Raw genomic sequence first — 109,664 nt, forward strand, 5'->3', positions numbered from 1 at the left:
GTAACTTGGTCCGTTCGGTGACGACGGTCGCGTCGACCGATCGAGCGTCACCGAACTATCATGGCTCACATCAGATCCCATCTTGACGGCGGACCGCAGGGGTGGGATCCTCATCTCCTCACAGTACATTCGTAGTTCCGGGTGAATACTTAACCCCTTCGTCTCGGAGGCAGCGGGGCAGAGTCTCCCATGCACGCGCTTTCTCGGGTCTACTCGGTTGGATCCCAATCCCCTCTATTCCGTCCGAAAGAACTGTTGCGGCGTTGTATATCCCGTATTACCCCTCGAGCGGCTGGTAGTTCGGGTGCCGACGTCGCGGCCGCTCGCGTCCGTCGAGTTGGACGCGGGCCGACAGTCATTAGCGACCCGCTCTCCGAGTAGGCGTATGAACCAGCAGCAGTTCGTCCAGCTGGCGCTGCTCGCCTTCGGACTCGTGATCGCGAGCTTCGTCGTTCTGGGGACGAGCCGGCTGCTCTTCTCCTACCGGACCGCCCAGCTACTCGCCGCGCCCATCGGGCTTAGCGGGTTCGCACTCGTCGTCTACCTCTTCGTCCGGGCGACTGGTGATGCGCTGGGGCTCGCATCTATCAGGGAGTGAGGGCGGACAGAAACGGTTTTTCGACGGCCGATCCAATCGAGAGCCATGACCACAGAGGTACGGACGATCGCTGATCTCGGACCGGCCGATCGCACGGCGTTTTTCGAACGCGACGCCGGTATCGAGGCGGTTCGCTCGGACGTGCGGGAGATCGTTTCCCGCGTCCGCGAGGAAGGTGACGTCGCCATCCGGGAGTTCTCCCGAGAGTTCGACGGCGTCGAGGTCGGGAACCTCGAGATCACGGACGACTGCGAGCGGGCCTACGACGATCTCGAGGCCGACCTCCGTGATGCGATCGAAACCGCCGCGGCGAACGTCCGGGAGTTCCACGAGGCGCAGTTACCGGAGGACTGGCGGCGCGAGTTCGACGAAGGACGCGAACTCGGACGGCGGTTCCGCCCCATCGACCGCGTCGGCGTCTACGTCCCCGGCGGGACCGCCGCCTACCCCTCGAGCGCGATCATGGGTGTGGTGCCGGCGGTCGTCGCCGGGGTCGATCACGTGTCGGTCGTGACGCCGCCGGCCGAAGAGCTGAACCCGGTGACGCTCGCGGCGATACACGCCGCGGGTGCGGATGCGGTGTACAGCGTCGGCGGGGCGCAGGCGATCGCGGGCCTCGCCTCTGGGACAGAGACCATTACGCGCGTGCGTAAGGTCGTCGGCCCCGGCAACCGCTGGGTGACGGCGGCCAAAGCCGAGGTTCGCGGCGAGGTCGAGATCGACTTCCTGGCCGGGCCGAGCGAGGTCGTCGTCGTCGCGGACGAAACGGCCGATCCCGAGGCCGTCGCGGCCGAACTGGTCGCCCAGGCGGAACACGACGAGAACGCCTCCGTCGTCGCCGTCACCGACGATGAGACGCTCGCGACGGCGGTCGCCGACGCCGTCGACCGCCAGGCCGGCGAGCGCGAGCGCGAGGACGTGATCAGGGCCGCGCTGGCAAACGACGCCAGCGGCGTCTTGCTCGCCAGGTCGATGAGCGAGGCGATCCTCTTCACCGAGGAGTACGCGCCGGAACACCTGTCGATCGTTGCCGAGGACGACGAGGCGCTTCTCGAGCGCATCGACAGCGCAGGAAGTGTCTTTCTGGGACCAGCGACGCCCGTCGCCGCGGGCGACTACGCGAGCGGGACGAACCACGTCCTGCCGACCAACGGCGGTGCCCGCGTCACCGGCGGCCTCTCCGTGGAGACGTTCCTCCGGTCGACGACGGTTCAGCGGCTCTCGGAGGGTGGCCTGGCCGACCTCGCTGACACCGTAACGACCCTCGCGGAGGCGGAGGGGCTCGAGGCCCACGCCGAGAGCGTCCGGGTTCGACTCGACGAGTAAGACACTCTCGATTTTCGTATCATGCAGACACGCACTGACTTTAAGAGTCTGCGTGAATGAATGACACTCGAAATGACTCCGGGCAAGGTCGATCCAACCGACCCACAAGTGCTCGAGCGCAACTACGATTACGCACAAAAGAACCTCAAGATCCTCTCGATGTGGTACGAGTGCGACATGGAGCGAATGATCGAGATGCTCGCCGAAAACGACATTGCCCTCTCGGCGAACGACGAGCGGATGTTCGGCGCGTACTACCGATCCGTGCAGCGGACCGTATCGGCGTGAGCGGGGCGAACGCTTTTCGAGGGCGGGAGCAGGGACCCCCCCATCCATTCCGTGTGAGCGAGCGTCAAGGTTAACACACTCGCGCGGGAAAGGAGACGTATGAGTATCGACAGCGCAGAGGGCGGCGACACTCGCCCGCAGATCGAGGTAACGGAACCGGCCGCCGATCGGGCACTCGCGCTGCTGGACGAGGAGGGAATGGACACGAACCAGGCGGGACTTCGCCTGTTCGTTCAGCAGGGCGGCTGTGCCGGCCTTTCCTACGGGATGCGCTTCGACGGCAAGCCCGAGGAGGACGACACCGTCTACAACCATCACGAACTCCGTGTGTTCGTCGATCCAGCCAGTCTGAAGTACATTGAGGGCAGCGTGCTCGACTACGAAAGTGGACTGCAGGCCGAGGGGTTCCACGTCGAAAACCCCAACGTCGTTAGCGAGTGTGGCTGTGGCGAGTCGTTCCGAACCTGATTCCGATCAGTCCTCGAGTCTGAACGCAACGGTGACTTCGGCCTGATACTCGCGGTCGTCGGCGCTTGCGACCTCCACGCCGAGTTCGTCGACTTCGATCCAGTGAACGTTGTTGAGCGTTTCTTCCGCGCGGTCGATGGCGTCGTCCGCGGCGGCGTCGAAGCTCTCCGTGCTCGTTCCGATCAGCGTGATCTTTTTGAAGACCATGACGGGGGCTACTACCCCACACGCGGACTTAAACGTACGCGAGGGGGCGACGGCTGTCGGTTCTCCGCGAGTTACCGTCGAGTGAACGTTTTTGGTGGTCCCTGTACCACGTGTGGGCATGGTCGACGCTGACACAGACGCGCCGCAGGTCGACGAACTGACGCCGCCGGACCGGACGCTGATGGGGCCGGGGCCGAGCGACGTGAACCCGCGAGTGCTTCGGGCGATGAGCACCCCGCTCGTGGGACACCTCGATCCCTCGTTCGTCGAGATTATGGACGAGGTCCAGGAGCTGTTGCGGTACACCTTCCGAACCGACAACCAGTGGACGATCCCCGTCTCGGGGACCGGATCCGCCGCGATGGAGGCCGCGATCGGCAACGTGGTCGAGCCGGGCGATACGATGCTCGTACCGACGAACGGCTACTTCGGCGGCCGAATGGCGTCGATGGCCCGGCGCGCGGGCGGCGAGGTCGTCGAGGTCGACGCACCGTGGGGCGAACCGCTCGAGCCCGCGACCGTCTCCGACGCCCTGGCCGAACACGATCCGGACGTCTTCGGCTTCGTCCATGCTGAGACGAGTACGGGCGTCCTGCAGCCGAACGTCTCCGAACTCACCGCCGCAGCCCACGATCACGACGCGCTCGTGATCGCCGACACGGTCACCTCCATCGGCGGCGTCGAGCTCCGGGTCGACGAGTGGAACATCGACGTGGCCTACGCCGGCCCCCAGAAGTGTCTCTCCTGTCCGCCGGGGGCGAGCCCCCTGACGCTGTCTGACGAGGCGATGGAGAAGGTCCTCTCGCGCGAGGCCGAGCCCCGCTCGTGGTACCTCGATCTCTCCCTGCTCGAGGGCTACTGGGGGTCGGATCGCTCCTACCACCACACGGCGCCGATCACGAACGTCTATGCGATCCGCGAGGCGCTGCGACTGGTCGCCGAGGAGGGTATCGAACAGCGGTGGGCGCGTCACCGCCACCTGGCGGGTGCGCTGAAAGCCGGCGTCGAGGGGATGGGCCTCGAGATGAACGCCCCCGACGAGTACTGGCTCCCGAGTCTGAACGCGGTTCGCGTCCCCGACGGAATCGACGACGGCGAGGTCTGTAGCGAACTCCTCGAGCGCTACGACCTCGAGATCGCGGGGGGCCTGGGCGATCTCTCCGGCGAGATCTTCAGAATCGGCTGTATGGGACACTCCGCCCGCCCGCAGAACGTCGCCTACGTCGTGACCGCGCTGGGTGACGTCCTCGAGGAGTTCGGCGCGGACGTCGATCCGGGCGCGGGCGTGACGAAAATGCGGCGGGCGCTCGGCGAGTGAACGTTCGGACTGGCGAAAATCGGGGGCGGGTGGCGGTTCACCCGGCGGTCGTGGTGGCGGGAACTACGCGGAGACGTTCGGTCCCGACGGAGCGTGTTCGACCTGGTACTCGTCGCCGTCGACGACGATGATCGCCCACTCGTAGTCGGGATCCGCTCGCTCGAGTCGCCGCTCCAGATCGTCGGCGTCCTCCGGCTGGGCGACGAAACAGCGGAACTCCCCCGGACCGTTCGGCGGATCCCCCTCTTCGAGGACGGTGTTTACGTGAACGACTTTCCAGCCGCGCTCGGCGCGAAACTCTGGGCCGGTACCCTCGACGGAGTAACCCAGTTCTGCGAAGATCGACCTGGCCTGTTCGACGAGCCGCATGTTAACAGGACCCATTCGATCTGTACGTACATCGTCGGCCATCATAAACGTTGTCACGTGGCAAGAAAGTGCCGCTACTTTCTGGATGTTTTTGAAAGGAGCGGCTGTTGCGGTTTTCAGACGCGTTCGTGGGGCGGCGGTGTGGTTGACAAATATCCTTTTTCACGCTACCGAATGCTGTAACGATTTATCCGCACAACAGCGAACAGCCCCCCAGAACTGGCTGACAGTCGCCCGTATCACTCGTGGGCGGCGTCCCACTCCGTCGGCTTCCGGAAGTTCCCACACTGATTGCACTGGATGCGCCCCATCGAGTCCATCGCGTTGTCGAAACTCTCGCAGTTCGCACAGAACCAGCCGTAGCGGCTGTCGGCCTCGAGTGACTCGTAGGCGATCAGAAACGGTGCCTTCGATCCCCTGTCGCCGTCCGTTTCGGAGACGTAGACGGTCCGGCCGTCGCCCGTCGACATGGCGTCCATGGGCAGTCATAGGGTCGCTCGCATTAAATGGATGTCTCTCCCTCGCAGCCCCTGCTACTCCCCGCCGGAATCGACGCACTCATGCGGGTCCTGTCGGAATAGCCGACGAATGCCCCTCCGTCTGTTGCAGTACTCCGACGTCGAGAACGCCTGTGACGAGCCGCCGCGAATCGGTCGACTCGCGGCGCTGCTTCGTGCCCGCAGCGACGACCGGACGGTTCTCGTCGGAACCGGCGACAACACCGCGCCGGGCGTGCTCCCGCTGGTGACCGAGGGGCGGCAGGTCCTCGAGTTCTACGACGCCGTCGAACCCGACCTCGCGACGTTCGGCAACCACGACTTCGACTTCGGTCCGGCGGCCGCCCTCGAGATCGTTCGAGACTCTCCCCAGACGTGGCTCAGCGCGAACGTCCGCCGCAACGGCACCACCTTCGGTGCGGAAGCGGGCGTCGAGCCCTGGACGATTCTCGAGCGAGGCGACTACCGGATCGGATTCACCGGCGTCACCACCGCCCGGACGGGATCGCTGAACCCGATGGCGACCGGTCTCGAGTTCCGCGACCCGATCGACGCTGCACGGGAGGCGATCGCTGCGCTCCGCGAGAAGGGGATCGACTACGTCGTCGTCTGCTCGCACCTCGGCTCGCGGGACGACGAACTGGCCCGCGCGGTCGACGCGGACGTCGTTCTGGGCGGGCACGTCGCCAGCGCCCGGATCGATCGGGTCGACGGCACGCTCGTAACCCGCCCCGGTGACGGCGGCCGCGCCGTCATCGAGGTCACGTTCGGGTCCGAACCGACGGCGACGCTTCGGACGACCGAGGGGGTGACGCCAGCGCCCGACGTCGTCTCGAGGTTCGAAGAACTCGTGGCGGACGCCGGGTTAGACGAGGTCGTCGCCCGCGTCGAAGAGCCGCTCGAGCGAACCGAGGAGACGCTGTTCGGGGGCGAGAGCCGGGTCGGAAACTTCGTCGCGGACGCCTACCGCTGGCACACCGGGGCCGACGTGGCGCTCCAGAACAGCGGCGGAATCCGCACGGGATCGCCACTGTCCGGCGAGGTAACGGTCGCAGACTGTGTCAGTCTGGTGCCGTTCGACGAACCGCTAACGCTCGCCGAACTCGACGGGGAAACCCTCGAGGCGGTCGTCACCGACGCCGCCGGACTGGATCTCACCTTCGCCGAGGACGACTGGTGGCACGCCCACGTCAGCGGCATGACCCTCGAGTGGGATCCGACGGATCACACGGTCTCGCTCCGGCGGGTCGGCGACGAGCCGTTCGATCGCGGCGCGACGTACACGCTCGCGACGTCGGACTACCTGTTCCATACGACCGACGAGTTCCCCGCGCTCGGACCCGACCACCGACAGGAGCAGACGGCGGAGAGCCAGTACGAGGTCCTCGCGGCCTACGCGCGGGAGTTCGGCGTCGCCGCACCGCTCGACGGGCGCGTCCGACGCGGCAACTGAAAAGTTTACCCGGCCGGACCGCGTTCGCTTGCGTGATGACGCTGGTCGTGGTCCCCGTTAGATACCCGTTGACGAAGCACTCGAGGCAGACCCTGACTCGAGCGATCGACATCTCTCGCGAGAAGGATGCGTCACTCACAATCCTCCACGTGAATCTTTACCAGAACGGAAAGACCGTCACCCGAACGGATCTCAAAGACGAGGTCGAAGGTCAGTTCGGCTCGATCCAGAGCGCACGGTACGTCGTCCGCAAGGGGTTTCTCGTCGAGGAGAGCATCCTCGACGAGGTCGCCGCCGAGGGTGCCGATATCGTCGTGATCGGACACCGACAGGCGAGCCGCTGGCAGCGTGTCCTCCAACGGTTTACCGACAATCCGAACATCGAGCGCTATCTCCGGACGCACCTCGACTGCGAAGTGGTCACCGTCGAGAGCGCGACCGCCTGATCACTCTTCGGCGTCCCGCTCCGGGTCGAGCGTCGACGCCCGCTCGTCGGCGACGGACATTCGTGCCGTGCCGCTCGTCTCGTCGAACACGTGGTGGGTGTGTGGGTACGCGAACTCGACGGCGTCGGCCTCGAACCGCGCTCGCATCTCTGCCTGAACTGCCGATCTGGCGAGGGCGAGCTTGTACGGGTGTTTTACCCAGAAGCGAAGCCTGAGCAGCACACCGTTATCTCCGTATTCGACGATATCGCACACGGGTGCAGCCCCGTATCTCGCGCTTCCGATGCGGATATCCGGCCCACCCGAGATCACCGTATCGACGCTCCTGGCAGCGCGAGCGGCCAGCCGTCGCGCCGTCTCGAGGTCGCTCTCGTAGGTGATCTCGAAGTCGACGGAAACCCGGGTTCGCTCGTCCTCGGCGGAGTAGTTGATTACGTCCCGGGCGTGGACCTCCGAGTTCGGAATTACGATGAACGTGTTCTCGAGCGTGAAAATCTTCGTATAGCGGATCGTAATGTCCTCGACGAATCCCCGGTGACCTTCGTCGGTGATCTCGATCATATCGCCGATCTCGTAGGGTCGGTCGGCGAGGATGAACAGCCCGTTGATGAGACTCCCGACCAGCGGCGCCAGAACGATCCCGACGACCGCGGAGACGACGGTTACGGGAATGAGGAGCTCGAAGCCGCCGAGCCCGGCGAGGATGCTAACGGCGACGAGTACGGTGATCGAGAGGATGGTGATGCGAACGCCGCGCAGAATCGTCCGGGTGACGCTCGGGCGGCCGACGCGTCGAGCGACCGTTCGCCCCGCGAATCGAACGACGAGCTTCGAGAGGTACCAGCCGATGACGAGCACGACCAGGGCGAACAGGAGATCGATCGCGAAGTCCGGGATCCGCTCGGGGACGCTGAAGCCGATCTCTTCGACGAGTTCCGTGCCGGGTGACGTCTCGTCGTCAGGGTCGTCGTCGGTTCCGTTCTGCGAACCGATGACGGCGAACGCTACGGTCTGCAGAACGGCGTCGCGCATGGGATGACTCTCATGGGCGCACTGGTTAAGCGTTCTGACCCTCGACTCGGCCAACCGTTAACTACTGGATTTCGAAAACGGGTGTTACTCAATCCATAATAAATCATTTAGTGGTCGAACTCGTGGTGGCACGTATGGCTCCAGACGAACTGCGCTCGAGCGTCGAGCGCGTCGGCGATCGGTTCAACCTCGGGGAGTACGAAATCGAGGCCTATCTCACCGTCCTCGAGCACGGACAGCTGACCGCGAGCGAGATCGCGGATCGAACGGACATCCCACAGCCGCGGGTGTACGACACGGTTCGCAGCCTCAGCGACCGCGGTCTCGTCGAACTGCGCGAGTCCCGCCCGATGAAGATCGTCGCGATCGACCCCGCTGAGGCGTTCGAGAACGTCCAGTCCTCGCTCGAAACGCTGATCGACGACCTCGAGTCCCGGTACACTGCGCCCGCCCGCGACACGGAAGCGGTGTCGCTCGTCAAGTCCCGGTCGACGATCCTGCGGTACCTGGAGGAGGTCATCGACGGCGCCGAGTACGAACTGGCGCTCTCGCTCACGCCCGACCTCCTCACGCGCTTCGAGGACAAACTGCGGGCGGTGACCGACGCGGGCGTGAGCGTCGACCTGATCGTCACGCCCGCCGCGGAGGCGCCCGACCCCAACCGGTTCGATTACCTCGAGGTGGCAACCACGGCCCGCGCTCGCCGCGGGATCACGACGCCGGTGATCGCGGTCGCCGACGGCAACTACTCCATCTACGCGACCCAGGACGCTCTGCGCGACGACCAGGACCGCTACGGCGTCATCTTCAACCGCTCCGCGCTCGGCTTTCTGGTGTCGGGCTTTTTCGGCACCGTCCTCTGGACGACCGCCGAGGAAACGCTCGGGGAGAACGGCGAGAGCCGCCCCTATCCGCGTCGCTACGCGTCGATCCGGCGCTGCGTGAAGGACCTGATCGAGGCGGGCGGAGAGTTCTACGCCACGATCGACGGCCGCGACGTCGAGGTCGGCGGCCAGCGGATCGTCCGCGGCCGCGTCGTCGACGTCTCCTTCGAGATGACCGAGGAGGTCGCCGGTCTCACGATCGAAACCGAGGAGGGCGAGGAGGTCACCGTCGGCGGTCGCGTCGCCGCACTCGAGGATATCGAGGCCCACCAGATCCTGATCGGCGAACACGAACCGCCCGCGATCGAGCGGTAACGGTCACTCGTCGTACGTAAACAGTCGGACCCCGCAGTCGGGACAGATCAGTTTCTCTTTCGGCGTTGCGCCGATCGGGGTCACGTCGCCACAGCAGGTCATCGCCGTCGTCGTCACCTCGCCGTCACAGAGCGGACACGCCTCGAGGAACGTCCGGAGCGGCCGCCCCGCGGCGAGTCTGAGCCGGTCGTCCTCGAGGCGGGACTCGAGGACGCGAGCGGCGGCGAGTTCCGCGACGGCGATCGCACGCGAGAGCGATGTCAGACCGCCGGAGGGGTGCGTGAGGACGACGTACGCGCCGTTCCACCCGCGGTGGGTCGTCGTTTCGACGGGTGCCTGGGTGAGGTCGTCGGCGACCCCGGCCAGCGCGTCGATTTCGAGCCCTCGAAGCGACGTCATCTCCGCTCGCCACTCCCCACTGAACTCGTCGTCGAGGTACACCGTCTCGCCGTCGGGAACGACGACGCCGGCGTCGAACAGGGCGGTCACGATCTCGTCGCCGGTCGGCGCGTCGGCCGCCTCCGGTTCGACCAGCGCTTCGGGGGTCTCGCGGTGGGGCGGATCGACCGGAAGGATCGCGGCGAGGTGTGGCGCGATCCGAGGCGTGTACGGGACCAGGTACCCGCGCAGGGCGATGCCGGCGGTCCCGCTGGCGGCGATCGCCGCCGCGAGACGCCGCCGACGGGTGGCGAGCAGGACGACGACCGTCACCGCGAGCAGCGCGATATTGAGGGCCGTACACGGCCAGCACCGGTTCGAACCGGTGTACTCGGGGCGGCGAACCGCCGCGAGGAGATCGGACATGGCGGAGGGGTTGCCGCCCCACCGGCATGAGACTGCCGGCGACCGGGTATGCGTCGCCTCCGTGGAACGGGTAGGCGGGCGTATGCTTTTTACAACGGGTGTGGTATGCTAATCCGGATGACGATCACTCACGGCGCCGCGCCGCTCTGCGGGACGGTCCCCTCGAGGTCCGTCGCGCCGGTCGGGCCCCCCGTTCGACGCGGTTGTCGCGCGGATCGAGGAGCCGAAACGCCCGATTGGGTCGCCGGCGGAGACGGATACGCGGCGCAAAACCCGATGGAAAACCGACAGGAACACCAACGCGGCGCACTGACGACCACGGTGATGAACGATGGAGCGTAACGAACTGGTTGCGATCCTCGAAGATGCCGGGCTCTCGCCGTACCAGGCCGACGCCTACGTGGCGACTCTAGAACTCGGCTCCGCGCCCGCAACCGACATCGCGAAGGCGAGTTCGGTTCCCGACCCGCGGATCTACGACGTTCTGCGCGATCTCGAGGAGAAGGGGTACATAGAGACCTACGAACAGGACCGCCTGCACGCGCGAGCGCACAGCCCGTCCGACGTGCTCTCGGATCTCCGCTCGCGGGCGGATCGCTTCGAGACGGCCGCCGACGAGATCGAAGACCGGTGGAGCCGACCGAACATCGAAGAGCACAAGGTGAGCATCGTCAGCCGCTTCGAGACGGTACTGAGTCGGGCCGAGGAACTGATCGGGACGGCGGAGAATCAGATCCAGGTGGGGCTCACGCCGTCGCAGTTCGAGGAGTTGGCCGACGCCCTCGAGACCGCACGGTCGGCGGGGGTACACGTCCGGGTCTGTCTGTATCCGGGAGAGGGGACGCGCTCGATACCCGCCGACCGAACGCTCGAGCGCACGTGCACCGAAGCCCGGTATCGAGACATCCCGTCGCCGTTCGTCGCGATCGTCGACCGCTCGTGGACGTGCTTTTCACCGCACATGGACTCGACGAACCAGTACGGCGTCCTGGTCAACGACCGGACACATGCCTACGTCTTCCACTGGTACTTCCTCACCTGTCTCTGGGAGGTTCACGAGACGGTCTACTCGGCTCGAGACGGCAAGCTCCCGGTCACCTACGTCGATCTCCGCCAGTGCGTCCGCGAGATCGAGTCGCTGCTCGAGGACGGGGCGACGATCGAGGCCCGCGTCGAGGGCTTCGAGACGGATACGGGTCTCGAGGTGACCGAACGAGGGCGAATCGTCGACGCGACGTACGCCGGCGTATCGGCTTCCGGCGACCGCGACACGCCGCTCTCTCAACTCGCCGGCAAGGTGTCGATCACGCTCGCGACGGACGAGGGAACGTACACCGTCGGGGGATGGGGAGCGATGCTCGAGGAACTGGAAGCGACGCAGATCACGGTTACCGGCGTCGAGACCGGCCGGTCACTCGATCGGATTCACTCCTTCGAGTAACGCTCGACGCTCGCGGTCGCCCGGAACGCGCCGGAGGGCGCGGTCAGTCGGTTCCGCGTCCGACGTTCGGAGTCCCTGTCGTTAACAACACCCGTTGTAATCGCCCCATTAACTATAAGTGTCCGACCAGCACACGTTCTACTATATATGCCTGATAAGCGGTCGCACGGGACGGCAAGATCCGGGGTCTCGCGGCGGCGATTCGTCGCAGCAGCCTCGGCTGCGACCGCCGGGACGGCCTCCCTCGCCGGCTGTCTCGGTCGGAGCGCAGAGGAGGGGTCGGTCGTCGCCTACGGCGACACCGACTTTCAGGACATCATGGACCCCGACGGAGAGTTGCATCAGGCGCTCTGGGACGCCGGCCTCGACGAGGACATCACCATCGAGGTCCGCACCGGTCCGGACGAAACCGAGCAGCGCCGATCCGCCGCCCAATCCGCGCTGCAGGCGGGGCGCTCCCAGCCGGACCTGTTCATGATGGACAGCGGGTGGACGATCCCCTTCATCCTGCGCGAGCAGACGGTCAGCCTCGAGGACCGCCTCTCGAGTGACACCGTCGACCTGATCGAGAACGACTATCTCGAGGCGGCGGTCGAAACCGCTCGCCACCCGGACACCGGTGAGCTGCACGCGCTGCCGCTGTTCCCCGACTTCGGAACGATGCAGTACCGGCGCGACCTCGTCGAGGACGCCGGCTACGACACCGACGGCTGGGCCACCGAACCGATGTCGTGGCAGGAGTTTTCCGAGATCGTCGCCGACGTCCGGGACCAGTCGGGCGTCGACATGGGATTTACGACGCAGGCGGCCGCCTACGAGGGCCTCGCCTGCTGTACGTTCAACGAGGTGATGAGCACCTTCGGCGGCGCGTACTTCGGCGGACTGGACAACCTGTTCGAGGCCGGCGACCGCGAGATCACGGTCGACCAGGAACCGGTCGTGGACGCGATCCGGATGATGCGGACGTTCATCCGCGGGCAGGATGACGAATACGCCCTCGACGGCTACGAGCAGATCGCACCGACGGCGATCGTCCAGTACACCGAGGAAGACGCCCGCGGCCCCTTCGCGAACGGGAACGTCGTCGCCCACCGCAACTGGCCGTACTCGATCGCGATCGCTCACGACGAAGGAATGGGCGACGACGTCGGGATGATGCCGATGCCGTACGGCGTCGAGGAGGGTGAATCCGAGTACGAGGGCCTCGGCGGCACCGCGTCGGCCCTCGGCGGCTGGCACTTCACCCTGAACCCGGAGGCCGAGAACGAGGAAGAAGCGATCCAGGTGATGGACGCGTTCGCGACCGAGGAGGTCATGCTCACGATCTTCGAGATCCAGGGGTGGATACCGCCGATCGTCGAGTTGCTCGACGATCTCGATCCCGAAGAGAGCGGGCCGGTCGCCAACTACGCCGAGACGATCCAGATCGCGGGCGAAAACGCGGTGCCCCGGCCGGTGACCGACATCTGGCCGGAGCAGGCGGCGCACATCTTCGGAGAGGTGAACCGGGCCTACCGCGGCGTGAAGTCCCCCGAAGAAGCGATGGGGGACCTGAAGGAACGACTCGAGATGAGCGAGGCGGACGTGAGGGACCAAGATGGCAACTGATACCGGTGACGGGATCGGCGGCGAAACGGCGGACCGGGAGCGGTCGGGCAACGCGGTCGTCAACTGGATGGAGGGGCTCAGCGAGGCGGCGTACGCCTATCTCCTGTTGATTCCGGCGTTCGCCCTGCTCGTGTTCGTCGCGTTCTACCCGCTGATCATGACGTTCGTCATGTCCCTCAGAGAGGATCGGACTCGCGGCGCCGATCCGCTCGGCGGCTTCGTCGGCCTCGAGAACTACGTCAACGTGCTCACGGGCGACGTCAGGCTGGCCCAGCAGTTCATGGACGTCTCGCTGTCGGCGTCGTTCCCGTTCGTCGACTTTGGCGTCCCGCTCCTCCAGCAGGCGCTGTTCGTTACGCTCGGGTTCGCCGTGATCAGCATCTTCTTCGAGACGGTGTTCGGGTTCGGCCAGGCACTCATTCTCGATCAGGAGTTCCGGGGTCGGCGCTGGGTGCGGGTCGCGATCATCCTGCCCTGGGCCGTTCCGATCGTTATCCAGGGGATGATCTTCTACCTGATGTTCCAGCCGGAGGTCGGCTTCGGGACGGACCTGATGCAGTCGATCGGCCTGTTCGGTCCGAACCCGCTCGCCGACAGCGGGGACGCGTTCGTCATCGTCCTCGTCGCCGACATCTGGAAGTCGACGGCGTTCATGGCGCTGTTGATCCTCGCCGGCCTCCAGAGCGTCGACCGCTCGCTCTACGACGTGGCTCGCGTTTCGGGGGCCTCGCCCTGGCAGCGGTTCCGGATGATCACGCTGCCGCTCATCCTCCCGGCGCTGCTCGTCGCGATGCTGTTTCGCACGATGGACGCGATGCGCGTCTACGGGCTCATCGAGTCGAGCGTCGGCTGTACGACCGTGCCGTCGCTGACGTGTATGGTCGTCGAGGCGATGTTCGGCGGGACCCGCATCTTCGCGACGGCCGCGGCCGTGGCGTTCATGACCGCACTGGTCATCGGACTGTTTATCGCGGTGTACATCGCGCTCTTCCGCGACACGGAGGCTGGTTTCTACTGATGACGTCCAACGATCACGACGCGACTCGAGACGGAACCGCTGACGCCGAACGAGCCGACGCCAACCGGCACCTCCCGGACGGAATCTCCGCGACCTCCTACAGCCGCGATGACGCCCGGTCACCCACCCGGATCGCCGACGGCGGCAGCGCGGCGCTCGGGGGCTCCGGCGACGCCGATCTCAAGCGAGGGCCGCTCCAGCGGTGGGTCGACCGCTCGATCGAGAGCCCCGAGCGCGTCTACAAGGCGATGTTCTACGTCGCGGCGATCTTCTTCCTGTTCACGACGCTGTTCCCGTTCTACTGGCTACTGATGGTCGCGTTGACCCCCGAAGGGCAGCTACAGAACATCGTGTTCACGCCGAACGGATTCAACCCCGGCGCCTTCATCGAGGTATTCGAGGTGCTGCCGTTCCACTGGTACATGTTCAACAGCTTCGTCATCGCGACGGCCTCCACGGTCGTCGTCCTGGTCGTCGCGAGCCTCGCGGGCTACGCCTTCGGCCGCCTCGATTTCCCCGGGAAGACGCCGATGATGCTGCTCGTGCTGGTCGTGTCGTTCTTCCCGCCGGCGGCGTTTTTCATCCCGCTGAACGATCTGTTCAACACGCCGATCCCGGCGCTCGAGCCGATCATGAGCGACGGAACCCTCTACAACACGCCGGGGGCGATGGTGATCCCGATCTCGGCGATCTTCATGCCGCTCTCGATTTTCATCCTCACGACGTTCTACGCACAGATTCCCGACGGGCTGGAGGACGCCGCCCGGGTCGAGGGGACGACCCGCCTGGGCGCGCTGTTCCGGGTCATCATCCCGCTGTCGGCACCCGGCGTTGCGACCGCCGGCGTGCTGACCTTTATCGCGGTCTACAACGAGTTCTTCTTCTCGTTCCTGATGACCGACGGCCAGCCGGAGAACTGGGCGCCGTTACTCGACGGGATCCTCGGCTACCAGGGCCAGTACGAGATCCTGTTCAACCTGATGGCCGCCGCGAGCATCATCGGCGTCCTCCCGGTCGCGATCATCGTGATCGTCGCCCAGGAGAAAATCGTCAGCGGACTCACCGCAGGAGCACTCAAGGAGTAAGATACAATGGCACGCGTACAACTCGAACACGTCACGAAACGCTACGAAGACGTCGTCGCGGTCGACGACATGAACCTCGAGATCGAAGACGGGGAGTTCGTCTGCCTCGTCGGCCCGTCCGGCTGCGGAAAGTCGACGACGATGGAAACCGTCGCGGGACTGACCCAGCCGACGGAGGGCAAGGTGTACATCGGCGACGACGAGGTCACGAACCTCGCACCGAAGGACCGGGGCGTCGCGATGGTCTTCCAGAACATCGCGCTGTTTCCCCACATGGACGTCTTCGACAACATCTCGTTCGGCCTCCGGCTTCGCAAGTACGACGACGAGGAGATCCAACGGCGCGTCGAGCGCGCCTCCGACATCGTCCAGCTCGAGGGAATGCTCGAGCGGATGCCCGACGAGATGTCCGGCGGCCAGCGCCAGCGGGTCGCCATCGCTCGCGCAATCGTCCGCAATCCGGACGTCTTCCTGATGGACGAGCCGCTGGCGAACCTGGACGCCAAACTCCGCGTCCACATGCGCACGGAGCTCCAGCGCCTGCACAAGGAACTGGACACGACGATTATCTACGTCACCCACGACCAGGCCGAAGCGATGACGATGTCGGACCGGATCGCCGTCATCAACGCCGGCCAGCTTCAGCAGATCGATCCGCCACTCGTCTGTTACAACGAGCCAGCGAACCTGTTCGTCGCCGGTTTCATCGGCTCCCCGTCGATGAACTTCGCCGAGGGCGAACTGACCGCCGGCGGGCTTCGAACGGACAACTTCGACCTCGAATTCGATCCGTCGGCGCTCTCCGGGGCGAGTGCCGGCGATCCCGTCACGATGGGGATCAGACCCGAGGACGTCTACCTCACTGAGCGCGGGCAGGACGTCACTGCACCGACCCGACCGATCGACGTCACGACGGACGTCCTCGAGCCGATGGGTGACGAGATCTTCGTCTACCTCACGTTCGACGAGGCGGACGAACGAACCATGGGGGAAGAAGAGGGCGTGGCGGCGGCGTCGAACCAGCTGCTCATGAGCGTCAGCCCCGACACGGAAATCGAAGAGGACGAGGACGTCGACGTCGTCCTCGATCAGTCGCGAATCCACCTCTTCGATACCGACTCGGGGAAGGCACTCACCCATGGTATCGACGAACTGACCGAAGCGGACGGCGAGACGGCGGCCAGGGAGGCCGAGTCCGATAGCTAACCATGGACGGGACGATCGCGCTGCTCTACTTCGGCGGGCTGTTCGCCCTCTTTTTCTTCTGGATCTACGGGATCGTCTCGGTCGTCTTCGACCTGAAGAACAGGGTCGTTCCCGGAATTCGACAGTATCGCCGCGGTCACAAACGCCTCGAGGAAGAAACCGAACGTGAACAGGAACGCACCGAAGCGGAACGACAGCTGTACTGACCGACCGGCCGGCGCGGCGGGGGTCGGCGATACGGAGTCGAGGAGCGCCAGATGACGGTGGATCGAACGAGCGTCCGAACCGGCATCGTCGGGCTCGGCAACATCGGCCAGTATCACGCGGATCGGCTCACGGAACTCGGCGTCCCGCTCGTTGGCGGGATGGACGTCTCGACCGACGCACGGAACCGCTTCGCCCGGCGCTACGACGTCGACGTCTACGAGGACCACCAGACGCTGTACGACGCCGTCGACGCGGTGATCGTGACGACGCCGAACAAGTACCACGAACGGTACGCGGTCGACGCCTTCGACCGCAATCTCCACGTCCTGCTCGAGAAGCCACTCGCACACAACCTGGAGAGCGCGGAGCGAATCGCGGCGGCCGCCGCCGAATCGGGCGGGACGTGCATGGTCGGATTCAATAACCGCTTCGCCAACGCCGTCCAGATCGTTAAAAACCGGATCGACCGGGGAGATCTCGGACGCGTCACCCACCTCGAGGCGAACTACGTTCGCCGGCGCGGAGTACCGGGTCGCGGCTCGTGGTTCACCCGCAGGGAGATCGCCGGCGGCGGCGCGCTCATCGACCTCGGGGTTCACGCGATCGATCTCGCGCTCTACCTGCTCGACTACCCGCCCGTTCGCGAAGTCACCGGCGTCACTCGAACGGAGTTCGGCTCGCGAGACGACTACGCCTATCTCGAGATGTGGGGCGACGATACGGGCCCCGGCGAGTTCGACGTCGACGATTCGGCGAGCGCGTTCGTCAGGTGTGCTGACGGGCAGTCCGTCTCGCTCGAGGTCGCGTGGGCGACGAACCGGCCGGAAAATCACGAGTTTGTCATTCGAGGAACCGAAGCCGCCGCCCGGTTCGACCTGCTCGAGGAAGACCTCTCGTTTCACTCGGCTAATAAGTTCGGACCGGACCACCTCGAGGACACGACGATCACGACCGCACAGAACGACACCCACACCGACGAGCAGCGAGCGTTTTTCGACGCCGTCGCCGCCAGTACCCCGCTCGAGGACAGCGTCGAACAGGCGCTCACCGTCCAGCGGGTCATCGATGGGATCTACCGCTCGAGCGAGGCCGGCCGGACGATCGAGATCGACGACTGATCCCGACAGTATTGGCAGACAGCCACCTCTTTTATCTCGCCTGCGTCCGTTGGTTTTCGCGTATGCAAATCGGCGTTCACACCCCACCGCTGGCCGACGAATCGCTCGAGGGAGCGCTGGCGTATCTCAGCGACCGCGGCGTCAGCGCGATCGAACCCGGCGTCGGCGGCCACCCGGGCCAAGACCACCTCGTCCGCGAGGAGGTCCTCGACGACGAGGACGCGCAGGCTGAGATCCGCGACCTCCTCGAGGAGTACGAGATGGAGATCAGCGCGCTCGCGACCCACAACAACCCGATCCACCCCGACGAAGAGCGGGCGGCCGAGTCGGACAGGGAACTCCGGGAGGCGATCAGACTGGCCGATCAGCTCGATGTCGGCGTCGTCACCTGTTTTTCGGGGCTTCCCGCCGGGGGACCGAACGACGAGGTTCCCAACTGGATCACCGCGCCGTGGCCGACCGAACACGCCGACGCCCTCGAGTACCAGTGGGAGGTCGCCGAGGAGTACTGGAGCGAAATCGCCGCGTTCGCCGACGATCACGGCGTCGACGTCGCGATCGAGATGCATCCGAATATGCTGGTGTCCGAACCCCACGGCATGGCTCGATTGCGCGAGGCGACGGGCGAGCGGATCGGCTCGAACTTCGATCCCTCCCACCTCTACTGGCAGGGAATCTCGGTCACCGACGCGATCCGCTATCTGGACGACGCGATCCACCACTTCCACGCGAAGGATACGCGAATCTACGAGGAACAGGCCCGGGAGAAGGGGATCCTCGACACCACGCCCTACGACGACGAACGCAATCGCGCCTGGCTATTCCGGTCGGTCGGCTACGGCCACGGCGAGGAGCACTGGAAGGACATCGTCTCGACGTTACGGATGGTCGGCTACGACGGAACGCTCTCGATCGAACACGAGGACTCGCTGACCAGCTCTCGAGAGGGGTTAGAGAAGGCGATCGGGCTGCTCGACCGTGCGATATTCGAAGAAACGCCGGGCGAAGCCTACTGGGCCGAGTGAGCCGTCAGTTCGTCGCGCTGTTTATCGACCCGTCCGAGGAAGACCGTTCACAGAGTTCGACCGTTCCGTCGCTGCGGACGACGACCTCGTATCCCTCGTACTCGAGGGTGACACGGCCGCCAACGCGGTCGCCGCCTCGCTGGGTCGGCTCGAACAGTTCGTCGAGTGCTTCGGGGTTGACGACTGTGTATAGTGGCGCGTACTCGGGTGGTTCGACTTCCGTGGCCTCGATTCCCTCCTCTTGCGCAACCGCCTCGATGATCGCTTGACTCGGCGGCGTCTCGGCATATGAAGACTCTCCGGACATTTGCGTGAATCGCGCTACAGTAGATGGCATTATAAGCATGGCGAGTTGGTGTGGACAAAAGCAGGAAATATTCGCCGTTTTCCGGAGATCGTGAGCCAATATCGGGAATTTCTATCGGTAATTAAATGGCCCGTCAGGGCCCCCGTGCTCGCTCGAACGCTTCGATCGCCCGCTCCCGGCGATCGGCATGGTCGACGATCGGCCCCGCATACTCGGGTGCAACCGTCGCTCGCTCGTCCGGTGGGAGTTCATGCCAGCCGTGGATCTGTTCCGGCGTCGCCGCCTCGAGTTCCGGCACGTACCGCTGAATGTACGCCGCATCGGGGTCGTGTTTCTCCCCCTGCGTCATCGGGTTGAACACCCGAAAGTACGGCTGGGCGTCGGTGCCGGTCGACGCGGCCCACTGCCAGCCGCCCACGTCGTTCGCGGTTTCGTGATCCGCGAGTTTGCGCCGGTACCAGTCGTACCCCGTCCGCCAGTCGATCAGGAGGTCTTTCGTGAGAAACGAGGCGACGACCATCCGAATCCGGTTGTGGACCCACGCTTCCTCGCGCAGTTGGCGCATGCCGGCGTCGACGATCGGATAACCAGTTTCGCCGGCCTTCCAGGCCTCGAGCTCCGTCTCGTCGTCTCGCCACTCGATCTCTCGTTCGTAGCCGCTGAAATCCTCCGCCACGGTTCGCGGGTTGAATGCGAGGACGTGGGCGTAAAACTCCCGCCAGGCCAACTGCCGCTGGAACGCCTCGACGGAATCCCGCTCGGCGTCGTCGGCCGCGCGTTGCCGTGCGGCGTCGGTCGCCGCGTACACTTCCCGAGCGCCCACCGTTCCCCACTTCAGGTGGACCGACAGCCGTGAGGTCCCGTCTGCCGCGGGCTCGTCGCGGAACTCGTCGTACCGGAAGATCGCCTCGTTACAGAACGAGGCGAGGCGGTCTCGAGCGGCCTCGGGCGTCACCGTCGGCGTCGCAGCCTCGGGGGCGTCGAATCCCAACTCCTCGCGCGTCGGCAGCGGCTCGCTCCGCTCGCTCACGTCCGCGAGCGCCGCCGCGGGCGGGGACTCGAGCGGGTCGGCTTTCTCGCGGTCGGCCCACTTCTTCCAGAAGTACGAGAACACCGAGTAGTGATCTCCCTCGTTCGGCGTGATCGATCCGGGTTCGTGATGAAGCACATCGTGGACGGTTTCACAGGAGACGCCGTCGTCCTCGAGGGCCGCCCGTACAGCCCGGTCGCGCTCGCGGGCGAGCCCGCTGTAATCGTCGTTCCAGACGACGCTGTCGGCGTCGAACGCCTCGGCGAGCTCCGGCAGGACCGCGCTTGGCTCGCCCCGCCGGACGAGCAGGTCGCTATCGTGCTCGCGGTACCGTCCACGGAGCGCCTCGAGGGCCTCGAGCATCCCGGTGACGCGAACCGGTGACGCGTGCTCGAGGATCGTCGGATCGAGAACGAAGACGGGGACGACAGGGTCCACCTCGGTAGCCTGCGAGAGTCCCCTGTTGTCAGTGGTCCGGAGGTCGCGACGGTGCCAGTGTATCCTCATACGCGCTCTCCAACGCCGCCCGACAAAGGACTCGTCCCGACTAGCGAAGGCTCGCCGAGTCGAGCGGTCGGCGGTCCCCGATCACCGACTGCCCGCCTGCCCGTCTCCCTCGAGCCGGGAGCCGATGTAGAGCTGGAGAGTCCTGGTGATGCCGTGGATCGAGTAGTTCACACCGATGTAGACGCTGACGGCCGCGAGGATCGTTCCGGCGACGACGTCAGAAAACCAGTGGATGCCGAGATACATCGTCGAGAGGACGACGCTGATCGCGAGAACGCCGGAAACGGGAACCCAGAGCGGATACCGGTTCCGGAAGAGGATCGCGAGGAAGAACACCGTCATCGCCATCGAGGTGTGTAACGAGGGGAAGACGTTGGTGCTCTCGTTGACGGTGTAGGTGAGATATCCGGACTCGGGAAACGCGCTGTACAGCACGTTCTCGAACAGCAGCGTATCGAAGTTGCGCGGCCCGTAGGCGATGAACAGTACGTAACAGACCAGTCCGATGGCGTAGTTCGCCGTGTACGCCAGAATCAGTGACGATAGCTCGTCCATCTCCTCGAGAGCGAAGTAGGCGACGAACGGGAACAGCAACAGGAACGCGTAGCCGTAGATGTAGATGAACACGAAGTAGGAGGTGAGTTCAGGTGACTGAAACGACTGGAGGATCGCGACGGGGTTCTCGCCGAACAACGAGCGCTCGAGTTCGAAGAGATAGCCGGTGATCCGGACGCCGACGACGCGCTCCGACAGCCGCGGTAGGATGTCAGCGGTTCCCCACCGCAGAACGAGGACGCTCGCGAGAACGGCGAGCGGAAGCGCGGCGACCTCGAGGCGCCATCTGAAATCACCGATCGCTACGACGATGCGACGGGGGCCGACGATGACCAGGGTCGCCGTGACGAGCATCGTCAACACGATGAGGGCTAGCTCGAGGACGACACCGATGAGTGCCATTATGACAGATACGTCATGCCGTGGTTTAACTTCTACGAGGCGACCGCCCCGTCATCGAAACGCCGTTCGCGAGAGCGCTGTTCTCTCGTGAGGACGAACGCAGCGACCGCACTGACCGGGCGACTGCGACGAGACGGGTGCGAGTCGACGCCGAAACTCCTGTAGACGTTACCGACGGCTTCACGAGAGGAGTTCGCCGTCGTCATACCGGTAGCCGACCTCCTCGAACAGCGCCTGTACCGCGTCGCGGTCGACGTCGCCGTCTTCGCCGGGGAACTCCGGAACGCCCACCGTCGTCTGGTGGTGCCAGTCGTCGGGGTGAAGACCCACGAGCGAGCTTCGCGTCGTCGCCGCCTCGGCGCGACCGTTGAAGAACTCCTCGACCATATACTCGCGGTCGATCAACTGTGAGAGGATTTGACGAAATCGCAGGTTCGTCAACTCGGGGTGATGAAGGTTGTATCCGACGATGTAGAACGCTCTAGTCCCGGTCGAAACGAGCGAGAGCTCGTCGCGGTCCTCGACCTCGGCTCCGCTGTCGGCGCGCAGATCGCTCGCGATCAGATCGATCTCGCCCGCCGCCAGCGCTTCGATCGCCGTTCCGGCGTTGGGCGCGATGTGGAACTCGAGGCCCTCGAACTGGGAGAACCCATCGAACCCTGACGGGCGCTCGTCCGCCTCGAGCGTTCGGAACACGTGGTCCTCGAACGGCTCGAGTGCCAGGACTTCGTCGCTCGAATCCGTGAACGCGAACAGCCCGGAGCCAACTGGCTCCTCGTTGTCCCAGGCGAGTGCCTCCGTCCGGTGGTCGCCGATGACTTCCGACATCGGCTCCCAGATGTGTTCGGGGAGAAGCGGGACCGAAAAGGCCCGCCGGGCCACCTCCGGAGTCGCGTCTTCGAACCAGAAGCGGACGCGTTCGTCGTCGAGTACGGCGACGTCGGAAACGAGGGTCTGTCGGCCCCGGTATCGGGGAGCGGGAACGCCACTATCGATCTCGCCAAGCGAGGTGTCCGAGAGGAACCGGTACGTGAACTCGACGTCGCTGGCGTCTATGGTCTCCCCGTCGTGCCAGGTGGTTCCCTCGCGGAGCGTAACGGTGGCCCGCGCCCGCTCGTCTTCGTGATCCCACTCGACCTCTTCGGCCAGCCAGGGCGTTTCTTCGCCGTCGATCCACCTGACGAGCGGGTCGTACAACAACCCGAGTTGGGTCGTCACGTCCCGAAGATCGACAACGATGGGGTTCAGGCGAGTGCCGATCCGCTGGCCGAACAGCCCGACGCGGAGTGCATCGTCTCGCGGCCCGTCGTCGGGCGTTTGACCGAGCAGGTCGACGTAGTCCATCAGGGTGCGCGGGGGCTCTGTCATCTCGAGCGTTCCGTTCGACGCGCCGACGTGGTCCGGAAACGCGACGACGGTGTACGGTGCGGTCTCGAGGAGGTGCTCGAACAGTTCCGAGAGCGTCGCCCGACGGCTGTCACCCGATTCGATGCGCTGTTGTTCGAGGAGTTCGTCCGCGCTCACGTCGGAGTAACTGAAGGGATTCTGCCAGCCCTGTTCGCTAACGAACCGGGAGTGAAGCAGCGAGTGTAACGCGTCCGGTTCGTCGAACCCGGGGTGGCGGGCGACGAACAGATCGTAATCACGATCGATGAGCACCTCCCGGTAGAGTTCCGCTTCACCGACCGGTTCACGGACCACGTCGATGCCCGCGGTGGTGAAGTTCTCGTCGAGTTTGCTCGAGATCTTCGTGGCGATCGGGTCGTCGTCGGAGGGCAGCGTCTTGATCGTCAGCGAAACCTGCTCGGGCGAGGAGTTCTCGGCTCGAGACCAGAATCGCTCCGAACAGCCCGCGAGTGCACTCGCAGTTGCCACTCCGAGCCCGGCGAGCACACGCCGTCGGGTTGCAGACGGAGCGACATCATCCATGATCTGACGGTTAGCTACCATCGCCTATAGGACTTACTCTCGGAGCGATCAGTTTGCGAATCGGCCCGATCGAGCGAGAGTCGATGGCAGCTGAGACGAAACCCGACGACAGCAGTCGGATTCAGCCGTCGATTACTGATAGTCACGAACTCGTTACTGTCTTCTGTTCCATCGTATCCCGGCCATAACAATACACATGTCCAGGATACCTGTGAGTGTGGCAAGCGTTTACACCGCCGGGCAGTCGTGGTCGAGCGGTACTCCTCGCCCGGGTGTAAGCGCCCACGGATGAACACCAATGAAACTCGCACTCATCGGTTTCGGACAGGCAGGCGGGAAGATCGTCGACGAATTCATCGCCTACGACGCATCGATCGACAACGGTTTTGTCGAAGGAGCGATCGCGGTCAACTCCGCGACGGCCGACCTCCAGGGCCTCGATCGAGTCCCCGAGGAGAACCGCGTACTCGTCGGTCAGTCGCGCGTGAAAGGCCACGGCGTCGGTGCCGACAACGAACTCGGGGCGGCCGTCACTGAGGAAGATATCGGAGAGATCCAGGCCGCAATCGACCGCGTTCCGGTTCACGATCTCGACGCGTTCCTGATCGTGGCCGGCATGGGCGGTGGCACCGGCAGTGGCGGCGCGCCCGTGCTCGCGAAACACCTCAAACGAATCTACACCGAGCCGGTGTACGGGCTGGGTGTGCTGCCCGGCACGGACGAGGGCGGTATCTACACCCTGAACGCGGCCAGGTCGTTCCAGACGTTCGTTCACGAGGTGGATAACCTGCTGGTCTTCGACAACGACTCGTGGCGACAGACCGGCGAGTCCGTCTGCGGCGGCTACGACCGGATCAACCGCGAAATTGTCGAACGGTTCGGGCTGTTGTTCGCTGCCGGCGAGGTCGGCTCGGGCGACACCGTCGCCGAAAGCGTCGTCGACTCCTCGGAGATCATCAACACGCTCTCCGGCGGCGGTATCTCGACGATCGGCTACGCGACCGAGACTGTCGACACTTCCGGCGGCGGCCTGCTCTCGCGATTCAGCAGCGGCGACGACGACGATAACGAGATCTCCGCAACCAATCGGATGACGAGCCTCGTCCGGAAGGCGACGCTGGGACGACTCACGCTCCCCTGCGAAGTCTCGAGCACTGACCGCGCGCTCGTCGTCGCTACGGGCGCGCCGACCCACCTCAACCGGAAGGGCGTCGAACGCGGCCGGTCCTGGCTCGAGGAGGAAACCGGCTCGATGGAGGTCCGCGGCGGCGACTATCCCCTGTCCGGCTCCGGCGAGGTCGGCAGCATCGTCCTCCTCTCGGGAGTGACGGACGTCCCGCGGGTCAAACAGCTCCAGGGGATCGCGATGGAGGCGAAGGCCAACGGTGAGGCGATCCGCGCCCGTAGCCAGAACGACTTCGCGAACCTGATGGACACCGGAAACGAACTCGACGCGCTCTTCTGAGCCGATTCGGACGTGCTTTTTCGATCCTCGTATGTGCTACGATCGTGAGTCGGCGGTTCCATTTGTACGTTACCGCGTACGCGACCGCTCAGGCCGACGGTGACGGCTCGAGATGACGGTCGAGGAACTCGATCTGGTCGGCCACAACGTCATCGAACGCATCGAGGAATCCATCGAAGTGACCGATGGAATAGCGACGCAACTCACCGCGAGGAGCGCGGTCGACGGCGCACACGATGGCTCGAGCGGGCACGATGGTGTCCTCGGTTGCGAGACAGAGTAGCGACGGACAGCGTACGCGGTCGGCGTAACGCACCGGCCGGACTTCCACGATGGACTGGGTCGGTTTCGCGAGAAACTCGTTGCGCCAACGCGAACCTGTCCCACGTACGGCGTCGAAGCCGGGTTCCGCCTCCGGCTGGGTCAGCATCGCTCGAGTCCCCGGCGGTCCGGTCACGGCCATTCGAATCGGACGGCGGCCCAGCATCGCACGCCCCGTGGCGGCGACGTACCGCACGTTGCTGCGCGGGCCGTACTCCAGCGCCGCTCTCAGGCCGTCGAGCATCGGGAACATCGAAACGACCGCCGCCAGCCGGTCGTCGCGTGCGGCAACGTGGATGCCGTGTCCGCCGCCGAACGAGAATCCCCATACGGCGATCCGATCGGCGTCGATCCCCTCGAGCCTGCGGGCGAAGGAAACGGCGGCGGCGAGGTCGGCTCGCTGGCGCTGATAGTCGACCAGTTGGCGGGGTTCGCCGCCGCTGTCTCCAAAGTGACGGAAGTCGACGGTCAGCGCCGCGATGCCAGCGCTCGCAAACCGTTCGGCGAAGCGGGGCAGCCCATCGCGGCGGGTTAGGCTGAAGCCGTTTCCCATCACGATACAGGGAGCGTCACCCCCGGCGGGAGTGGCTGGTCGGTACAGCGTCGCGGCGCACTCCTGGTCGTCCGAACGGAAGCGCAACTCCTCCACCCCGCGTTTGGTGATTTCGGTCCCGTTATCCACGCCCCGGTGGATCTCCCCCTCCGCGTCTCTATCCGATGGTGTGGCTGTCATGGGTTCTTCCCTCGGCGACGAGCATCCGTCACAACAGTCATCAACACCTGCAGTTCCGCATCGCTTGATGAACGCTCACGGTACGTTCGGGGACTACTGTGTTAACTCTTGTCACAGGCATGAGTGGCTCGCTCGACTGCCGTCCCCTCCGCCGCGGTGGTACGGAACCTCCCGCCCCGACGCGTTCCTTACGCCTCCTCGGTGTCCGATCGCTCCGGTGGAAAGAGCCGCGCTTTGATCTCGGGGAGCATCGGATCGCCGCCGAAGTCGGGTCGGACCAGGACGACCATCGACACCACTCCGAGTGTCAGGCCCAGCGTTGCCGCGACCAGTCCGGATGCGAGAACCGACGGCGTGAGCTGCCACGTCTCGAAACCGATCAGCGCCGCGAACAGCCCGGAGACGAGCAGCACTACGCCAGCGGCGAGCAGCCAGCCATTGGCGGTCCCCTCGTGGGATGCCCGGAACACCGCGTAGACCACCGCCGCGCCGGCGAAAAACTGGAACGCGAACACCGCGAAAACGAATCCGACACCCGAGAGCGCCGGAACGGCCGACGCGACCGACCCCTGGACGGAACTCCACAGACCGCCCGAGACGACGAGTGCGAGTTCGAGCCACGCGGCGAACAGCGAGTCGACGAGGTCGACGAACAGCGCCGCGACACTCAAGAGCGCCGAAACGAGCGCCGCTGCGAGACGTTCCCAGAGCCAGTGGTCGGTGACCTCCGCGAGAAGGAAGGCTCCGAACAGCGGCACCAGTGCGAGAACCGCAGCCAGCTTGGCTACCGCGGCCACAACTGACCAGCTCCGGCGCAGGAGTCGGTAGCTGATCCAGAGCGCAAAAGCGAACGCCGGTAGCGTCACCGGGTGTTCGGACAGCAGATGAAACGTGGAGTCGAACATATCCCCCGCTGTTGCACAGCTACGCGGTCGGCTCGAAAGAGGATTTCTCTTGTTCGATAGAGTCGGACATCGAACACGATCGGATGACCTCGCGTCGGATGTGAGCCTCTCATCCCGGCGCCTCACGATCCGTCTCCGTATACAACGTTAAGAGCGTTGACTGTGTATTTGGCGTGAACGGCGGATACGGACGAAGAAACGCCCCGATCGTCTCGACGACACCGATCGGCTGGGCGGCGTACATCGACGCTCGTGTCCGCTTCAAACCGCCACACACATGACAGATCGAACGCTCCACCTACCCGTCGCTGCACAGCCGAGCGTCGACTCGCTCGTCGATCTCGCCCGCCTCGGAGAGGATCACGGCTACGGCCGCGCCTGGCTCCCCGAAACCTGGGGGCGGGATTTCGCCACCGTGCTCACGAGCATCGCGCGCGAAACCGACGAGATCGGAATCGGTCCGAGCATCGCCAACGTCTACTCCCGGTCGCCCGCCCTGCTGGGACAGACCGCGACCACCCTCCAGGAGGTTTCCGACGGTCGACTCCGCGTCGGCATCGGTCCCAGCGGTCCCGCCGTGATCGAGGGTTGGCACGGCGTCGAGTTCGACCGCCCGCTGCGTCGCACGCGCGAGTACATCGAAATCATGCGGACCGTGATGGCCGGCGAGACGCTGAACTACGACGGCGATATCTTCTCGCTGGCCGGCTTTCGCCTGCGGTGTGACCCGCCCGAGACGCCGGTTCCGATCGACGCCGCCGGTATGGGACCGAAATCCGTCGAACTCGCCGGCCGGTTCGCCGACGGCTGGCACGCCATCGTCTTCACCCCCGACGGCCTCGAGGACCGGCTCGAGGACTTAGAGCGCGGGATCGACCTCGGAAACCGCGACCCGGCGGACGTCGGGACTACGCTCTCGCTGACCGCCTGCGCGCTCGAGGACGGCGAGCGGGCGCGCGACCTCGCCCGCCAGCACCTGGCGTTCTACGTGGGCGCGATGGGGACCTACTACCGGGAGTCGCTCTCGAGACAGGGCTACGAGGAGGAGGCCCACGACATCGCCGCGGCCTGGGCCAGCGGCAACCACGAGGAGGCGCTCTCGCACATCTCCGACGAGTTGCTCGACGACCTCGGCGCGGCCGGGACGCCCGAGCGCGCCCGCGAAGAACTACAGAAGTTCGAGGCGATCGACGGCATCGACGAGATCGCGATCGGCTTCCCCCGGGGGGCGACGAGCGAGGAGATCGAGGCGACGATCGAAGTCCTCGCGCCGGACGCCTGAAACGGGGCTCGAGTTCCTCTCGAAACCGCTACCAAAGTACGGTTCAGCGATCGCTTATCCCCGCTCCCGTCCAGGTTCTACTCGAGATGACGACGGACGACTCTCCACCCGACCGCGCCGACGCGGCCACCATCGGGATCGACCACGTCGAAACGATCGTGTCCTCCCACGGGGCGGCGGCCGCGTGGTACGAACGGGTTCTCGGGCTCCGGATCCTGTCTGAGTACGAGCGGTGGGCCGTCGACGGCGGCCCGCTGATCCTCTCCGGTGACGGGGGAGGGACGAAACTGGCGCTCTTCGAGGGGACGCCTGCGACGGATCGAACCGGCGAGTCGACCGGCTTTCGGCGGGTCGCGTTCGGAGTTGACGGCGACGAGTTCTCTCGATTTCTCGAGCGCCTGCCCGAACTCGAACTGACGGACGAGGGCGGCGATCCGGTCCGCGCGGCGGACGTCGTCGACCACGGTCTGTCGCACTCGATCTACTTCACTGACCTCGACGGGAACCCGCTCGAGGTGACGACCTACGACCCGGTCGACGGCTGATCCGGACTCCCTACCGAGATCCGATCACGACTGGACCGGGAGAGTCAGGTGACTCGAGGGCGAGGCCAGCGGTATGACCGCGGAACCGATTCCGGTTGGCGCCGGAACCCCCGAGGGCCACAACACCGCCTATCTCCTTCCGGGGCACGACGTCCTCGTCGACCCCGGCCCGCCGACCGACGGCGCCTGGGGGGACCTGCGTGCGGGTCTCGAGCGATGCGATTACGACCTGGGGAGCCTCGAGTACGTCCTCGTCACCCACTGGCACGCGGATCACGCGGGACTCGCGCCGCGGCTGGCGGAGGCGGCCGACGCCACGATCGCGATGGGGGCCGCCGACGCGCCGCTGGTCGCCGACTACGCCGCGGAACGCGAGCGCCGCCTCGAGCGAGACGCCGAGACGATGGAACGCTGGGGCGTTCCTGCCGACGTCGTCCGTTCCGTCGCGTCGGGCGACGAGCCGTCACCGATGCCGGAGTCGACGCCCGTTGAACCGCTCGAAGACGGGGACACTATTGCGGGTCTCGAGGTGGTCGCAACGCCGGGACACACGCTCGGCCACGTCGCTTTCGCGGCCGAGTCGGACCTGCTCGTCGGCGACGCCATCCTCTCGACCTATACTCCGAACGTCGGCGGGAGCGACACCCGGACGAGCGACCCGCTCGCGGCGTATCTCGAGAGCCTCGAGCGCCTCGCCTCCCGCGCGGAGACGCTGCGGCCGGGCCACGGGACGACGCTCGAGGTCGATCGCATCGCGGAAATCAGAACCCACCACCGCGAGCGCACCGATCGGGTTCGCGCGGCCCTCGAGAAACGGGGGTCGGCGACCCCGTGGGAACTCGCAACCGATCTGTTCGGCGACCTGGCGGGCATCCACGCCAAGTTCGGGGCCGGTGAGGCGGCGGCGCACCTGAACGCGCTCGAGCGAGCGGGGGAAGCGATGAGCCGGCTCGAGGGGGGAAAACGCGCGTTCGAGCCGCGATAGCCGCGATTCGCGGCGCTACGCGAGCGACCGTACCCGCATTCGAACGTTATCGGCGGGCTGAAGTGTCGCGCCGGGCGCGAGTTCGGGGTTCGGATCGGACAGGAGGTCCAGTTCTACGCGCCGGAGCACCGTCGGGAGCACCAGTTTCAGCTCCATCCGCGCGAACCGCATCCCGATGCAGTGGCGCGGCCCGCCGCCGAACGGGAAGTAGGCGTACTCGGGGAGTTCGTCCCTGAAGCCGTCGGTCCACCGATCCGGGTCGAACGCCTCCGGCTCGTCGTAGAACCGTTCGTCCCGGTGGATCCGAAACTGGGGCAGCGTGACGTTCGTCCCCTCGGGGATCAGGTAGCCGTCGAGGTCAATGTCCTGGTCGGCGGTCCGGAAAACGGCGAACGCTGGCGGATACAGCCGCATGGCCTCCGTCAGCACCCGGTCGGTGTACGTGAGCTGCGGGACGTCGGCCGGCGTCGGAGCGTCGTCGCCGAGGACCTCGGCCCACTCCCGCCGGAGGCGGTCGCGTACCTCGGAGTGCCGGGCCAACAGGAGCGTCGTGTACGTGAGCGCCAGCGACGTCGTCTCGTGGCCCGCAAAGAGGAACGTGAGCAGCTGATCCCGCAGCTCCCGGTCTGTGTGGCGGTAGCCGTCGAGGCCTTCAGCGACCAGCAGCAGCGAGAGAAGGTCGTCGCGCTCCTCGAGGTCGTCGGCCCCGCGTCGCTCCCCGACCACCTCGCCCACGACGTCCTCGAACGCGGCCATACTCCGGTCGTACCGACGCTGGCTGGGGGTCGGCACCCACGAGGGGAGAAAGAAGTTCGACAGCGAGCGCGGATCGGCCCGCTCGTTGATCGCGTGTGCGACGTCCGTGACCGCTTCCCCCCGCTCGTTGACGTCGAGATCGAACAGCGTTCGGGCGAGAACATCTACCGTCAGCTCCGAGAACCGGTCGTTGACAGCAATCTCGCCGGCTGCCGGCCAGCGATCGGCGTGTTCGGCCGCCGTCTCGACCATCGTCTCCCCGTACCGCTCGATCCGCTCGAGCGTGAACGCATTCTGGAGCATCGATCGCTGGGCACTCCACTGTTCGCCCTCGGTGAACAGCACCCCCTCGGGGGCAAACTCGTTGCCGCCGAACGCCTCGAACTGGAACTTCCGGACCAGATCCGAGTCGGTAACCAGCAATCGCTCGACGTGCTCGGGGTGTAGCACCATCGTGAACGGGAGTCCTCCGACCTCGTACCGGACTACGTCGCCGTAGGTCGCGATGCGCTCGAAAAATCCGACGGGGTCTCGAGCAAGCTGAAGCGTGTTCCCCAGAAGCGGTAGCCCGTCCGGCCCAGGGGGTGCTACCGCGGACCCGTCCGCCGTCGATGACTGGCTGGTGGTCATGACAGGTACCCGTACGAGATCCGGTGGGAAACGAATTCGGTCGAAGCACCTAGCCGCTTTATGTTCCGGGTCCGAGACGATCCACAGAGGCGAACTCGAGCATGAAGTACTGCACCCTTCACCTCCGCCAGCCCGATCGGTTGCTCCACCCGATGCAGCGATTCATTCGGGACGAGGATGTCGTGTCGTACGAGGAGTTGCTCGCGTGGAACGTCAGGCCGGGTGAGCCGACCGAGTACGAACTGTTTTACGCCGAGGTGACCGACGCGGACCGGTACCTGGCGGCGGTCGAAGACGTGGAGTCGATCCGATGGCACCGGTCCTCCCGAGCGAGCGAGGACTCCCTCTACGTGTTCGTCTGCCAGGAGACTCGAGAAGACGACGTGGCGTTTCGACGCGCGTTCGGGCGACTGGAGCTCATCGTCGTTCCACCGATCATCTACGACGAGGATGCGGCGATGACTCTGACAGTCGTCGGGCAGGAGGCGGACCTCGGGGCGCTCGTCGAGAGCGTTCCCGCGGATATCGACGTCAGGGTAGTGGAGGTCGGAACGTACAACCATCCCCACACGACGATTGTTGGGCGACTGACCGATCGCCAGGCGGAAGCTGTCGAAGCCGCGACAGACCTCGGCTACTACGACGTTCCGCGGACGGCGTCGCTCGCGGCGGTCGCCGACGCGCTCGACTGCGCGGAGAGTACGGCCTCTACCCTGCTTCGAAAGGCGGAGTCGAGCGTCATGTCGCGTCTCGTCGAGCGATAGCTCGAGACGCCGCCCCGCTGGTTCACTCGAGGGCCAGCCCCGCCGTCTCGATCCCTTCGCGCCGCCCGTCGAGTACGCCGAACCGCTCTTCCCGACGCGTCTCGAGCCAGTAGAGCAGCCGCTCGGCCCACTCGAGTTTCCTCGCTTTCACGGGGTCGACCGAGGGATCGTCGAAGTCCCAGCCGACGAAGACGAGTTCGACCGCGCCCAGGTGATCGGCGAGAAACGCCGCCCGGTCGCCGTCGGTGAACCCGCCGAAGTTCCGAACCGGACCCGCTGGTGCGGCCTGGGTGGTCGGCAGGACGAACGCGTCCCGGCACCTGGGGACGACCTCACGGATGGCGGGCACGTTGTCGCCGTGGGCGGCGACGGCGACCGGCGTTCCGTTTTCGGTCAGGTCGACGACCGTCTCCGGGTTCTTGTCGAGATCGGTCACCAGACAGTCGACGTCCACGCCGCCGTCGGCGAGCGTATCCGCCGCCGTCGACGCCGCGAACACGACGTCCGCCCCGGCGGCGCGCTCGAGCGCCCGTTCGGAGTCGATCGAGGGGCCAGCGCCCGCGATCGCGACGGTCGCACCGCGGGTCGCGGCGAGGCGCTCGAGGTCGAACGGCGTCGTCAGTTCGGCCAGCAGATCCCGTGCCCGCTCGTCGTCGCGGCGCTCGAAGCCGAAGTCACGTACAATCGCCTCGTACACCGGTTCCCACTCCTCAAACTCCATGCGCATCACTAGGCGACGTAGTGCCACAATAATTCCGCGATGTGGACCGGGAACGGTTCCGAAGTACCCCTACCCAGGAACCGTCCCGGCGTCCACTCACCTCTTACGAAGCCTCCGCCATAAGCTTTCTCTTACCGCAACGAATCTGCGAGCGCATCGCCGACAGTCGACAGAGTCTCATTTTCGCGCCCGAGACGGCTCGAAACCTCCGAAATGGCCGCATCTGTCCCAATCAGCAGATCCTCGTCAGTTGCTAGCTCGACGCACACCACGCCGTGCTCCGAGGCGACGGTCTCGAGTCGCGTGCGGTCCTCGACCGTGAGACCCTCGAGAACGAACGCCTGATGAACCCAGTTGGCGGCCAGTTCGGGATCTACGCCGGCTTCGGCGAGACGCGTGCGCAGTTCTCGTGTCGACCCTGCCTCGAGGCGGGAAACGGTGACGTCGTCGCCGACCCGCCGGTCGCGTTCGGTGAACGCGGCACCGATCAGCGCCGCGTCCCGCGTTTCGGCAACGTCGTGTGTGCGGATCACGTGCGCGCCGCGTTCGACGGCCATCGAGGTCGCCGCGAGACTGACCGGTAGCCTCTCGTCGGTTTCGCGGTCCGCGAGCTCTCCCAGGAAGTTCTTCCGGTTGATCGACACCAGCATCGGCCTGCCGAGCGCGCGGAACTCTCGAAGCCGGCGGAACGTCTCGCGGTCGTCCTCGAGGGTCTGGGCCTCGCTCCAGCCGCCGAACGCGGGGTCGACGATCGTCTTCTCGGTGAGGCCGTTCTGCTTCAGCGCCTCGTAGACCTGATCGACGTACTCCGCGGACGCCGCCCACTCGGGTGATTTGCGAGCGGCCCAGTCGGTTTCCTCGACCGCTCCCGGCCGCTCGAGATCCGGCGGACTCGCCATCTTCGCCACCGCGACGTCGTGGTCGGCACAGACGACGGACATCTCGGGGTCCGCGAAGCCGCAGATGTCGTTGACCATGTCAAAGCCGCTCGAGAGCGCTTCGTCTGCGACCTCGGCGTATCTCGTTTCGATCGAGAAGACCGCGTCGCCGGACACCCGGTCGATCGTCTCCAGGGCGACGTGGAGGCGCTCGAGTTCCTCTTCGGCCGTGAGCACGTCGAAGCGCTTGTTCGCCGACTCGAGGCCGATGTCGACGATGTCGGCTCCCTCCCCGATGAGCGCCTCGTCAACGTAGCGGGCGGCGTCCGCGGGGTCGTCGAAGACGCTGGGGTCGTACGGCGACTCCTCGCTGACGTTCAACACGCCCATGATCCGGGGCGGGTGGCCGTCGCCGATCCCGAGGCCAGCCGCGTCGACGCTGTCCATACCCACACTCGGGAGAGCAGCTAAAAAGGGACCACGATTCCGGCGAGAGGCGACTGATCGGCCGACCCACCGACGCGCACGAACAGGCACTTTTTGTCCACCCACGCGAAACGACTCGATATGGGTAAAGTCAGCATCGGGATGTTCGGCTGGCGCTTCGACGAGGACGACATCCTCGACGAGAACGGCGAGTTTCTCCCGCTCGAGGAGATGCAGAAAAACGACCGCGAGCGGCTGATTCGCCTCCAGAGCACCCTCTACAACGCGCCGTGTAACGCCTGCTGGCTGATCCACGGCGACGCGAACGTCGAGGAGTGTAACACCGCTCGCTACGTTTACGGCGAACCGCTCTCGGAGGTCGTCCTCTGTGAGGAACACGAACCCGACTTCGTCTACTGGTTCCGCCGGGACGGCGGCAGCGAGTACCAGGGAACCGACGAGTTCGAGGACCAGTTCTACGAGTGGTTCCTCGAGGGCGGACGCGCCCCCGAGGGGTACGAGGGGATGGAGTACGTCTCGACTGATCCGGACAACCTCCCGGAGCCCCCGAAGCCGGATCCCGACGAGTACGAGGAGCTACTGGACGACGACGTTTCCGACCGCGTCGGCCTCACCGACGAGGAGATCCGCGACAGCGGCGTCGACCTCGGCTCGGAGTATCCGTCGAAATGACCGGCGGTGGCGACCGCGGTACGCCCGCGGCGGAGTCGGCGTCAAACCGGACGCCCCCCGCCGTCGCCGTCGTCGGTGCGAAGACGCCGGGTAACGTCGGCACCATCGCCCGCGCGATGAAGAACTTCGGCTTCGAGGAACTCCTGCTCGTCGATCCACCGGAACTCGACCCCGATGGAGAGGCTTACGGCTTCGCCGGCCACGCCCGTGACGATATCCTGCCGAACGCGACCGAGATCAGTTTCGACCACCTCGTCGAAAACTACCACACGATCGGGTGTACCGCCGTCACGAACGAAGACGACCGGAACCACGTGCGGTTTCCGTTCTCGACCCCCGCCGAACTCGCCGAGCGACTGCCGACCGTCGAAGCCCCGACCGCGCTCGTCTTCGGGCGCGAGCGGGTGGGACTCACCAACGAGGAACTCGAGCGGATCGACGAGATCTGTTCGATCCCCGCCAGCGCCGAGTATCCCGTTCTCAATCTCGGGCAGGCGGCGACGATCACCCTCTACGAACTTCGAAACCTGACACTCGCGCCCCACGACACCCAGCTTCCCGATATCGAGCGGGTTCGCGCGCCGGAGCCGCTGCTCGAGCGCTGTTACGACCAGTGGGAGCGGCTGCTGGTCGAACTCAACCACCCCGAAGAGAAGCGCGAGAAGACGATGCGAATGATCCGCCGGGTCTACGGCCGGGCCGATCCGACCGAACGTGAGGTCAACACTTTTCTCGGATTGCTCCGACGAGCGGTGGAGCGACCGGACCAACGGGAGTAGCCGAAACCCGACTCAGGCGCGCTTCTGTATCTCCTCGCGGAGTAACTGACTCACGAGGTCGCCGTCGGCCTTTCCGCGGAGTGCGCCCATACACTCGCCCATGAGTCCGGAGAACGCCTGCATTCCCTCTTCTTCGACCTGTCCCTCGTTTCGTTCGACGACCTCGACGACCGCCTCGCGGACCTCGTCCTCCCCTGCCGAACCGAGTCCGGCGGCTTCGGCGACCTCCTCGGCCGAACGGTCGGGCTCTCGAGCCAGCGCCGAGAGCAGATCCGGGACGCCCTCGCGAGCGAGGTCGCCGCCTTCAGCCATCCCGAACACCTGCTCGAAGTGGTGACGGCTGAGGTTCTCGACGGGCACGTCGTCCCGACGGAGTTCGGTCACCGTCGACTCGAGGGTCGTCGCCGCGAGCGTGGGGTCGACGCCGTCGGCCACGACGGCCTCGAAGACGGGCATCCGTCTGCCGTAGGCGACCTGCTCCGCCAGCCCGGCGTCGAAGTCGTACTCGGTCTGGTAGCGCTCGACCTTCGCGGTGAGCAGTTCGGGTTCGGGAACCTCGCTCGGATCGAGGGAAACCGGGGGCACGTCCGTCTCGGGGTACATCCGCGCCGCACCCGGCAGCGGGCGCAGGTAGCGGGTCGTCCCGTCCTCGTTCGCGCCGCGGGTCTCCTCGGGGACGCCCTCGAGTGCCGTCTCCGCGCGGGCGGCGGTGGCCTCGATCGCCGACTGCGCGACGTCGGTCGCGGCGGCGACGATGGCGACGGCGTCCTCCTCGGCGGCGCCGACTTCCTCCCGAAGCGCCGCGACCTCCTCCTCGGTGACGCCGTAGGCCGGCAGTTCGTCCGTGTGGAAGATGCCGCCCGCGCCGTGGCGCTTGGCGTGATCGGAGAGTTCGGTTCCCAGCCGGCGGTCGGGCACGATCTCGCGGCCGACGAGGCCGTCGAACCCCTCGAGGCGGACGGCCATCACGGAGCCACCGGAACGCAACGCGCTACCGATCACGCCGCTGTCGGTGCCCTCGAAGACATCGGTTACGTCCTGCGAGTTCCCGACGGACGCGGCGCGTTCAGCGAGTTCCTCGCGAATCTCGACGAGTTCGGCCTGCCGGCCGACCTCGGTGCGGACGATGTCGTCGATGTCGTCCAGGCTCTGGACGCCCTTGATCTCGACGCGGGCACCCTCTTCGATGGAGACGTTGACGTCCTGGCGGATGGTGCCGAGTCCGCGCTTTACCTTGCCGGTCGAGCGCAGCAGCATGCCGATCCGTTCGGCGGCCTCGCGGGCCTGCTCGGGGGAGCTGATGTCGGGTGCCGTGCCGATCTCGACCAGCGGAATACCCAGTCTATCGAGGCTGTAGACGACGCCGTCGTCGGTCTCTTCGATCCGCTGGGCGCTCTCTTCTTCGAGCATCATGTCCTCGATACCGACCGGCCCGTCGTCCGTTTCGATCTCGCCGCCGGTCGCCACGAGAGAGGAGCGCTGGAAGCCCGACGTGTTCGAGCCGTCGACGACGATCTTTCGCATGACGTGGGCCTGGTCGACCGGTCGCATCGCCATCAGCTGGGCGACCTCGAGCACCGTCTCGACGGCCTCCTCGTCGAGTCGATGCGGCGGCTCGTCGTCCTCCTCGACGAGACAGGTCGAATCGTAGGCGAGGTAAGTGAACTCGCGGTCGACCCTGCTCTCCTCGACGGCGGCCTGGTCGAGCTCGCCCAGTTCGCTCCGTGTGGGGTGGAGGTAACGGGTGAACTCGCGGACCGACTCCCCGGGCTCGCGCAGGTCGGTTGGACAGGCACAGAACAGCTTCGTCGCCGTATCGAGTTGCTGGTGGATCTCCAGCCCGGCGACGAGTCCGAGCTCGTCGTAGTCGTACTCGGTCATTGTCGACCCCTCGGAGGCCGAGGGGTAAAAAACCGTCCAGTTGCGGCCAGGACCGTCCGGACGCGGTCGGCAACTCAGTCGTCGACCGATTCGAGTCGCGACTCGCGACCGTCGGTTTCGGCGGAACGGACCGCCGTGGAAACGGCCTCGAGAACTCCCGGCGGATCCGCTTCGACGGCGCGCTCTCGACAGGTCTCGTACCGTCGCCGGGCGGTCTCTCCGGCGAAGTGGCGCTCGTCCAGCGGCCGGCTCTCGACGGCCACGAGGGCATCGACGGTCGCGAGCGCCTCGAGCAGGCGTTGATTGCCGGCGGCGATCTCGAAATCGGCCAGGACGACCGCATCGGCCGCCTCGATCCGATCGACGGCAGCCGTGCGAGCGGTTCCGGACACCGGTGCGAACGGCTCGACCGTGATGCAGTCGAGGCCGCGTCTGCGAGCAGCGACGGCGACCGCATCGCCGGTCGGCACCGGACCGGCCGAGACGTCGACACCGGCGGCCTCGAGGCGCGAGAGAACCGCCGCCCCCGTCGGCCCCGCGCCGAGCACGTGCACCCGGTCCGGCGGATCGGTCACCTGCGCCTTCGGGAGCGCGGTCACCGACACGGTTCCCGTCACGAGGTTGTCGGTCACCGTCGCCGTGGCGTCGAACGCCGATTCGAGGGTGCCGGGCGTGAGAACGGCATCGGGAGCGCCGTCCGCGGCGACGCGCCCGTCGGCGAGCAACACCAGTCGATCGCAGTAGCGTGCGGCGAGATCCAGGTCGTGGATCGCTGCAACGGCGGTTCGGCCGTCGGCGACGAGGTCGGCGACGAGTTCGAGGGTTTCGATCTGGTGATTGACGTCGAGACTCGCCGTCGGTTCGTCGAGCAAGAGAACGGGCGTCTCCTGGGCGATGGCCCGGGCGAGGAGCACCCGCTGGCGCTCGCCGCCGCTCACCTCGTCGATCCCGCGGTCTGCGAGCGCCGCGGTCCGCGTGCGCTCGAGCGCCCGGTCGACCTGCGCCCGATCGGCCTGCGTCGGCGGCGAGAACCGCGAGCGGTGCGGGTGGCGCCCCATCTCGACGACGTCACGGACGTCGAAGGAAAACGATAGCGCGGTGTCCTGGGGAACGACGGCGACCCGGCGGCTCGAGGCGTTCGCCGAGAGCGCGTGCACGTCGGCACCGTCGATCGAAACGGTTCCCGACGACGGCTCGAGCGCGCCGCTTATCGCCCGGAGGAGCGTCGTCTTGCCGGCGCCGTTGGGGCCGACGAGGCCAACGAACTCGCCGGGGCGGACCGACAGCGAGACGGCCTCGAGCACCGGAACCTCGCCGAACGAACACGAGACGCCGTCGATGTCGATCGTTCCGTCGGCGGGTTCGCGGCCGCTCACAGCGCGTGCACCTCCCGGCGCGTGAGCAAGAAGAGGAAGAACGGCGCGCCGACGGCCGCGGTAACGATCCCCACCGGCACTTCGGCGGGACCGGCCCGGGCCACGGTGTCGGTCGCGACCAGGAACGAGGCCCCCGCCAGCGCGCTCGTCGGCAACAGAATCCGGTGGTCGGGACCGACGATCAGGCGCATGATGTGGGGGACGACGAGGCCGACGAAGCCGATCACGCCGGCGACTGCGACCCCCGCGGCGGTGATGATACTCGCGAGCGCGAGCAGGAGCAGCTTCGTCCGCTCGACTTCGACGCCGAGGTGGTGGGCGTCCTCCTCGCCGAGCAACAGGACGTTCATCTCGCGGGTGAACGCGCCGAGAACGAGCACCCCGAGGAGGGCGACGGGGAGGGCGAAGCCGACGTCACTCCAGGTGCTGTTGTGGAGGTGGCCCATCAGCCAGATCACGGCCTGGCGCAGGCTCTCGCCGCTGTGGACGAGCATGTAGGAGATGAACGCCCCCAGGAAGGCCTGGACGGCGACCCCGGCGAGCAGCAGGGTGGCGACGGGGGTGCGACCGCCCTCCGTCGCGATCGCGTAGACGAGAAACGCGGTGGCGAGCGCGCCGACGAACGCCGCCAGATGGAGGCCGCCAACCGGGATCAGCGCCGGGAACGCGATAGCAGCGACCGCGCCCGCGGCGGCCCCCGAGGAGACGCCGATGATCGAGGGATCCGCGAGCGGATTGCGGAAGAAGCCCTGCATCACGGTTCCGGCGGCGGCGAGCGCGAAGCCGACCGTTGCTGCGAGGGCGATCCTGGGCAGGCGAACGTCCGCTACGATGATCTGGTGGGTTCCGGGGACGTCGAAGCCGAACACGGACGCGTACTCGAGTCCCGGCACCGCTACCGTCCAGCCGACGCCGGGGAGAGATTTCGTCTCGAGGCCGATACTCGACGGCACAACCAGGGCGTTCAACATCGCCTTCGACACCGTGAGCGGGTCGATTCTGACCGGTCCGAGGGCGGCGCTCACGACGGCAACGGCGAGCAGGAGGACCGTGAGCCCCCCCGTCCAGGCGAGCACTCGGCCCGGTCGTTCCATACTTCGCAAGCTCGCTTGCATTAGATAAATATTTGTTGGAGTGGGTGTCAGGGTTCGAGTGATGCGAACGCTATTGATCGTACTCGTTGCGACGCTCACTGCGCTTGCGATGGTTGCACCTGCAGCCGCAGTCGGAACAACGGCCGCCGCCCAGGAGGGAGCGTGTGAGTACCCGCTCGAGCTAACGGACGGCTCTGGCGAGGAGATCACGCTCGAAGAGGAACCGGAGGAGGTCGTGACGCTGTACCCGAGCGACGCCCAGCTCGCGTACGAAATCGGCGCCGAGGACAAAGTCGTCGGCATGCCGATCGGGGAGTTCACCGACTCCCTCGACGCCGGCGACCGGACCGACATCAGCCAGGACGACGGTGCCACGGCCGACGTCGAGAAGGTGATCGACCTCGATCCGGACGTCGTCATCGCGGCGGACATCGTCTTCAGCCAGGAGGGGCTGCTCGAGCAACTCCGGGATGCCGGCATCACGGTGTACGTCTTCGAGACGGCAACTTCGATCGAGGACGTGAAAGACGACGTGCGCCTCGCCGGCCAGCTTACCGGCGAGTGCGACGGCGCCGCAGAGACGGTCGACTGGATGGACGAGCGCCTCGAGGCGATCGAGTCCGCCCTCGAGGACGAGGAGCGCCCGCTCGCGTACTACGGAACGGGAGACGGCTACACGGCCGGACCCGGCAGCTTCCAGCACGATGCGCTGACGACCGCCGGCGTCGAAAACCTCGCCGAACGAGCCGGAATCGAGGGGTGGGGCCAGGTGAGCGAGGAAGTCGTTCTCGAGGAGGACCCCGAGTGGATCATCTACCCGGACTACGGGATGGAGCCCGACTTCGCGGAGAGCGTCGAATCGACCACCGCCTACGAGGAGGACAACGTCATCGGCATCGACGCGAACGCGATCAGCCAGCCCGGACCGAACGTGATCGACGCCCTCGAGGAGATCATCGAGGCCGTCCACCCCGAGGCGTACGCGGAACTCGAGTCGACGGACGCGGAGAGCGATGACTCCGATGCCGACGACGCGGCGTCGGACGGTGCTGAAACCGACGATGCAGAGTCCGACGACACAGGGGCGGATACCGACGCTGGCGACGAACCCGCAGACGACACGGCAGGGGACGACTCGCTCCCCGGCTTCGGCATCCCCGCCGCTATCGCCGCCGTGATCGCTCTGCTCGCGCTCGCCGCCCGCCGGCAGTAACTCCCCCCGCCACCGCGACTCGTTTTGAAAAGCGTTTACTCGCCGGCCCTCCCAGCACACCCATGGTCGAGAACGTCATCTGGCCCGCCTACCTGGATGCGGCCCTCTCGCGGGCCGATGGGCGGCGGGTTCCCGAGGATCTTGCGGTCGAAGAGCCGACGGTCGACGAGATCGCGAAGGCCGTCCAGCAGATCGGCTACGACGCCGTGGTCGAGCGGGATAAGGCCTACTCTCGAGAGTCCTGGCTCCAGCGGGGGCGGGTCGTCGTCCGCGGGGCCGAGGACTCGACGAAGAACGACCTCGTCCAGGCGGTCGCGGCCTACGTCGTCGCGATGCGCGAATGAGTATGCGCCGCGTCGGCCAGGTCGTCCGCACCGCCCAGGGATTGGCGATCCTGCGCGCTCAGGACGACGACGTCGCCGACATCGGCACGATGGTGCTGGACGACTCCCTCGAGACGGTCGGCCGCGTCGTCGACGTCTTCGGCCCGGTCGAGAAGCCGTATCTGGCGGTGACTCCGAAGGACAGCGTACACACGCCCGCGCTCGTGGGGTCAACGCTGTACGCCCGGTAAACTCTGTACGACGCTGTACGCCCGGTAAACTCTGTACGCGACCGGGCGGAGACGGGAAACGAAACCGGTCGTTGAACGGCGTCGGTACGAAATTTTCCTTTCACGCAGATCATAGCTGAACGTCACGGTCAGTACAGGCGAAGAACAGAGCACGGTGTGTAGTAAGCGATTTCATAGCTGTCGGACGTAGCGTCCCGAGTATAGATGAAGCAGGCAGAATTTGACGCTCTTGCTCTGCTGGTAGTCGGCAGTACTCCCTGCGGCGGCGTGCACTGGACGCCGCGAGGATGATTCTGGACTGAGAACCCAGTTTCGGTGAAAAGCACCCGCAGAAGGAAGTTAAGCGCTATTTCATCTACCGCAGGACGTAATGGCTTGGAGGGCAAAACACTCAAGCATGGACGATGGCACCGGCGGAGAAGATACTGACAGCACCACACACGCTGACGGCAAGCAACAAGACCCACCGCAGGTGCCTGACACGCTTCTTCAGATGGATACCGAGTTCGCTGTCCTTGCACATCCACGGCGGCGGTATCTTCTCTATACGCTCAGCGAGAAGCCCCAGTGGTCACTGCGCGAACTCGCCACGAAGGTTGCCGCGTGGGAGTTAGATATTCCAGAAGAGACGGTGACAGCTGACGAACGGAATCAGGTCTACGTCTCGCTCCTGCACGCGCACGTTCCAAAACTGGTTGACTACGGCGTTGTCGGCTTCAATCGTGAGAGCGAGACCATTACGAAGGGGCAACACACTGACAAAATTTTAACGATGCTGGCAGGGGTAGGAGGGAGTGCTGATAGCACCCAGCAGTCGCACGCAGAGAGGAGTTATCATGAATGACAGCCACGATAAAACTTCTACCACAGAGACACTCAATGGGGGAGACCGGCCAGTTGCAGACGCGCAAGCGCACTACGACCACGACGGCCCACAGGATTTAACGACGACGATTATTTTTGCCGTTGCCGACGCTGAAGGGGTTGAGCCACCAGACATCAAAACCCCGCCATTATACGACTCCGTGGATACCGTTGCGGTCGAAGAGGCGCTGTTCGGCCCGGCAGCCCAGCGTGAAAACCACACCGGGGATGAGTCACTGACGTTTTCGTACCGTGGCCACGAGATTACAGTCAGAAGCGACGGCTGGGTATTCGTCGATACGGACGCTGACCACTAACCACCCAGACATCGTCGAGAACACCTGCGTCTTCTCTGACTGCTCCGTTCAGCACCCGTAACATTCCTGTTTACGCTCACCTTGCAGATGTCCCCACAGCTTCTATCGAAGTCGGTACGAGTACGATATGGAATGACAAAGCAGTGCATTGAGTGTGAGTGGTCTGCTACCGCGTCAGACGGCTGTTCATCTGACCCGGACCGACGAGCGATTGTGCATCACCGCAAAACCGGACACACGGTTGTGTCAACGGAGGCCATCGCAAACCTCGGTCAGCACCCCCATCCGCCTCCGAATCAGAGAAAAGAGTAGCCTCGATACGAACGTTCGGCCTAATGGCAGTCATGGTCGCCGCAGATTCAGGCGAGTAGTTTTATAGACGTTCTCACGATACCTGAGATATGAAGGTCGTGCTCAATGGGCATACTGAGACTGCGCACAAGCCCGCGACCGAGAGCAACGTTCGTCGCGCACAGTGTGGCGCACTCAAAGAGGTTCCAGACGAGCACGTCCGCACAATCGCTGCTGAGATAACTGAGCTCCCAGATGAATTCAGTCACTGTGGGCGCTGTTTCGAAGATGCTGGTGGCTATTGAGCAGGAAGAAGATGCCGATTCGAAAACACCCGCAGATGGTCAGTGAGCACGCGCACATAGCAAACCAGCTCACTGAAGTTCGGACGCAACCGTGTGACCGAAACTCGAGACGGAAACACCAATACGGCAGGCACGCAAAGCCGGCGACATGAACGATCGAGCGCGGGTTCTCGCCGCCGTCGGGGTGACGGTGCTGTTGTTTCTCGGCGTCCAGTTGGGTGCGCTGGCGCTGATCGAGCCGTTCCACGACGCCGACCGCCAGGCCGTCGAGAACCCCGAGGATCCGACGAACAGCATCGTCTACTTCGTCGCGATCCTCGTCGCGACCGGATTCATGCTCGCGGCGTTCAAGTACGACGTCCAGTGGCTCATCCGCGGGCTGATCATCGGGGTGAGCGTCTTCCTCGCGTGGTTCGTCTTCGCCGAGGTCGTCCCGCCGCTGGTCGTTGTCGGCGGGCTGAACGCGCTCGCACTCGGCGGGGCGCTCCTCGTCGGCGCTGGCCTGGTCGTCCACCCCGAGTGGTACGTCATCGACACCGCCGGGGTGGTGATGGGCGCGGGTGCAGCGGGGCTGTTCGGCATCAGTTTCGGCCTCCTGCCCGCGCTCGTTCTCCTCGTGGTGCTCGCCGTCTACGACGCCATCAGCGTCTACAAGACCAAACACATGCTCAGCCTCGCGGAAGGCGTCATGGACCTCAAGATCCCGGTCGTCCTCGTGATCCCGACGACGCTCTCGTACTCCTATCTCGAGGCGATGGACGCCGCCACCGGGTCGGAAGCGGAGACCTCCGGCCCTGAATCCGAAACGGCGCTCGACTCGTCGGCGGAAACCGAGAACGCGACCGAAGCGTCGGCGGAAGCAGAGAGGGCGATCGAATCACCCGAGGAGGCCGACCTCGAGGCGGGCCAGCGCGACGCGCTCTTCATCGGCCTGGGCGACGCGGTGATCCCGACGATCCTGGTCGCCAGCGCCGCCTACTTCGTCGACGCGGGGTCACTCGAGGTGCCCGGCATCGTCCTCAACGTCCCGGCGCTCGGGGCGCTGCTCGGAACGATCGCGGGCCTGCTCGTGTTGATGCACATGGTGCTCAAGGGGCGCCCCCACGCCGGCTTGCCGCTGCTCAACGGCGGTGCGATCGCGGGCTATCTGCTTGGCGCACTCGCCAGCGGCGTTTCGCTGTCCGCCGCGATCGGTCTCTGAAAAGCGAGAGAGTAGACCGACGGCGTCAGTCGTCGTGCTCGAGGCCGCCGATCATCGTGTCGACCCGCTGGTCCTCGTCGGGGACGTCCGCGGGGTAGACGCCGACGATGACGAAATGGTCGTCGCCGTAGTCGGGCTGGGCGATATCCAGCAAGACGTCCATCTCGATCCCCGTGACGAACGTCGCGGTACCCTCGTACGCCTCGACGGCGATCGACTTCTCGAGGCCGCCGACGCTCCGCTCGCCGGCCGACCCCTCGATAGAGAGGTCCTCGTACTGGTCCTGGACGAGCATGACGATCTCCTCGCTGTCCATCTGGCTCAGCGGGTTGAACTGCCGGCCGGCGACGCTGACCTGCGGGGAGGTGATGACCGAAAAGACGCCCGCCTCGAGTCGCTCGAGGCCGGGAATCTCGAGCGATCGGGTGTACTCGGTGACGTGGTTCGTCACCTCGACCGTCTCGCCGGCGACCTCCTCGCTCTCCTCGAACGACCGCGTCTCCTGGTGGGAGTAGCCCGCCTCGTCGTCGGTGCCGTCGGTGACGGTTGCGGGCGTGGCGGCGAACGTCGTCGCATCCTCGAGCACGTCGTCGAGACAGCCGGCCGCGGAAACGAGACCGGCGGCAGCGACGCCCGACAGGTAGCTCCGTCTGTTCATATGCGCGTGGAATTACCCCGGAATTATAAACTTCGTGGTCCGTAGGACGTTTAGCTAGTGTGTTAAGTCCGAAAATTATTTTTGAGGGCCACGTTCCGGGAGAGCGTTCCTGTCGCGAGTGACCGAACGCTTACGAACGACTACGCGTCCTACGGAAGCCGGTAGGTCGCCCCTTCGTCCGTGTCCTGGACCTCGATTCCCAGCGCCTCGAGTTCGTCCCGGAGTTCGTCCGCCCGCTCGTAGTTTCCGGCTGCCCGTTCCTGTTCGCGAACCTCGAGTACGAGGTCGACGACGTCGCCGGCCAGTTCGGCCTCGCCGCCGGTGTCGCCGGTAAACGAGAGGCCGAGTACGTCGCCCAGTTCCTCGAGCGTCTCGACCGCCCGGCGGAGGCCGCGGTAGTCGTACGCCGGTTCCTCGCCGTCGTCGGTGGCGTTCCCGTCGGTGACGTGGCGATTGACGGCCGTCGCGACCGACAGCAGCGCCGACTGGGCCTCGCGCGTGTTGAAGTCGTCGTTCATCGCTCCCGTGAACTTCACGCGGGCGTCGTCGACGGCTGCCCGGAGCTCCTCGTCCTCGACGTTCGTTCCGGCCGCTGGCGAGTCGATGACCTCGGTTGCGGCCTCGTGGGCGCGCTCGAGGCGGTCCCAGCGTTCCTCGGCCTCGGCGATCGTCTCGTCGCTGTAGAGCTGTGCGCTGTTGTACGACCCGGCCGTGAGGAAGGTCCTGAGGACGTTCGTCCCCCACTCCTCGACGGCCTCCCCGACGGTGACGAAGTTGCCCAGGCTCGAGGACATCTTCTCTTCGTCCATCTGGAACAGCTCGCAGTGGAGCCAGTAGGTCGCGAAGCGCTGGCCCGTCGCGGCCTCGGACTGGGCGACCTCGTTTTCGTGGTGCGGAAAGACCAGGTCGCGGCCGCCGACGTGGATGTCGAGGGTTTCCCCGAGGTGGGTCATACTCATCGCCGAGCACTCGATGTGCCAGCCGGGACGACCCTCGCCCCACGGCGAATCCCACGTGAGCGCGGTTTCACAGGCCCGTTCGGCAGGGGCGGCGTCCTCGTGACGGTGAGCTTCGATATCGGACGGGTCGACGCCGCCGGCCTTCCAGAGCGCGAAGTCCGCCGGATTCCGCTTTTCGGAGCGCTCGTCGGGATCGCCCTGGGACTCGATCTCCGCTATATCCTGGTTCGACAGTATACCGTACTCCTCAAACTCGGTGACGTCGAAGTAAACCGAGCCGTTCGACTCGTAGGCGTACCCCTTCTCGAGCAGCGTCTCGATGAGGTCGATGATCTCCGGAACGTGTTCGGAGACGCGCGGGTACACCTCCGCTCGGCGGAGATTGAGCGAGCGCATATCCGCCAGCGTGCGGGCGACGTACGAGCGAGCGACTTCGGCCTCGTCCTCCCCGAGATCGTCCTCGCCGACGCGAGCGACGATTTTCTCGTTGACGTCCGTGAAGTTCTCGACGTGACGGACGTCGTACCCCAGGAACTCGAGCCACCGGTGCATCACGTCGACGTGCACCCACGACCGAGCGTGGCCGAGGTGGGGCGGATCAGAAACCGTGAGTCCACAGTAGTAGAGGAGAACGTTCTCGGGGTCCTGTGGCTCGAACGGCTCTTTTGCGCCCGTCAACGTGTTCGTCACGTGCAGGGTCATTACCCCTCCCTACCCGTGGCCGACAGTTAAAGCGTATGATGGTCTGCTACGGCGTCTCGAGCGCCCCGCCGTTCTCGAGGGCGCGTTCGACGGCTCGGACCGCGTTCGCCCCCGCAAGCCGCTCGACGACCACCACCAGCGAGGACTCGCCGACGCCCGCCGCCGCGACCTCGATCTCCGCGAGTGCGAGCGAGCCGAGGACGTCCGCGAGGTGGGTCGGCTCGAGATCGCCGGTCGCGAGGATTCCCGTATAGGAGCCGTCGGCGCCACCGAAGGCGGTGTCGCCGACGACGAGCAGGGCGTCCGCCGGGTTCGCGACGGACGCGAGCCCGCTCTGCATCGTCACCCGGGCTTCCGCCGCCGACGGTTCGTACGCGGGGAGTTCGTCGGCGTACCGTCGAAGTGCTGTCGCGACGGCCTCGGGCTCGCCGTCGACCGCGAGGTATCGGGCGGCGGCAGTGTAGTTGACGACCCCCGCCCGCAGTGCGGCGACGAGGAAGGGGTGGCCGTCGGCGGCGCGGCGCGTCTCGGCGGCGAGTGACATATCGGCGACAGTGTAACGGATCGACATAAGTTCGTGGGTCGGTTCACTTCGGGTGAGAATCGGTGCGCAAACGGGACCGCGGCGTTTTTGCCTCGAGCCTGCGACCTTGTGCGTATGAACCCCGAAGCCGTCGAACGACTCATCGAGGAGGGTATCGAAGACGCCAGTGCGACAGTCTCTCATCCCCGCGGGGAACACGACGACGACCACCTCGCCGCGACCGTCGTCTCGTCCACCTTCGAGGGTGTCCCGCTGGTCCAGCAACACCAGCTGGTGTACGACGCCCTCGGCGACCACATGACGACCGACATCCACGCCCTCGAGCTGTCGACGTACACGCCCGAGGAGTACGACGCGCTCGACTAACCCTCTCCGTCGACGAGTTGCGTCTCGCTCTCGCCGCCCTCGAGCGCTTCCAGCGAGCGGTTGTGAACCGCCTCGCCGGTTTCGGCGTCGAACAGGTGGATCGCAGACTCGGGGAAACGAACGGTCGCCGTCGCCCCGGGATCGACCGTACGTAATCCCGGAACCGACGCGACGAACGTCGTCTCGTCGAACGTGAAGTAGACGTTGTTCTCGTCGCCCATGGGTTCGACCACGTCCGCGCGAACCGCGAAGGCGTGCTCGTCATCCCCGCTCGCGTCCTCGTCCACGACCTCGATATCCTCCGGCCTGATTCCGAGAACGAGTTCCGTCCGGTCGCCGACGTCCTCGAGCGTCGACGGTGACAGGGGGTAATCGAACCCGTCTGTGACGAGCCGCCCGTCGGCTCGAGTCACGTCGAAGACGTTCATCGACGGCTCGCCGATGAAGCCGGCGACGAACAGGTTCGCGGGCCGGTGGTAGCACTCGAGCGGCGTGGCCACCTGCTGGAGCCGGCCACCGTCGAGGATGGCGATCCGGTCGCCCATCGTCATCGCCTCGGTCTGGTCGTGGGTCACGTAGACCGTCGTGACGTCGAGGTCCGACTGCAGCCGCTGGAGTTCGGTTCGCATCTCCGCGCGGAGTTTGGCGTCGAGGTTCGACAGCGGCTCGTCCATGAGAAACGCCTCCGGGTCGCGCACGATCGCCCGTCCGAGCGCGACGCGCTGCTGCTGGCCGCCCGAGAGGTCCCGCGGGCGCCGCTCTAGCAGGTCGTCGATCTCGAGCATTTCTGCCGTCTCCCCCACCGTTCGCTCGATCTCGTCGTCCGGCATCGTCGTCGACTCCTCGAGACCGAAGCGCATGTTCTCGCGGACGGTCATGTGCGGGTACAGCGCGTAGTTCTGGAACACCATCGCGAGCCCCCGACGCTGGGGCGGCCGGTGGTCGATCGGCTCGCCGTCGAGCAGGATCTCGCCCTCCGTGACCGACTCGAGGCCCGCGATCATCCGCAGCGTCGTCGACTTTCCGCAACCCGAGGGGCCGACGAGCACCAGGAACTCGCCGTCCTCGACGGCGAGCGAGACGTCGTCGACCGCGACGACCTCGTCTCCCCCGCCGGCGAACCGTTTGGTCACGTTCCGTAGCTCGAGGGTGGCCATCAGCGGGGGCACCTCCTGACACCGTTTTTCGCGTGCGTCTGTCTCATCCCGACTCACCCGCGAGCCCCCTCGCGAACTGTCTCCCGAAGACGACGTAAATGATGAGCGTCGGCATCGCGACGATGAACGCCCCGGCCATCTGGAGGTTGTACTGGCCGACCATCGCGCCCTGGAGTTCGTTCAGCGCCTGGGTCGCCACGAAGTTGCGGCTCGTCGTCACGAGCACGAGCGCGAACAGCAGATCGTTCCAGATATTCGTGAACTGGTAAATGAGGGTCACCGCGAACATCGGTTTCGAGAGCGGAAGGATGATGCGCCAGTAGATGCGGAACGCGCTCGCGCCGTCGATCCGCGCCGCCTCGAGGATCTCGTCGTCGATGGTGAGGTAGTAGCCCCGAAAGAGGATCGTACAGATCGGAATCCCGTAGGCGGTGTGGGTGATCGCGAGTTCGAACAGGTCGGCACGGGCGGCGAGGACGGGCGCGAACGCGAGCAGCGCGGCGAGGTCGACCGCCGACCAGAACTGCCGGAGCGGGACGAGCACCGACTGGTAGGGGATGAACACGCCCGCGAGGAACAGGAGCAGAACGCCGATCTGGCCGCGCCAGTCGATCTTGGTCAGCCCGTAGGCCGCGAGGCTGCCCAGAAACGCCGAGAGGACGGTCGCCGGGATCACGAAGATCGCACTGTTGATCATCGCAAAGCGCATTCGCCCCCAGGCCTCGCCCCACGGTTCGGCGGTGAACTCGCCCGGCGGCGGCGGGGAAAGCGGCGACGTGGTCGCGAAGGCGACGGCGGTCTTCAGCGAGGTCGTAAAGCCGCTCCACAGCGGCGAGAGGTACAGCGCCAGCAGCGCCAGCAACGCGAGGTACAGCGCGAGTCGTCGCCAGCCGACGCGCTCGAGTCGGCTCGAGCGTCGGTCGGTCGTTCGCGTCGCGACGGAAGCGGCGGCGTCGCCGGTCCGTTCGTCGGCCCCCATCAGAGCTCACCTCGGCTGTACTGGACGTAGATGTACGGCGCGATGACGGCGAGTGCCATCAGGAACAACACCATGGCGATCGCCGAGCCGTACGCCCAGTTCGTCCGCGCGAACGCTTCGCGGAACATCATGACCGCGAGGATGTCCGCGGAGGGACCGGGCGTGTCGCCGTACATCACGAAGATGAAGTCGAACGCCTTGAGCGCGAACACCATGAGGACGACCGCGGCGCTGGTCGTCGCCGCCCGTAGCTGTGGGATGATCACCCGCCAGTACATCCGGACAGTCGACGCGCCGTCGACCTTCGCGGCCTCGTAGTGGTCGTCGGGGATGGCCCGCAACCCCGCCAGGTAGACGATCATGCAGTAGCCGCTGAACTGCCAGGTGAGCGCGACGACGATCGTCGCGAGCTTCGTCCGCGGGTCGCTCATCCAGTTCATCGCGAGGGCCTCGAGTCCCAGCCCCCGGAGGACGACGTTGATCATCCCCGTCTGGGGGTTGTACATCCAGGCCCAGAAGATCGCCGTCACGACGAACGAGAGGCTCATCGGCAGCAGGTAGATCGTCCGGAAGCCGTTCTCGAACCGGATGTCCTGGTCGACCAGAATCGCGAGCAGGAGCCCCAGGACCAACGCGGCGCCGGTGAAGACGACGAGCAGCGCGACGGTGTTGCGGGCGGCGGCGATGAACGACCGGTCGTCGACCATCCGGCGGTACATTTCGAGGTTCAGTTCGGCGTACTCGGGCTGGCCGAGGCCGCTCCAGTCGGTCAGCGAGATGACGAAGTTCCAGCCGATGGCGCCGTAGACGAACCACCCCATCAGCAGCGCTGGCGGTAGCCAGAAGAGCGCGGCCCCCAGCGCCTCGTTGTACCGGAGGTGACCGAACCGCTCGCGCACGCGACCGGTTGCGGTCGCGGTGCCGCCGTCGCCGATCGCCGGTCGGCGGTCTCGCCGGCCGTCCGGATCGTTCGCGTCGACCTCGTCGGATCCCCACTCGAGCGGGGCGAGAGAGCTGGCACGCTCTGTGAGCCGTCGAACTCGGCGGCGAAGTCGCGAACGGAGTGGTGGCGCCATTCACCGACTCCTCGGTCAGACGCCGGCAGCCTCGTGGGCCTGGAGCAGGTCCTGGGTCGTCTCCTCGACGTCCCAGGTCTCGATGAACCGCGCGAACGACTCCTCGATCTCGCTTTTGACCTCCGGGCGAACCGCGCTCCCGTGGGCGATCGTCGTCGGCTGGGCGTCGGACCCCTCGAAGTCCGTCATCTGGTCCTGAAGGAACGGCGGGAACTCGTCGGTCGGGACGTCCGTCCGCGGCGGGATCGACCCCTTGATGGGGTTGAACCGCTCCTGGGCGTCGATCGTCCCGCAGTACTCGAGGAACGCTTCCGTCGCCTCCGGCGAGGGGTTCGGTTCGGGCATGACGAACGAGTCCATGACGATCGAGTAGATCCCGTCCGTCCCGGGGTAGGGAACGTAGTCCCACTCGGTTTCGTACTCGAAGTCGGCCTCGCCGTACTGGCCGGCCGCCCAGTCGCCCTGGTGGATGAACGCGGCGTCACCGCCGATCACCTGGGCGTTCCCCTCGTCCCAGGCGATCGCCCCCGCGTCGGGGCTGAAGTAGTCGCTGTAGTCGACGACGAGCTGGAGCGACTCCCTGACCTCCTCCTCGAGGTCGTCCGTCTCGCCGGCGATGTACTGTTCGAACGTGTCGACGCCGTACTGGGCTATCAGGACGGTCTCCCAGAGCTGGACCGTCGACCACTCCGTCGAGGTCTGGTGGGCCATCCCCGTGTAGCCCGCGTCGTCGGCGGCCTCGAGCGCCTCGAGCAGGACCGTCGGATCGTCGATCGCTTCGGGGTTGATGCCGGCGTCTTCGACAACCTCGACGTTGTAGAACAGGTTGTTCAACCGGTGGATGTTGATCGGAACCGAGACGAGTTCGCCGTCGGGGCTCGCGGCCTCGGTTACGCTCTCGAGGTACGCCTCCCGCATCTCGTCGTCCCAGAGCTCTTCGACGCTCGCGAGGACGCCGGCGTCCGTGTACGGACGCAACGATTCCCCCGGCCAGATCTGGAACGTGCTCGGGGGCGTCTCGTCGACGATCCGGGATCGAATGGCCGCGTCGAGCGCCGATCCAGCCCCGCCGGGTGCGGGGTTGTTGTCGATCTCGACATCGGGGTTTTCCTCCTGATAGCCCTCGAGGAGCGCGTTGAGTGCTTCCTCTTCGCCACCGGCCGTCCACCAGTGGACGATCTCGAAGGTCTCTTCCTGCGCGGTGACGGACCCGGGGAATCCGGCCAGGGCCAGCGCCCCCGCTGCTCCCGTAGCCGCAACGTACTGTCGCCGTGAGAGGGGTTCGTGTGTCATAGTAGCCACCACCTATCCTCCTGGCATACTCCGTTACGGAGGGCATAATAATTATTCAAATTATTCGTGTATAAAATACGTCTGACTGTGTGAGTGTCCCGAGAGCTGTGGACATCGGCGTGGACGCCCACCACGGAGAGTGTCGGGGGCCCCTTCAGGAGGGGGCGCCGTCCTGGCACCCCCAGAGCCGACACAGTGCGGGCGGTCGATCCGAACCGCAGGACTCTCCTTCGGTCCGTCGAGACTCCCCGTATGGAGTCGCTACATCCCCGAATTCGCCTGCTGTGGATCGCCCAGGCGGCGGTCGCGGCGCTCGTCCTCGGGGTCGTTCTCGTCGCCGTCGATCGGTGGGCCATCGAAATTCCGGCCGCCGCACAGGCCGTCGTGGTCGTGCTGGGGGTCGTTCTCGGGATCGCCTACGCGCTCCGACTCTACGGACGCTGGCGCTTCGAACTCCAGGACGACGCGCTCTACCTCGAGCGGGGGGTCGTCACGATCGTCGAAACCGCCGTTCCGTTCGTCCGGGTGCAACACGTCGACACCCAGTTCGGGCCGATCGAGCGCGCGCTCGGGCTCTCGAGCGTCGTCGTCTACACGGCCGGCTCGCGAAACGCCGACGTTCGCGTGCCGGGACTGCGACCCGCCCGTGCACGAGCGCTCCAGGACACCCTCAGAGAACTCGCCGTCGAGAGCGAGGCCGACGACGCGGTATGAGCCGCCGGCGATTACATCCGCTGAGCGCGCTCACTCGAGCCCTGCATCGCGGATTCGTCGGACTCTCGCTCCCGTTCTTTTTCGTCGGGGTGCCCTCGGGGTTCTTCGACGTGATCGACCCGACCTGGACGGTGACGCTCGCACCCGTCGGGTTCGTTCTCGGGAGCGCCTACGGGCTGGCCTACTACTACCGCTTCGAGTACGAACTCACCGACGACACCTTCGACGTCGCCTCGGGGGTCGTCTCGCGACGGGACCGGGAAATCCCGTTTCGCCGGATCCAGAACGTCGACGTCCGCCAGGGGGTCGTCCACCGGCTGTTCGAACTCGCGGTCGTCTCCATCGAGACCGCCGGCGGCGGCAACACGGAGGCCATCCTGCAGTTCGTCTCTCAGTCGGAGGCGACCCGCCTGCAGCGCGAGATTCGGCGGCGAACCGCCGAGACAGCGCGGCCGGCACCCGAGACGACACCGACGGACTCCTCGAGCACCGAAACGGCCGTCGACGACCCGCGGCCGGAGGGCGAACCGGCCACTCCTCGCGAGGGCGGCAGTGACGGGAGACCTGGTGCCCCGCTCGAGTCGACGCGGTCGACGACCGGCGGGCGTTTTCAGGCCGGTCGGCCGACGCTGCTGTTCGACCTCAGCTCACGGGAGCTGTTTCTGTACGCGTTCACGACGTTTCGGCCGGCTGCCGCTGCAGGGTTACTGTTCTTCGCGTTCCTGTTCACCGATCCGATCTTCGAGTACCTGCTCGCCGTCTCTCAGCCCGCCGGCGGGCCGACGGACCTCGAGACGGGGTCGACCGGTAGCTATGCGGTGCTGACGACGGTTTCCTTCCTTAACGCCGTCGGCGTCACCTACCTCCTGAGCGTCATCTACTCGTTCGCATCGTACTACGGTTTCCGACTGGGGCGGGCCGGCGAGGATTTCGTCTACGAACGCGGGCTGCTCCAGCGCTACAGCGGGAGCATCCCCGCCGAGAAGGTGCAGTCGGTGACGGTAACCGACAACCCCCTCCAGCGCCGCATCGGCTACGCCGGGCTCTGGGTGGAGACGGCGGGCTACGGCCCCGAGAGCAGCGGTGGCAGCCAGTCGGCGGTTCCGCTGGCCCGGGTCGATCGGGTGTACGCCTTCGCAGAACGCCTCATGGGCGTCGACACGCCGCAGTTCCGGAGTCCACCGAAACTCGCCCGCCGGCGCTACCTCGGTCGATACTCGCTCCTCGCGGGAGTCGTCGTCGCGATTGCGTTCGGTCTCTCGTTCGTGACCACACTTGAGCGGTGGTCTCTCGCGGCCATCGTTTTCGCGGCCGTGCCGCCGGCGGCCCACCTCCGGTACGCCAATCTCGGCTATCACGTCGGCGAGGACCACCTCGTGATCCGCCGGGGCTTCTGGCGGCGACGGACGACGGTGATCCCCTACTACCGCCTCCAGACGGTGTCGACGCGGCGGTCGGTCTTCCAGCGGCGACTGGGGCTGGCCTCGGTGGTCGTCGACACCGCGAGTTCGCGCACGCTGTTCTGGACGACGCCGACGATCTACGACGTCGACCTCGAGACGGCTCGCACCGTCCACGGCGACGCTCGCGGTCGCCTTCGGGAGACGATGGCCGAGCGTCGCCGGGCCGACGACGGCGACGACGGCGGGGTTTCGGTGGCTTTTACCTGACCGACCGTGACCCCTCGAGCATGGCAGACGAGTTCCGAACCGAATCGGACAGTTTGGGCGAGATGCAGGTGCCCGCCGACGCCTACTGGGGCGCACAGACCCAGCGCGCCGTCGAGAACTTTCCCATCTCGGGGATCACGTTCGGCCGGCGGTTCATCCGGGCGCTCGGCGTCGTGAAGAAGGCGGCTGCACAGGCCAACCGCGACCTCGACCTCGTCGCCGAGGACGAGGCCGAGGCGATCATCGAAGCCGCGGACGAGGTCATCGCGGGGAGACACGACGAGCAGTTCCCCGTCGACGTCTTCCAGACCGGTTCCGGCACCTCCTCGAACATGAACGCGAACGAGGTCATCGCCAACCGCGCAGCCGAAATCTACGGCGCGGAAATCGGCGACCGGGAGATCCACCCCAACGACCACGTCAACTTCGGCCAGTCGAGCAACGACGTGATCCCGACGGCGATGCACGTCGCGAGCCTCGAGGCCGTCGAGAAGGACGTCATCCCCGCCCTCGACACCCTCCGCGAGGCGCTCGAGGAGAAAGAAGCGGAGTTCGACGACGTGGTAAAGACTGGGCGCACGCACCTCCAGGACGCCACCCCCGTCACCCTCGGCCAGGAGTTCGGCGGCTACCGCACCCAGATCGAGAAGGGCCTCGCCCGCGTCGACAAGGTCCGCGAACACCTGGCGGAGCTCGCCCTCGGGGGGACCGCCGTCGGCACCGGGCTCAACACCCACGAGGAGTTCCCCGGCCGCGCCGCGGAGTACATCACGAAGGAGACCGGCGTCCAGTTCCGCGAGGCCGACGACCACTTCGAGGCCCAGGCCGCCCACGACGCGATGAGCGAGGCCCACGGCGCCCTGCGCGTGGTGGCGGGCTCGCTCAACAAGATCGCGAACGACCTGCGCCTGCTCGCCTCCGGACCGCGAAACGGGCTGGGCGAACTCGAGCAGCCCGAGAACCAGCCCGGTTCCTCGATCATGCCCGGCAAGATCAACCCCGTCGTCGCCGAAGCGGTCAACCAGATCCACAAGCAGGTGATCGGCAACGACGCGGCCGTCTCCGCCGCCGCCGCCGACGGCCAGCTCGATCTGAACCTCTACAAGCCCGTGCTGGCGCACAACTTCCTCGAGTCGGCGGAGATCATCGCGAACGGGAGTGCGGTGTTCGCAGACCGGTTCGTCCGCCCGCTCGAGGCCAACCGCGAACACTGTGAAACCCAGGTCGAACAGAGCATGGCGCTTGCAACCTCGCTCAACGTCCACATCGGCTACGACAAAGCCAGCGAGGTCGCGAAGACGGCGCTCAAAGAGGACAAGACGGTTCGAGAGGTCGTCCTGGAGAAGGGGTACCTCAGCGAAGCGGAGGCCGACGAGGTGCTCGATCCCGCCAAGATGACCGAGCGCGGCATTCTCGGGCAAGACGACTGAACGTTCGGTAGCAGTCTGCGGCCCCGGGGGGTCCGGCCGGTCCTCCACAACCGTCGCCACCGCTTACTGACAGCGTTCGTAGTACTCGGTGCGGAGTACTCTCCGTGGTCTGGAACTCTTTTCTTCAAAACACTCATCGGTAAATCGACGGAGCGGTGCCGTATCACTCCTGATATCAACGGAATAAAAGAACCCAAGCAGTTTTGATGACCGCTCGCGTGGGGTGAACCATGTACACCTGTCGTAGCTGCAACCAGTCATTTGGGACTGAGCTTGCACTCGAGTTACACCGGGACACCTGCAAAGACGGGCAGCTGATCTGTCAGCTCTGTGGTGGCCGGTTTCGAGAGCGCGAGGCGACACGAGACGGCTGGCACTACGCCTGCCCGAACGACGACTGCGAGGGAGAGGGATTGACGGAGGACCTGGTCGATCTCCGAGAGGTACGGACCGCAACCCACTGATTCTGGACTATCGTTTCACGAGCGACCGCGTTCGCGATTTCGAACGAGAACTCGAGTAACGGCGTTCGGGAAAGCCGTCGGACCATCACCCCCGTGACGTTCGAACGTCGACTGTCTGTCTCCCCGATCGAACCCGCGGACGGGGCCGCAATCCCATCTTTTATTCTCGCGCCTTCCGTCTCGAGCGATATGGAACGGCTCAACCCGCGGGTTCGCGTTGTCTGGGTGATCATCGCCGCGATTCGGGCGACGGTTCTCGGGGGTTTTCTCGTCGGTGGTGCGGCCGGGGTGTACGTCGCCGGATTCTGGGAAGACGCACCGCTGGCGCTCGTCTGGGGTGCTGTCGTGCTCGCCGTGTTACTCGGCGTCTTCCGACTCGCCGTCGCCTGGCGTCGCTACGCAGTGTGGCGGTTCGAGGTGCAAGACGACGGCCTCTACATCGAACGGGGTGTGTTCACCCGAATCAAGACCGTCGTCCCCTACGTCCGCGTCCAGCACGTCGACACTCAGCGGGGGCCGCTCGAGCGAGCCGTCGATCTCGGGACGGTCGTCGTCTACACCGCCGGCTCGCGCAGCGCCGACGTCGCGATTCCGGGGCTGACCCCCGAACGGGCCGAGGAGCTGCGCGAGGAACTCCGTCGGCTGGCGATCGAGAGCGAGGGTGAGGACGCGGTATGACCACGCTTCACCCGGCATCGGTTCCCTACCGGTCGATCTCCCGCAGCGTCAACACGGGGTTTCTGTTCTTCCTCGTCGGCGTCTTCGCCTCGCCCGGTGGGACGGGCGCGAACATCTTCGTCATCGGCGGGATGGTGCTCGTCGGTATCGCACTCGGCATCGTCTACGAGATCGCCTACTACAAGCGGTTTCGCTACGAACTCACGGGTGACACCTTCGACGTCGCCTCGGGCGTGCTCTCCCGGCGCGATCGGGAGATCCCGCTCAGGCGAATCCAGAACGTCGACGTGAGCCAGAACGTCGTTCAGCGCGCGCTCGGGATCGCCGCGGTCGACGTCGAAACGGCCGGTGGCGGCCAGACCGAGGTCACGCTCAGGTACGTCGGCGACGACGAGGCGAAACGCCTCCAGCGACGGCTCCGGCGAGGAGCCGCGGAGGAAACGACGGACGAGCAGCCCACAGACGAAGAAGAGGAGCTCCTGTTCGAGCTTCAGCGCAACGAACTGGCGATTCTGAGCGTGTTCACGATCGATCCCGGCGCGAGCCTGCTCGGCGGGATCATCCTGTCGTTCGCCAGCGGATTCGATCCGACGACGCTGATCCCCGTGGAGTTCCTCGAGAGCGACCTCCCTGGAACGGGGCTGATCGCCATCGCCTGGGCTGTCTTGCTGTTCGCGCTCGCAGCCTGGGTGATCAGCGCGGCGCTCACGTTCAGTCGGTACTACGGCTTCCGGCTCACCCGGGTCGACGACGAACTCCATTACGAGCGCGGATTGCTCCACCGCTACAGCGGGACGATTCCCCTCGACAAGGTCCAGACGCTGACGATCAAAGAATCGGTACCGTTTCGCTGGGTGGGATACGGTTCGCTCGCGGTCGAGACTGCCGGTTACGCACCAGGCCAGTCCGGATCTCGCGGCGCCGAGTCGGCGGTCCCCATCGCGACGCGGGATCGCGTGCTGTCGCTCGCTCGGACACTCGAGCCCTTCGGCGAAACCGACCTCGAGACGCCGCCATCGCGGGCTCGAGAGCGGTACGCCGTCCGGTACGTCGGCGTCCTCTGTCTGATCATGGGGGTTGGCTATCTCCTCGCAACGTACACGGCTGTCGTGCAGGACTGGTACGCGTTCGCCGTCTTGCTGTTCGCGGTTCCGCTCGCGGCCCACCTGAAGTGGCGCAATCGAGGCTATCGAGCGGGCGAGCGGTACCTCCTGACCCGAACCGGGTTCTGGCGCCGCACGACCAAGGTCGTCCCCTACTACCGCGTCCAGTCGGTGATCCACCACCAGACGATCTTTCAGCGCCGGCGTCGTCTCGCGAGCGTGACCGCCGACACGGCGAGTTCGGCCTCCTTCTTCGGCCGGGCAGCGACCGCATACGATATCGACGCCGAGGAGGGCCTCGAGTTACAGAACACGATCGAAACGCGCCTCCAGGAGCGGTTGGCGGAACGAAAGCGCCGACGGACGTCGATTCGGAACCTTGAGGACGACCCCGACGAGCAGGAAACCGATCGGTCGGTCGACGACACTCCCTGACGGTCGGCCATCGCCGCGGCGACTATTGCGCCATCGTGTCGTTCTTCCGGCACAAGCGTCTCGAGGCGACGAGAGCGGCAGAACCGCCGCCGATCCCCTCTCCCCTGCCGCTCGAGGACGAGACGGGAGCGCTCACACTCGCCGAGCGACTGTGCCACACCGAGTACGGTTCCCGCTCAACGCCGCTCTACTTACTGAGCTCCCGGTTCGAGGTGGTGACGATGTGTCGACGTGAGCGGAGACCACCTCCCGTATTCGATATAGCGAGAAGAAGTTTATACGGCTCGTCTCGGCCACCGCTGGTGACACGCTACCGGTATGTGTTTTGACATATGGTCCACAAATCGACCCGCTCACAGCAATGAGTAGACGTTCGCCTCGTAGACCGTTCGGACCTGGTCACCCCAGTTGTGGGTGTAGGTGTCGATGACGTCGCTCGCGACGTCCCCGCGAAGATATTTCACGACGCCTCGGTCGCCGGTCCGATCACGGAGGTGCGTCGTGAAGAAGTGCCGAAAGTAGTGTGGCGTGACGTTCTCGGCCGCGCCACCCCCGGTCCGGTACCAGCCCCGGTCCCGGGCGTGACGTTCGACGATATAGCGAACGTCCGACGGGATCAGGCGCTGTCCCCACGATCCACCGGTGTCGAGAAACAGCGGTTCGGCCGGGGAAACGGCGTCCGGACGGATCGCGAGCCACGCCTCGAGGACCCGCTGGAGTTCCCTGTCCACCGGAATCACCGTCTCCCGTTTCCGCTTGTTCGAGGCCGTTCGTTCCTCTCCGTTGACGACCGCTCCCCGGGCGGGGTCCGCGGAGACGTACAGCGAGTTCGGTCGGCCGTCGAGGTGCACCCGCGGCGTCCAGGTTCGCTCGAGAGCCACACACTCGACGTTGAGGTCCCGTAGATCCAGGTTACACAGCTCCCCGACACGCATTCCCGTCTTGAGGAGCGTCAGGACGGCCGCTCGCTCGAGCGGGTGTGCGATCCCGTCGACGAACGAGCGCATCTCCTCGACGGAGAGGTCCCGCCTGGTGGGGTTCGTATCGATCGACTCGCTCATCTCTTCGGTGACGAGTGCCATCGGGTTCGAGTCGAAGACGCCGACGCGAGTCATGTAGTCGTAAAACCGGTGGACGTAGGAGGCGTAGGTCGCGACCGTGCTCGGTTCGCGCCGGCCGCGAAGCGAGTGGGCCCAGGCCATACACTCCCGCCTGCCCGCCTCCGCAGCCCCCAGCTCGCCTCCGGCTTGCTCCGCGAGAAACCCCTCGAACTGTCGGAGGACCCGTTCGTAGGCCTCGAGCGTGCGTTCGCTTTTGCCGTGATACCGCTGGTCGTCGAGGAAGTAATCGATCGGATCGTCGACGGTCTCCGGAGGATTGGCGTCAGTCGCCATCGCTCCCCTCGACGACCGTGTACCCGCCGTGGCGACCGCTGTATCGAACGCGGTTTTTCGCCTGGAGGTCCTCGAGTGCGTCGTCGAGTCGCGATTCGATGTCCTCGCTCACCGCCTCGAGGAGTTCGTCCCAGGAGTACGTGTCATCCTCGAGTAGTTTGAGGACCCGTGTTTCGAGACCGTTACCCCCAGGGGTTGCGTCCCCAGAGCCGGGTTCCTCTCGAGCGGGTTCGAACCCCTTTCTGCCGGCCTGAACCATCGATCTGACGAATTCGCTCTGACTCATTCCCATCTTTTTCGCGTGTTCCTTCCACTCTTCTTTCTGATAGGTCGGGACGTAGGTCTTGACCGCGACGCTGTCGGTTTCCGCGGATCCGGCCATACGTTCGCCTCTCGCGCCACCCTCTTCAGTGTACCCCTCGAGTTCGGATAAGGGACTTTATCTCCGTCAATGATACCGTCAATAACGGATTACTCGCCCCCTCAATCTCAGATATAAGAGTTCATTGGGCCCTTGAGCATAGATACAGGGATGTCGAAACCAGTCCCCTGCTTTGAGATATCGTCAGGGACCGATCGTGACCGGATAGGCGGCGAACGGTATTCCGGTTGTGAACACGGTGGGATACCCTCGACGAATCAGTATCAACGTTCAGAGAATAACTGTCACTGTTCGGGATCTCGTCGCCGAGGAACGCCCGACGATTCGAGCAGGGACACCTCCGGCGGTCGGCCTGGTCGGCTGCCGTTGGGAGGATGTCGTCGGCTGGTAACTGACGCGCAGACACGCACGTGAACGGGCGCATCGATCCGCTTTGAAACCCCAGTGCGCCGTGGGCAGCCCCCTCTCGACCAGTATCGAGTTCGCTATCGGTCTGAGAGAGCACGAGCAGCAGGAAAGACGGGGGAGCAACCAGGGCGTCGTCGACAGAACACAAACCGGTTGAGAGGCTACACAGCCTCTCGAGAGCGAGCAAGGGCCGGGGCGGAGGGACTCGAGTACGACGCCGTACGGCTGTGATTCGATGTGGCGTTCCTCTAGCGGCGGCCTCCACGAGCGATCCAGTAGCCACTGAAAGTCAATGCCACCGGAGCGCACAACCGTCGTACGATCAGTGTGTAAATCGTTTCAGTTGTTACTATAGGGGTGCTGACCGAAGTTGTGACGGCGGTACCGAACACGATCGTCCGTATCCCCCCTCGGGCCCGTCACTGATTCCCCCTCTCGAGTCCGCCTCTGACCGTGAACCGATTCGCCGACCGCTACGGGCGGTGATTCCAACCCCGTCACGCAGTGTGGCGAGTGCGTCTCCGGTCGGACCGACGAGTATCCAAGACGGCGTCGAGGGATCTGATTTCGAGGAAACTCGCGGGTCGCCTCTGCACGACCCACGACAGTATGTGGTGGAGATCGATCGAATAAACCACAGAGAGCTATACACAATTTAGGGACGCATGTGCTACGCGAGTATCAGAACGGAGCCGAATTCGGGCCGTCTCACGTGGTGGTGACCGACAGCGCCGTTTCCTCGTTGGCGCCGGCCAACACCGACTGAATCGCCGACACCGTCGGGGTTACTTCTGCAGTGTTTTCCATCAGGACGGTTTCGCTCGGGAATAGCCGCTCGCCGAGCACCAGGTCGTGCTCCCTGGCCGTCGATCCGGTGACAGTTAGATAGACACCGAGCCCCGTCCGTGCGATTGCGGCTTCCTCCTCGAGGTCGTCGTCGGGATACTGAAACTCGACTCCCTCGAGCGCGCGCGTTCCGAGGACCGCCTGCACCAGTCGTTCGTATCGTGGGACGATACAGAGGGACCCCTCGTAGGACTCGAGGAACGCCGGGTCGACCGAGCCGCCAGAGGGGACGACGTCGGGCGTCGCCATCAGCGTGTGATACACGGTATCGCCCAGGCCGGCGACCACCCGTACGTCCGTGTCCGCCGGATCGATCCGCGCGTTGATGTCGGCGATCCGGTCGAGCGGCTCCGGGCGGAGTCCGACGACCTCCTCGAGAACGAGATCGGCACTGTCGAACCCCAGCGCGAACTCGTGGGTTCGAAGCGCACGGAACGGCTCCTCGCGGCCGACGAGCTGGAGTCGCGTCCCGTCGGGAACTCCCTCGACGTTCTCGAGGGGGATCGTCACGCTGTCGAAGACGATTCGCCGGGGTTTGCCCGCCCGGTCGTCGCGAAGTAGGGTGTACTCCGGTGCCGTCGGCTCCTCGACCGTACTGTACGTCGCGAGCCGGCGGTAGACGTCGCCGTCCGCGGCCTCGAGTGACCCCTTCGTGACCGCCTTCTCGTGGCGAAGCGTCGAACTGACCTGATCCGCCAGTTCGGTCACGCCGAGTCGGCTCGCGAGTCGGTCGAGTACCGACTCGAGCGGCCGTCCTTTCCGTGGGATCGCAACCGGGATCGTCTCGCCCATTGCCCCGTGGTCGGGTACAGAGCACTAAACGCGTTGTGTTTTGAGTGTACAGATCCGTCTCCTCTCCACCAGCAGTGACCATCGCTCCGAGCGGAAAACGCACGACTGGGTCAGTTCGAGAACATCGAGCCGAGTTCCGACCGCCACTCCGTGATGTCGGCGACCTCCTCGGACACCGCCTCGAGGTCGTCCTCGACGTCCGCGACCGTTTCCTCGACGTCGGCGAGATCGTCTTCGACCTCGTCGACTCGCTCGTCCACCGCGTCGACGTCCTCGCCGACCGCTTCGAGTCCCGCGTCGAGTTCGTCGACGTCCTCGAGCAGGTCGGTGACGAGTTCGTCGGTCGCCTCGAGGTCCGACTCGAGGTCGCCGGTCCGCGACTCGCCCTCGTCGACTCGCGCTTCGGTTTCCTCGAGACGATCGTCCATCGCCTCGAGTTCCGAACGGAATGCCTCGACCTCCGCCTCGAAGTCCCGGATCAGCTGCTGGCCGGTCCCCTCCTCGTCGAGGAACTCCTCGAGGGCGGCCGTGTACGCCGCGACCTCCTCGATCCGTGACTGGAGGTGTTCGATCTTCGCGAGATCGGTTCCCGCGGGTTCGAGATCGAGTTCCGAGCGAAGCACATCCAGATCGTCGTCCTCGAGATCGCCCGCCCGAATCTCGGCGGCGAGTCGGGCACCGACCGGTTCGGCGGACTCGGCCGCTGGTTCCGGTTCGGATGCAACGCCGTCGACCGGCTCGGCGTCACCGGCAACCGGCTCAGCGTTCGCCGCGGTCCCGTCGTCCTCGAAGTCGGATTCGACGTCCGATTCCTCGGCGTCCGCCGCAGACTCGTCTTCGAAATCGGCGTCATCTTCGAGGTCGGATTCGGCGGCCGCATCGGAGGCCACTTCGGTTTCATCCGTTCGATCCTCGGACTCGGAGTCGGCCTCCGCGTCGGTTTCGCCTGCGGAATCCTCGGACTCGAGGTCGTCGTCGGTTTCGTCGGCCTCGAGCGCCGAGTCGGCGTCCTGAGTCGTCGCTTCGTCCTCGCTGTCGACCGGTGTCCCCAGGGCGACCGGTTCGTCCGCGTCGTCCTCGTCCGACTCGGTCCCGTCGAGATCCAGTTCGATCGCCGGCTCTGCCGGCTCGTCCTCGTCGCCGGCGGCCGACGCTGGCTCTTCGGGCTCGGGAATGTCGTCCTCGCCGAAGCCGAGATCGATGTCGGGCGCCTCCTCCTCCTTCAGTTCGTCCTCCTCGGGATCGACGGGGTTGGTGTCCACGTCTCCCAGATCGAGATCGAGGTCCGTCGCCTCCTCGTCCTCGTCTGCCGCTGCGGGCGGCGCCTCGACGGCCGCTGGTGCATCGTCCTCCGGACCGAGCCCGGGAACGGCCTCGGCGTCGCCGCTCAGCATGTCCTTGACGACGCCGTTTCGGTCCTCGCCGATGATGTCGTCGATCATCGTGTCGTCGACTTCCGCCGTGTCGTCCCCGCTTTCGTCGTCGTCTTCGACGGCGGACTCCTCACCGACAGCGTCACCGATCGCGAGCGCCGGTTCCGACAGGAACTGGGAGACGTCGGTCTCGTCGTCGACTCGGATCCCGTACACCGTCACGAACGTCTCGTCGGGCTCGGCCGTGCCGGCGAACTCGACGTGGTGGTCCTGGAACGCCGTCCAGTCGTCGCTGTGGTACTCCGGGTGGAACCCGACGCTGTCCATCGGGAACGACTCCGGTATCTGTTCGGAAAGTCGAAACGACACCGGCTCGTCGCGGTCGGATTCGATCTCGAAGCGAATCGCGGGAACGGGAAACTCGTCGGCTGTAAACCGCTTGCGAACGGTCAGCCCCTCGTCGCTGACCTCGACAACCTCGTCCGTATCGGCGGTGCTACTCATGGATCGAACGTTACGAGAGAATTACCATAAAAGAAGCGGGTAATATCAGATCTGGTATTTAGCGCCCGAGATCGACCCGATCTCCAATTTCGGCGATCTCGAGCCGGGCCGGGTAGTCGAAGCTCTTCGCGTGGTGGTGGAGCACTTTCGGATCGGCGGTCAGGCCGCGCCACATGTCCCAGTGGGTGGGGAGAAGGACCTCGAGTCGGAGCGCCGCAGCGGCCTCGACGATCTGGTTCTCGTCGTTGTACCAGCGGGTGCGCGTGGGCTCTCGCGTCTCCTTGTCGGGAATCTGCCCGACGGTACCGAACGCGAGCGCCCCGAGATCGAGATCGTACCTCTCGCCCAGACGGGCGAACTCCTCGGACGGTTTGGTATCGCCGCCGTGGAAGAAGGTGCCGGCGTCGTGTTCGACGACGTAGCTTACGGGGTGGGTCGCGTCGGGATCGTTGGCCGGTTCGACGTGGACCGTGAACTCGCCGATCTCGAGGCTGTCGCCCTCGGTCACCTCCTCGAACTGGTCGCCGGAAACCGCCCACTCGTCGGTCCAGTTCTCTTCCTCGCGAGCGACCGTCAGGCTGTCGTCGGGAGCGTACAGGGTCGCGCCCGTGTTCGCGAGGATCGGCGCCTGGCTGGGGCCGTGGACGTGGTCGGTGTGCTCGTGGGTCGCGAGGACGGCGTCGGCCTCCGCGACGTCTTCGGGGTCAAACGGCACCGGGATCATCCGAACGGTTCGTGGCGGATCGCCGGGGCCGAGGTAGGGGTCGATGAAGATCGTCGTTCCCTCGCTGCCTTTGAGGACGAAGCCGTTGCAACCGAGGTACCAGACGGCGACGCCGTCGGGGCCGGCGTCTTCGACGTCGCGAACGAGCCAATCGTCCCAGTCGCTTGCAATCATACTCGGACGTGATGTGGGTACCCGTGTAAGTGTTGTCTTCGCCACGAGGGAAGCGTACAGATCGAAAGAGTGAGACAACCTCGAGTGCTCTCTTCGAGTCCGATGGCAACGCAGATCAAGGACCCGGTTCACGGTTACATCGAGTTGCCCGAGCCGCTGGTCGAGCACGTCGTCGACCACCCGTCGTTCCAGCGACTCCGGTACGTCCGTCAGCTGTCTGCGACGAACCTCGTCTATCCCAGCGCGAACCACACGCGCTTCGAGCACAGCCTGGGCGTCTACCACCTCGGCCGGACGGTGTTCGAGAACCTCCGCGAGCAGCCGTACTTCGTGCGTGATACGCCCGACGAGGCCCTCGATGATATCCAGCGGACCCTCGAGTGTGCCTGCTTGCTCCACGACGTCGGTCACCCACCCTTCTCGCACGTCTGCGAACGGTTTCTGGATACGGAGGAGATCCGCGAGCGGTTGGCAGCGCGCGGACTGACCGCCTCGTTTCGTGACGCCGGCGTCGGCGACACACCGCTCCGGACGGCGACCAACCACGAGCTGCTCGGGTGTTTGCTCATCCTCCGAGAGTTTCGCGACGGTCTGGACGCGCTCGGCGTCGACCCCGAAGAGGTCTGTGCGTACATCCTCGGCTACAGTCTCGTCTACGAACGTGGCGGGCCGTGGCAGTACGGACTCGGCGCACAGTTGCTCCACTCGCCGATCGACGTCGACCGACTGGATTACATTACGCGGGACAACCTGATGACCGGCGCCGACGTGCTGAACTTCGACACGGATCGCATGGTCGACTCCTACACCGCCCACCCCGAGGAGGGGCTGGCGCTCTCGGACAAGGCGCTTTCGACGCTCGGGAACTACCTCGAGGGGCGAATCGCGCTGTACATGTGGGTGACCCAGCACCACAAGTCGGTGTACGCGAACGTGCTCCTCCGGGAGCTCCTCGTCGAACTGGCGATCGTGACGGAGGAACCGCCCGTGACGGTCGCAGGAATACTCGAGGGTCACGTCGACGACAACACGGTGATGGAGCGGCTCCGGGTCGCCGCGCTGGAGAACCCGGAAACCACGCTCGCGGCGCTTCACGACCGGTTCCGGTCGCGTCGCTTTCCCAAAACTTGCTGGAAACACCGTATCGCGTACGCTGACCGCATCGACGCCGATCTCGAGGCGTTCGGCCAGTGGCTCGTCTCCAACGACGACCGACTGGAGGCGGCGCTGGCGGAGCGACTCTCGGTCCGGAACCACGAGGTGTGGATCGAGCGCTCGTACGTTCCCGAGTACGAACCCTCGGAGCTCAAGGAGATCCCGATCGCCTACGGCGGCACGACGCGATCGGCCGGCGACTGGGGGCTGTACGGTGACCGGCCGTTCGACGCGCCGATCCCGTTCGTCTACGCCCCCGAGGGGAACAAGGCTCGCGCGACCGAGTGGCTCGTCGATCGCTTCTACGCCAAACACGGGGCAGACCACCGAGAATCCTGAGGCGTCGGCGACCGGAGATCGAGAGCGACGGCGAGATAGAGGAAGACGGTGTCGAGTTGCCGGGGCTACCAGGTGCCGTGGAACGTATCGAAGGAGAGATTCTCGAGCGGCTCGTTGCCCACCGCGATCTCGTACTCGCCGGGGGTGAGCATCGGCTTGTGGAACCGGGGGCCGTCGTCGGTCGTGATCCGCGGACAGCCGGTGTTGACGAAGGCGTCCATGTCGAAGTTCCGGAGGCGGTCGGGGGTGACCTCGTCCATCGTGATGAGGTAGGCGTCGTCGTTGTCCGCGAGGATCTCCTGGGCCTGCTCCCAGCGGCCCTGCCCGATCTTGGTGCAGAAGATGACGCCCCACTTCTGGGCGTCCATCGCGCGGTGGACCGCCCCGAAGCGCTGTTTCATGAACTTCTCCGTGTCCGCCACCGTCACGACGTTGTTGACGGGGTCGGCGATGACGACGTGTTTCTCGGGGTGTTCCATCGCCAGGCCGAGCGGGTGGAACTTGCCGCCGCCGACGTACAGCACCTGGTCGGCGGGAACGTCGGCGCTCGCGTAGTTACAGCCCAGAACTTGCCCTTCGTGAGTCAGCCGCTCGTCGCCCCGGCGGCTGTGGACCTCGTACCCCCGCTCCTCGAGGAACTCCGTCATCTCCTCGTAGCGGTTCATGTGCTGGGCGGTGGTGACGAGGCCGACGTCTGGCGTTTCGGACGGGTCCTCGAGCGTCTCGAGCGATTCTTCGATGATCGGCTGTACCTCCACGTTCGAGAACAGCGGGACGTAGATCACCTTGTCCGTGTTCTTCATCGGCGAGTGGCCGAAGTGGACGAAGACGTCGGTGCGCTTCATCAGGTAGGTGTCGAGGTCACAGGCACCGTAGCAGGGCTGGCCCGAGAGCATGAACGTCACCTCGTCCCCGGTCAGCGCTCGCAGGTCGTCGGCTACCTTCGGCCCGCGGCGCTTCAGCCCCTCGGGGAACTGCAATCCGACGGTCGTCGCGTCGCGCTCGTCGATCGCCTCGACGATCCGCTCGAGTTCGTAGTCCCACTCGCGATCGTGTTTGAGAGACATTCCGGTGTTCCGGAGGTCTCCTTCGCTGTACTCCGACTCCTGGCTCATTACCCGTCGTTGCGGCCACGGACGTATAACGGCGGCGCTTCGGCGTCCCAGTGACCGGTTCGGCATCCGGCAAGTTGAAACCGCACGCGTCCCAACGGCGAGTATGAGCATCGAAACGAGCCGCACGGAGGAACTCGGGCGAGAACTGGGCGAGGCGATCACCGAACTGCCGGCCTACCGCGATTTCGAAGAGGCCCAGGAGGCCGTCGAGAACTCCGAGGAGGCCCAGGAGAAGATCGACGAGTTCGAGCGCATCCGCCAGGAGTTCATGCTGGCTCGCCAGTCCGGTACCGCCACGCAGGAAGACCTCCAGACACTCCAGCAGACCCAGGAGGAGCTACACTCGATCCCCGTCATGGCAGAGTTCCTCGAGGCCAAAAGTCGGCTCTCGGGCCGACTCGAGGAAGTAAACAAGGCGATCTCGGAGCCGCTGGCGGTCGACTTCGGCGGCGAGGCCGGCGGCTGCTGCCAGGACTGATTCTCTCGCGTTTTCGGCGATCTCGGCGGCGCCAGGACGAGTAGTCCGCGAGGAGTTTCCCCTCCAGACGCGAAAACGAGTGAGTCGAGTACTACGGCCCGCGAGCGGGGCTGGCGGGGGAACGGCTTCGATCGACTCCCTGGTTTCCTCGACCCTGGCCTCGGCTGTCCAGTTCGAACTCCGGGGACTCCCAGGTGTCCCAGTGGTCTTCGTTCTCCGGGTCGCCGAGCGCGCGCAGCGCCTCCACTCGCAGGGTGTACGTACCGCTCGGAACCGGGCGAAGGTTGTCGCTTCGACCCGCCTGCGTGGTTCTCGGCCACGGGAACGCGTAGAAGGTGTTCGACGCCGAGTTGCGCGACAGGTACCGATCCTCCATCACGACGTACTCCCGCTCGCGATCCTGGTCGACGGCGTACATCCGCATCTCCTGGGGATAGTGGCCGAAGAACGCCGTGACGACCGGAAGATCGTCTTCAGCGAGTGTGAACTCGTGGCCCGGTTCAACCGGCTCGTAGCCGTCGGCGTCACCGTCCTCGTCGTAGACGATCCGCCGCAAGTCGGGTTCGCGCTCGAGGAAGCCGTCGTCGCTGGTGTGGTAGCCGAACAGTTCGAGCTCCTGGTAGTCTCCTTCGTAACCAGCGTACGGAACCCGCAGCGTGGGAGCGTCGTCGGTCTCGGGCGTCAGCGTAACGTAGCCACCGTACTGGTGGTTTTCGTACTCGAACGGCGGCGGACTGATGGTCACGTCGATGTCGCTCGAGTCCCCGGCCGGAACCGTGACGGTGTCCGGAGCTTCTAGCTCGCTCCCCGGCCCGTAGAACGTCGGCGCGAACGGGCTGAACGCGGTCCGAAGCGTCGCTTCGTGTCCGATCGCGTACTCGACGGCCTCGTCGCTTGCGTTGTGCACAGTTACGGTTGCCGACGTTCCGTCACCGTCTCCGGCCGCGATCTGGCCGGGTTCGACTCGCTGGCTCGCCTCGAGCGCCTCGTCGATCCGGAGCATCCCGGCACCCTGCCGGAACGAGTGATCGAGTCCGGAGTCGGGGTTGAGCGACCACGGCAGCGGCTCCGCGGTGTTCTGGAGCCGATCGCGAACGTCGAAGGGATCGAGGCCGGACTCGGCCTCCAGCAGCAACGCGACGGCACCGGCGACGTGGGGGGCCGACATCGACGTCCCGGACGACGTCGAGTACTCGCCCATCTCCAGCGGATACGTCGACGTGATCTGTCCGCCCGGGGCCGTGATGCTCGGTCCGAACGCGAGTTCGACGTCCTGGCCGTAGGCGGTGAAATCGGAGAGTAAACCACCGTCCGGATTGACGACCGAAATGGTTTCGTCGGTGAAGTCGAGCGTCACCTCCTGACCGCCCTCGAGCAGGTCGACGAGCGCAGTTCCCGCCTCGTTCGTGGTACCCACGCCCCAGACGCCCTCGACGCCCGCCTCGTTGATCGTCCCGGAGAACAGTCCCGGAATGTCGTTGTAGATTACGACGCCCGTCGCGCCGGCGTCGGCCGCGTTCAGGTACTTATCGGCGAAACTACAGTGACCCCGCTGGATGAGGGCGACGTGACCGTCTGGGAACTCCGCGAAGTCTTCAGCCGCACAGCCGAAGTACCCCTCCTCGCCACCTTCCTCGGACAGCGAGGGTAATGCCAGCGGGGCCGATTCTCCTTCGGTCGGCGGGTTCTCGGCCCCGGTGAGGGGATCGTACGGGATGGGTTCCTCGAGTTCGTCGACCTCGAAGCCGGCTGCCTGGATGAACTCGTTTTCGGCGCTGGCGACGCTGATGATGTCGTGAGCGTTCGCCGGCGCGCTCAGACTCCACGTCCCCAGATCGCCGTCGTTGCCGGCGGAGTTGACGACGACGACACCCTGGTCGGCGAGTTCGTTGCTCGCGGCCGTCGTCGGGTACTCCTGGCCCCAGGTCAGGCTCGCGCCCAGCGACATGTTCACGACGTCCATCCCGTCCTCGTAGGCGTCCTCCATCGCCTCGACGATGACGTCGGCCGTCGTCCCACCGGACTCGGGGAACACCTTGTACGCACCGAGCGTTGCTTCCGGAGCCACGCCGGTCGCGCCGCCCTCGTCGGCAGCGTTGGCGGCGGCGATGCCGGCGACGTGCGTGCCGTGCCCGCTCGAGTCGTCCATCGGGTCGGGGTTGGGGCCGTCTTCTTCCGGATGGTCGCCCACGTAGTCCCAGCCGTGGCTTATCCGCGGATGGTCGAAGGTTCGGTCCGCGTCGGCCTCGATCACGGTACCGGGGTCCCCGGCGCCGCCGAGGTCGGGATGGTTGTAGTCGATTCCAGAGTCGATGATGGCGATGCTGGTTCCCACGCCGTCGTATCCAAGCTCCAGCTGTGCGTGGTCGGCGCCGGTCATTCCGAGCGCCGTCTCGAGTTCCGGTTCGGCGTCTGCGGGAGTGGGGTGCTCGATGAGCGCCACCGGATACACCGCCTCGACGCTGTCGAGTCCGCTCATCCCGTAGGCGTCGACGACGTCGGCGTCCACCGAAAGCCCGTTCCACAGCGTCCTGAAGTCGCGCCGCTCGCCGAAATCGACGTTCTCGGCGCTCGCCTCCGTACGCAACCGTGCCCGTTCGTTCGCGTGTTCGGGCGGTGTTCCTCCCCGGACAGACGGCGGGGACGCGAACTCGATAAACCAGCGGTCGGTCGCCCACCGATCAGCACCAGCGTCCGCGTCGTCCCACGGCGGCGCCGTCCCCGGCTCGAGCGGTTCGGAAGCCCCAGAACCGTCGTCCGCGATCGCCGATCCGGAGAGCGCCGTCCCCAGTCCGACCGCTCCCGCGACCTTCAGTGCGGTACGTCTGTTCATCCCGCGTCCGTCGTCGCTCGAATCCCCGGTCATCAGCCGTTCATCCCCGTTCGTGTGGCTCCTGGTTCGCAGCCTATTGGCCGATTCGAGGCTTTTACCCTGAAATTAGAGACGGTTATTATCTCTGTCACGGGGCAGTATCATTACTACGTATCTATAAGTATTACTCTGAATTAATCGGCTATCTGTGGCGGCATTACCTGTGCTGACTGCCGTCTCTACGCTACGCGTCGGTTCAGCGCCTCGGGAACCGAGCTCGTGTTTTCACGCTCGAGAGCGGCCGACTGCGGTGAGTCAACGCGGTGCCACGTACTCGATCGGGTGGGCTGTCGGCCGATCGAGCAGCGCCTCGAGTTGCTCTCCGCAGGAGGTCCCGCTCGCGAGCACCGTCTCGGCATCAGCGAACGAGTCTGCGAGGGGGTCGCCGACGTCCATGCTCAACTCGTAGTAGGCGCGCTTGTAGCCGAAGCTCCCGGCCATCCCGCAGCACTCGGCGTTTGAGGTCCGAACCTCGTAGCCCAGGCGCTCGAGGACGGCGACCGCGTAGGCGTCGGTACCCAGGGTGCGCCCCTGGCAGTGGCCGTGGTAAGCGACCGGTTCACCGTCGCTCGAGCGCAGCGCGCCGGCGTCGGCGCCGTTCTCGAGCAACCCGTAGACGTACTCCATGACGTCGTAGCTCGACTCCCGCAGTCGACTTGCGGACTCTTCGGGGAGCAGGCGCTCGTACTCGCGGTGGATCATCGCGTGATCGGAGGGCTCGGCGATCACGACGTCGCGGCCGGCATCGACGTGGTGGGAGAGGGTTCCGTATACGTCCTTCGCACGTGCACGGGCCGACTCGACCATCCCCTGTGACAGCGGCGCCCGGCCACTCTCGCCGACCGGCGGCACCCGGACGGCAGCGCCGAGGGACTCGAGGGCGCGAACCGTTGCCTTCCCGCGTTCCGGCGAGAGGTAGTTGGTGTACGTATCGGGGTAGACGACGGCCTCGCGGGTTGCGTCCCCGGGAGCGACCTGCGAGCCGCCGCGGTCGTCGAACCAGTCGACGAACGACTCGCGCGCGAACGTCGGCAGGTCGCGGCGTCGATCGATCCCGGCACTCCGCTCGAGAAACGCGCGCACCGGTCGGCTCGAGACCAGCCGGTTTGAAATCGGCGCGGTCGCCGAGCCGACTCGTGCCAGCGTCTCGAAGTTCCCGAACAGGCGCTTCTGGAGCGTGAATCCCGGTGATTCCTCGTCGGGGAGGAGCCCGTCGACGAGGTGATCGAACCGACCCGGATCCTGCCCCCGGTTCAGGCGGTCGCGAACCACCGTGTTGATCCACGGGATGTCGATCTCGACGGGGCAGGCGTTCACACAGCGGGTACAGCCCGTACAGAGGTCGTTAAACTCCGACACGCTCTCCGCCCCGTGAACGGCTGCCTCCCAGCCGGTGGCGATCCCGCCGGTGTAGGTCTCGCCGCCGAAGGCGTGGCCGCCGACCGACTGGAAGTTCGCACACGAGTTCGCACACGCCCCACAGCGGATGCAGTACAGCGTCTCCCGGAGCTCCTCGTCCTCGCGCAGGTCGAATCGACCGTTGTCGAGCAGAACGAGGTGGAACTCGCGCTCGCCCGCCCCCGTCTCGTCGATATCGAAATCGAGCGTCGGGCTCTCGGTCGGCGGCGTGAGCATCGAGACGTACTGGGCGATCGGCTGACCGGTCGCGGCCCGCGCGATGAGTTCGACGAACGGCTCGAGTTCCGTCACCGACGGAAGCAGCTTCTCGACGCCCGCGACGGCGACGTGGGTGTCGGGCGTCACCGCGCACTTTCTGGCGTTTCCCTCGTTCGTCACGAGCGCAATCGTTCCCGAATCGGCGAGCACGAAGTTCGCGCCGGTCATGCCCAGATCCGCCCCGCGAATCCGGTCGCCCAGGTAATCCCGGGCGAACCGTGTCAGCTCTTCGGCGGTCTCGAGGGGCTCTTCTGGCTCGAAGTGGCCGTTGAACAGCGCCGCGATCTCCGCGCGGGACTTGTGCATCGCCGGCCCGACGAGGTGGCTCGGCGCCTCGTCGGCGACCTGCAGGACGAACTCTCCCAGGTCGGTTTCCCAGACGTCGATCCCGCGAGACTCGAGGTGATGGTTGACCTCGATCTCCTCGGTGGTCATCGACTTGCTCTTGACCACCGACTCGACGCCCCGGTCCGCGGCGACGGACTCGATGTAGGCGTTCGCGTCGGCCGCATCGTCGGCCAGGTAGACCGCGCCGCCGTTGTCCTCGACCGCTTCGGTGACCCGTTCGATCAGCTCCGGCAGCCGCGAAATCGCGTCCTCCTTGATTCCTCGGGCCTCCGTCCGGAGCTGGTCGTAGGCCGGAAACGAGTCGATCGCCTCGTAGCGTTTCTCGTTGAGCAGCGACGCGTTCTCCGAGACCGCCGGGCCGTCGACCTCGAGGACGGTGCGAATCTCCGCCGCGCGGTCGGCGTCGCCGGGGCTCATCGGTCGGTCACCACGACGACGTGGACCTCGCGGGGGCCGTGGACTCCCTCGACCAGTTCGCCCATGTCGGCGGTCGCGCTCACGCCGGTGGCGAACACGACGCTGTCGGCGCCGTCGGCGAACTCGGTTTCGAGCCGATCGAACGCGTCGCCGACCCCGTCGTAGACGTCGCTCTCGGCGACGACGGCGACGTGTCTCGGCGGGTAGAGGCTCACGGGTCCCTCGCCGGCGGGGGTCGAGGGAATCGCAACCGTTCCGTACTCCGCGACGGCGAACCGAGCGGACGTGACGCCCGTCTCGGCCGCCTCGAGCGCGCTCGGCGTCGGCTCGGCGTCGATCCCCGCCGCCTCGAGGGCGTCCGGTGCGAACGGGAGCGGGACGCCGACGGCCGGTTCGGTACTCACCCGCCCGAGATGGGCGGGCAGATCGGCGGCCGTCACGAACGCCGACGACACCTCGAGTGAGTCCAGGGCCTCGGTGAATCGCTGTCGTGTCTCGGTGGCCATCTGGTAGAGTGGTTGTGACTCACACGTCATACCTTCATCGCCGGTCCGTTGGGACAGAAGCGGACGATCGAGCGCCGCCTCGCCGCGGAGGACCGCGACGCGCCAGAGGGATGTCACGAAATGAAGCGCCGGTCGCCGCTGAAGTCACATAGTTTTAGGTACCACTCGTTCCTCGGTGGGACTGTTGGCATGCCACATACGAACTATACGCAGGGGAGTAATCGACGAATTAGTCGGAGCAGGCGGCGGGGAACGGAGGGACCATGGCACAGGTGAGCGAGGAGCAACTCGAGTATCCGGCCGAATCGTGGACCGGCTTCTTCAGGGAGCACTTCGGGCCGTCCATGCTGTGGGCGCTGATCAGCATCGGCGGGAGTCACATCATCCTCGCGCCCACCCTCGGCGGCTTTTTCGGTATCTTCGCGGTGTGGATCTTCCTGCTGATCTACGTCGCGAAGTACGGCGGCTGGGAGCTCGGCATCCGGTACACCTACGGTGTCGGCGGCAATCCCGTCGAGGCGTACGGCGACCTGCCCGGACCGAAGAACTGGGCGATGTGGGTCTCCGTATTTATCTTCACGGTGCTCTACACCGGTATTACGGCCGCAGTCGGCTTCGGTACGGCCGCGCTCGCGGCGGCGTTGACCCCGCTCGACGCACTGTCGGCCTACGTCATTCTGCTCGCAGTCGCCGTCGGACTCGTCCTGTTCTCGCGGTACGGGCTGCTCGAGAACGTCCTCAAGGTGTTCACCGCGATTCTCGGCGGCCTCATCGTCCTGGGCGTGCTGTTCGGCCCGCCGTCGACGGGCGTGATCGCCGAAACGGCGACCGGTCTGCCGGAGGGGACATCGCTCGCGCTGTTCGTCGGTCTGTTCGCGGCCGCGGCCGGATTCGCCCCGACGGGCCACAGTACGAGCATCCTCATCGGTAGCTGGTCGATGGCCAAAGAACAGGGCGCTCGCGCGCTTCGCAGGGAAGGAATCGATCCGAACGACGAGCGGTACCACGACTACATCGCCGCCTGGATCAAGACCGGCCGTCGGGATTTCAACATCGGCTACGGGTTCAGTCTCGTCATCATACTCAGTATGGTGGTCCTCGCGGCGAACGTGCTGTACCCGAACCCACCGACCGACGAGAACCTCGCGTTCGTTCTCGGGGAGATCCTGAGCGACTCCTTCGGTCCGTGGTCGTTCTGGGCGATGCTGGTCTGTGCGTTCGCCGCGCTGTACTCGACGGTTATCACCCTCCTCGACGGAGCCTCGCGGGCGACGGCGGACATCCTGCCGCTCGCGCTCGAGAACGACGATCTCAACAGCGAACGCATCCGCCGGTTCGTCGTCGTCGGTATGGGCGTCGGGAGCCTGATCCCGATCGCCGTCATCGGCACGCTGCCGGTGACGCTCATCCTCTGGATCTCGGTGCTGCTGGTCATCTTCGAGGTGTTCTTCTATCCGGCGAACTGGTACGTCGTCGAAAAGCGCCTGCCGGAGGCGTTCCGGCCGTCGACGAAGTGGAAAGTCTACTACGTGATCACGATCGGACTCGTGGTCGTGTTCGCGATGATGGGCGCCGCCGAGGAACTCGGGATCCTCGGCGCCTGAATCCATCGTCACCCACTCGACGGCGAGTGCTGCAGCGGTATCGGATCGACCGGTCCGAGAGACGATGTTTTCTGATGGATACTTAATGCGGCCGGTTGTTCGTCCAAAAAGTCATGTTACTCCGGTGTAAACGAGGGGGGTAATGTCCTCGGAGTCGCAGTCGGATGGATACCTGTTCGACCTTTATCGCCAGTACATCGGCGAACCCGACGGTCGAACGGACGTCTATCTCGGGTTCGGGCTGTTTCTCGGTGGTATCGGTCTCGCAATCGTGGCGCTCTCGCTGTTCCTCTGGAGCAGCACGCAGCCGCCCCGCTCGAGCGAGTTCTTCGCGTGGGCGCGACCGGCGTACGCGCTCGGAATGCTCTCGCTCCCGGCGACGATGCTCGGTATCGTCACGCTGTTGCCCGCGGAGCGACGCGTCCAGATCACGTCGGTCGCAGGCGTCTGCGTCGCCGTCGTCGCCGTCGCCGGCTTCTGGGTGCTGTACCCCTCGGACTGGAACTTCTACGAGAGCGGCGAAGCCGCGTTCAGCACGGTTCACGTCGTCGCCGTCTACGCGGTCGGACTGACGGGAATCACCGCTTCGACGGGTGCGGCGCTCATCGCCCACTACCTCGACATGGCCCGCACGGTCGAGGCCATCGAATCGGAGGCTGACGAGGAGGACGAAGAACACTACTCCGACGAGGAGATCCGCGGTGACATCGACGACGCGATGGAGGGCGTCGAACTCTCCTGGGGCGGCGTCGAGGAAACCGAACACAAGCGGCTCACGTTCTCCGAACACGAGTTCGACGGCGCCGACATCAACGTCGAGGCGAAGACCACCCGCTCGAGCGGCGTCGACGCACAGGTCGCCGGTCTCAAGGGACTCAAAGGCGGCGAGACGAAGACGGAAACCTCGAGTTCGACCGTCGACGACCAGACCGCGAAGTTGAAGGAACTCAGAGAGCAGAAACGGCGCGAGGAGGCTGAATCGCTCGCGGAAGCGGGCCGCGGCGACGCGATCCGACGGCCGCTCGAGCGTCTCCTCTCCCGCGTTCGGGCGGCGTTCGATCGCCGGTAGTCAGCGAGCGCCGACGGTGATTGGCAGTAGTATATATAAACAGTCTCACTTTACGCATAGTTTTATAATCCGGTAGAAACCTTCCCCAAATATGGCTAAGGGCCTAGACGTCGGCACGATGAACATCCTGTCGGCACAACAGGACGGTAATGACACAGTATTCGTCCAGCAACGAAACTCATTCGTCGAGATCGAGTACTCCGACATGGCAGAGCAGATGCTCTCGCGCAGCGAAGTCCTCCACATCCGCAAGGATGACAAGGTGTACGTCGTTGGCGACGACGCGCTGAACTTCGCGAACATCTTCAACAAGGAAACCCGCCGGCCGATGAAACACGGCATTCTCTCGGCCGACGAGAAGAGCGCGATTCCGATGATGAAACTCATCATCGAGCAGGTCGTCGGTGAACCCGCCTATCCGGACGAGAAGCTGTACTTCTCGACGCCGGCGGACCCGATCGACGACGACCTCTCCACGCTGTACCACCAGAAGACGATCGAGTCGTTCCTCAACGACATGGGCTACGACGCGGAGCCGATCAACGAGGGGATGTCCGTCATCTACTCCGAACTCGCCGACAACAACTTCACCGGACTCGGTATCAGCTTCGGTGCGGGGATGACGAACGTCTGTCTCTCCTACTACGCGGTGCCGGTCATGAAGTTCTCCGTCGCCCGCGGTGGCGACTGGGTCGACGAGCAGGCCGCTCGCGCGACGGGGACGCCGGTTGACAAGGTCACCTCCATCAAGGAGGACGACTTCGAACTCGACTTCACGACCGACGTCGGCGGCGTCGAGGGTGCGCTCTCGATCTACTACGAGAACCTGCTCGACTACGTCATCGAGAACATCGTCGCGGAGGTCGACGAGGAGGATATCGAGGAGGGTCTCGATGTCCCCGTCGTCGTCACCGGTGGCACCTCGAGCCCGAGCGGCTTCGAGGCGCTGTTCCGTGACCACCTGGAGGACGCGAACATTCCGTTCTCGATCAGCGGCGTCTCCCACGCGAACGAGCCGCTGTACAGCGTGGCACGCGGTGGCCTCGTCGCCGCCCGCTCGGACGAGGACGTCGATCACGAGGAAGAAGAAGTCGAAGCCGCCGCCGCCGAGTAATCTAGCTGAGACTTTTTTGCGACGCTGTGACCGAGAAGCGACGGCCTCGAGCCGGCTCGCTGGTGGCCTACGCGAGGGGGTCCCGACGGCCGGGAGCGGTTACTCGTCGTAAAACCGGCTGAAGGCGTCCCGCCACGACTCGAGGGTCGGATGCTCGCTCTCGTGGTCGACGGGCACGTCCGCGAACCCACAGCGGTTGCACGCGATGGTCGCGACGTCGCCCAGCTCGAGCCGCTCGAGCGAGGAGCCACAGCGTGGGCAGTCGTCCATAGCCGTATCTGTCATCGAACGTTCTTAACTGTATGCGATTCACTCACCGGCGGGCGATACCACGACACACCCGTTCGTAGTCACCCGGTTTCGGCTCGGCGCACCGCCGGGGTATTACTATTATGCATTTGCTAAAGCTTTTGTATGCGGCATGTGTATGCCATAGTATGAGCGCAACCTCGCCGTCCAGTGTGGATCGAACGATCGAACGCTGTCGACCCGAAGACGTCACGCCGGTTCGACTCGAGGCCGACGCCCTCGAGTCGACGGCCCCGGAGTACCTCCGGGATCTCAAACGCGAACTGAATCGAGAGGGACTGTTCCCGGCCAGGTTGACGGTCGACGCCTGCTTCGACGAAGACTGCTCGCTCGGAACCCAGCAGGAGGTCGACCGTATCCGATCCTACGTGCGTGCGGGGGCGTTCCTCGGCGTCGGCTCGGTCACCGTCGAGGCCGACGACGTCGCGAACCCCGAGAAGGTGCGGCCCGCGCTGGCGGCCTGCGCCGAGCGGGCCGACCGCGAGGGACTCGCGTTCGAACTCGACGCACCCATTAGCCTCGAGCACTGAGCAGACGGCGATGCCGTCACGGCGCACGCTCGCGCGACGCCTCGAGTCAGTCACTGATTTTGCCGATCCCGACGTCTCGCTCGAGCAGTATCTCACGCCGCCCGAAATCGCCGCCCACGTCTGTCACCTCGCCGCGATCCAGGGCGATCTCGAGCGTCCGGTGCTCGATCTCGGCACCGGAACCGGGATGCTTGCGGTCGGCGCCGCCCTCGCCGGCGCGTCGCCGGTCATCGGACTCGACGTCGACGCGGACGCGCTCACGCTCGCGCGGGAAAACGAACGTCGTGTGCTCGAGCACGAATCCGTCGAGTGGCTCCGCGGCGACGTTACCCGACTCCCCATCCGACCGTCCGGCGAGTTCACGGTGCTCTCGAACCCGCCGTTCGGCGCCCAGCGGGGAAACGAGGGCGCGGATCGGGCGTTTCTCGAAACCGCGGCGGAGCACGCGGCCGTCTCCTATACCATCCACAACGAGGGGAGCCAGGAGTTCGTCGAGTCCTTCGCGGCCGATCACGGCGGGGCGGTCACGCACGCCTTCCGCGCGGAGTTTCCGATCGAACGACGCTTCGAGTTCCACACCGACGACTCCAGGACGCTCGCGGCCGAGGTGTTCCGGATCGAGTGGGCCGACGATCGGCCGGCGTAGCGACGGGGCGTAAGAACTCATCTCCCGTTGCTGTTCACCGGGTGAACAGGTTTCAGGGGGCGACAGATTTTCACGGGGTAAGACGATGCTGGCCGCCATCCAATAGTTCGACCTATCCTCCCGCGCCGAACCGTCGCGAGTGAGCCCGCTGACCGAGCAGCTGAAACGGGGGATCGAAACCACGAGAACGAAGCCATGAAACCGACATCGCACACCGAACCAGCGGCCGGAGAACCGTTTCCCGATCAGTCGATCCTGCGATCCGACCGAGGCACATGAGCCGAACGAACCTCGCGACTCGAGACGGAGCCACGACTCCGCTATCGGCGGCGGCGCTCGAGTCGTTCAGCGAACAGCTACGGGGTCCACTCATCACACCGGAAGACCCGGGCTACGAGGCGGCCACGCGCACCTGGAACGGGATGGTCGAGAAGACGCCGGCGCTCGTCGTCCAGCCGACGGGGACGGCAGACGTCGTGGCCGCCGTCGAGTTCGGCCGCGAACACGACCTGCTGCTCTCGGTAAGAGGCGGCGGCCACAACATCGCGGGCACGGCGCTGGTCGACGGCGGACTGACGATCGACCTCTCCGGACTCAGGGGCGTCGTCGTCGATCCGGACGAGCGGACCGCCATCGCACAGGGTGGCTGTCAGCTCGGCGATCTCGACCGGGAGACACAGCTCCACGGACTCGCGACCACCTGTGGATTCGTCTCCGAGGTCGGACTGGCCGGGTTAACCCTCGGCGGCGGCTTCGGCTACCTGACCCGGCGGTTCGGCTGGACGGTCGACGACCTGGTCGAGGTCGAGATCGTCACCGCCGACGGCGAGGTACGGCGGGCCAGTCGCGATGAACACCCGGATCTCTTCTGGGCGGTTCGCGGCGCCGGCCACAACTTCGGCGTCGTCACGTCGTTCACGTTCCGGCTCCACGAGGTCGGACCGACCGTTTACGGCGGACTCATCGCCTGGCCCTTCGAGCGGGCCGCGGAGATCCTGGCGGCCTACCGGGAACTCGCCACGACCGCCCCCAGGGAACTGACGGCGTTTCTGATCATGCGCCGGGCGCCGCCGGCGCCGTTCGTCCCGGAGGAGTGGCACGGCAGGCGCATCTGTGCGATGACGGTCTGCTACAGCGGCGATCTGGCCGCCGTCGACGAGGCGCTGGCACCGGTCCGGACGCTTCCCGATCCCATCGTCGACGTGCTTCGAGAGCAGCCCTACACCGAGATCCAGTCCTACCTGGATGCGACCCAGCCGAAGGGAAATCACTACTACTGGAAGACGGAGTTCGCCGCCGAACTCGAGGACGAACTCCTGGCGATACTGCGGGAGCTGGGTTCCGAAAACCCGATCCCGGGCGGCCAGATGGTGATCGCGCACATCGGCGGGGCGCTCAACGACCGCGACCGCGACGACGGGGCCGTCGGGAACCGAGACGCCCGGTTCGTCTACGGTGCGGCGGGCATGTGGGAGCCGGGCGACCCCGACGGCGAGCGACACCGCGAGTGGGTTCGGGATGCCTGGGAACGGTTCGCTCCCTTCTCGACCGGCAACTACGTCAACTTCCAGACCGCCGACGAAAGTCGAGGACGGCTCCGGGAGACGTACGGACGTAACTACGACCGAGTCGTCGAGATCAAGGGACGATACGATCCGGACAACGTGTTCCGCGTTAACCGCAACATCAAGCCGGCGTGAATCGTCAGCTATCGACCCGAGGCGAAACCGCTGGCAGCGATCAGCGGTACGTTTCGGCGCTTACGACCTCGACTCGAGTGCCGTCGCTGATCGCGTAGATCGCGTCGTCGTCGCGCTCGAGGGTTAGCCCGTTCGCGTCGACGCTCTCGTTTTCGGCGGGCAAGTCGACGGTCGCTTCCTCGCCGCCGGCAGCCGTGACCGCGAGTCGGAACTCGCCGCCCTCGGAGTGGACCGTCACGTTTCGACCGGCGATCGTCGGATCGGCCCGGGAGGGGCCGGACTCGTAGGCCAGGGTTCGGCCGTCGCCGCCTTCGGTCTCGAGCCACACCTGGTAGACGCTGTCGTTGCCGGCGGCGGACCACCCCTTGCGGTCGACGTGGACCGCCTCCCGCCAGCCGGGGCCGCCGACGTACACCGTCGAGTCGCCGGAAAACGCCAGTCCCTGGCTCGAGATGGCCTCCATCCAGATGTTTCGTTCCGCACTCGAGACGATGACGCCGGCGGATTCGAGGGACGTCGCCTGCTCGAGCGGCCCGGCTTCGATGGCGGGGACGAGTTGGTTCTGGGTGCCGTCGGTGTAGCCGACCGTGTACTCCCCCGCGGTGACCGTCCCTTCGGAGTGGTGGTCACCGTCGTAGACGAACAGGTTGACCGGGATCGCCGGTCCGGAGATGAGCGCGAGCACGACGACGACGGCGACCAGTGCGGAGCTGCGCCGTCGAAGGGTCCACCGGCTCGTAGCGGCGCCCGATCGTCGCGTGCCCCCCGCGATGGCCGCGATTCGCTCGAAGCGTTCGGTTTCGGTGCCGTCGCTTGGGCGCTGCAGTCCGAGCGAGAGCGCGCGCTCGAGCGAGGCGGGCACCGAAGACGCAGCGATTAGCCGACGAGTCCACAGCGGCCGTTCCGACGCGGTGACGGCGAGCGTGAGCAGGACGGCGAGCACGACGACGACGACGACCCCCGGCCCCTGGAAGAGGACGTACAGATCGGTGCCGCCGAACCAGTAGATCGCCCACAGCGACTTCGAGAAGCCGAAGAACAACAGCGCGAGCCACAGCGCGAGCGGATCCGGGCGATAACCCCGGCGATGGAACACGACGGCGGCGAGGACGAAACCGAGCAGGAAGCCGATCGCGTGGCCCTGGATCGCGATCGTCGCCCACGACGGGGCCGACGGCGGACTCGCGCTCGCCTGGTAGTAGCTGATCGGCTGCTGGAGCGCGCGATACAGCGTCAGGATCACGCCGTGGGCGCCCAGCGTCGCCAGCGCGGTGGCGATCGGATACCGCACGATCGCGAACCCCGCAAAGGCGAAGACGAGCCCGGAGAACCCGATCACGGGACCGATGGCGAACACACTCGTGAACAGGCCGATCGCGATGACGACCCCCGGAAAGATAACCACTGCTCGTATCCAGGAGGTCGTCCACCAGGAGTCGTTCCCGCTCGCGTCGTCGGGCCGGTGGTGGCCCCAGGCGTACTCCGCGATCGGAGCCACGACCAGCGCGCCGGTGAGGTTGCCGATCAGGTGGCTCGAGCTCGCGTGTGAGAACGACGACGTCGCCATCCCCAGCGGCGAGAAGTACGACCAGGCACGGTAGGGGATCGTCACCGGGTTATCGAAATCGGAGATGCCGTCCTGGACGAACAGGTAGACACAGAACACGAACCCGAGGACGAGTAGCGTTCCCCACGGAACACCCAGAACGAACCGCGCCCGCAGGACGTCCCGCCAGCGCCGACTCGAGCGGTCGAGCAGGCGGATGACACCGACCGACGCGAGGACGGTCACGACGACCAGCAGCGTGAGTATCCACGCGAGCACGCGCATGATATGTCCTACTCACGGGACGGTATAGCGTTTGTCAATGAGACGGCGTCGGCGGGATTGCGTGTCGCTCAGGAATCGTCGTCGCACGCTCGAGGACGGGCTTCGAAAGGTACAAGCGGCCGACGAACCCAGAGGAGGATATGGAGCTGCGGGTCACAGAGAGTAGCGATGACGAACTATCGATCGAGATCAGCGGCGAGGACCACACGTTCATGAACGTGCTCAAGGGCGCGCTGCTCGAGCACGATGACGTGAGCGCCGCCACCTACGACATGAACCCCGAGCAGTCGGGTGGCCAGACCGATCCGATCCTGACGGTCAAGACCGAAGGCGGCGTCGACCCCCTCGACGCGCTCGAGGACGCCGCCCGTGACGTCCGCGAGAAGACGACCGCGTTCCGCGAAGCGTTCGAGGCCGCGGCCTAACAGGCGGCGTAGTAGACGAACACGGCTCCGTCCTCGCCGACGTGGATGTCGAGGCCTTCTGCGGATCCCGCATCGACGACCAGCGACCGGTGGTCCTCGAGCAGTGCGTCCGTGACTAATTCAGCCAGCTCGTCCTCGTTCTCGACGCTCTCTATCGCTTCCGGACCCGACGGGAAGACCGCAGACGCCGGCTCCGAACACGGCGCGTCGAACTCGCTGGCCGGCGGCACCCGCACCTGGTCGAGGTCCGTCTCCTCGTAGTGTGCAATCACCAGTTCGCGGTTGTAGTACTCGCTGAGCGCCGCGAGCCCGCCGTCGTACTCGTAGCTCCCCGCGCCCGCCTCGGCTCGCTCGGCCTCGAGGCGCTCGTGGACCTCGCCTTCGGTCGCCTCGAGGTCGATGCCCTGGTACGTCGTTCCGTCGCCGGGAGCGTCCGACGGCGTCGGCGTGCCGAGTCCCGGAATGGCCGAAATCGGAACGATTCCCGTCGCGAACAGCCCGATCACGACCACCAGTACGAGAATGATCGGCGAGTAGGGTTTTGCCACCTCGAGCCAGCCCGGCACCTCGAGGTCGGTGCCGAGGTCCTCGTAGCTCTGTTCGCGCTTCTCGAGGCTGGGATTGCCACAGCGAGAGCAGGGCGGGGAGTTCTTGACGTGCTGGCGGCCGCAGTTCGGACAGACCCAGATGTAGGCGGGCGCGGTGTCGACGGTTCCGGCCTCGCCGTCCGCGAGACGTTCGAACTGGTCGTTCCCGCAGGTTTCACACGGAGGGTCGTTCTCCTCGTGGCTCCGACCGCACTGGGTACACCGCCAGGTCACTACTAGAACCGGGCGACCGAGCGGCTATAAGCGTACCTCAATTCGGTTAGCGGTCGCCTCCTCGCGTCGTCGCCGGTTCACGGACGATCAGTCGTCGGTCGCATCGGACTCCCAGCCCTCGGTGAAGACCCGGTCCGCGTCGAACCCCGCCGCTTCGAGCACCTCCTGTGTCTCGACGACCATCTCCGGAACGCCACAGACGTAGGCGTCAGCCGCCCCGAAGTCCTCGATCGGCTCGAGCGCCTCGGGGAGGTGGTCCTGGACGTGGCCGGTTCGGCCGTCCCAGCCGTCCTCGGGGTCCGAGACGACGTACTCGACCGAAAGAGTGGCGTTGTTCGCCCGGAGCTGCTCGAGGCTCTCCCGGAAGATCAGGTGTTCCTGGTCGCGCTCGCCGAACACCAGCCGGGCGTGGCCCTCCCCCTCGCGGGCGTACTGGGTGAGCATCGGGTACAGCGGCGTGATCCCGGTCCCCGTCGCGAGGAAGACCGCGTCTCGCGTGGGATCTCTGAGGTGGAGGTTGCCGTCGACTGCCTCGAGTTCGATCTCGTCGCCGGGGCTCCGCTCGTGCATGTAGACCGAGGCCGTGCCGTCGTCGTAGCGTTTGATCGCGAGCACCAGGTTGTTCGTCCCCGGCTGTGCGATCGCCGTGTAGGGTCGGGTTACCTCCTCGCCGTCGTCCTCGAAGTGGATCGTCGTGTGCTGTCCCGGTTCGTACTCGAAGGTGTGATCGTCGACGACGAGACGGAACAGCTTCACGTCGGGAGTCATCCGATGGACGTCGGTGATCTGTGCGGTGAGCGTCATACTCGAGCGCTCATCGACGAGTCGGATAGACGTACGGCTGGCAGGTGCCTTCGACCGATGTTCCTCGAGACGAAACCGGACCAACCGGTGGTGCCGGCTACAGACGCACCGGAACGTCGCGCTCCGCGAGATATGATTTGACGTCCGCGATCGAGTACTCGTCGAAGTGGAAGATAGAGGCCGCGAGGCCGGCGTCGGCGTTCGCCTCGGTGAACACCTCGTACATGTCTTCGGGGCCGCCACAGCCCGAGGAGGCGATCACCGGCGTGTCCACGGTGTCACAGACGGCTTTCGTCAGCGGGACGTCGTAGCCGTCTTTGGTGCCGTCCTTGTCGATGGAGTTGACGAACAGTTCGCCCGCGCCGCGGGATTCGGCTTCCCCGGCCCACTCGAGGACGTCGATCCCGGTCCCCTCGCGGCCGCCCTTCTTGGTGCACTCGAACCAGCAGGACTCGCCGTCTACCTCGACGTAGTGCTCGCCGCCCTCGTCGAAGCGGCGCTTCGCGTCGACGCTGATGACGATACACTGGCTGCCGAAGGCCCGGGCGCCCTCGGTGATGAGTTCGGGGCGCTCGAGCGCGCCGGTCGTGATCGACACCTTGTCCGCGCCCGCTCGGAGCGTTTCTTTGATATCCTCGGTCGTCCGGATGCCGCCGCCGACGGTCAGCGGGATGAACACTTCGTCGGCCACCCGCGAGACGACGTCGAGCATCGTCTCTCGGCCCTCCGCCGACGCGGTGATGTCGAGGAAAACGAACTCGTCGGCTCCCGATTCGTTGTACTCGCGGGCCATCTCGACGGGGTCGCCGGTGTACTCGAGGTCCTCGAAGTGGACGCCGGTGTACACCGCCGGATTCCCGTCGTCGTCGACGTCGACGTCGATGCAGGGGATAATGCGTTTTGTGAGTCCCATCTCGTCTCTACCCCGGAGGAGGGACCGTGGGTAGTAAAGGAATCTGGATCGTCCCGATGGGAGAGCGGGACGGACCGCGCGGGGCGGGTGCCGGAAATGTCTCCCGGAAAGAGCGATTTTTTAGCCGCCATCGTCGTATCGCGACCTACCCGTGATCGTCGTTCCGAGAGAGACCATCCCAGTACATTTACCATGGTTCTGAGAAAGTCAGTACTATGAGCTACCGCGACGAGTTCTGGTCGATCTATCGAGAGGCGATCCCGATCCTGTTGCTCGCACTCGGTGGCGGACTCTTCGCCGGCCTGGTTCTCGAGGAACTCCTCGAGAGCGTCGAACGCTTTCCCGGCCTGCTCGTGATGGTGCCGGTGTTTCTCGCCACCCGCGGCAACGTCTACGGCGCACTCGGTGGGCGAATCTCGAGCGGACTCCACCAGGGGTTGATCGAACCGCGCTTTGAGTGGAACAAGCGGCTCGTCAACGCGGTTATCGCCTCGTTCGTCAACGGGATCACCATCTCGATCGTCATCGGGTTCATCTCCTGGGGCGCACTCGAGGTCCTCGGCCGCGAAGCCGCCGCCCTGTACGAACTCGTCGGAATCATGCTGATCGCCGGCGTGTTGACGTCGGTGATCCTGATCTTTGGGCTGCTCCTGTTGATCTTCGCCGGCTACAAACTCGGCTACGATCCCGACAATCTCGTCGGTCCCGTCGTCACCACCCTCGGTGACATCTTTGGCATGCTATTCCTGCTGATCGCGGTGCTCACAGTCGAGGTGATGATGTGATGCAAGTTCCCCAGGGCTCGCTCGGCTCGTGGTCGGCGAAGAGCATCGTCAGGAACATGCTCCCGCTGCTGGTCGTCCTCTCGGTCATCGTCCTCTGGGCGGGGATCACGCTCGAGGACGCGGAGGACATGTTGAACGAGTACGGCCTCCTCGCGATCATGGTGCCGGTGATGGTCGACATGGGCGGCAACCTGGGTGCGATCCTGAGTTCCCGACTCTCGACCCGGTTTCACCTCGGGACCACGAAGTTCGATCCTCGTGACCAGGTGCTCTGGGGGAACGTCCTGGCGATCCTGGCGCTCGCGCTCACGATCTTCACCGCACTCGCGGCGGGAACCTGGCTGATCGGACAGTTCGTCGGCGGTGCGCTTCCCCTGTCGACGCTGCTCGTGATCTCGCTGGTGAGCGGGCTCTCGATCGCCGTCATCGCGGTGGTCTTCAGCTTCGCGGCGACGTACGCCTCCTATCAGCTGGGAATCGACCCCGACGACACGACGATTCCGATCGTTACCAACGTCGTCGACGTCTTCGGGATGGTCATCTTCATCGGGGTCTCCGCCTGGATGCTCGGATTTTGAGGGGGGCGTCCGCTCGACGGAACCGCAGTAGGAGGGCTTAAGTTCTCGACTCCGGAACCACCAGGTATGGCAGACGACACCGAACCCGCCCAGGATCACGACTCGGCCGCCGACGTCGGACACGATCTCGAGGCCGAACGGACGACCGCGCCGATGAGCGAGTACACGAGCCGCGACGTCGGCGTCGGCGCGGTCGTCACGCTCGTGGGACTGCTCGTCGCGTTCGGTATCCCGTTACTCGCGTTCTGAAAAGGAAAGCCGATTAGAAGACGTACTCGTCGTCGTGGCCCATCATCCCGTCGTCTTCGAGGCCGGGCTCTTCTTCGTCCATCGGACCACTGGTCTTGTACGCCTTGATCCCCGTCGACAGGAGGTCTTCGATGGCCTCTTCGCGGTTGACGAACTCGCCACGCTCGACCATCTGGGCGATTTGCATCTCGAGGTGCTCGGGTATCGTGATCTCTACTTTCGGCATCTGATTCGGCTTTCGGCGAGGGGGTATTTAACTTTGACGGGGATACATACCGGTCGGAACGGCGGCTAACGGACCGAAAAAGCGACGGCGGCTCGAGGGTCCGAACCGAACGAAGATGGTCGCAGCCGGTGTCGATCGTTACTTATTGCCCATGACGGAGTCGATCGCGTTTCGAAGCGTCGTCCCGGGCTGGGTTATCATTTGAAGCTGGCGCCGCATCCGTCGCTGGTTGAAGTAGCCCGCGAACGCGAGGATCGTCGGCGGCCACAGGCCGACGAACAGTCCTCGCTGCCGGTCGCCGCGAACGAAGAAGTAGTACCACGAGAGGCCGACCGATGCCGCTGCAGCGAGCGCTGCGGGTCCGAGCGCCTCCTGTCCCATCTCCCGCGCCTGTCCGGGCATCTGCTCTTCCTGTTGAGTTTGCTTTGTCGCCATGCGGTCACACTCCACCACGAGACAGTACTTCGGTATAGCGAGCGTTTCGAGTGGTATGTCGAGATTAGCTCGAACGCGTGACTGTTCCGGACCGTTTCGGCCCGCTTCCCGTCGGGACAATCACTCCGTTCGGCTTCGTTCACCATCGACGCGAGGGCGAACCCTAACACGCTCGAGAGCGGTACACATACAGTCGCGCGGGCCAACCTCCGGCTATGAAAGACGTCACTGACCTCTATCGCGAGTTCGGCGACGATCGGCTCCCGCCGGGACAGCGCGAGACGTCGAAGTTCCCGGTGCTCTCGAAGAGCGGTACCCCGGGGTGGGACCCCGAGACGTGGGAGTTCACCGTCACTGGCGCCGTCGACCGAGAGCTGTCGTTCTCCTGGGAGGAGTTTCGGGAACTTCCGAGCGAAACCCAGCGACAGGACTTCCACTGCGTCACCGGCTGGAGCAAGTTCGACTGCGCGTTCACCGGCGTTCCGTTCCCCGAACTCGCCGAACGGGCCGGCGTCGCGGACGATGCAGTCCACGTCATATTCTCCGCGCTCGACGACTACACGACCGACCTGCCCCTCGAGGACTGCCTGCGCGAGGAGGTACTGTTCGCCTGGGCGTTCGACGACGAACCGCTCGCCCGCGAGCACGGCGGCCCGCTGCGGGTGGTCACCCCTCACCGGTACGCCTACAAGGGCGCGAAGTGGGTCGACGGCGTCGAATTCCTCACGGAACCCGAACTCGGCTACTGGGAGCGGCGAGGCTACTCCGAGACGGCGGATCCCTGGCAGGAGGAACGATATAGTTAGGCTGAAGGCGCCTCCGTCCTGAACTGCGTTCGATGGAGCGATCGTCGGGCGGTCGTGGAGAGGCGGCGAACGTATCGGTCAGCGGCGCCGACCTGGTGGGCCGGAGTTGCGAACTCGAGGACGTCTCCTTCGGTGCGGTTCTCGACGCCGCCGACGGGGCACGCGTCCAGTGGACGACCCCCGACGGCCTCGAAATCGTCGGCTGTGGCGTGGCTGCCAGCGTCGATGCGGCCGGCCCCTCCCGCTGCCGGCGGGTTCGCAACGCGGCACGCCGAGTTTTCGACGGCCTCGAGCACGACGGACCGCCCGTAGCCCGGCCGCGGGCGTTCGGCGGCCTCTCGTTTCACGACGGACACGAGCCTGCACCACCCTGGGACGGGTTCCAGGCCGCGTCGTTCGTCGTCCCCGGCGTGCAGGTCACACGCGACGACGCGAGCACCTGGCTTACCGTCGTCACTGACGAGGGTGACGCCGACGCCCGTCTCGAGCGGTGGCGAAACCGGCTCGACGAGTTACCCGCGATGCGCCCGAGCGGCACTAGCCCGGGCGTTGCCGCGACCCGACGGACGACGAGCCGCGAGGAGTGGGTCGACCAGGTGGAAACGGCCCTCGAGCGCATCGACGGCGGCGACCTCGAGAAGGTCGTCCTCGCGCAGGCGCTGGCGGTCGATCTCGAACGCCCGCTCGACGTCCCGGCGACGCTCGAGCGGCTTCGCCGGCGGTATCCCAGCTGCTATCGGTTCCTGTTCGAAGGGCGCGCCGGCGCCACGTTCTTCGGCACGCCGCCGGAGCGCCTCGTCGTGAAGCGCGGACACACCGTCGAGACCGAGGCGCTCGCTGGATCGGTTCCCCGCGGGGAAACCCCAGAAGCGGACGACGAGTACGTCGAACGGATGGTCGACAGCGAGAAGTTCCAGCGCGAACACGGGCTCGTCGTCGATTCGATCCGCCAGCAACTCGAGGCGCTCACGGACGAGGTCACGGTCGCCGAGCAGACGATCCGACGGCTGGCGACGATCCAGCACCTCCGGACGCCGATCGAGGCTACGCTCGAGACGGAGCGCCACGTTCTCGAGTTCGTCGAGGCGTTACACCCGACACCGGCCGTCGGCGGCGTGCCGCCCGAGGCGGCCTGGGAGACGATCAGGGGCGTCGAAACGTTCGACCGGGGCTGGTACGCCGCCCCGATCGGCTGGTTCGACGCCGCGGGCGACGGCGAGTTCGCCGTCGGTATCAGGTCGGGCGTCGCGACCGACGACCGGGTGACGCTGTTCGCCGGCAACGGCATCGTCGCCGACAGCGATCCCGACGAGGAGTGGGAGGAAGTACAGCTGAAGTTCCGCCCGATCCTCGACGAGCTATGACCGTCCCGAACAGAGCGACGCTGTGGGGGCGCGTACTCGCCGACGAGCTATCGAAGGGCGGACTCGGGGCCGTCTGTCTCGCCCCGGGGAGCCGATCGACGCCGCTGACGGTCGCCTTCGCGCGTCACCCGGAGATCGAGGTCTTTTCACACCTCGACGAGCGCTCTGCGGCCTACTTCGCACTGGGTCGGGCGCGGCGAACGGGGGAGCCGACGGCTCTCGTCTGTACCTCGGGGACGGCGGCGGCGAATTTCCATCCCGCGGTGATGGAGGCCGACCGGGGGCGAGTTCCCCTGCTCGTGCTCACCGCGGATCGACCAGCCGAACTCCGCGACACCGGCGCCAACCAGACTGTCGATCAGGTGAAGCTGTACGGCGACGCCGTGCGCTGGTACGCGGAACTGCCGGAGCCGGAGGCGGAGGAACGAAAAGTGCGGTCACTGCGGACGACCGCCGCCCGCGCGCTGGCCGAGACGACTCACACGCCGGCGGGACCGGTTCATCTCAACTGCCCGTTCCGGAAACCGCTCGAGCCGACCGAGGTTCCCGGCGACGTTCCCGAGGCGTTCCTCGAGACGCTCTGTGCCGAGGGGCGGGAGGGACCGTTCGTCGAGACGACGACGGGCCGGTCGGTGATCGACGAGGGGGTTCGAGAGCGGGTCGCGACGGCGCTCGAGCGCGCAGACCGACCGCTGCTGGTCGCCGGGCCGGCCGATCCGGCCGGCGAGAGACCGGACCCCGCACGCGTGACGGCGCTCGCGGCGACGGTCGGTGCGCCCGTGCTGGCCGACCCGCTTTCGGAGCTTCGGTTCGGCCCACACCTCGAGGACGAGGAGGTCGTCTGCGGCGGCTACGACGCCTACATCGACGCGGTTCCCGATCCGGACGTCGTCCTCCGGTGGGGGGCGTCGCCGACGTCGAAACCCCTGCGCCACGCCCTGCGGGACGCCGACCCCCGGCAGTTCCTGCTCGATCCAGCCGGCGGCTGGCGGGAGGCGACGTTCACCGCAACCGATCTGCTCGCGGCGGAACCCGGTCCGTTCCTCGAGTCGCTCTCGGACGAACTGACGGGAGGGTGCGCGGAACCGCTTGAGACGGGGTGGCTCGAGCGGTTCCAGAGTGCAGAGCGACGACACTGGGAGCGCCGCGACGAGGCCCTCGAGCCGGCGAGCCTCGAGCGCGACCCCTTCGAGGGCGCGGTGCTCGCGACGGTGCTCGAGAACGCGCCGGACCCGGCGACGGTCTTCGTCTCGAACAGCATGCCGATCCGGAACGCGGATCGGTTCGCCCGGCCTCGAGCGACCTCCCTCTCCGTCCTCGCGAACCGGGGAGCGAGCGGGATAGATGGAATCGTCAGCACGGCGCTGGGCGCGGGGAGTGCTACCGACGACCCGCTCGTGCTCGTCACCGGCGACCTCGCCTTCTACCACGACATGAACGGCCTGCTCGCGCTCGAGCGCTGCGGCGTCGACGCGACGGTCGTTCTGATCAACAACGACGGCGGCGGCATCTTCCACATGCTCCCGATCGAGGACCACGACCCGCCGTTTACCGATCAGTTCAAGACGCCCCACGGACTCGACTTCGAGCCGACCGAGGGGTTGTACGGTCTCGCGTTCGAGCGTGTCGATCTCTCCGACTTCGAGGCGGCGTACCGCGACTCCCTCGAGCGGTCGGGGACGCAGGTGCTCGAGGTGGGCTTCGACGCCGAGGCCAGCCACCGCGTGCGGGAGGGGTTCGTCCGCGACGTGAGCGACGGGACGGACTGATAACCGCTGGAAACGTTCGGATTGCTGAGACGCGATGACTTTTAGGCCGTCCGGCCGAGCCCCGAGTATGGACCTCGCAATCGTCGACACCGTCGCGCTGACGATGCGCGACGACGGACTCGGTGCGCTCGAGAACGCCGCGATCGGCGTCGAAGACGGGGAAATCACGTACGTCGGCTCAGTCGACGCCTTCGACGGGAGCCCGGACCGAACGATCGACGGCTCGGGGACGCTAACGCTGCCGGGGCTGGTGAACGTCCACGCTCACACGGGACTGACGCTGCTTCGCGGCGGCGCACAGGATGTCCCCGAGATCGAGTGGATGAACCGCACACTCGGCCCGCTCGCGGAGGCCATGGACGCCGACGACCACGTGGCCGGTGCGAGACTCGGGGTTCTCGAGGCGCTCTCCTCGGGGGTGACGACGATGGGCGAGTACGCGGCGAACGTCGAGCGCCTGGTCGAGGAGGTGTACGATCCGATGGGCGTCCGAGTGGTCGCGACCGAGACGATCAACGCGGTGTCGGAGTCGAAAGGCGATCTCGGCCCGGACGATCCGTATCCGCTCGATCCCGTGAAGGGGACGGACGCGCTCGAGCGAAACGAGGAACTGTTCGACACCTACGCGGATCACGACCGGGTGTCCGCCCTCTACGGTCCGCAGGCGCTGGACATGGTGCCCCCGGAACTGCTCGCCGAGATCCGTGATCGGGCGGCGCGCCACGACCGCGGGATCCACATGCACGTCGCCCAGGGCGACCGCGAGCGCCGCCAGGTCGAGGCCCGGTACGGTGACGGCGAGACGACCGTCGGCGTCCTCGAGGAGCTGGGTCTCGCGTCGAACCGGCTGCTCGCCGCCCACCTCCACGGCGCATCGGCCGACGAGCGCCGCCGGCTCGCCGACGCCGGGGTCAGGATGGCCGCCTGCTCGAGTTCGATCGCGGCGATCGACGGCGTGACGCCGCCGCTGTGTGAGTTCCGCGAACACGGCGGCGTCGCCGGAATCGGAACCGACCAGGCGCCCGGGCCGGGCGGCCACGATTTCCTGCGAGAGCTTCGAACGACCGCGATGCTCTCGAAGACCGATCGAGGCGATCCGACGGCGTTTCCGGCTCCCACGGCTCTGCGCGTCGCCACGATCGGGGGCGCGCGGGCACTCGGGATCGACGACCGGGTCGGCTCGCTCGAGGAAGGAAAGCGAGCGGACGTCGCGGTATTCGACCTCGAGACGGCCACGACCGCGCCCGTGGTCTCGGAGCCGCTGTACACGGGCGTTCCGAACGTCGTCTACGGCGCGAACGGCGGCATCGTCGACACCGTGCTGGTCGAGGGACGGGTCGTCGTAGACGGCGGCGGCGTGACGACGGTCGACACCGACGCCGTGCTCGAGACGGCGAACGAGCGCGCCGCGGACGTGTTCGCCGCTGCGGCCGACGACTGGCGCGAGGCGGGGTCCGCTCTCGTCGGAACACTGGATTTCGATCGGTAAGCGAACGGTACACCGTAATATCCATTGGATATGTACAATGGTGGAGAAAGTCATACACGTTTATGTAACGGTTCGTGGTAGACCGGCCCGCTATGGTAGAAAAGACTCGCCGTCGGTTCGTTGGAATGGTTGGAGCGACCGCGCTGACGATTGGAATCGCGGGCTGCGGTGACAACGGCGAGGGCGGTGGCGAGGTCGACGACGATGACCTGGCTGATGCGGCTGATGAGGCGGCTGACGCCGCCGACGATATCGCCGATGAAGCCGACGACATGGCCGACGATATGGGTGACAACGACTCCGACGACAGCTGAACGGCGTTGGTCGATCGACGCCATAATTTTTGAATCGCACCGGATCGGGACACGACGAGAACCTATTTGACCGTCAGGTCCGGAACCACGGCTATGGTATCGGAAACGTTCGACCCCGATCGGTGGGAGCCGGTCGAGGGGTTCGACTTTCGTGATCTCACCTACCACCGCGCGGTCGACTCGGGCACCGTCAGAATCGCCTTCGACCGCCCCGAGGTCCGCAACGCGTTCCGGCCGGGGACCGTCGACGAACTGTACGACGCGCTTGACCACGCCAAACGCCAGACAGACGTCGGCTGTGTGTTGCTGACCGGGAACGGCCCCTCGCCGAAGGACGACGGCTGGGCGTTCTGCTCCGGCGGCGATCAGTCGATCCGGGGCGAAGCGGGCTACGAGTACGAGGGTGACGAAGAACGGGCCTCGGAAGCCGGACGGCTCCACATCCTCGAGGTCCAGCGGTTCATCCGTCACATTCCGAAGATCGTGGTCTGCGTGGTGCCGGGGTGGGCGGTCGGCGGCGGCCATTCGCTGCACGTCGTCTGTGATCTCACGCTCGCGAGCGAGGAGCACGCGAAGTTCCTCCAGACCGACCCCGACGTCGGGAGCTACGACGCCGGCTTCGGTTCGGCCTACCTCGCCCGCCAGATCGGCCAGAAGAAGGCGCGCGAGGTGTTTTTCCTCGGCAAGACCTACTCCGCCGAGGAAGCCGCGGAGATGGGGATGGTCAACGAGGCCGTCCCCCACGAGGAACTCGAGGACGTCGCCCTCGAGTGGGGCCGCGAGATCAACGCGAAGAGCCCGAACGCGATGCGGATGCTCAAGTACGCGTTCAACATGGCCGACGACGGCTTCGTCGGCCAGCAGGTGTTCGCCGGCGAGGCCACCCGACTTGGCTACATGACCGACGAGGCCCAGGAGGGCCGCGACGCGTTCAACGAGGGTCGCGATCCGGACTTCTCGGAGTACCCCTGGCACTACTGAGCGGGGTTCGGGCTGAGGCCTCCTCGAGCGAGCGGGTCCGGGCGCGTTCGAGCGGATCCTGTCGACGTCCGGGCTCTCGAGCGGATCCTGGTTCTTCATGGTCGAACTGTTGATCCCGATGGTGTAATGCCAACGTTGACACTCCCCCGTGTTGGAGACTCGAGTAATGACGACGGCAGAGGTCTCTCGGACGAAGGCGTGGCTGATGGCCGCGCGGCCACAGACGCTCCCCGCAGCGGCGGCGCCCGTCATCGTCGGCACGGGGCTCGCGGTACACGAGGGGGTGTTCGCACCGCTGCCGGCGCTACTGGCGTTCGTCGGCGCGGCGCTGATCCAGATCGGGACCAACTTCGCGAACGACTACTACGACGCGGTCAAGGGGGCGGATACCGACGAGAGGGAGGGGTTCACGCGGGTCACCCAGTCGGGGCTCATCGCGCCCGAGCGGGTCAAACTCGCCACGATCGTCACCTTCGGACTGGCGATTCTCTCGGGCACCTATCTCGTCTACGTCGGCGGCGTCCCGATCCTCGTGATCGGTCTCGTGAGCGTTCTCTGTGGCTGGGCCTACACCGGTGGCCCGTACCCGCTGGGCTATCACGGCCTGGGTGATCTGTTCGTGTTCGTCTTCTTCGGCATCGTCGCCGTGATGGGCACGTTCTACGTCCAGGCTGCGGCCGTCGAGGCCGCCCCGTTGACGACGACGATCCCGCCCGGAACCGTCACCCTCGGGGCGTTCGCCGCGAGCCTCCCCATCGCCGGTATTTCGACGGCGATTCTCGTCGTGAACAACGTGCGGGACCGGGAGACCGACGCCGAAACCGGGAAACACACCCTCGCGGTTCGGCTCGGCTACCGGGCGAGTCGTCTCGAGTTCACCGCCCTGCTCGCGCTCGCATACCTCACGCCGCTGTGGTTCTGGGTGGCGACGGACGCCGGTGCGGCGGTGTTGCTCCCGCTGCTCTCGCTGCCCTACGCCGCCCTGATCGCGCGCACCGTCTGGACCCGAACCGACGGGACCGCACTGAACCCCGCTCTCGAACAGACCGGAAAGCTGCTCGCGCTGTACGCGGCGCTGTTCGCGCTCGGGTTGGTGGTGTGATGAACTCCGATTCGAACCCCGATGCCGACCACGACGTCGATCTCGCGTTCGAGTCGCGATCGTTCAGCCTCCCGCTCTCCCGCCCCCTCGAAACCGCCCACGGCACGATCGAGAGCCGCGAGGGAATCCTCGTCCGACTCACCGACCGGGCCGATGGCACGGCCGGACTCGGGGAAGCGACGCCGCTTGCGGGGTGGACCGAATCGCTGTCAGACTGCGAGGCGGCCCTCAAGCGAGCGGGCGCAGCGGTCGACGACGGGGCTGGGCCGGAGGCGGCTCTCGAGGCCGTCGACGGTTCGGTCGCCGCGCGCCACGGCCTCTCGCTCGCGCTGGCTGATCTTCAGGCCACCCGGGAGGCGACGCCGCTGTACCACCTGCTCGGTCAGCCGACGCGAACCGGTCGCGTCCCCGTAAACGCCACCATCGGTGCCGGCACCCCCGAGGAGGCGGAAGCCGCGGCCCGAGACGCCGTCGACGTCGGGTTCGGCTGTTGTAAGCTGAAAGTCGGCGTGCAGTCGCTCGAGACCGACCTCGCACGCGCCCGCCGAGTCCGTGCGGCCGTCGGCGAGGAGGTGGAACTCCGCGTGGATGCAAACGGCGCGTGGACGATCGACCAGGCCGAACGGGCCGTCGACGCGTTCGCGGACCCCGACCTCGACGTCTCGGTGCTCGAGCAGCCGCTGCCGGCGGGGGCGCTCGAGGGCCACGCCGCCCTCCGGGGTCGGGGCGTCTCGATCGCCCTCGACGAGGGACTGCTCGAGCACGGCGTCGACGAACTCTGTCGCGTCGGTGCGGCCGACGCCGTCGTTCTAAAGCCGATGGCGCTGGGCGGGGTGGACATCGCCAGAGAGGTCGCCGCCTGGGTCGCCGAGTTCGATCTCGAGGCGATCGTAACCACGACGATCGACGGCGTCGTCGCCCGGACCGCGGCGGTCCACCTGGCGGCAGCGATTCCCGAGGTGCCCGCCTGCGGGCTGGCGACGGGAAGCCTCCTCGCCGAGGATCTCGGACGGGATCCGGTGTTGTTCGAGAAGGGAGCGGCCGTCGTCCCACAGGCGAAGGGTCTTGGCGTTTCGGGAGTGTGGAACGAGTAATGCGAACGCCGGTCGACTGGCCGACTGCGGATCTCCTGACGCATCGAGCGCGAGCGACACCCGAACGGACGGCGATTCTCGACGCCGATGCGGACGACGCCCTGACCTACCGGGAGTTCGACCGGCGGGCCGACTACGCGGCGATCGGCCTCGAGGAAACGAGCGGAGGCCGAATCGGGTTTCTGCTCGGTACGGGTCTCGAGTTCGCGACCGTCTTCTACGGGGCGATGCGGACCGGAACGACGGTCGTCCCGTTGAATCTCGAGGAGACGACGAACGAACTCGCGGCGAAGATCGCCCGACTCGACCTCGACGGTCTCGTCTGCGAGCGGGAGGCGGAGGGGCTCGCGGTGGACCTCGCGGATCGGAGCGCACTCGAGTCCGTGCTGTCGACGGAGGAGCCGAGCGCCGGCGCCGTCGAGCCGCTGTACGGGGCGGTGAATAGACGGGGTATCTCCCCGGTGACACTCGAGCGCGAGGACACCCAGCTGATCCTGTTCACCTCCGGCACTTCTGGCGAGCCGAAAGCGGTGCGGCTGACGGTGGGCAACCTCGTCGCCAGCGCGACGGCATCCGCGTTCCGGCTGGGCGTCCTCCCCGACGACCGCTGGCTGTGCTGTCTCCCGATGTACCACATGGGCGGGCTGGCCCCCGTGATCCGCAGCGCGCTCTACGGAACGGCCGTCGTCGTTCAGCGCGAATTCGAGGCCGAGGCGACCGCGCGCGTGATCGACGAGTACGGGATCACGGGCGTCTCGCTGGTGCCGACGACCCTGAAACGTGTCCTCGAGGGCGGGTGGTCGTCCCCCGAGCATCTTCGGTTCGTCCTGCTGGGCGGGGCACCGGCCTCGAGCGATCTGCTCGAGCGCTGTCGCCGTCGCGGCGTTCCGGCCTACCCGACCTACGGGATGACCGAGACGGCTTCGCAGATCGCAACTGCGACGCCCGAGCAGGCGGCGACCCACGAGGGAACCGTCGGCCAGCCGCTCGTGTTCACCGATGTCACGGTCGTCGATGACGACGGATCTCCCCTGGGGGCGGGTGAGGCGGGCGAACTCGTCGTCTCGGGACCGACGGTAACGCCGGGCTATCTCGAAACCGACCGGACGGACGCGGCGTTCGGCGAGTACGGGTTACACACCGGTGACGTCGGCTACCGCGACGAGGACGGGCGGCTGTGGGTGCTCAATCGTCGCTCGGACCGGATCATCACCGGTGGCGAGAACGTCGATCCGGGCGCGGTCGTCGGCGTCCTGCGGGCCCACCCCGCCGTCGAGCAGGCTGCGGTCGTCGGACTCCCCGACGAGGAGTGGGGCGAGTGCGTCGCCGCGCTGGTCGTTCTCGAGGCGGAAGCCGAAACCGGCGAATCGACGCTCGAGGCGATCCGCGCGCACTGCCGCGACCGACTCGCGGGATTCAAGCGACCGAAAACGGTCGAGTTCGCCGACGACCTTCCCCGTACCGCCTCGGGAACCGTCGACCGCGAGGCGGTGCGAACCGCCCTGCGAGAGCGGGGCGACGACGCGAGCGAGCGTCGTGACTGAGAGGCTGTCGACACCTGCTCACGATCCGCCCCGCTGTGAGCCGTGTGTAGACCGTTTCAGTTGGTGCGGTAACCGTGGCCACAGTCCCCGGTTCGGTGTAACGAAGCAGGGTTAAAATCGCTGGAACTCCTTACTCGAGTCGTGTGCACGCTCACGCTCGCCTGGCAGGTCTTCGACGAGACGCCGGTCGCGGTCGCAGCCAACCGCGACGAAGCAGTGGATCGACCGGCCGACCCGCCGGACGTCTTCCGCGCCTCCCCGCTCGTGATCGCCCCGCGGGACGCAGAGGCCGGTGGAACCTGGGTCGGCGTCAACGAACACGGCGTGTTCGCCGGCATCACGAACCGCTGGACCGAAACGGATCTGGCCGGCGAGCGCTCGCGTGGTCTGCTCGTCGCCGACGTCCTCGAGATGACGTCCGCGGCCGACGCGGCGGCCCACGTCGAACGCGCCACGGAGAAGAACGAGTACGACGGGTTCAACCTCGTGGTCGCCGACGCCGTGGACGCGGTTCACCTCGGCTGGGACGGCTTGCTGTCGCGAACCGAGTTCGACCCCGGCGTCCACGTCGTGGTCAACGTCGGCTTCGACGAGTCGTTTACGCTGCCGACCGACCGGCGCGAACTCGGCGAGGAGCAGGCCGAAAACGCCCGGGCGGTCCGGGCGGCACTCGAGCCCCGGTCCGACGAGAACGCCGAGGGGTGGCTCGAGCGAGCCGGTGAGGTGCTCGCCGACCACGAGTACGGCGTCTGTATTCACGGCGACGGCTTCGGCACGCGGTCGTCGTCGCTGCTCTCGATCGGCCGGGAAACTCGCTACGCGTTCGCTGACGGCCCGCCCTGTCGGACGAGCTACGAGCCCGTCGGGATCGAAGGGCAGTTTTAAGCGGTTCGCCGTACGCCATCTGGTATGGACGCACGCCTGCCCGGAGCGGTTAGCACGGTCGAGAGGTGGTCGCCGTGAGCGCATCGCCCCCTGTCGCCGAAGCGGATCTCACCGAGGACGAGCTGGCGGGCCTCGAGCTCGTTCGGGAGACGGGTGGGATTCACCAGAGCGACTTCTGGAAGGAACTCGACGTCTCCTCGCGCAAGGGGAGTCGCATCGTCGAATCGCTCGTCGAGAAGGAACTGGTCGATCGAGATCGGGCGGTGTACCAGGGCCACAACACCTACTACATCTCGCCGACGGCACGGGATCTCGACTTCACGCTGCTGATGGCCGGCGACATGCTCTCGCCGTTTATCGGCGAGGAGGAGGTCGACCCCAACAGCGACGCCTTCTCGCAGTGGATCATGAACCTGGCCTACCAGGAGTAGCGTCAGAAACCGCCGTGGTCGATTTTCGCGCGAGTCCGAGGCGATCAGTCGCTACTCGAGCGCGCTCGCCGCTCGAACGATCGTCTCCTCGCCGAATGCGGAACCGATGAACTGCATCCCGACTGGGAGGCCGTCGCTTTCGCCGGCCGGAACCGAAATCGCCGGGAGATCCGCGAGGTTCACCGGCACCGTGTTGGCGTCGGCGAGGTACATTTTGAGGGGGTCCTCGAGACTCTCGCCGAGTTCGAACGGCGTCACCGGCATCGTCGGCGAGGCGAGGACGTCGGCATCCGAGAGCGCCCCGTCGAAGTCCTGTTTCACCCAGGCGCGGGCGTCCTGGGCCTTCTTGTAGTACTTGTCGTGGTAGCCCGCAGAAAGGGCGTACGTACCGAGCAGGATGCGGCGTTTGACCTCGTCGCCGAACCCTTCCTCGCGGACGCGACCGAAGACGTCGTTCCAGTTGCCGCCGGACTCCTCGCCCGCCTCCGCCGGGTCGAGGCCGTAGCGCACCCCGTCGAACCGCGCGAGGTTCGAGGAGGCTTCCGACATCGCGATCACGTAGTAGGCCTCGACGGCGTGCTCGACGGAGGGGAGGCTCACCTCATGGTACTCTGCCCCCTGGGCCTCGAGGTCGGCGAGGGCGTCCCAGAACGTCTCGACGACGCCCTCGTCGGCGCCCTCGAGCAGTTCGGTCGGCACCCCGATCTGCAGCCCGTCGACGGCGCCGTCGGCCGCGGCTGCGTACTCGGCCTCGTCACCAGCCTCTCGGGACGTTCCGTCGCGCTCGTCGCTGCCGGCGATCACGTCGAGCAAGCCGGCGGCGTCCTCGACGGTCGGGGCGAGCGGGCCGATCTGCTCTAAGCTGTTGGCGTAGGAGACGAGGCCGTAGCGGGAGACGAGTCCGTAGGTGGGTTTGATGCCGACGACGCCGCAGAACGCGGCGGGACAGCGAATCGAACCACCGGTGTCGGAGCCGAGGGCGAGGTCGGCCTCGCCGGCGGCGACCGCCGCCGCGGAACCGCCGGAAGAACCGCCGGGGACGTGACCGGGAGCGGCGGGGTTGTCCGTCTCGCCGAAGTACGAGGTCTCGGTGGTCGTCCCCATCCCGAACTCGTCCATGTTCGCCTTTCCGACGATGGTCGCGCCGGCGGATTTCAGGCGCTCGACGACCGTCGCGTCGTACGGCGGCACGTACTCCTCGAGCATCCGCGAGCCACAGGTCGTCCGGACGCCCGCCGTCGAGATGTTGTCCTTGACCGCGACGGTCGTCCCGGAAAGCGGGCCGTCGTCTGCAGCCTCGATCGTCTCCTCGGTAATGAAGATATTTGCCGACATGATCAGGACACGTTGGGGCCTTTGAAGTACCCGTCCTCGGTCTCCGGGGCGTTTCGCAGCGCCTCCTCGTCCAGGCACGGCCGCGTCTCGTCCGGGCGCATCACGTTGACGAGGTCGGCCTCGCGGTCGACCGCCGGCACCTCGTCCAGCGTCTCGAAGTACTCGAGGATCTCCGCGAACTGGGCGGCGAATCGGTCGACCTCGTCGTCGTCGAGACCGACCCGAGCCAGCGCCGCGACGTGGCGAACCTCCTCGGGATTGACGGCGTCGTCGCTCATATGCACCCCCACCGGCCTGTGGGGAGTAAGGGTTTCGATACCGTCGGAACACCGCGGGCGGCGATTTACCCAAACGGCAGAGTTACAGCCCCTCCACACGTTTCAGAAGTTCATATCGTCTGTAAACCACAGTATTTAAGTGGCGATCGACCGTAGACTAGGCACGGTAGCGAGTTTTCCAGCGCACCCCGACTATCCAGAAAAATGACAGATTCCCCCATCCGAACTCGGACGAGTCAGCAGCGCACGGCTGAGACGCTCGAGTCGGAAAACTCGAGCGAAGAGTCGACGGTCCGTTGTCCGGAGTGCGATGGCCGGTTGGTAAACGACGCAGAGCACGGCGAAACGGTCTGTGAGGACTGCGGGCTCGTCGTCGACGAAGGCGAGATCGACCGCGGGCCGGAGTGGCGCGCGTTCGATTCGGCCGAGAAAGACGAGAAGAGCCGCGTCGGTGCCCCCACCACGAACATGATGCACGACCAGGGGCTCTCGACGAACATCGGCTGGCAGGACAAAGACGCCTACGGCAAGGCGCTGAGTTCACGCCAGCGCCAGAAGATGCAGCGCCTGCGCACCTGGAACGAGCGCTTTCGCACCCGCGACTCCAAGGAACGCAACCTCAAGCAGGCCCTCGGCGAGATCGACCGCATGGCAAGCGCCCTGGGACTGCCGAAAAACGTCCGCGAGACGGCGAGCGTGATCTACCGTCGGGCGCTCGAGGACGACCTCCTTCCAGGGAGATCGATCGAAGGCGTCGCGACGTCGTCGCTGTACGCCGCCGCCCGCCAGGCCGGCACTCCACGAAGCCTCGACGAGATTTCGGCGGTCAGCCGCGTCGAGAAGGACGAGATCGCCCGCACCTACCGCTACGTGGTGCGCGAACTCGGCCTCGAGGTCCAGCCCGCCGACCCGGAGAGCTACGTCCCGCGTTTTGCGAGCGACCTCGAACTCTCCGACGAAACCGAACGGCGCGCCCGCGGGCTGTTGAAGACGGCCAAAGAAGAGGGTGTCCACAGCGGCAAGTCACCGGTCGGGCTGGCTGCCGCATCGGTGTACGCCGCGGCGTTGCTCACCAACGAGAAGGTGACCCAGAACGACGTCAGCGAGATCGCCAACATCTCCGAAGTGACCATCCGCAACCGCTACCACGAGCTGCTCGAGGCCGAAGAGGGCGCACTCGCCTGAGTAACAAACTGCGACCGATCGGTACTCCGTCACCATCGACCGGATCATAATACATAAATTTTGACTATTGTCCCGGACCGATTCGCCGCTCCCTGTGAGTTATGAGCGGCATAACCAAGGTCGATATTCTCGAGGCGAAGAGTATGAACTGCGACAACTGTGCGACGAACGAGGGGATTGCGTACACGCTGACGACGTACGTCGAGAGCGAATCGGACGAGCGGATCGATCTCCACTTTTGCTCGACGGACTGCCTCCGCGTCTGGACGTGAGTACGCGCCGTCTCAGGACGGACCGGCGGCGAGCAACGATTCGACGTATCTCGTGACGTGGTCGTCCATTCGACGCTTGTAGCCCGCCTGTCTGGCCAGTCGATCGAGTTCGCGGGCGACGAGGCTCCCGTACTGCACCGCCTTTTTGTCCCGGAGCGCGACCGTCTCGGGCAGGTAGTCGGCTGCCACCTGGCGAAGCGCACGCTTTCGCATCGAGTCGTCGGCGAGTAGTTCCGAGGGAAGCGACAGCGCCGCCTCGACGACCGAATCGTGAAGCAACGGTGCGACCGGGTCGACGCCCGCGGCCTCGAGGGCCAGCACGTCCCGAGGCAGTTGCTCGGGAAGTGTCCGAATCTGTTCGCGAACGGCGCCCCTGACCGTGTCCGCCGCGACGCGGTGGTCGAGTTGGACGACCTTCTCGTAACCGCCGAACAGTTCGTCGGCTCCCTGGCCCACCGCCAGCGCGTCGAACCCGTCGGCCGCGACGGCTTCGGCGACGAGATACAGCGGCAGGGCGATCTGTACGTCCATCGCGTTCGTCCGGCCGATCGCGCCAGCCACCGTCGGGACGGCCCGCTCGAGGTCCGCCGGCTCGAGGGAAACGACGGTCAGGTCCCGCCCCATCGCGTCGGCGGCGGAGCGGGCGGCCTCGACGTCGTGGCTGTCCGGAAAGCCGACGACGTACAGCGGCGCGTCGAGGAGTTCGGCGACCAGCGCGGAATCGACGCCGCCTGAAAAGGCGACGGCGACGGACCCGGGTTCGGCGACGGCGTCCTCGGTCGCCGTTCGGATCGCGTCGTCGACCGCCTCGAGGGCGACCTCGTGGTCCGTTTCCGCCTCCGGATCGGGGAGAGTCCAGGCGCGGCGGCCACCGTCGGCCCCGCGGACGTAACCAGCGGGAAACAGCGAGGGGTCCTCGAGATCGCCCGGGCGAAACGCCCACGCCGGCTCCGCCCCCGGAGCGCCCTCGACGAACAGCGGGACGCGCCCGAGCACGTCGCGGACGAGTCGCCCTTCGAGGTCGCCGGCGAACCCGGTCGTTCCGGGGAACGGATCGGCCGTCTCGAGTGCCCGACGGACGACCGACTCGCTCGCGCCACAAACGGTCATCCCAACAGCTCCGCGATCCGGCTCTTCACGCGGCGTTTCGCGCCGCCGGCGGCCTGTCTGAAGCTGATCCGCCACGGAGTGCGCTTTCCTTCGACCGAGGTTTCGCCGGCAGCGATCGCCTCGAGGATCGCGTCCGCGCTCCGTTCGGACGCCCCGACGCGGGTGACCGCCTGGCCGACCATCTCGCTGATGTGGGCGTCGCTGCCGGCGGTCATCGGCAGATCGCGATCGCGGGCGAAGCGTTCGGCCTGGCGGTTCGCCCGGCCGGTGAGCAGTCGGGAGTTGTAGACCTCGATGGCGTCGGCCTCGGCGAGTTGGTCGCGGCTGATGCGGGTCATCACGCCGTGGCGCGACTCCTGAAACGGGTGGGGGACGACGGCGATCCCGCCCTGCGCACGGATTGCCTCAAGGGTCGATTCGTAGGAGAGTCCCGGCGGGATCGATCGCTCGACACCCAGACCGAGTATGTGGCCCGCCTTGCTCGAGATTTCGATCCCCGGAATGCCGACAAGACCGTAGTCGGGCGCCCGTTCGACGAGTTCGAGACTCGCGTCGATCTCGTCGTGATCGGTGATCGCGACCGCATCGAGGCCGACGGCTGCGGCCTGTTCTAGGATGAGATCGACGGGATCGCGGCCGTCGTAAGAGAGCGACGAGTGGACGTGGAGTTCGACCGACAGCACGGTCTCTCCTTCGTTCGGACGGATGAAAAATAGCTCGATACCGCGGTCAGGGGCCTACTCGAGAGTCATCCACTCGCCCCGATCGTCGCTCTCCTCGATCGCGGCGAGGACGCGCTGGGCCGCGAGGCCGTCCTCGAAACTCGGTTCGAACGCTCCGCCAGCTGCGACGGCCGAGAGGAACTCGTAGTTCTCGTGGACGAACGTGTGCTCCCAGCCGATGACGTGGCCCGGCGGCCACCAGTGGTCGACGTAGGGGTCGTCCTCGTCGGTCACGAGTATCGTCTCGTAGCCGCGGTCGCCCTCTTTGAGGAGTTCGAGTTCGTTCAGGCGCTCGAGGGAGAATCGCAGACTGCCCTTCGATCCCTGGATCTCGATCGTGTGATCGTTCTTGTGGCCGGTCGCAAACCGCGAGGCCTCGAGCGTGCCGACGGCGCCGTTTTCGAGTTCGATCTGGGCGGTGTAGGCGTCGTCGACGGTGACCGGTCGCGTTTCGTTCGCTCCTTCGACAGGCCGCTCGTCGACGAACGTTTTCAACTGACCGCTGACGCGCTCGATCTCGCCGAGAAGGAACCGCACGAGATCGACGGTGTGGGCGCCTAGATCGCCCAGCGCGCCCGATCCCGCCATCTCCTCGTCGTTGCGCCAGGACCACGGCGCCTCGGGGTCGACCAGCCAGTCCTGGAGGTAGCGCCCGCGGACGTGGTGGATCTCGCCGAGTTCGCCCCGCTCGAGCAACTCCTTCGCGTACTGGATCGCGGGCACGAACCGGTAGTTGAACGCACAGCCGTTGGGGACGCCCGCGTCCCGGGCCGCCTGAGCCATCTCCTCGGCCATTTCGAGCGTCGGCGCGAGCGGTTTCTCACAGAAGACGGGGGTGTCGGCCTCGAGGGCGGCGATGGAGGGTTCTGCGTGGACGTGGTTCGGCCCGAGGTTGTAGAAGGCGTCGACCTCGTCGATCACGTCGCGCCAGTCGGTAGAAATCGATGCGAACCCGAGTTGGTCCGCTGCGTCGGCCAGCGCTTCCTCGTCCCGACCGACGAGGACGCTTCGTTCGACGTCCGGTGCGTCGGGGAAGAACATCGGCAGTCGCGCGAGCGCGTTGGCGTGGGCCTTTCCCATGAACCGATAGCCGAGGACTCCGATCTCGAGGGTCATACCGAACGCTTCACCACAGATGTAGTTAGGAGTTTCCGTCGCGCGAGGAGTGAGCACAGGCTGCGCGCGCGTGAATGGCGGTGCTTACACGACGGCAATCGTTCGAGCCCGAAAGTCGCCGGCGAAAGGAGTTCGGCGCGGTCAGTCGTCTGCGGGGGTGGGCGCACTTCGTTCGACCTCGATCTCACCCGCGTCGAGGGCTGCTTCGACGTTGCGGGCCGCTTCGACCATGTTCGCCATCTTGCCGTAGGCGACCTCGCGAGGCAACAGCTTCACGCCGCAGTCGGGCGAGACGACGAGCTGTTCGGGTGGAACGACCTCGAGTCCCTTCGTGATATTCCGTTCGATCTGCTCGACGGACTCGACCTCGGCGACGTGGGCGTCGGTGACGCCGAGTGCGAGATCCTTCGTGAAGGCGGGGTCTTTGAACACGTCGAGCTGGTCGTAGTCGCCGTTCGCGAGTTCGAGGTCGAACTCGTCGACGGGGAACTCGAGGATTTCGGGGTAGATCCGGGAGTAGTCGCCGTAACAGACGTGGAGGCCGACGCGGACCTCTTCTGGGATCTCGTCGACGATCCGCTCGAGACAGCCGCCGACGATGGCGTGGTCGTCGGGGGTGGTCGCCAGCGCGGGTTCGTCGATCTGGATGTAACGGGCGCCGGCCTCGACGAGCTTCTCGATCTCCTCGTTGACGAGGTCGGCGAGGTCGTAGGCGAGCGCCTCGGTGTCCTCGTAGGCCTCGTTGAACGACCAGTTGGCGAGCGTGTAGGGACCGGTGATCGGTACCTTCACGGGGCGGTCGCTCGCCTCAGCGGTGAACTCGTACTCGTCGACGAGCCAGGTTTCGTCGTAGGCGACCTCGCTCACGACGCTGGGTTTGTCGAAGTAGTTGTGACCCCAGACCTTGACGGGGCCGTTGAACTCGTAGCCGTCGATCCGGTGGGCGAAGTACTCGACCATCTCGGTCCGGCGCATCTCGCCGTCGACGACGACGTCGAGTCCGGCCCGCTCGTGTTCGTCGGTGATGAGCCGGGAGGCGTCGTCTTTCGCCTCCTGCCAGTCGCCGTCGTCGAACTCGTGGTCCGGGTCCTCGTACAGTTCCTTCGCTCGGTTGAGCCACTTCGGCTTGGGGTAGGAGCCGACGACGGTCGTCAGCAGGAAGTGGTCGTTCGGGTGCGCTGCGGGTCGGAACTGGTCTTTGTTTTCGTTCGTGGTCATGCGGTGTTCACCTCGGTGAGCGCCGCGGCCTCCGCAAGCGCCTCGAGTTTCGCCTCGAACTTGCTGTAGGGCAGGTAGAACGTCTCGGTGTTGGTCGTCAGATAGGCGGTGTCGAACTCGGCGACGGGAAGCTGGTCGAACACCCAGCCGGCGCGGTCGCGGATCGCTTCGGGGTCCTCGACCAGCGTGTTCTGGCCGTCGGCCAGCCCCAGTGCGATGTCTCCCTTCGTCCCGTACTCCTGGATGTTGTAGAGGTTCTCGTCCTGGTTCGCGACGAAGTCGAACCCGACGGCCTCGAACTCGGCGTCCAGCAGGTGGGCGTAGACTTTCTCCTCTATGGCGCCCCAGTAGCTGTGGACGACGACGTCGGCGTCAGTCGCTGCCGCCACGGTGTCGATAGCCTCGCTAGCGCGCTCGTCTTCGCCCTCTTCGGGCGGGTTCTCGACGAGCGAGGGCTCGAGGAGGAACAGCGTCTCGTGGTCGGGGAACGCCTCGAGTTCGCCGGCGAGGAACTCGGCGATCGCCGCCAGGAAGTCGGCCTCGTCGCCGTAGTGGTTGTCCGTCGCGAGGTCGGCCAGCGAGTACGGGCCGGGAAGCACCGCCTGGAGGACCCCCTCGTTGGCGGCCGTGGCGGCCTCGAGTTCGCTCGCGACGTCGCCCGAAAAGCCGAGCTCGTCGGAGACGACCGGTTCGCGGTAGAAGTTGTTGTTGTCGTAGTAGCGGACGATTCCGCGGGTTTCGACGGCGTCGTGAACCGCGAGCGGGTGTGCGAGCATGTCGTCCCAGCGAAGCTGTCCCTCGGCGATTCGGTCGAGACCGACCGCGTGCTGGCGGTCGATCACTTCGGCGCGCGCCTCGTCGTAGACGCCGGTGATCGCCTCCCCCTCGTCGCCGCTCACGAGGTCGTGTTTCTGGTGGCCCTTCAAGTTCGACAGATCGTCTTTCGCCCAGTCCGGGAGCGGGAACAGCCCCGGTGTGGTCGAGACGTACTCGGTCATGCGTACGCCGAGCTAAGCTATGCCGACGCTTAATATTTACCATATCAAAAAATACTTCACAGTAATTCTTATCGAATCGATTCGAGCCGCCGGTCGTGCCGCCCATCACTGCCTTTCGGCGTCGGCCCGCTCTTCCATCATACTCGCGGCCGTCTTCGCCCAGTTCCCCCAGCGGAAGCCGGCAGCGACGACCACTGCCCAGCAGACGTACGAGAGCACGATTCCGGCGTAGACACCGGGAAGTCCGTAGCCCAGGACGATTCCCGCGACGTAGGAGACACCGAGCATGACCCCGAACGCCCCAACGAACCGCGCGTAAAACGGCGTCCGGGTGTCGCCCGCACCCCGCAATGCCCCTGCCAGCGGGAAGAAGATCCCGAAGAAGAGCATCGAAACGCCGAACACGCGGGTGAACTCCGCCGCGTAGCCGATTGTCGTCGGATCCTGCGTGAAGATCCGCGCCAGCGGTTCGGCGGCGACGAACAGAACGACGCCGCAGAACCCCAGGGTGATGACGCCGAGGGCCAGAATGGCGTGACCGGCGAACCGCGCCCCGTCGGGATCGCCCTCGCCCAGCGTCTGCCCGACGATGATGCTCGAGGCGGTGCCGAACGAGCGGTATAGCGGCCCGGTGAGTTGCTGGTAGATCCGCCGGCCGATATGGTAGGCGGCGTTCACTTCGGTACCGAACAGCAACAGGAGCGCGTTGAACGGGAAGTTCGCAATCGACGTGCTCATTCCCTCGGCGAAGTTCGGAGCGCTCACGGCGACGAGCTGTCGGGCGATCGTGGTATCGGTCGACGGGACGAGCGACGGCCGCGTCCGCTCGTGGGCGATCGTGCCGACGATCGCGACGGCTTCGGCCGTTCGACTGACGGCTGTCGCGATCCCGACGCCGACGATACCCAGCTGTGGGGCGATCCAGACCCCGAGTCCCAATCCGACGGTCAGCAGAATGTTGAGTACGTTCGCCCCGCCGTTGACGACCATCGGCGTCCGCGTATCGCCGGTTCCCTGTAACGAACGGGCGCCGACGATCCCGACGATCCGCATCGGCGCCGCCGCGAAGACGAGCGTCAGGTAGAGCCCGCCCAGCCGAACGACCTCCGACTCCGCGCCGAGGGCGGCGATGAGGGGCGGACCGGCCAGTAGACCGAGGAGGACGAACGGAACCCCACAGCAGAATCCGATCACCAGCGCCTGCGTGATGGCCGCGTCGCGGGTTCGCTCCGCGCCACGACCGGTGTCCTGACTCGAGAGTGCGATCGCACCCGTTCCGAGGCCGAGGCCGACCCGCAGCGGGATCTGCGCGTAGAGGTCGGCGAGGCCGACCGCGGCGACCGCCGCCGGCGAGAACAGCCCGGTGACGACGATGTCGACGGTCCGCATCAGCGTGTTGAGCGTCTGCTGGACGGCGATCGGCCAGCCGAGCGAGACC

110 protein-coding genes and 1 pseudogene (1 of these 111 running past the window's edge) are annotated in these 109,664 nt (G+C 66.0%); 62 read left to right on the top strand and 49 right to left on the bottom strand.

The features are described 5' to 3' along the window. The first annotated feature begins 385 nt into the window (after positions 1-385). The 4 genes from AC6I6S_RS00005 to AC6I6S_RS00020 all read left to right on the top strand — a co-directional run bounded on the left by AC6I6S_RS00005 (position 386) and on the right by AC6I6S_RS00020 (position 2,680). Positions 386-598, top strand: a complete 213-nt coding sequence (locus AC6I6S_RS00005) for a hypothetical protein (RefSeq protein ID WP_497947660.1) — start codon at positions 386-388, stop codon at positions 596-598. A gap of 45 nt (positions 599-643) precedes the next feature. Beyond that, positions 644-1,924: a histidinol dehydrogenase gene (gene hisD / locus AC6I6S_RS00010; protein ID WP_497947661.1), complete on the top strand. Its 1,281-nt coding sequence runs from the start codon at positions 644-646 to the stop codon at positions 1,922-1,924. A 72-nt stretch (positions 1,925-1,996) separates the two neighbouring features. After that, a complete protein-coding gene (locus AC6I6S_RS00015; protein WP_497949269.1) occupies positions 1,997-2,212 on the top strand; it encodes a hypothetical protein in 216 nt (71 codons plus the stop codon). A 99-nt stretch (positions 2,213-2,311) separates the two neighbouring features. After that, positions 2,312-2,680, top strand: coding sequence for a HesB/IscA family protein (locus AC6I6S_RS00020; RefSeq protein WP_497947662.1), 369 nt, complete (start codon positions 2,312-2,314; stop codon positions 2,678-2,680). 6 nt (positions 2,681-2,686) lie between these two features. Here the strand turns inward: AC6I6S_RS00020 and AC6I6S_RS00025 are convergent, their stop codons facing one another. Continuing rightward, on the bottom strand, positions 2,687-2,887 hold the full coding sequence (locus AC6I6S_RS00025; protein ID WP_497947663.1) for a dodecin: 201 nt from the start codon (positions 2,885-2,887) through the stop codon (positions 2,687-2,689). Positions 2,888-3,005: 118 nt separating this feature from the next. On the opposite strand from AC6I6S_RS00025, the gene AC6I6S_RS00030 reads away from it, so the two are divergent. After that, positions 3,006-4,205 (top strand): pyridoxal-phosphate-dependent aminotransferase family protein, encoded by a 1,200-nt coding sequence (locus AC6I6S_RS00030; RefSeq protein WP_497947664.1) that lies wholly within the window; start codon positions 3,006-3,008, stop codon positions 4,203-4,205. Positions 4,206-4,268: 63 nt separating this feature from the next. Here the strand turns inward: AC6I6S_RS00030 and AC6I6S_RS00035 are convergent, their stop codons facing one another. Beyond that, positions 4,269-4,574 carry a DUF7116 family protein gene (locus tag AC6I6S_RS00035; RefSeq protein WP_497949270.1) on the bottom strand — a complete coding sequence of 102 codons (306 nt, stop codon included), beginning with the start codon at positions 4,572-4,574 and terminating at the stop codon, positions 4,269-4,271. Positions 4,575-4,813: 239 nt separating this feature from the next. Further along, positions 4,814-5,053 carry a DUF5816 domain-containing protein gene (locus tag AC6I6S_RS00040; RefSeq protein WP_497947665.1) on the bottom strand — a complete coding sequence of 80 codons (240 nt, stop codon included), beginning with the start codon at positions 5,051-5,053 and terminating at the stop codon, positions 4,814-4,816. Between the two features lie 109 nt (positions 5,054-5,162). On the opposite strand from AC6I6S_RS00040, the gene AC6I6S_RS00045 reads away from it, so the two are divergent. Together AC6I6S_RS00045 and AC6I6S_RS00050 are read left to right on the top strand one after the other, a co-directional pair. After that, positions 5,163-6,524 (top strand): bifunctional metallophosphatase/5'-nucleotidase, encoded by a 1,362-nt coding sequence (locus AC6I6S_RS00045; RefSeq protein WP_497947666.1) that lies wholly within the window; start codon positions 5,163-5,165, stop codon positions 6,522-6,524. A 35-nt stretch (positions 6,525-6,559) separates the two neighbouring features. Next, complete coding sequence (locus tag AC6I6S_RS00050; RefSeq protein WP_497947667.1) at positions 6,560-6,970, top strand: universal stress protein; 411 nt, start codon at positions 6,560-6,562, stop codon at positions 6,968-6,970. On the opposite strand, the gene AC6I6S_RS00055 is transcribed toward AC6I6S_RS00050, so the two are convergent. Beyond that, a complete protein-coding gene (locus AC6I6S_RS00055) occupies positions 6,971-8,002 on the bottom strand; it encodes a mechanosensitive ion channel family protein (protein WP_497947668.1) in 1,032 nt (343 codons plus the stop codon). Between the two features lie 134 nt (positions 8,003-8,136). Between AC6I6S_RS00055 and trmB the strand changes: the two genes are divergently transcribed. Continuing rightward, positions 8,137-9,201, top strand: a complete 1,065-nt coding sequence (trmB, locus tag AC6I6S_RS00060; RefSeq protein WP_497947669.1) for an HTH-type sugar sensing transcriptional regulator TrmB — start codon at positions 8,137-8,139, stop codon at positions 9,199-9,201. A 3-nt stretch (positions 9,202-9,204) separates the two neighbouring features. On the opposite strand, the gene AC6I6S_RS00065 is transcribed toward trmB, so the two are convergent. Then, complete coding sequence (locus AC6I6S_RS00065; protein WP_497947670.1) at positions 9,205-10,005, bottom strand: DUF8054 domain-containing protein; 801 nt, start codon at positions 10,003-10,005, stop codon at positions 9,205-9,207. Between the two features lie 331 nt (positions 10,006-10,336). Between AC6I6S_RS00065 and AC6I6S_RS00070 the strand changes: the two genes are divergently transcribed. The 8 genes from AC6I6S_RS00070 to AC6I6S_RS00105 all read left to right on the top strand — a co-directional run bounded on the left by AC6I6S_RS00070 (position 10,337) and on the right by AC6I6S_RS00105 (position 18,713). Continuing rightward, positions 10,337-11,446, top strand: coding sequence for a TrmB family transcriptional regulator (locus AC6I6S_RS00070; RefSeq protein ID WP_497947671.1), 1,110 nt, complete (start codon positions 10,337-10,339; stop codon positions 11,444-11,446). A 147-nt stretch (positions 11,447-11,593) separates the two neighbouring features. Then, positions 11,594-13,054, top strand: coding sequence for an extracellular solute-binding protein (locus tag AC6I6S_RS00075; protein ID WP_497947672.1), 1,461 nt, complete (start codon positions 11,594-11,596; stop codon positions 13,052-13,054). Beyond that, entirely contained in the window at positions 13,044-14,072 is a 1,029-nt protein-coding gene (locus AC6I6S_RS00080; protein ID WP_497947673.1) for a carbohydrate ABC transporter permease, read from the top strand. The genes AC6I6S_RS00075 and AC6I6S_RS00080 overlap by 11 nt, the downstream gene beginning before the upstream one ends. Next, complete coding sequence (locus tag AC6I6S_RS00085) at positions 14,072-15,157, top strand: carbohydrate ABC transporter permease (protein ID WP_497947674.1); 1,086 nt, start codon at positions 14,072-14,074, stop codon at positions 15,155-15,157. The genes AC6I6S_RS00080 and AC6I6S_RS00085 overlap by 1 nt, the downstream gene beginning before the upstream one ends. 6 nt (positions 15,158-15,163) lie before the next feature. Further along, the gene (locus tag AC6I6S_RS00090; protein ID WP_497947675.1) at positions 15,164-16,363 is read left to right on the top strand and encodes an ABC transporter ATP-binding protein; all 1,200 of its coding nucleotides are present in this window, start codon (positions 15,164-15,166) and stop codon (positions 16,361-16,363) included. A 2-nt stretch (positions 16,364-16,365) separates the two neighbouring features. After that, positions 16,366-16,569, top strand: coding sequence for a DUF8005 family protein (locus AC6I6S_RS00095; RefSeq protein ID WP_497947676.1), 204 nt, complete (start codon positions 16,366-16,368; stop codon positions 16,567-16,569). A gap of 51 nt (positions 16,570-16,620) precedes the next feature. After that, positions 16,621-17,688 carry a Gfo/Idh/MocA family protein gene (locus tag AC6I6S_RS00100; protein WP_497947677.1) on the top strand — a complete coding sequence of 356 codons (1,068 nt, stop codon included), beginning with the start codon at positions 16,621-16,623 and terminating at the stop codon, positions 17,686-17,688. 62 nt (positions 17,689-17,750) lie between these two features. Next, on the top strand, positions 17,751-18,713 hold the full coding sequence (locus AC6I6S_RS00105; RefSeq protein ID WP_497947678.1) for a sugar phosphate isomerase/epimerase family protein: 963 nt from the start codon (positions 17,751-17,753) through the stop codon (positions 18,711-18,713). A gap of 4 nt (positions 18,714-18,717) precedes the next feature. Here the strand turns inward: AC6I6S_RS00105 and AC6I6S_RS00110 are convergent, their stop codons facing one another. The 4 genes from AC6I6S_RS00110 to AC6I6S_RS00125 all read right to left on the bottom strand — a co-directional run bounded on the left by AC6I6S_RS00110 (position 18,718) and on the right by AC6I6S_RS00125 (position 23,443). After that, positions 18,718-19,020, bottom strand: a complete 303-nt coding sequence (locus AC6I6S_RS00110; RefSeq protein WP_497947679.1) for a HalOD1 output domain-containing protein — start codon at positions 19,018-19,020, stop codon at positions 18,718-18,720. A 133-nt stretch (positions 19,021-19,153) separates the two neighbouring features. Beyond that, on the bottom strand, positions 19,154-20,557 hold the full coding sequence (locus tag AC6I6S_RS00115; RefSeq protein ID WP_497947680.1) for a cryptochrome/photolyase family protein: 1,404 nt from the start codon (positions 20,555-20,557) through the stop codon (positions 19,154-19,156). Between the two features lie 81 nt (positions 20,558-20,638). After that, entirely contained in the window at positions 20,639-21,514 is an 876-nt protein-coding gene (locus tag AC6I6S_RS00120) for a phosphatase PAP2 family protein (RefSeq protein ID WP_497947681.1), read from the bottom strand. Between the two features lie 180 nt (positions 21,515-21,694). Further along, entirely contained in the window at positions 21,695-23,443 is a 1,749-nt protein-coding gene (locus tag AC6I6S_RS00125) for an ABC transporter substrate-binding protein (RefSeq protein WP_497947682.1), read from the bottom strand. Positions 23,444-23,741: 298 nt separating this feature from the next. Here AC6I6S_RS00125 and AC6I6S_RS00130 point away from each other — a divergent pair, with 298 nt between their 5' ends. Next, positions 23,742-24,908, top strand: coding sequence for a tubulin/FtsZ family protein (locus tag AC6I6S_RS00130; RefSeq protein WP_497947683.1), 1,167 nt, complete (start codon positions 23,742-23,744; stop codon positions 24,906-24,908). 88 nt (positions 24,909-24,996) lie between these two features. On the opposite strand, the gene AC6I6S_RS00135 is transcribed toward AC6I6S_RS00130, so the two are convergent. Beyond that, entirely contained in the window at positions 24,997-25,962 is a 966-nt protein-coding gene (locus AC6I6S_RS00135) for an alpha/beta hydrolase (protein WP_497947684.1), read from the bottom strand. A 188-nt stretch (positions 25,963-26,150) separates the two neighbouring features. Further along, positions 26,151-26,867: a hypothetical protein gene (locus tag AC6I6S_RS00140; protein WP_497947685.1), complete on the bottom strand. Its 717-nt coding sequence runs from the start codon at positions 26,865-26,867 to the stop codon at positions 26,151-26,153. Positions 26,868-27,144: 277 nt separating this feature from the next. Between AC6I6S_RS00140 and AC6I6S_RS00145 the strand changes: the two genes are divergently transcribed. The 3 genes from AC6I6S_RS00145 (at position 27,145) to AC6I6S_RS00155 (ending at position 29,679) form a co-directional block, all read left to right on the top strand. After that, positions 27,145-28,149: a TIGR04024 family LLM class F420-dependent oxidoreductase gene (locus AC6I6S_RS00145; protein WP_497947686.1), complete on the top strand. Its 1,005-nt coding sequence runs from the start codon at positions 27,145-27,147 to the stop codon at positions 28,147-28,149. A gap of 86 nt (positions 28,150-28,235) precedes the next feature. After that, positions 28,236-28,694: a VOC family protein gene (locus tag AC6I6S_RS00150; RefSeq protein ID WP_497947687.1), complete on the top strand. Its 459-nt coding sequence runs from the start codon at positions 28,236-28,238 to the stop codon at positions 28,692-28,694. Between the two features lie 73 nt (positions 28,695-28,767). Further along, complete coding sequence (locus AC6I6S_RS00155; RefSeq protein WP_497947688.1) at positions 28,768-29,679, top strand: MBL fold metallo-hydrolase; 912 nt, start codon at positions 28,768-28,770, stop codon at positions 29,677-29,679. Positions 29,680-29,694: 15 nt separating this feature from the next. Here the strand turns inward: AC6I6S_RS00155 and AC6I6S_RS00160 are convergent, their stop codons facing one another. Further along, positions 29,695-31,065, bottom strand: coding sequence for a cytochrome P450 (locus AC6I6S_RS00160; protein WP_497947689.1), 1,371 nt, complete (start codon positions 31,063-31,065; stop codon positions 29,695-29,697). Between the two features lie 101 nt (positions 31,066-31,166). On the opposite strand from AC6I6S_RS00160, the gene AC6I6S_RS00165 reads away from it, so the two are divergent. Then, complete coding sequence (locus tag AC6I6S_RS00165; protein ID WP_497947690.1) at positions 31,167-31,829, top strand: helix-turn-helix domain-containing protein; 663 nt, start codon at positions 31,167-31,169, stop codon at positions 31,827-31,829. Positions 31,830-31,851: 22 nt separating this feature from the next. Here AC6I6S_RS00165 and AC6I6S_RS00170 read toward each other — a convergent pair whose 3' ends face one another. Together AC6I6S_RS00170 and folP are read right to left on the bottom strand one after the other, a co-directional pair. Further along, positions 31,852-32,550: a 6-hydroxymethylpterin diphosphokinase MptE-like protein gene (locus AC6I6S_RS00170; RefSeq protein ID WP_497947691.1), complete on the bottom strand. Its 699-nt coding sequence runs from the start codon at positions 32,548-32,550 to the stop codon at positions 31,852-31,854. A 131-nt stretch (positions 32,551-32,681) separates the two neighbouring features. Then, positions 32,682-33,875, bottom strand: coding sequence for a dihydropteroate synthase (gene folP, locus AC6I6S_RS00175; RefSeq protein ID WP_497947692.1), 1,194 nt, complete (start codon positions 33,873-33,875; stop codon positions 32,682-32,684). Between the two features lie 120 nt (positions 33,876-33,995). On the opposite strand from folP, the gene AC6I6S_RS00180 reads away from it, so the two are divergent. Both AC6I6S_RS00180 and AC6I6S_RS00185 read left to right on the top strand, forming a co-directional pair. Further along, complete coding sequence (locus AC6I6S_RS00180; protein ID WP_497947693.1) at positions 33,996-34,547, top strand: DUF8114 family protein; 552 nt, start codon at positions 33,996-33,998, stop codon at positions 34,545-34,547. Next, complete coding sequence (locus AC6I6S_RS00185; protein WP_497947694.1) at positions 34,544-35,326, top strand: RNA methyltransferase; 783 nt, start codon at positions 34,544-34,546, stop codon at positions 35,324-35,326. Before AC6I6S_RS00180 ends, AC6I6S_RS00185 begins: the two co-directional genes overlap by 4 nt. A 12-nt stretch (positions 35,327-35,338) precedes the next feature. On the opposite strand, the gene gatE is transcribed toward AC6I6S_RS00185, so the two are convergent. The 4 genes and pseudogenes from gatE to btuC form a co-directional block, all read right to left on the bottom strand. Beyond that, positions 35,339-37,207 carry a Glu-tRNA(Gln) amidotransferase subunit GatE gene (gene gatE, locus AC6I6S_RS00190; RefSeq protein ID WP_497947695.1) on the bottom strand — a complete coding sequence of 623 codons (1,869 nt, stop codon included), beginning with the start codon at positions 37,205-37,207 and terminating at the stop codon, positions 35,339-35,341. 74 nt (positions 37,208-37,281) lie between these two features. Next, positions 37,282-37,839: a hypothetical protein gene (locus tag AC6I6S_RS00195; RefSeq protein WP_497949271.1), complete on the bottom strand. Its 558-nt coding sequence runs from the start codon at positions 37,837-37,839 to the stop codon at positions 37,282-37,284. Next, positions 37,816-38,583, bottom strand: a pseudogene (locus AC6I6S_RS00200) (heme ABC transporter ATP-binding protein); the annotation flags it as partial. The gene AC6I6S_RS00195 and the pseudogene AC6I6S_RS00200, both read right to left, overlap by 24 nt. Beyond that, positions 38,580-39,677 (bottom strand): vitamin B12 ABC transporter permease BtuC, encoded by a 1,098-nt coding sequence (gene btuC, locus AC6I6S_RS00205; RefSeq protein WP_497947696.1) that lies wholly within the window; start codon positions 39,675-39,677, stop codon positions 38,580-38,582. The gene btuC and the pseudogene AC6I6S_RS00200, both read right to left, overlap by 4 nt. A 61-nt stretch (positions 39,678-39,738) precedes the next feature. On the opposite strand from btuC, the gene AC6I6S_RS00210 reads away from it, so the two are divergent. The 7 genes from AC6I6S_RS00210 to AC6I6S_RS00240 all read left to right on the top strand — a co-directional run bounded on the left by AC6I6S_RS00210 (position 39,739) and on the right by AC6I6S_RS00240 (position 44,442). Beyond that, positions 39,739-40,890, top strand: coding sequence for a PGF-CTERM-anchored ABC transporter substrate-binding protein (locus tag AC6I6S_RS00210; RefSeq protein WP_497947697.1), 1,152 nt, complete (start codon positions 39,739-39,741; stop codon positions 40,888-40,890). Between the two features lie 62 nt (positions 40,891-40,952). Then, positions 40,953-41,234, top strand: a complete 282-nt coding sequence (gene srp19 / locus AC6I6S_RS00215; RefSeq protein ID WP_497947698.1) for a signal recognition particle subunit SRP19 — start codon at positions 40,953-40,955, stop codon at positions 41,232-41,234. Positions 41,235-41,236: 2 nt separating this feature from the next. Next, positions 41,237-41,464, top strand: a complete 228-nt coding sequence (locus AC6I6S_RS00220; RefSeq protein ID WP_497949273.1) for an H/ACA ribonucleoprotein complex subunit GAR1 — start codon at positions 41,237-41,239, stop codon at positions 41,462-41,464. A gap of 397 nt (positions 41,465-41,861) precedes the next feature. Beyond that, a complete protein-coding gene (locus AC6I6S_RS00225) occupies positions 41,862-42,308 on the top strand; it encodes a DUF7344 domain-containing protein (protein WP_497947699.1) in 447 nt (148 codons plus the stop codon). Then, positions 42,301-42,645: a HalOD1 output domain-containing protein gene (locus AC6I6S_RS00230; protein WP_497947700.1), complete on the top strand. Its 345-nt coding sequence runs from the start codon at positions 42,301-42,303 to the stop codon at positions 42,643-42,645. The genes AC6I6S_RS00225 and AC6I6S_RS00230 overlap by 8 nt, the downstream gene beginning before the upstream one ends. Positions 42,646-43,046: 401 nt before the next feature. After that, complete coding sequence (locus AC6I6S_RS00235) at positions 43,047-43,241, top strand: hypothetical protein (RefSeq protein ID WP_497947701.1); 195 nt, start codon at positions 43,047-43,049, stop codon at positions 43,239-43,241. A gap of 148 nt (positions 43,242-43,389) precedes the next feature. Continuing rightward, complete coding sequence (locus AC6I6S_RS00240; RefSeq protein WP_497947702.1) at positions 43,390-44,442, top strand: presenilin family intramembrane aspartyl protease PSH; 1,053 nt, start codon at positions 43,390-43,392, stop codon at positions 44,440-44,442. A 25-nt stretch (positions 44,443-44,467) separates the two neighbouring features. On the opposite strand, the gene AC6I6S_RS00245 is transcribed toward AC6I6S_RS00240, so the two are convergent. From AC6I6S_RS00245 to AC6I6S_RS00255, 3 genes are all read right to left on the bottom strand, one after another. Then, complete coding sequence (locus AC6I6S_RS00245) at positions 44,468-45,100, bottom strand: DUF6517 family protein (protein ID WP_497947703.1); 633 nt, start codon at positions 45,098-45,100, stop codon at positions 44,468-44,470. Between the two features lie 149 nt (positions 45,101-45,249). Then, positions 45,250-46,761, bottom strand: a complete 1,512-nt coding sequence (gene cysS, locus AC6I6S_RS00250; protein WP_497947705.1) for a cysteine--tRNA ligase — start codon at positions 46,759-46,761, stop codon at positions 45,250-45,252. A 46-nt stretch (positions 46,762-46,807) separates the two neighbouring features. Then, positions 46,808-47,305 carry a DUF7523 family protein gene (locus tag AC6I6S_RS00255; RefSeq protein WP_497947706.1) on the bottom strand — a complete coding sequence of 166 codons (498 nt, stop codon included), beginning with the start codon at positions 47,303-47,305 and terminating at the stop codon, positions 46,808-46,810. Positions 47,306-47,419: 114 nt separating this feature from the next. On the opposite strand from AC6I6S_RS00255, the gene AC6I6S_RS00260 reads away from it, so the two are divergent. Continuing rightward, positions 47,420-47,671: a BolA family protein gene (locus AC6I6S_RS00260; protein ID WP_497947707.1), complete on the top strand. Its 252-nt coding sequence runs from the start codon at positions 47,420-47,422 to the stop codon at positions 47,669-47,671. Here the strand turns inward: AC6I6S_RS00260 and AC6I6S_RS00265 are convergent. Genes AC6I6S_RS00265 through AC6I6S_RS00280 form a run of 4 tightly spaced genes read right to left on the bottom strand, consistent with a single transcriptional unit; the run spans position 47,668 to position 52,176 of the window. Continuing rightward, positions 47,668-48,828 (bottom strand): ABC transporter ATP-binding protein, encoded by a 1,161-nt coding sequence (locus AC6I6S_RS00265; RefSeq protein ID WP_497949274.1) that lies wholly within the window; start codon positions 48,826-48,828, stop codon positions 47,668-47,670. The two genes, AC6I6S_RS00260 and AC6I6S_RS00265, sit on opposite strands and share 4 nt — an antisense overlap. 43 nt (positions 48,829-48,871) lie before the next feature. Next, positions 48,872-49,807 carry a carbohydrate ABC transporter permease gene (locus tag AC6I6S_RS00270; RefSeq protein ID WP_497947708.1) on the bottom strand — a complete coding sequence of 312 codons (936 nt, stop codon included), beginning with the start codon at positions 49,805-49,807 and terminating at the stop codon, positions 48,872-48,874. Next, the gene (locus AC6I6S_RS00275; RefSeq protein WP_497947709.1) at positions 49,807-50,883 is read right to left on the bottom strand and encodes a carbohydrate ABC transporter permease; all 1,077 of its coding nucleotides are present in this window, start codon (positions 50,881-50,883) and stop codon (positions 49,807-49,809) included. Before AC6I6S_RS00275 ends, AC6I6S_RS00270 begins: the two co-directional genes overlap by 1 nt. A 15-nt stretch (positions 50,884-50,898) precedes the next feature. After that, positions 50,899-52,176, bottom strand: coding sequence for an ABC transporter substrate-binding protein (locus AC6I6S_RS00280; protein ID WP_497947710.1), 1,278 nt, complete (start codon positions 52,174-52,176; stop codon positions 50,899-50,901). Positions 52,177-52,428: 252 nt separating this feature from the next. Between AC6I6S_RS00280 and AC6I6S_RS00285 the strand changes: the two genes are divergently transcribed. From AC6I6S_RS00285 to AC6I6S_RS00310, 6 genes are all read left to right on the top strand, one after another. Next, a complete protein-coding gene (locus AC6I6S_RS00285) occupies positions 52,429-52,890 on the top strand; it encodes a PH domain-containing protein (protein ID WP_497947711.1) in 462 nt (153 codons plus the stop codon). Further along, positions 52,887-54,560, top strand: coding sequence for a PH domain-containing protein (locus AC6I6S_RS00290; protein ID WP_497947712.1), 1,674 nt, complete (start codon positions 52,887-52,889; stop codon positions 54,558-54,560). The genes AC6I6S_RS00285 and AC6I6S_RS00290 overlap by 4 nt, the downstream gene beginning before the upstream one ends. A gap of 20 nt (positions 54,561-54,580) precedes the next feature. After that, positions 54,581-55,990, top strand: a complete 1,410-nt coding sequence (locus AC6I6S_RS00295) for a class II fumarate hydratase (protein ID WP_497947713.1) — start codon at positions 54,581-54,583, stop codon at positions 55,988-55,990. A 230-nt stretch (positions 55,991-56,220) separates the two neighbouring features. Continuing rightward, on the top strand, positions 56,221-56,454 hold the full coding sequence (locus tag AC6I6S_RS00300; RefSeq protein ID WP_497947714.1) for a transcriptional regulator: 234 nt from the start codon (positions 56,221-56,223) through the stop codon (positions 56,452-56,454). 189 nt (positions 56,455-56,643) lie between these two features. After that, a complete protein-coding gene (locus AC6I6S_RS00305) occupies positions 56,644-57,132 on the top strand; it encodes a PH domain-containing protein (RefSeq protein ID WP_497947715.1) in 489 nt (162 codons plus the stop codon). Further along, positions 57,129-58,670, top strand: coding sequence for a PH domain-containing protein (locus AC6I6S_RS00310; protein ID WP_497947716.1), 1,542 nt, complete (start codon positions 57,129-57,131; stop codon positions 58,668-58,670). The genes AC6I6S_RS00305 and AC6I6S_RS00310 overlap by 4 nt, the downstream gene beginning before the upstream one ends. A gap of 353 nt (positions 58,671-59,023) precedes the next feature. On the opposite strand, the gene AC6I6S_RS00315 is transcribed toward AC6I6S_RS00310, so the two are convergent. The 5 genes from AC6I6S_RS00315 to AC6I6S_RS00335 all read right to left on the bottom strand — a co-directional run bounded on the left by AC6I6S_RS00315 (position 59,024) and on the right by AC6I6S_RS00335 (position 65,267). Beyond that, a complete protein-coding gene (locus AC6I6S_RS00315) occupies positions 59,024-60,064 on the bottom strand; it encodes a tyrosine-type recombinase/integrase (protein ID WP_497947717.1) in 1,041 nt (346 codons plus the stop codon). Beyond that, complete coding sequence (locus tag AC6I6S_RS00320; RefSeq protein WP_497947718.1) at positions 60,054-60,446, bottom strand: DUF5805 domain-containing protein; 393 nt, start codon at positions 60,444-60,446, stop codon at positions 60,054-60,056. The genes AC6I6S_RS00315 and AC6I6S_RS00320 overlap by 11 nt, the downstream gene beginning before the upstream one ends. 1,116 nt (positions 60,447-61,562) lie before the next feature. Next, entirely contained in the window at positions 61,563-62,492 is a 930-nt protein-coding gene (locus AC6I6S_RS00325) for a phosphoribosyltransferase HisG-related protein (RefSeq protein ID WP_497947719.1), read from the bottom strand. Positions 62,493-62,602: 110 nt separating this feature from the next. Then, the gene (locus AC6I6S_RS00330) at positions 62,603-64,369 is read right to left on the bottom strand and encodes a prolipoprotein diacylglyceryl transferase (RefSeq protein ID WP_497947720.1); all 1,767 of its coding nucleotides are present in this window, start codon (positions 64,367-64,369) and stop codon (positions 62,603-62,605) included. A gap of 58 nt (positions 64,370-64,427) precedes the next feature. After that, complete coding sequence (locus tag AC6I6S_RS00335) at positions 64,428-65,267, bottom strand: MBL fold metallo-hydrolase (RefSeq protein ID WP_497947721.1); 840 nt, start codon at positions 65,265-65,267, stop codon at positions 64,428-64,430. Between the two features lie 102 nt (positions 65,268-65,369). Here AC6I6S_RS00335 and AC6I6S_RS00340 point away from each other — a divergent pair, with 102 nt between their 5' ends. Continuing rightward, positions 65,370-66,761: an HD domain-containing protein gene (locus tag AC6I6S_RS00340; RefSeq protein ID WP_497947722.1), complete on the top strand. Its 1,392-nt coding sequence runs from the start codon at positions 65,370-65,372 to the stop codon at positions 66,759-66,761. Between the two features lie 65 nt (positions 66,762-66,826). Here AC6I6S_RS00340 and dph2 read toward each other — a convergent pair whose 3' ends face one another. Next, complete coding sequence (dph2, locus tag AC6I6S_RS00345; protein ID WP_497947723.1) at positions 66,827-67,876, bottom strand: diphthamide biosynthesis enzyme Dph2; 1,050 nt, start codon at positions 67,874-67,876, stop codon at positions 66,827-66,829. 103 nt (positions 67,877-67,979) lie between these two features. On the opposite strand from dph2, the gene AC6I6S_RS00350 reads away from it, so the two are divergent. Further along, positions 67,980-68,354, top strand: a complete 375-nt coding sequence (locus tag AC6I6S_RS00350; protein WP_497947724.1) for a YlbF/YmcA family competence regulator — start codon at positions 67,980-67,982, stop codon at positions 68,352-68,354. A 91-nt stretch (positions 68,355-68,445) separates the two neighbouring features. Here AC6I6S_RS00350 and AC6I6S_RS00355 read toward each other — a convergent pair whose 3' ends face one another. The 3 genes from AC6I6S_RS00355 to AC6I6S_RS00365 all read right to left on the bottom strand — a co-directional run bounded on the left by AC6I6S_RS00355 (position 68,446) and on the right by AC6I6S_RS00365 (position 74,174). Continuing rightward, positions 68,446-71,220: a S8 family serine peptidase gene (locus AC6I6S_RS00355; protein WP_497947725.1), complete on the bottom strand. Its 2,775-nt coding sequence runs from the start codon at positions 71,218-71,220 to the stop codon at positions 68,446-68,448. Positions 71,221-71,481: 261 nt separating this feature from the next. Then, positions 71,482-73,668: an LUD domain-containing protein gene (locus tag AC6I6S_RS00360; RefSeq protein WP_497947726.1), complete on the bottom strand. Its 2,187-nt coding sequence runs from the start codon at positions 73,666-73,668 to the stop codon at positions 71,482-71,484. Beyond that, the gene (locus AC6I6S_RS00365; RefSeq protein WP_497947727.1) at positions 73,665-74,174 is read right to left on the bottom strand and encodes an LUD domain-containing protein; all 510 of its coding nucleotides are present in this window, start codon (positions 74,172-74,174) and stop codon (positions 73,665-73,667) included. The genes AC6I6S_RS00360 and AC6I6S_RS00365 overlap by 4 nt, the downstream gene beginning before the upstream one ends. Before the next feature lie 263 nt (positions 74,175-74,437). Between AC6I6S_RS00365 and AC6I6S_RS00370 the strand changes: the two genes are divergently transcribed. The 3 genes from AC6I6S_RS00370 to AC6I6S_RS00380 all read left to right on the top strand — a co-directional run bounded on the left by AC6I6S_RS00370 (position 74,438) and on the right by AC6I6S_RS00380 (position 77,961). Further along, complete coding sequence (locus AC6I6S_RS00370) at positions 74,438-75,778, top strand: Nramp family divalent metal transporter (RefSeq protein ID WP_497947728.1); 1,341 nt, start codon at positions 74,438-74,440, stop codon at positions 75,776-75,778. Positions 75,779-75,920: 142 nt separating this feature from the next. After that, complete coding sequence (locus AC6I6S_RS00375; protein WP_497947729.1) at positions 75,921-76,847, top strand: cell division protein CdpA domain-containing protein; 927 nt, start codon at positions 75,921-75,923, stop codon at positions 76,845-76,847. A 91-nt stretch (positions 76,848-76,938) separates the two neighbouring features. Then, positions 76,939-77,961 carry a disk-shape morphogenesis protein volactin gene (locus tag AC6I6S_RS00380; RefSeq protein WP_497947731.1) on the top strand — a complete coding sequence of 341 codons (1,023 nt, stop codon included), beginning with the start codon at positions 76,939-76,941 and terminating at the stop codon, positions 77,959-77,961. Between the two features lie 99 nt (positions 77,962-78,060). Here the strand turns inward: AC6I6S_RS00380 and AC6I6S_RS00385 are convergent, their stop codons facing one another. Beyond that, on the bottom strand, positions 78,061-78,231 hold the full coding sequence (locus tag AC6I6S_RS00385; RefSeq protein ID WP_497947732.1) for a hypothetical protein: 171 nt from the start codon (positions 78,229-78,231) through the stop codon (positions 78,061-78,063). Positions 78,232-78,398: 167 nt separating this feature from the next. Here AC6I6S_RS00385 and AC6I6S_RS00390 point away from each other — a divergent pair, with 167 nt between their 5' ends. The 3 genes from AC6I6S_RS00390 (at position 78,399) to AC6I6S_RS00400 (ending at position 81,146) form a co-directional block, all read left to right on the top strand. Then, positions 78,399-78,800, top strand: a complete 402-nt coding sequence (locus AC6I6S_RS00390; RefSeq protein ID WP_497947733.1) for a DUF7961 family protein — start codon at positions 78,399-78,401, stop codon at positions 78,798-78,800. Between the two features lie 10 nt (positions 78,801-78,810). Then, positions 78,811-79,446 carry an METTL5 family protein gene (locus tag AC6I6S_RS00395; RefSeq protein ID WP_497947734.1) on the top strand — a complete coding sequence of 212 codons (636 nt, stop codon included), beginning with the start codon at positions 78,811-78,813 and terminating at the stop codon, positions 79,444-79,446. A gap of 275 nt (positions 79,447-79,721) precedes the next feature. Beyond that, on the top strand, positions 79,722-81,146 hold the full coding sequence (locus AC6I6S_RS00400; protein WP_497947735.1) for an FAD-binding oxidoreductase: 1,425 nt from the start codon (positions 79,722-79,724) through the stop codon (positions 81,144-81,146). A gap of 40 nt (positions 81,147-81,186) precedes the next feature. On the opposite strand, the gene AC6I6S_RS00405 is transcribed toward AC6I6S_RS00400, so the two are convergent. Then, on the bottom strand, positions 81,187-82,977 hold the full coding sequence (locus AC6I6S_RS00405; protein ID WP_497947736.1) for a rhomboid family intramembrane serine protease: 1,791 nt from the start codon (positions 82,975-82,977) through the stop codon (positions 81,187-81,189). Between the two features lie 140 nt (positions 82,978-83,117). On the opposite strand from AC6I6S_RS00405, the gene AC6I6S_RS00410 reads away from it, so the two are divergent. After that, the gene (locus tag AC6I6S_RS00410; RefSeq protein WP_497947737.1) at positions 83,118-83,402 is read left to right on the top strand and encodes a DNA-directed RNA polymerase subunit L; all 285 of its coding nucleotides are present in this window, start codon (positions 83,118-83,120) and stop codon (positions 83,400-83,402) included. On the opposite strand, the gene AC6I6S_RS00415 is transcribed toward AC6I6S_RS00410, so the two are convergent. The 3 genes from AC6I6S_RS00415 to hisF form a co-directional block, all read right to left on the bottom strand. Then, on the bottom strand, positions 83,399-84,223 hold the full coding sequence (locus AC6I6S_RS00415) for a hypothetical protein (protein ID WP_497947738.1): 825 nt from the start codon (positions 84,221-84,223) through the stop codon (positions 83,399-83,401). The genes AC6I6S_RS00410 and AC6I6S_RS00415 overlap by 4 nt on opposite strands. A gap of 87 nt (positions 84,224-84,310) precedes the next feature. Further along, positions 84,311-85,027: a ferredoxin--NADP reductase gene (locus AC6I6S_RS00420; RefSeq protein WP_497947739.1), complete on the bottom strand. Its 717-nt coding sequence runs from the start codon at positions 85,025-85,027 to the stop codon at positions 84,311-84,313. Between the two features lie 97 nt (positions 85,028-85,124). Continuing rightward, positions 85,125-85,940 carry an imidazole glycerol phosphate synthase subunit HisF gene (gene hisF, locus AC6I6S_RS00425; protein WP_497947740.1) on the bottom strand — a complete coding sequence of 272 codons (816 nt, stop codon included), beginning with the start codon at positions 85,938-85,940 and terminating at the stop codon, positions 85,125-85,127. Between the two features lie 215 nt (positions 85,941-86,155). On the opposite strand from hisF, the gene AC6I6S_RS00430 reads away from it, so the two are divergent. From AC6I6S_RS00430 to AC6I6S_RS00440, 3 genes are all read left to right on the top strand, one after another. Then, positions 86,156-86,725, top strand: a complete 570-nt coding sequence (locus AC6I6S_RS00430; RefSeq protein WP_497947741.1) for a magnesium transporter — start codon at positions 86,156-86,158, stop codon at positions 86,723-86,725. After that, positions 86,725-87,303: a magnesium transporter gene (locus tag AC6I6S_RS00435; RefSeq protein WP_497947742.1), complete on the top strand. Its 579-nt coding sequence runs from the start codon at positions 86,725-86,727 to the stop codon at positions 87,301-87,303. Before AC6I6S_RS00430 ends, AC6I6S_RS00435 begins: the two co-directional genes overlap by 1 nt. A 66-nt stretch (positions 87,304-87,369) precedes the next feature. Next, positions 87,370-87,552, top strand: coding sequence for a DUF7550 family protein (locus tag AC6I6S_RS00440; protein ID WP_497947743.1), 183 nt, complete (start codon positions 87,370-87,372; stop codon positions 87,550-87,552). Positions 87,553-87,565: 13 nt separating this feature from the next. Here AC6I6S_RS00440 and AC6I6S_RS00445 read toward each other — a convergent pair whose 3' ends face one another. Both AC6I6S_RS00445 and AC6I6S_RS00450 read right to left on the bottom strand, forming a co-directional pair. Next, on the bottom strand, positions 87,566-87,778 hold the full coding sequence (locus AC6I6S_RS00445) for a ribbon-helix-helix domain-containing protein (RefSeq protein WP_246969194.1): 213 nt from the start codon (positions 87,776-87,778) through the stop codon (positions 87,566-87,568). A 138-nt stretch (positions 87,779-87,916) separates the two neighbouring features. After that, a complete protein-coding gene (locus AC6I6S_RS00450; protein ID WP_497947744.1) occupies positions 87,917-88,213 on the bottom strand; it encodes a hypothetical protein in 297 nt (98 codons plus the stop codon). 215 nt (positions 88,214-88,428) lie between these two features. Between AC6I6S_RS00450 and AC6I6S_RS00455 the strand changes: the two genes are divergently transcribed. The 11 genes from AC6I6S_RS00455 to AC6I6S_RS00505 all read left to right on the top strand — a co-directional run bounded on the left by AC6I6S_RS00455 (position 88,429) and on the right by AC6I6S_RS00505 (position 99,992). Continuing rightward, positions 88,429-89,019 (top strand): sulfite oxidase-like oxidoreductase, encoded by a 591-nt coding sequence (locus AC6I6S_RS00455; protein ID WP_497947745.1) that lies wholly within the window; start codon positions 88,429-88,431, stop codon positions 89,017-89,019. 32 nt (positions 89,020-89,051) lie between these two features. Continuing rightward, positions 89,052-90,383, top strand: a complete 1,332-nt coding sequence (locus tag AC6I6S_RS00460; protein ID WP_497947746.1) for an isochorismate synthase — start codon at positions 89,052-89,054, stop codon at positions 90,381-90,383. Beyond that, a complete protein-coding gene (menD, locus tag AC6I6S_RS00465; protein ID WP_497947747.1) occupies positions 90,380-92,152 on the top strand; it encodes a 2-succinyl-5-enolpyruvyl-6-hydroxy-3-cyclohexene-1-carboxylic-acid synthase in 1,773 nt (590 codons plus the stop codon). The genes AC6I6S_RS00460 and menD overlap by 4 nt, the downstream gene beginning before the upstream one ends. Positions 92,153-92,219: 67 nt before the next feature. Continuing rightward, positions 92,220-93,641 carry an amidohydrolase family protein gene (locus AC6I6S_RS00470; RefSeq protein WP_497947748.1) on the top strand — a complete coding sequence of 474 codons (1,422 nt, stop codon included), beginning with the start codon at positions 92,220-92,222 and terminating at the stop codon, positions 93,639-93,641. 92 nt (positions 93,642-93,733) lie between these two features. Continuing rightward, positions 93,734-93,955, top strand: a complete 222-nt coding sequence (locus tag AC6I6S_RS00475; RefSeq protein ID WP_497947749.1) for a hypothetical protein — start codon at positions 93,734-93,736, stop codon at positions 93,953-93,955. 93 nt (positions 93,956-94,048) lie between these two features. Beyond that, positions 94,049-94,936, top strand: a complete 888-nt coding sequence (locus AC6I6S_RS00480; protein WP_497947750.1) for a 1,4-dihydroxy-2-naphthoyl-CoA synthase — start codon at positions 94,049-94,051, stop codon at positions 94,934-94,936. A gap of 166 nt (positions 94,937-95,102) precedes the next feature. Further along, positions 95,103-96,038, top strand: a complete 936-nt coding sequence (locus AC6I6S_RS00485) for a 1,4-dihydroxy-2-naphthoate polyprenyltransferase (protein ID WP_497947751.1) — start codon at positions 95,103-95,105, stop codon at positions 96,036-96,038. Further along, positions 96,038-97,132, top strand: coding sequence for a mandelate racemase/muconate lactonizing enzyme family protein (locus AC6I6S_RS00490; protein WP_497947752.1), 1,095 nt, complete (start codon positions 96,038-96,040; stop codon positions 97,130-97,132). The genes AC6I6S_RS00485 and AC6I6S_RS00490 overlap by 1 nt, the downstream gene beginning before the upstream one ends. Continuing rightward, entirely contained in the window at positions 97,132-98,676 is a 1,545-nt protein-coding gene (locus tag AC6I6S_RS00495) for a class I adenylate-forming enzyme family protein (protein WP_497947753.1), read from the top strand. The genes AC6I6S_RS00490 and AC6I6S_RS00495 overlap by 1 nt, the downstream gene beginning before the upstream one ends. Positions 98,677-98,817: 141 nt before the next feature. After that, positions 98,818-99,561: an NRDE family protein gene (locus tag AC6I6S_RS00500; RefSeq protein ID WP_497947754.1), complete on the top strand. Its 744-nt coding sequence runs from the start codon at positions 98,818-98,820 to the stop codon at positions 99,559-99,561. A 65-nt stretch (positions 99,562-99,626) separates the two neighbouring features. Further along, positions 99,627-99,992, top strand: coding sequence for a helix-turn-helix transcriptional regulator (locus AC6I6S_RS00505; protein WP_497947755.1), 366 nt, complete (start codon positions 99,627-99,629; stop codon positions 99,990-99,992). Positions 99,993-100,043: 51 nt separating this feature from the next. On the opposite strand, the gene gatA is transcribed toward AC6I6S_RS00505, so the two are convergent. Both gatA and gatC read right to left on the bottom strand, forming a co-directional pair. After that, positions 100,044-101,327, bottom strand: coding sequence for an Asp-tRNA(Asn)/Glu-tRNA(Gln) amidotransferase subunit GatA (gatA, locus tag AC6I6S_RS00510; protein WP_497947756.1), 1,284 nt, complete (start codon positions 101,325-101,327; stop codon positions 100,044-100,046). A gap of 2 nt (positions 101,328-101,329) precedes the next feature. Beyond that, on the bottom strand, positions 101,330-101,605 hold the full coding sequence (gatC, locus tag AC6I6S_RS00515; RefSeq protein ID WP_497947757.1) for an Asp-tRNA(Asn)/Glu-tRNA(Gln) amidotransferase subunit GatC: 276 nt from the start codon (positions 101,603-101,605) through the stop codon (positions 101,330-101,332). Between the two features lie 204 nt (positions 101,606-101,809). Here gatC and AC6I6S_RS00520 point away from each other — a divergent pair, with 204 nt between their 5' ends. After that, on the top strand, positions 101,810-102,790 hold the full coding sequence (locus AC6I6S_RS00520; protein WP_497947758.1) for a transcription initiation factor IIB: 981 nt from the start codon (positions 101,810-101,812) through the stop codon (positions 102,788-102,790). Positions 102,791-102,891: 101 nt separating this feature from the next. Further along, positions 102,892-103,062, top strand: coding sequence for a DUF7576 family protein (locus AC6I6S_RS00525; RefSeq protein ID WP_497947759.1), 171 nt, complete (start codon positions 102,892-102,894; stop codon positions 103,060-103,062). A gap of 12 nt (positions 103,063-103,074) precedes the next feature. Here the strand turns inward: AC6I6S_RS00525 and AC6I6S_RS00530 are convergent, their stop codons facing one another. The 6 genes from AC6I6S_RS00530 to AC6I6S_RS00555 form a co-directional block, all read right to left on the bottom strand. Beyond that, the gene (locus AC6I6S_RS00530) at positions 103,075-104,172 is read right to left on the bottom strand and encodes an asparagine synthase C-terminal domain-containing protein (RefSeq protein ID WP_497947760.1); all 1,098 of its coding nucleotides are present in this window, start codon (positions 104,170-104,172) and stop codon (positions 103,075-103,077) included. Further along, positions 104,169-104,855 carry a PHP domain-containing protein gene (locus AC6I6S_RS00535; protein ID WP_497947761.1) on the bottom strand — a complete coding sequence of 229 codons (687 nt, stop codon included), beginning with the start codon at positions 104,853-104,855 and terminating at the stop codon, positions 104,169-104,171. The genes AC6I6S_RS00530 and AC6I6S_RS00535 overlap by 4 nt, the downstream gene beginning before the upstream one ends. Positions 104,856-104,909: 54 nt before the next feature. Next, entirely contained in the window at positions 104,910-106,010 is a 1,101-nt protein-coding gene (locus AC6I6S_RS00540) for a Gfo/Idh/MocA family protein (RefSeq protein WP_497947762.1), read from the bottom strand. A gap of 141 nt (positions 106,011-106,151) precedes the next feature. After that, positions 106,152-107,228: a methionine synthase gene (locus AC6I6S_RS00545; protein ID WP_497947763.1), complete on the bottom strand. Its 1,077-nt coding sequence runs from the start codon at positions 107,226-107,228 to the stop codon at positions 106,152-106,154. Then, positions 107,225-108,226: a 5-methyltetrahydropteroyltriglutamate--homocysteine methyltransferase gene (locus AC6I6S_RS00550; RefSeq protein ID WP_497947764.1), complete on the bottom strand. Its 1,002-nt coding sequence runs from the start codon at positions 108,224-108,226 to the stop codon at positions 107,225-107,227. The genes AC6I6S_RS00545 and AC6I6S_RS00550 overlap by 4 nt, the downstream gene beginning before the upstream one ends. A 105-nt stretch (positions 108,227-108,331) precedes the next feature. Continuing rightward, positions 108,332-109,664: the 3' portion of an MATE family efflux transporter gene (locus AC6I6S_RS00555; protein ID WP_497947765.1), read on the bottom strand. 44 nt of this gene lie beyond the right edge of the window; the window shows 1,333 of its 1,377 coding nt (coding positions 45-1,377); its start codon lies off the right edge, out of view — the gene reads right to left on this strand; the stop codon is at positions 108,332-108,334.

Source organism: Natrononativus sp. DTA114 (genome assembly GCF_059736515.1).

Bases quoted from the DNA above. Each gene is read 5' to 3' on its own strand.
- AC6I6S_RS00005 (WP_497947660.1), top strand. From the start codon at position 386: ATGAACCAGCAGCAGTTCGTCCAGCTGGCGCTGCTCGCCTTCGGACTC.
- hisD (WP_497947661.1), top strand. From the start codon at position 644: ATGACCACAGAGGTACGGACGATCGCTGATCTCGGACCGGCCGATCGC.
- AC6I6S_RS00015 (WP_497949269.1), top strand. From the start codon at position 1,997: ATGACTCCGGGCAAGGTCGATCCAACCGACCCACAAGTGCTCGAGCGC.
- AC6I6S_RS00020 (WP_497947662.1), top strand. From the start codon at position 2,312: ATGAGTATCGACAGCGCAGAGGGCGGCGACACTCGCCCGCAGATCGAG.
- AC6I6S_RS00025 (WP_497947663.1), bottom strand. From the start codon at position 2,887: ATGGTCTTCAAAAAGATCACGCTGATCGGAACGAGCACGGAGAGCTTC.
- AC6I6S_RS00030 (WP_497947664.1), top strand. From the start codon at position 3,006: ATGGTCGACGCTGACACAGACGCGCCGCAGGTCGACGAACTGACGCCG.
- AC6I6S_RS00035 (WP_497949270.1), bottom strand. From the start codon at position 4,574: ATGCGGCTCGTCGAACAGGCCAGGTCGATCTTCGCAGAACTGGGTTAC.
- AC6I6S_RS00040 (WP_497947665.1), bottom strand. From the start codon at position 5,053: ATGGACGCCATGTCGACGGGCGACGGCCGGACCGTCTACGTCTCCGAA.
- AC6I6S_RS00045 (WP_497947666.1), top strand. From the start codon at position 5,163: ATGCCCCTCCGTCTGTTGCAGTACTCCGACGTCGAGAACGCCTGTGAC.
- AC6I6S_RS00050 (WP_497947667.1), top strand. From the start codon at position 6,560: ATGACGCTGGTCGTGGTCCCCGTTAGATACCCGTTGACGAAGCACTCG.
- AC6I6S_RS00055 (WP_497947668.1), bottom strand. From the start codon at position 8,002: ATGCGCGACGCCGTTCTGCAGACCGTAGCGTTCGCCGTCATCGGTTCG.
- trmB (WP_497947669.1), top strand. From the start codon at position 8,137: ATGGCTCCAGACGAACTGCGCTCGAGCGTCGAGCGCGTCGGCGATCGG.
- AC6I6S_RS00065 (WP_497947670.1), bottom strand. From the start codon at position 10,005: ATGTCCGATCTCCTCGCGGCGGTTCGCCGCCCCGAGTACACCGGTTCG.
- AC6I6S_RS00070 (WP_497947671.1), top strand. From the start codon at position 10,337: ATGGAGCGTAACGAACTGGTTGCGATCCTCGAAGATGCCGGGCTCTCG.
- AC6I6S_RS00075 (WP_497947672.1), top strand. From the start codon at position 11,594: ATGCCTGATAAGCGGTCGCACGGGACGGCAAGATCCGGGGTCTCGCGG.
- AC6I6S_RS00080 (WP_497947673.1), top strand. From the start codon at position 13,044: ATGGCAACTGATACCGGTGACGGGATCGGCGGCGAAACGGCGGACCGG.
- AC6I6S_RS00085 (WP_497947674.1), top strand. From the start codon at position 14,072: ATGACGTCCAACGATCACGACGCGACTCGAGACGGAACCGCTGACGCC.
- AC6I6S_RS00090 (WP_497947675.1), top strand. From the start codon at position 15,164: ATGGCACGCGTACAACTCGAACACGTCACGAAACGCTACGAAGACGTC.
- AC6I6S_RS00095 (WP_497947676.1), top strand. From the start codon at position 16,366: ATGGACGGGACGATCGCGCTGCTCTACTTCGGCGGGCTGTTCGCCCTC.
- AC6I6S_RS00100 (WP_497947677.1), top strand. From the start codon at position 16,621: ATGACGGTGGATCGAACGAGCGTCCGAACCGGCATCGTCGGGCTCGGC.
- AC6I6S_RS00105 (WP_497947678.1), top strand. From the start codon at position 17,751: ATGCAAATCGGCGTTCACACCCCACCGCTGGCCGACGAATCGCTCGAG.
- AC6I6S_RS00110 (WP_497947679.1), bottom strand. From the start codon at position 19,020: ATGTCCGGAGAGTCTTCATATGCCGAGACGCCGCCGAGTCAAGCGATC.
- AC6I6S_RS00115 (WP_497947680.1), bottom strand. From the start codon at position 20,557: ATGAGGATACACTGGCACCGTCGCGACCTCCGGACCACTGACAACAGG.
- AC6I6S_RS00120 (WP_497947681.1), bottom strand. From the start codon at position 21,514: ATGGCACTCATCGGTGTCGTCCTCGAGCTAGCCCTCATCGTGTTGACG.
- AC6I6S_RS00125 (WP_497947682.1), bottom strand. From the start codon at position 23,443: ATGGATGATGTCGCTCCGTCTGCAACCCGACGGCGTGTGCTCGCCGGG.
- AC6I6S_RS00130 (WP_497947683.1), top strand. From the start codon at position 23,742: ATGAAACTCGCACTCATCGGTTTCGGACAGGCAGGCGGGAAGATCGTC.
- AC6I6S_RS00135 (WP_497947684.1), bottom strand. From the start codon at position 25,962: ATGACAGCCACACCATCGGATAGAGACGCGGAGGGGGAGATCCACCGG.
- AC6I6S_RS00140 (WP_497947685.1), bottom strand. From the start codon at position 26,867: ATGTTCGACTCCACGTTTCATCTGCTGTCCGAACACCCGGTGACGCTA.
- AC6I6S_RS00145 (WP_497947686.1), top strand. From the start codon at position 27,145: ATGACAGATCGAACGCTCCACCTACCCGTCGCTGCACAGCCGAGCGTC.
- AC6I6S_RS00150 (WP_497947687.1), top strand. From the start codon at position 28,236: ATGACGACGGACGACTCTCCACCCGACCGCGCCGACGCGGCCACCATC.
- AC6I6S_RS00155 (WP_497947688.1), top strand. From the start codon at position 28,768: ATGACCGCGGAACCGATTCCGGTTGGCGCCGGAACCCCCGAGGGCCAC.
- AC6I6S_RS00160 (WP_497947689.1), bottom strand. From the start codon at position 31,065: ATGACCACCAGCCAGTCATCGACGGCGGACGGGTCCGCGGTAGCACCC.
- AC6I6S_RS00165 (WP_497947690.1), top strand. From the start codon at position 31,167: ATGAAGTACTGCACCCTTCACCTCCGCCAGCCCGATCGGTTGCTCCAC.
- AC6I6S_RS00170 (WP_497947691.1), bottom strand. From the start codon at position 32,550: ATGGAGTTTGAGGAGTGGGAACCGGTGTACGAGGCGATTGTACGTGAC.
- folP (WP_497947692.1), bottom strand. From the start codon at position 33,875: ATGGACAGCGTCGACGCGGCTGGCCTCGGGATCGGCGACGGCCACCCG.
- AC6I6S_RS00180 (WP_497947693.1), top strand. From the start codon at position 33,996: ATGGGTAAAGTCAGCATCGGGATGTTCGGCTGGCGCTTCGACGAGGAC.
- AC6I6S_RS00185 (WP_497947694.1), top strand. From the start codon at position 34,544: ATGACCGGCGGTGGCGACCGCGGTACGCCCGCGGCGGAGTCGGCGTCA.
- gatE (WP_497947695.1), bottom strand. From the start codon at position 37,207: ATGACCGAGTACGACTACGACGAGCTCGGACTCGTCGCCGGGCTGGAG.
- btuC (WP_497947696.1), bottom strand. From the start codon at position 39,677: ATGGAACGACCGGGCCGAGTGCTCGCCTGGACGGGGGGGCTCACGGTC.
- AC6I6S_RS00210 (WP_497947697.1), top strand. From the start codon at position 39,739: ATGCGAACGCTATTGATCGTACTCGTTGCGACGCTCACTGCGCTTGCG.
- srp19 (WP_497947698.1), top strand. From the start codon at position 40,953: ATGGTCGAGAACGTCATCTGGCCCGCCTACCTGGATGCGGCCCTCTCG.
- AC6I6S_RS00220 (WP_497949273.1), top strand. From the start codon at position 41,237: ATGCGCCGCGTCGGCCAGGTCGTCCGCACCGCCCAGGGATTGGCGATC.
- AC6I6S_RS00225 (WP_497947699.1), top strand. From the start codon at position 41,862: ATGGACGATGGCACCGGCGGAGAAGATACTGACAGCACCACACACGCT.
- AC6I6S_RS00230 (WP_497947700.1), top strand. From the start codon at position 42,301: ATGAATGACAGCCACGATAAAACTTCTACCACAGAGACACTCAATGGG.
- AC6I6S_RS00235 (WP_497947701.1), top strand. From the start codon at position 43,047: ATGAAGGTCGTGCTCAATGGGCATACTGAGACTGCGCACAAGCCCGCG.
- AC6I6S_RS00240 (WP_497947702.1), top strand. From the start codon at position 43,390: ATGAACGATCGAGCGCGGGTTCTCGCCGCCGTCGGGGTGACGGTGCTG.
- AC6I6S_RS00245 (WP_497947703.1), bottom strand. From the start codon at position 45,100: ATGAACAGACGGAGCTACCTGTCGGGCGTCGCTGCCGCCGGTCTCGTT.
- cysS (WP_497947705.1), bottom strand. From the start codon at position 46,761: ATGACCCTGCACGTGACGAACACGTTGACGGGCGCAAAAGAGCCGTTC.
- AC6I6S_RS00255 (WP_497947706.1), bottom strand. From the start codon at position 47,305: ATGTCACTCGCCGCCGAGACGCGCCGCGCCGCCGACGGCCACCCCTTC.
- AC6I6S_RS00260 (WP_497947707.1), top strand. From the start codon at position 47,420: ATGAACCCCGAAGCCGTCGAACGACTCATCGAGGAGGGTATCGAAGAC.
- AC6I6S_RS00265 (WP_497949274.1), bottom strand. From the start codon at position 48,828: ATGGCCACCCTCGAGCTACGGAACGTGACCAAACGGTTCGCCGGCGGG.
- AC6I6S_RS00270 (WP_497947708.1), bottom strand. From the start codon at position 49,807: ATGGGGGCCGACGAACGGACCGGCGACGCCGCCGCTTCCGTCGCGACG.
- AC6I6S_RS00275 (WP_497947709.1), bottom strand. From the start codon at position 50,883: ATGGCGCCACCACTCCGTTCGCGACTTCGCCGCCGAGTTCGACGGCTC.
- AC6I6S_RS00280 (WP_497947710.1), bottom strand. From the start codon at position 52,176: ATGACACACGAACCCCTCTCACGGCGACAGTACGTTGCGGCTACGGGA.
- AC6I6S_RS00285 (WP_497947711.1), top strand. From the start codon at position 52,429: ATGGAGTCGCTACATCCCCGAATTCGCCTGCTGTGGATCGCCCAGGCG.
- AC6I6S_RS00290 (WP_497947712.1), top strand. From the start codon at position 52,887: ATGAGCCGCCGGCGATTACATCCGCTGAGCGCGCTCACTCGAGCCCTG.
- AC6I6S_RS00295 (WP_497947713.1), top strand. From the start codon at position 54,581: ATGGCAGACGAGTTCCGAACCGAATCGGACAGTTTGGGCGAGATGCAG.
- AC6I6S_RS00300 (WP_497947714.1), top strand. From the start codon at position 56,221: ATGTACACCTGTCGTAGCTGCAACCAGTCATTTGGGACTGAGCTTGCA.
- AC6I6S_RS00305 (WP_497947715.1), top strand. From the start codon at position 56,644: ATGGAACGGCTCAACCCGCGGGTTCGCGTTGTCTGGGTGATCATCGCC.
- AC6I6S_RS00310 (WP_497947716.1), top strand. From the start codon at position 57,129: ATGACCACGCTTCACCCGGCATCGGTTCCCTACCGGTCGATCTCCCGC.
- AC6I6S_RS00315 (WP_497947717.1), bottom strand. From the start codon at position 60,064: ATGGCGACTGACGCCAATCCTCCGGAGACCGTCGACGATCCGATCGAT.
- AC6I6S_RS00320 (WP_497947718.1), bottom strand. From the start codon at position 60,446: ATGGCCGGATCCGCGGAAACCGACAGCGTCGCGGTCAAGACCTACGTC.
- AC6I6S_RS00325 (WP_497947719.1), bottom strand. From the start codon at position 62,492: ATGGGCGAGACGATCCCGGTTGCGATCCCACGGAAAGGACGGCCGCTC.
- AC6I6S_RS00330 (WP_497947720.1), bottom strand. From the start codon at position 64,369: ATGAGTAGCACCGCCGATACGGACGAGGTTGTCGAGGTCAGCGACGAG.
- AC6I6S_RS00335 (WP_497947721.1), bottom strand. From the start codon at position 65,267: ATGATTGCAAGCGACTGGGACGATTGGCTCGTTCGCGACGTCGAAGAC.
- AC6I6S_RS00340 (WP_497947722.1), top strand. From the start codon at position 65,370: ATGGCAACGCAGATCAAGGACCCGGTTCACGGTTACATCGAGTTGCCC.
- dph2 (WP_497947723.1), bottom strand. From the start codon at position 67,876: ATGAGCCAGGAGTCGGAGTACAGCGAAGGAGACCTCCGGAACACCGGA.
- AC6I6S_RS00350 (WP_497947724.1), top strand. From the start codon at position 67,980: ATGAGCATCGAAACGAGCCGCACGGAGGAACTCGGGCGAGAACTGGGC.
- AC6I6S_RS00355 (WP_497947725.1), bottom strand. From the start codon at position 71,220: ATGACCGGGGATTCGAGCGACGACGGACGCGGGATGAACAGACGTACC.
- AC6I6S_RS00360 (WP_497947726.1), bottom strand. From the start codon at position 73,668: ATGAGCCCCGGCGACGCCGACCGCGCGGCGGAGATTCGCACCGTCCTC.
- AC6I6S_RS00365 (WP_497947727.1), bottom strand. From the start codon at position 74,174: ATGGCCACCGAGACACGACAGCGATTCACCGAGGCCCTGGACTCACTC.
- AC6I6S_RS00370 (WP_497947728.1), top strand. From the start codon at position 74,438: ATGGCACAGGTGAGCGAGGAGCAACTCGAGTATCCGGCCGAATCGTGG.
- AC6I6S_RS00375 (WP_497947729.1), top strand. From the start codon at position 75,921: ATGTCCTCGGAGTCGCAGTCGGATGGATACCTGTTCGACCTTTATCGC.
- AC6I6S_RS00380 (WP_497947731.1), top strand. From the start codon at position 76,939: ATGGCTAAGGGCCTAGACGTCGGCACGATGAACATCCTGTCGGCACAA.
- AC6I6S_RS00385 (WP_497947732.1), bottom strand. From the start codon at position 78,231: ATGGACGACTGCCCACGCTGTGGCTCCTCGCTCGAGCGGCTCGAGCTG.
- AC6I6S_RS00390 (WP_497947733.1), top strand. From the start codon at position 78,399: ATGAGCGCAACCTCGCCGTCCAGTGTGGATCGAACGATCGAACGCTGT.
- AC6I6S_RS00395 (WP_497947734.1), top strand. From the start codon at position 78,811: ATGCCGTCACGGCGCACGCTCGCGCGACGCCTCGAGTCAGTCACTGAT.
- AC6I6S_RS00400 (WP_497947735.1), top strand. From the start codon at position 79,722: ATGAGCCGAACGAACCTCGCGACTCGAGACGGAGCCACGACTCCGCTA.
- AC6I6S_RS00405 (WP_497947736.1), bottom strand. From the start codon at position 82,977: ATGCGCGTGCTCGCGTGGATACTCACGCTGCTGGTCGTCGTGACCGTC.
- AC6I6S_RS00410 (WP_497947737.1), top strand. From the start codon at position 83,118: ATGGAGCTGCGGGTCACAGAGAGTAGCGATGACGAACTATCGATCGAG.
- AC6I6S_RS00420 (WP_497947739.1), bottom strand. From the start codon at position 85,027: ATGACGCTCACCGCACAGATCACCGACGTCCATCGGATGACTCCCGAC.
- hisF (WP_497947740.1), bottom strand. From the start codon at position 85,940: ATGGGACTCACAAAACGCATTATCCCCTGCATCGACGTCGACGTCGAC.
- AC6I6S_RS00430 (WP_497947741.1), top strand. From the start codon at position 86,156: ATGAGCTACCGCGACGAGTTCTGGTCGATCTATCGAGAGGCGATCCCG.
- AC6I6S_RS00435 (WP_497947742.1), top strand. From the start codon at position 86,725: ATGCAAGTTCCCCAGGGCTCGCTCGGCTCGTGGTCGGCGAAGAGCATC.
- AC6I6S_RS00440 (WP_497947743.1), top strand. From the start codon at position 87,370: ATGGCAGACGACACCGAACCCGCCCAGGATCACGACTCGGCCGCCGAC.
- AC6I6S_RS00445 (WP_246969194.1), bottom strand. From the start codon at position 87,778: ATGCCGAAAGTAGAGATCACGATACCCGAGCACCTCGAGATGCAAATC.
- AC6I6S_RS00450 (WP_497947744.1), bottom strand. From the start codon at position 88,213: ATGGCGACAAAGCAAACTCAACAGGAAGAGCAGATGCCCGGACAGGCG.
- AC6I6S_RS00455 (WP_497947745.1), top strand. From the start codon at position 88,429: ATGAAAGACGTCACTGACCTCTATCGCGAGTTCGGCGACGATCGGCTC.
- AC6I6S_RS00460 (WP_497947746.1), top strand. From the start codon at position 89,052: ATGGAGCGATCGTCGGGCGGTCGTGGAGAGGCGGCGAACGTATCGGTC.
- menD (WP_497947747.1), top strand. From the start codon at position 90,380: ATGACCGTCCCGAACAGAGCGACGCTGTGGGGGCGCGTACTCGCCGAC.
- AC6I6S_RS00470 (WP_497947748.1), top strand. From the start codon at position 92,220: ATGGACCTCGCAATCGTCGACACCGTCGCGCTGACGATGCGCGACGAC.
- AC6I6S_RS00475 (WP_497947749.1), top strand. From the start codon at position 93,734: ATGGTAGAAAAGACTCGCCGTCGGTTCGTTGGAATGGTTGGAGCGACC.
- AC6I6S_RS00480 (WP_497947750.1), top strand. From the start codon at position 94,049: ATGGTATCGGAAACGTTCGACCCCGATCGGTGGGAGCCGGTCGAGGGG.
- AC6I6S_RS00485 (WP_497947751.1), top strand. From the start codon at position 95,103: ATGACGACGGCAGAGGTCTCTCGGACGAAGGCGTGGCTGATGGCCGCG.
- AC6I6S_RS00490 (WP_497947752.1), top strand. From the start codon at position 96,038: ATGAACTCCGATTCGAACCCCGATGCCGACCACGACGTCGATCTCGCG.
- AC6I6S_RS00495 (WP_497947753.1), top strand. From the start codon at position 97,132: ATGCGAACGCCGGTCGACTGGCCGACTGCGGATCTCCTGACGCATCGA.
- gatA (WP_497947756.1), bottom strand. From the start codon at position 101,327: ATGTCGGCAAATATCTTCATTACCGAGGAGACGATCGAGGCTGCAGAC.
- gatC (WP_497947757.1), bottom strand. From the start codon at position 101,605: ATGAGCGACGACGCCGTCAATCCCGAGGAGGTTCGCCACGTCGCGGCG.
- AC6I6S_RS00520 (WP_497947758.1), top strand. From the start codon at position 101,810: ATGACAGATTCCCCCATCCGAACTCGGACGAGTCAGCAGCGCACGGCT.
- AC6I6S_RS00525 (WP_497947759.1), top strand. From the start codon at position 102,892: ATGAGCGGCATAACCAAGGTCGATATTCTCGAGGCGAAGAGTATGAAC.
- AC6I6S_RS00530 (WP_497947760.1), bottom strand. From the start codon at position 104,172: ATGACCGTTTGTGGCGCGAGCGAGTCGGTCGTCCGTCGGGCACTCGAG.
- AC6I6S_RS00540 (WP_497947762.1), bottom strand. From the start codon at position 106,010: ATGACCCTCGAGATCGGAGTCCTCGGCTATCGGTTCATGGGAAAGGCC.
- AC6I6S_RS00545 (WP_497947763.1), bottom strand. From the start codon at position 107,228: ATGACCACGAACGAAAACAAAGACCAGTTCCGACCCGCAGCGCACCCG.
- AC6I6S_RS00550 (WP_497947764.1), bottom strand. From the start codon at position 108,226: ATGACCGAGTACGTCTCGACCACACCGGGGCTGTTCCCGCTCCCGGAC.